The sequence below is a fragment of the Flagellimonas sp. MMG031 genome (assembly GCF_040112705.1).
Classification (GTDB): domain Bacteria; phylum Bacteroidota; class Bacteroidia; order Flavobacteriales; family Flavobacteriaceae; genus Flagellimonas.
Genome location: NZ_CP157804.1, coordinates 1,040,590 through 1,155,932, shown reverse-complemented (window position 1 = coordinate 1,155,932; position 115,343 = coordinate 1,040,590). Strand labels below are relative to the sequence as shown.

Sequence of the window (115,343 nt, the reverse complement as noted above, 5' to 3'; positions counted from 1 at the left end):
CCAATTCGGCGTATTCCTTGGAGGTCGTGTAGCCCAAGGGCAAGGTCAACGCCGCGGCGACAATGATCAATTGCCAACCCCAGAAGTTGATGTTGCTCAGGACATCACTGAACATTCTAGCTTTAAGCAAGCGTTGCAGCGAGTAATATACCCCTGCAAAAATGGCATTCCCCACAAATGCGAAGATCACGGCATTGGTGTGCAATGGGCGCAAGCGTCCAAAGCTCAACCAAGAGATACCTTCTGTAACATTAGGGAACAAAAACATAAAGGCCAGCAAAAGGCCTACTGCCATACCCACCACGCCCCAAAGTATGGTGGCGTATAAGAACTTTTGTACGATTTTGTTATCGTAACGGAACTGTTGTATTTCCATATTTATTGGTTTGTACTTTTAGTTTGTTTGATTTCCTTTTTATTTGAGTTTGATTTATCCTTGTTCCTGATCACCTCATCTTCAAACAACATTCTTACCGATGGGGTATAGGTATCATCGTACTGTCCGCTTTTTACCGAAAAAACAAAGGCTATAAAAAAGACTACGGCCACCGTAATGCTTATGGCCAACAACACATAAATAACACTCATACCTGCCTGAATTTAGGTGTAAAACTACTGTGATGGTATTCTTCAGAAAATGACATATATCAGCTTTCTTGATTTTTTAATTCTTTACCGAGATAATTGGTGGCCAATGTGGTGAACACCACTATACTAATGGAGCTCAAAGGCATTAAAATAGCCGCAATTACTGGCTGTAACTGCCCGGTTACGGCAAAATACAAGCCGACCACGTTGTAACAGAGCGAGAGCAAAAAGCTCAATTTGATTACCCGAATGGACTTTCTGGACAGTTGCAAGAACTTCGGAAGCAGCCTCAATTGGCTGGCATCCAAAATTCCATCGCAAGCGGGCGAAAACACGTTGATGTTTTCTGAAACTGCCAAGCCTACATCACTTTGTGCAAGGGCACCGGCATCGTTCAGCCCGTCACCTACCATCAACACTTTGTGTTTTTCTTGTAGCGTTTTGATGTATTCCAACTTATCCTCGGGCTTTTGGTCAAATAGCATCTTCGTTTTTGTCGGCAACATTTTCTCCAATTGCCCTCTTTCACCGTCATTATCCCCCGAAAGAATGCCCAGTTCCAAATCGCTGGACAGTTCTTCAAATATGTTGCTCATCCCCTCTCGATAGGTATTCTTGAACACAAACCGTCCCTTCACATCTTCATCGGCACTGATATAGACTGAGGTGTTCGCAATGGTGTTTGATGTTTTTTCTCCTACATAAGATGCAGACCCTACCTTTATGGAGTGTTGGTTGTATTTACCCTCAATCCCTTTTCCAGTATGTTCTTGGAACTCTTCCAAAGTCATGATGGCATTGGACTTTAGAATATTATAAAGCGATCGGCTCAGGGGATGGTTGGACGCCCGTAGGGTCGTTTTTAGAAGTGCGGTTTCCTCTTCTGTGAGTTCCATACCTTCATAATGTATGGTGTCCTTTTGGTTGGTGGTGAGCGTTCCCGTTTTATCGAAGATTGCCGTATCAATTTTGGCCAAGCGTTCAATTACATTGGTATTCTTCAGGTAAAACTTGTATCTGCCAAAAATGCGAAGCATATTGCCCAAGGTAAATGGGGCTGCCAAAGCAATGGCACAGGGACAGGCAATGATCAACACCGAGGTAAATACGTTTAAGGCCAGGCTTGGGTCAAAAATCAACCAGAACAGCGTGGATATGGTGGCAATGCTCAGCACCGCAATGGTAAAGCGTTTGCCAATACTATCGGTAAGGGTCTGGAAATGACTGGCCTTATCCTTGGAGAATATAGAGTTGCCCCAGAGTTGTGTCAAATAACTTTGGGAGACCGATTTGAGCACTTCCACTTCCAAGACACCGGAAAGCTGCTTGCCACCGGCGAACAGTTTCTCTCCCGATTCCTTAAACACAGGTTCAGATTCTCCGGTTACGAAGCTGTAATCGATTTCGGCCGTTCCTTTGACCAGGATACAATCCACAGGAATGATCTCGTGGCTACGGATCAGCACCCTGTCACCTACCTCGATATTGTAGATTTGAATATTTTCTTCTTCCCCATTCTTCTTCAAACGGGTTACGGCAATGGGAAAATAGGATTTGTAATCCCGTTCAAACGACAGATAGGCGTAAGTCTTCTGCTGAAAAAATTTGCCCAACAACAAAAAGAACACCAGTCCTGTTAGGCTATCAAAAAAACCGGAACCCAAATCGAACATGATATCGGCGGTACTCCTTAAAAAAAGTACCAGTATCCCCAAAGCGATGGGCACGTCAATATTCAACAATTTGGAACGAATGCCCTTATAGGCGGAAATAAAATAATCCTGAGATGCATAAAAAACGACGGGGAGAGAAAAGGCGAACATCAACCAGCGGAACACATGCTTGTATTGGTCCAACCAAAACTCCTCCACCTCAAAATATTCGGGAAAGGAAAAGAGCATCACATTGCCAAAGGCAAATCCGGCCACACCCAACTTATATATTAAGGAACGATCGACCTTTTTCCCTTTTTTATTGTATTCCTCTAAAGAAATGTAAGGCTCGTACCCGATGCTTCCCAATAAAAGCGCAAGCGCCTTCAAGGAAAAATCTGCTGTTTTATAGGTGACCCGAATGGTCTTTTTTGGAAAGTCGACTTGTGAAACGGATATAGCGGGATGCAGTTTGTTCAGGTTCTCCAAGACCCAAATACAGGAACTGCAATGAATGGTGGGAATGCTAAGGCTTACCACCTGCACCCCTTCTTCATTGAACTCTACCAATCGCTCTACGATTTCTTGGTTGTCCAAAAAATCGTATTTCTGTCTGATCTCGTTTGGTGTGGTCCCCGCCTTGCTCTCGATTTCATAAAAGGTGGACAGGCCGTTCGATGTAAAGATTTCATAAACGGTTTTGCAACCATTGCAACAAAAATCCTTATCATCAAACTGCACGCTGCGGCTACCGCATTGATCTCCACAATGATAACAGGTCGAATCTGCCATTTCACATTTGCTTTACCTGACGCAAAATTGTAATACTCTTCCTCTTAAAAATATGATATTTATCAGTTACCAATAAATCTTTGTCCATTAAATTTGCCTCATCAGGTAAACCCAACAGTATGGAAAGCAGGTGTGAAAATTGTATCATCCGACAATTTAACTCCCTCAGGGCCATGAGCAAAGAGGAGTTGAAACAGGTCTCCGATTCCAAAACGACCAAGACCATTAAAAAAGGACAGCCCATTTTTGAAGAGGGCGAAAAACTCAATGGTGTCTATTGCGTTCGCAATGGGGTTTCCAAACTTTCCAAGCTCAGTGCCAACGGCAAGGACCAGATCGTAAAATTGGCCAGCAAGGGCGAAGTCTTGGGCCAACGGTCGGTAGTCTCCGAAGAGAGTGCCAACCTTTCCGCCATTGCAGTGGAAGACATGGAGGTTTGCTTTATCCCAAAGGAGAGCATTAACAATACCCTTCAAAAAAATCCAAACTTTACGCTAGAAGTGTTGCGACACATGGCCCACGATCTAAAGGAGGCCGACGATGTTATCGTCAATATCTCCCAAAAAACCGTAAAGCAACGTATGGCCGAAGCCTTTCTGTACCTTCAGAACAATTTTGGGGAAGATGCGGATGGATTTTTGGCACTTACCCTTTCCAGAGAGGATATTTCCAATGTGGTTGGAACCGCTACCGAATCGGCCATCCGAATCATTTCTGAGTTCAAAAAGAAAGGCCTCATACACACTTCGGGCAAAAAAATAGGTATCAAAAACCAGCAAAAACTTCTTGAAATGGTCGAAGGTTTTTAGACCATTTTTCCAAACCTGACTTTTGTCATAGTATCCCCTATCCCTTAGGTCTAATTTTATCGCATCGTAAATCTTAGTCAGATGCAAAAGATATTAATACCTACGGATTTTTCGGAAAATGCATGGAATGCCATTGATTATGCCATGCAATTGTTCCGTAACAGGCGTTGTACATTCTATCTGCTCAACACCTATACCCCGGTTATTCCGAGCAGCAGATTTATGGCGAAAATGATTGATGGAGTACGTATTGTGGATGCGGTACGGGAGAATTCTGAACGAGGTTTGGATAAAACAGTAAAAAAAATCAAATCCAAATACGGCAATCCCAACCATAGTTTTGAGACCATTTCCTCCTTTAATCTTTTGGTGGAAGAGGTAAAGGATATTGTGGAGACCTTTGGCATCCACATGGTGATTACGGGAACCAAGGGCGCTTCGGGTGTAGACGAGGTTTTTATGGGCAGCAATACGGTACGGATCATAAAATCCACCAAAAAATGCCCCGTTTTGGCCATTCCCTATCACTTTGAATATGTAACCCCTTCCGAAATTGCATTTGCCACCGATTTTAATCGATTCTACACTTCTTCGGAATTGGAGCCCATTTTGGAAATGGCAAAAATGTTCAAGGCTACCATCAGAATTGTCCACGTGCAATATGGCATTAAGGCCTTAACGGAACTGCAACAATTCAACCTGAACATGCTGCGCCGCTATTTGAACGGCGTAGAGCATTATGTGCACACGGTTTCCGAACTCAATTCGGTTTCCCATACCTTGGAAACCTTCTCCCAAGAATTGGGCATTCACCTCCTGGCCATGCTCAATTACCAGCACAGCTATATGGAGAAAATGACCCGGGAGCCCATTGTCAAGCGTACGGCGTTCCACACCCAAATACCTTTGTTGGTGATTCCGGAACTGGGCATGGAAGGCATTTCGGCCAAGCCCAAGGAAGAAGAGGAAGAGGTGCAGTCGCACAATTAAGCTTCCTGTAGTATCTTTATCGTTCTTAACTGTTTTCCTGCATAAAGAACGAAAGGTAACCTATGGACAAACAACATTTGATTGACTGCCACGAGCGGATAAAACCTTTTATCCACAACACCCCTGTACTCACATCTCGCTTGATCAACGAGATGGCAGATGCCCATCTTTTTTTTAAGTGTGAAAACTTCCAGCGAATGGGTGCCTTTAAAATGCGCGGGGCCGCCAATGCCATTATGCAGCTTTCGGACGAACAAAAAAAAAATGGCGTGGTAACCCATTCCTCGGGCAACTTTGCACAGGCCCTATCCCTTTCTGCCCAAAGCTTGGGCGTAACGGCCTATATTGTGATGCCCGATTCGGCTCCACAAGTGAAAAAGGATGCCGTAAAAGGGTATGGTGGGGTTTTGGTGGAATGTGAATCGACCTTGGAAGCTCGGGAACGTACCTCGCAAGAAATCGTAGAAAAACATGGAGCCACCTTTATCCATCCTTCGAATGATGACCATGTGATTTTAGGCCAAGGCACGGCCTGTATGGAATTGTTGGAACTGCATCCGAACCTGGATTATGTGGTCACCCCTGTTGGCGGTGGCGGATTGATTGCCGGAACTGCCCTTGCGGCCCATTACTTCGGGAATCAATGTAAAACTATTGGCGGAGAACCGTTTGAAGTGGATGATGCCTATCGGTCCTTGCAAAGCGGACAAATTGAGACCAATTCTACCACCAATACCATCGCTGATGGACTTAAGACACAACTGGGCGACAGGAACTTTCCCATCATCCAGAAACATGTGGAAGAAATTATTAGGGTGACCGAGGATGAAATCATCCAATCCATGCGATTGCTTTGGGAGCGTCTCAAAATTGTATGCGAACCTTCCTGTGCCGTGGCATTGGCAGCGGTTTTTCGCGAAAAGGAGAAATTCAAGGCCCAAGAAATAGGCATAATCATCTCTGGCGGAAATGTAGATTTGAGCCGCTTGCCCTTTTAGGGCATCAAGATGGTAACGGGAAACTGATTGTAAAGGTAGTACCCACATCCTTTTCACTTTCCACACTGATTTTACCTTCCATAGCCTCCACTTGGGTCTTTACCAAGTACAGCCCAAAGCCCTTGCCTTCGGTGACACCGCTAAGCCTGCCATACATATCAAAAATTTTACGTTCCCGCTCTGGAGTAAGCTCCATCCCAATGCCATTATCGGAGAATTGGATAACCATGCCTTCGGGAATTGTTTGTGTGGTGACTTTTATAACGGGAGGAACATGTTCTTTGGCATAGTGAATGGCGTTGAGGATAAGATTGTAAAAAATATTCACCACATAGCTCTTGGCACCAAATATGGAGCTCACGTTGGAAAAATCCGTTTCCACGGAAGCTTTACTCCTGCTAATTTCCTCAGATAGCAATCCATCCACATCCTTCATTACATCCCTGAGTGGCACCTCCCTAAACTGCTCCTTATCGGCCGCTTTCAAGGACAATGAGAGGTTAAGGTCTTTGATGGTTTGATCTAATGCTTCGGTAGTATGTTCTATTTTTCGGACAATGTCATCATTCATTTCATCCTTGCCCCATTCGTAAATTTTGGATAACATGAGGAGGTTGGAGATGGGTCCGCGCAAATTATGTGAAATAATCCGCACAAAATTCTGGAGTTCGTGGTTTTGCTCTACTATCTGTTGATTGGCCAACACCGCATTGGTGACATCTTGGGTGGTCCCTGACATGGATTTGGGCTTGCCGTTTTCATCATAGTAAGCTCTTCCCTTTTGGTGCACATATCGGACTTCACCGTCCCCCACAACAATCCTATGGGTAATATCGTGCATTTCATTGTTCTTGATGCAATTCTCAACATCATCAACAAAAGCTTGTCGGTCGTCCGGGTGGATAATCTCCGAAAGGGCATCGAAAGTAGCGTCGAATTTTCCGGGTTCCTGTTCAAAGATTCGGTACAATTGGTTGGACCAAGCGATTTGGTCCTCCCGCATATCCCAATACCAATGTCCAATATTGGCCACTTCTTGGGCCTCTCTGTACTTGCGTTCACTTTCGCGTAATCTGTAATTGTTCTCAACTTCTTCGGTGATGTCCTTTTGCCAAATAGAACAACCGACCACTTCGCCAGCACTGTTCATAAAGGGCTGGAAGGCAAATTCATGCACTACAATTTTGCCATCTATATCAAAAGTATGTTTAGAGGTGGTAGCGTAACGATCAAGGGCACGTTGACAACCCTGTTCGCAGGGATTAAAAAAATCAATGGCCCGGTACACCTCCCTGAGGTCCATACCTCTTTGGGCATCGCCCAGGCCGTTTTCTTTCAATTGATTTTTGAAACAGGTGTTGAAAGCCGTGAGTCTGTAGTCCCTGTCCATAGCCCATACCACGTCATCCCTATCCTCAACAATTTCAACTTTATTTTGAATAAAAGCGTTCTTCTGTTTCAACGGTAATTGTTTTGAGAATAAAAACCAGCCCTATTTCCGAAAAATATCGGGAAACTATTTATTGGCACTTTGGAGATAATCCTCCAAATGCTCAATACGAAGGGGTTTGGTGATAAACTCCTTCACATACTTTCCATATTTGTCGGCTTCCTCCTTATCGGCTTCCGATTCGGAAGAAGTCACCAAGAGCACCTCATTGGTCTCCGGAAAATCCTCGAGCATCATAAATTCCAAAAATTCGAATCCGCTCATTTCCGGCATGTTGATATCCAATAAGATAAGTGTTTTTACGTTGGGGTTGTCCCGATAGCGAAGGTCATCCAAGGCTAATTCTGGATTGGTAAAACTCTTTACCCTTTCCTCAAGTCCCATTCGTCTGAAATGAATCGCATTTACGGTATTCACCAGGTCTTCGTCGTCGACCAGATATATTTCCTTGTACATAGTCCGTTGGTCAATTAAGTTTTTAGTTTCGTTGTGGTCTTAGGTGACTGTCCAAAAATTGATAAATATCAACATTTAGTCTTTAGTAAAACTGAAATTGCAAATTTTTATTGTAGAAATTCTTTACAACAGTTGCCAAAAAATTTCAGCATAAAACCTAGATGTATTCTGTACCATTCTGAATTGAATTTAGTAATATTCTCGGATTTTAACAAAATACTGCTTATAATTTTAGAGCCGCCCTATCTTTTTTTGATAATTATCAATCCAATCGAACCACCTTTACAACAACCCTGCACCATAAGCCTTTTCCATCCCAAATTGATGTAAGGAATTCAATGTCAAATACTAACTAAAGAATATGGTGGATAAAGGAACAGGGAGCGCTACTATCCAACCACAAGAGTTTGCGACATTCCTAATTGAAGGTGAGCATTCAAAATTTTGCAAACAAAAAAAGCTCCTCAGTACCTGAAGAGCTTTTTGTGCGGGTGAAGGGAGTCGAACCCCCACGCCTTGCGGCACTAGATCCTAAGTCTAGCGTGTCTACCAATTCCACCACACCCGCGAATTGGAGTGCAAATATAAATCAATTTTCCGATTTGCAAACGCACCCCCTTTAAAAACTTGTTTTTTGTACTTTTAGGGTCCTTTTAAAACCATTTATGAAAGACATAACAAATTACATCAGTACCAACAAGGACAGATTTATAAACGAGTTGATCGACCTTTTAAAAATCCCCTCCATCAGTGCCGACAAATCCTATAAAAATGATGTTTTGGAAGCTGCCAAAGCGGTAAAAAAATCATTGGATGATGCAGGTTGCGACAATACGGAGATATGTGAGACCAAAGGGTATCCGGTCGTATATGGCGATAAAATCATAGATCCCAATTTGCCCACTGTTCTCGTGTACGGACATTATGACGTGCAACCCCCAGACCCCATTCATCTATGGGACTCTCCACCTTTTGAGCCTATCATCAAAAAAACCGAACTGCACCCGGATGGGGCCATTTTTGCCCGAGGTGCCTGTGATGACAAAGGGCAATTTTTTATGCACGTGAAAGCGGTGGAGTATATGATCCAAAATAATACTTTGCCTTGCAATGTCAAGTTTATGATCGAGGGCGAGGAAGAAGTGGGCAGCGATAGTTTGGGAGATTTCCTAAAGGAAAACAGTGAAAAGCTCAAAAATGACATCATCCTGATTTCCGATACCGGCATGATAGCCAACGACACCCCTTCCATCACCACCGGGCTACGTGGCCTGAGCTACGTTGAGGTGGAAGTGACCGGAGCCAACCGCGATCTGCACTCCGGAATTTATGGTGGGGCGGCACCCAACCCGATCAACGTGCTGGCCAAAATGATTGCACAGCTACATGATCAAAACAATCATATCACCATTCCTGGCTTTTATGACAAGGTACAGGTGATTTCCGAAGAGGAACGCGCCGAAATGGCCAAAGCCCCCTTTGACTTGGAAGCCTATAAAAAATCATTGGACATTGGAGATGTACATGGGGAAAAAGGATTTTCTACACCTGAACGTTTTGGTATCCGACCTACGTTGGATGTGAACGGTATCTGGGGAGGCTATACTGGGGAAGGCGCAAAGACGGTCATTGCCAGCAAGGCCTACGCCAAAATATCCATGCGTTTGGTTCCGGACCAAGATTGGCACGAGATTACCGATTTGTTCACCAAACATTTTACATCCTTGGCCCCAAAAAGTGTGAAAGTAAAAGTGACCCCGCATCATGGCGGTCAGGCTTATGTTACTCCAATTGAAAGTGATGGTTACCAAGCGGCGTCCAAAGCCATGGAAACCACTTTTGGCAAAACTCCCGTTCCTCAACGAACTGGCGGAAGCATTCCAATTGTGGCATTGTTTGAAAACGTTTTTGATAGTAAAACGATTCTCTTAGGATTTGGGTTGGATAGCGATGCCATCCACTCCCCCAATGAGCATTTTGGTGTTTGGAACTTTTTAAAGGGTATTGAGACCATACCCTACTTCTACAAATATTATACAGAAATGAAGGCCTAGATCTTTTTTACGTATTTGGTCACAAGCACAATGTGCTGACCATCTACTTTGCCTTCAATATATTCAGCATTTTCGTGATCCAGGGAAATCCGTCTTACGGCGGTTCCCTGTTTTGCGACCATGCTGGAACCTTTTACTTTTAGGTCCTTTACCAATACTACGCTGTCCCCATTTTCAAGAATGTTGCCATTCACGTCCCTGTGGACCACTTTCTCGCTTTCATCCTGTCCGTCGCCAGTAGCTTTGGCCCATTCCAACGTTGTATCATCCAAATACATCATACCCAAAAGGTCTTGGGGCCATCCTTCAGACTTTAAACGGTTCAGCATGCGCCATGCAACCACTTTTACGGCGTCGTGTTCGCTCCACATGCTATCGTTAAGGCAACGCCAATGATTGGGATCCACACCATCGGGGTTTTCTATTTGGTGAAGACAAGTATTACAGGCCAAAAGACTCCCATCCACGCCACCCGTGGACACCGGAGGAACCTCATACACCATTAATTTTTCTGTTGACCCACATAATTCGCAGGTATTCCCGCTTCGCTCCTGTAATTGTTCCAAAACCGTCATGGCCGTTATTTTTATAATGGCTGCAAACTTATCACTTTTCTGTGGAAGTGTTTTCGAACGTCCGCTAGTACAAGAGGCCGTCTAAAAAGTGGTACTATTTGAACTTTGTCAGATTGAGCGCAGTTGAAACCCATTGATTATCAATGTGTCTTAAGTTCTCGACTGCGCTCGAACTGACAGGTAAACAGCTTTTTGGACGGCCTCTAGGCTTAATGAATGTCTACTTTTTTAAGGTAATTGCGAATATCCATGTTTGGTTTTCCAAAGGAAATATTTCTCGAACAACACCTTATTGAAGTCATAAAATATGTTGGGAATCATGATGGCAAAGTTCCGAGGTTTGAAGAGGTGGTCGCTAATAATGATCACTTCTTTTTTACCGGCATCCATCACACATATACCTGGGATTTTACCCCATGCTTTCTTCTTCAACTTATCCTTGCCTTTGGTAACCCTGATGATGTTCTCGGCCACAATTTTACCGGTTTCATCGGATGGATAACCGGTTTTGGGACCAGAAAAGGGTACCTTTCCGGGTTTAAAGGGCAATTTTACATCCACAGCGATTCCTGCGGACCAGATATTTGGATATTTCAAGTGTCGGTAATCATCGCCTACGGGGAGATATCCTGCAGCCGTTGCTTCCAATTTTGGGGAATTGACCACAAAGTCGACCCCTACAAATGGAGGCATCAACATAGTGAATTTGCTGGACAACACCTCATCCGAAGTTAATATTACACTGTCTTCGGTAACCTCCTTTACCCCTACTTCCGTTCTGTAATGAATGTGGAACATTTTCATGAAGGATTTGAGCATGGTCTCACCTCCGGTGATGCCATCAATACCAAAGTGACCCAAGAAAGTTTCAGGAGTAATCCAATACAGGTCAACCTTTTTTCTGATTTTTTGTTCCCTCAACCATTTTTCCACATTGAACAAAAACTCATAGGCAGCTCCCATACAACCCGCATTTTGGGTGGCACCAATAACAATGGGGCCAGGGTTTTTCTTGAATTCCTCCAACGCTTGTCTTGTTTTCATGGCACCGTTGGGTGTGCCAATATAGTGTGCGTGTTCTTGAACTCCAGGAGCAACATCGTACTTTACTTTGGGGCCAGTGGCAATCACCAGATGGTCGTAGGCAAAATCGCCTTTGCTGGTGTGCACCACTTGGGCCTCAGGGTCTACGTGTAGCGCTTCGGCTTGCACAAAATCAACCCCCTTCTTTTCAAGTATAGTATCCTTCCTAAACGAAATATCTTTGATTTCCCGTCTTCCAAACGGTACCCAGATCAATGAGGGAACAAACAGGAACAACGGCGATTTGTCGATAACCAAGACCTTATGGTCCTTTTTCCCTTTTCTTTTGATTTCCAAAGCGGCGGTCATTCCTGCAAAATTTCCGCCAATGACTACTGTGGTTTTCATGATTGCTTGATTTAACACTATAAATGTACCACCCTAATCTCTCTTGGTCAGTAACTTAAGGCACATAACAGCATCAAAACCGAGCAAAATCAACTCTACATTTGTAGAATATGAAATTTTGTTCTATGTTTGTAGAACAACAAATGATAAAAAGACCAAAATGCAGCTGTCAAAATCCGAAGAAGAGCTAATGAACATTGTTTGGAAACTTAAAAAGGCCTACATGAAGGATATATTGGATGCCTATCCCGAGCCCAAACCTGCCACCACAACAGTGGCCACTCTTCTTAAGCGCATATCGGACAAAGGTTTTATTGCCTATAACAGTATTGGAAGAAGCAGGGAATATTACCCATTGGTGAAGAAGAAAGACTATTTTTCGAAGCAAGTGAACGGACTCATCAAAAACTTTTTTAATGATAGCGCCACTCAATTTGCATCATTCTTCGCCCAAGAGACCAATTTGAGCAAGGAAGAATTGGAGGAGTTAAAAAAATTGATAGACAACGAAATCAAAAAGAAGTAATGATGCTCACCTTAATCTTAAAATCTACGGCCTGCCTGACCGTTTTTCTGATTTTCTACAAAGTATTGCTGGAAAAGGAAAGCGTACACCAATTTAAACGGTTCTTTTTGTTGGGGGCGCTCATCGCTTCCTTTATAATTCCCAATTTGGTATTTATCGAATATATTGATGCGGTCGAACCCGCAACCAATGCAATTTCTTCGAATACAGACCCCTTTTCTGATGGCTTTAAGGCACAGCCCATTCCTCAGCCTTCAGTTTTTGATTGGCAACTTTTGTTATGGCTTGTTTATGGATTAGGAGTTATTGGATTTGGACTTCGCTTTATTGCAAATCTGTTCCAAATACGTTTACGCATCAAAAAGAACCCTAAGTTCAAGGAAAAATTTGTGACCAAGGTGCTTTTGAATCAATCCCTTCCACCGCATACATTTTTGAACTTCATTTTTTTGAACCAACATCAATTCGAAGCCAAAAATATTCCCGAAGAAGTATTGCTGCACGAAGAGACACACGCCCGTCAGCGACATAGTTGGGACATTCTTCTTGTTGAAATCGCCCAAGTCATCTTTTGGTTCAATCCCCTGATTTACTTTTTCAAATCATCCATTAAGCTAAACCATGAGTTTTTGGCTGACCAGGCGGTGATCCATAAAACATGTGACCAATCCCACTATCAAAAAACAATCCTGTCGTACTTATCCAACGGCATTGAACATCATCAGTCGGTCGGCATCGCAAATGCCATTAATTATTCATCAATCAAAAAACGTTTTACAGTCATGAAAACAAACACATCAAAAAAATCATTTGTACTGCGAAGCTTTTTGCTTCTTCCACTTACGGCCCTATTGTTATTTGGGTTCAGTGAACATCGTCAAATTGAAAAAGAAGGGACCTTTGAGCAAATCATCGCAGTGGACCTTCTTGAAAACGGCAAGGTAGCCTTGGGAAATAGAACTGTCCATTTAAATGAAGTTCCAAAAACCCTGCTCCAAGACTATCTGCAAAACCACGATGCCCAAGAAACGAAGGTTGAAATCAATTCGCTTCAGCCTGTACATTACGATTTGTTATTGGAGTTATCCAAAGCAATTAGAACAACGGGCATTACCACCATTGAAATCGCCGCGGAAGAAGTAGTTATGGACAAAAACCAATTCAAAGAACATGTTCCGGTGACATCAACAACGACCCTGTTGAATACCAAAAAAATGACGGTAGTAGATCATGGATTGCAAACGCAACAAAGTGCTACGCGAGAAGAAATGAAGGAATACAATGCTCTGGCCAAAAAATATAACGACATGGACCGTGACCACATGGTGATCCAAAAGAAGGAAGTGATGCGGTTAAAGGAAATCTATGCCAAAATGTCCAAAAAACAACGAGCGGATGCGGAACCTTTCCCTAATTTCCCACCGCCACCACCAGCGCCGGATGCTACTACTCCTCCAACGCCTCCTGCGCCACCTAAAAGCATAAAAGCGACCGAAACCCCGGCACCAACAATGCCTCCTGCGCCCCCAGCACCACCAAAACCCATTGAGCACGTGAAGAAAATGGTTGCCAAAGGGGCAAGCTTTACCTTGAACGGAAAAGAAATATCCAGTAAAAAAGCCCTTGAAGTGGTTCAAAAAAATCAATCTATAAATATTGATGCAAGAGAAGCCAATGGAGCTAACCCTGTTGTAAAACTATCCACGGAGCCCATAGTCATCGATAACTAAGCTCACGACATAAAAACTGTTAAAAGCCCCTATTTAGGGGCTTTTAATGTAACAAATTACCCAAAATCACGTTCTAATACCCTATCAATCAAAGAGAACACGATATGTTACAACGCTTTTTCATTTTCTGCTCCGGAGCGGATACCCACATTTTAGACTCTTGTTCCAACGGGGAACGCAACAAATATGCAGGCATAGGTGCCACCGTATTCTTTACGGCCGTTATGGCATTTATTGCCTCAGGCTACGCCCTTTACACGGTTTTTGACAATGTGTATACTTCCATTTTCTTTGGGTTGATTTGGGGTTTGCTCATTTTCAATTTGGATCGATATATTGTTTCCACCATCAAGAAGAGGGACAATTTTAAGGGAGAATTGCTTCAAGCAGCTCCTCGGATTGTGCTGGCCTTGATTATTGCCGTGGTGATTTCCAAACCGTTGGAAATGAAGATTTTTGAAAAGGAAATCAATCAGGTTTTATTGGAAGAGAAGAATGCCATGACTTTGAACAACAAGGAACAATTGGCCTTGCAGTACACTCCTAAAATTGAAAGCCTGAATCAGGATATTGCCAACCTTAAAAATGAAATTGCGACCAAAGAAGCAGAGACCAATGCACTCTACGATACCTATATTTCCGAAGCCGAAGGCACTGCCGGAACGGGTCTATTGGGAAAAGGTCCAGTGTATAAGGAAAAGCGGGAAAAGCACGACGCTGCTCTTGCTGAACTCAATTCCTTGAAGACGACCAACGGTGAAAAAATTGAAAACATCGAGGCCCAGATTGTGGCCCTCCAAACCGATTACGATACCGCAGTTGCCAATTCACAACCCATTATCGATGGGTTTGATGGTTTGATGGCGCGCATCAATGCACTTGGGAAGTTGCCCTGGTTTCCATCCTTTTTCATTTTTTTACTGTTTTTGGCCATTGAAACAGCACCTATCATCGCCAAATTGTTGGCACCTAAAGGCGAGTACGATTACAAGTTTGAAGAACAAGAAAGTGTTGTCGCTACCTGGGTGACCCAAAAAGTGGAACAGCGTAAACTGTTGTTGTCCACCGATGGGGAAATCAACCAGCAAATTTATGCCGATATCAAAAATGAGGAAGAGCTGTACCGCTACAAGAAGCAAAAGGCAGAGGAACTGTTGCGTCTCCAGGCCGATAGCTTTCATAATGTGCAGGTGAAGGGACTTTAATCCACGATTCCCATATTTTTGAGCAAGAAGGAAGCGTTCATGTTTTGGCAAACCCCTTCTTTAAACTGATAATCAAAAAACAGTTCCCCGTTTATAATCTGTGCATCAAAATAGCGGTTTTCCACCTCTGGAAGGTAGTTGGCCAAGGTGCATAGACTCAAATCGTGGGTGGCTACCATCCCTGTGGACCCGTTTCGCACCAAGCGCTCCACAAACTTTTTGGAACCTTCGGCCTTATCAACACTATTGGTGCCCTTTAGGATTTCGTCCAAAATCACAAAGCAGTTGTCCTTCTCCAGTTCCTCCACAATATATTTTAAACGTTTGAGCTCGGCATAAAAATAAGAAGTCTCATCGGCCAGCGAATCTGCCGAGCGCATACTAGTGAGCAAACGAACTGGATGGTACCTCACTTCTTTCCCTTTAACGGGCAAGCCCATGTTAGCCATCACAATCTGTAGGCCTACAGCACGTAAAAAAGTACTTTTCCCGGCCATATTGGCTCCGGTTACAATGCAAAAGCGTCCCTTCCCGATGTCAAAGTCGTTGAGAACGTTCTTTTTGGGGTCCACCAATGGATGACCGACCTGTTTTCCGCTCAAAACCGTTTCTCCCTCCACCAAAATCGGGTAAGTGTGGTCGGGATGGTTAAAGGCATAGGTACCCAAGGTGATGTAGGCATCGAACTGGGCAATGGCGGCAAACCAACCTTCCACTTCGTGGCCGTACTTTGTTATCCACGATTCCACTTGAAAGGCATAATAGATACTGTACATACCAAGACCTTGGGCAAACATGGAGATGATCAGGTTGAATTGTTGTTCCAGCATAGTCACCTTTTGCGAAAAACGCTTTAAGATGTTGGACGTCCGTTCTCCCTTTATTTCCAGTCTTTGCTGAAGTTCTTTTAGCAATTCTGACTTGAACGAGTGTTTCTCCAGTTCGGAAATCAACCGTTGATGCTGCTGGATGGTATCCTGTGCCTCGGATGCCTTTGCCGTGAACCCCAAAATCCGCTTCGCAAAGCGACCCACCATGCCAACACCCAAAAGGTACCAGAAAAGCACCAAGCTTTCGGGCACTTTGCCCAAAACGGCCAAAGCAATCACCAAAATGGAAAGCAATACGAAAATTGGCGGTAAGAATCCCGCCCATTTAGGCATAAAGAGTTGGTGGCTTTTCATCCAGTCAGAAACTACATCGGGAGAGATTTTGGGTCGGGTTTCGCCTGCCAAAGCAGAGAAGTGCTGTCGCCACTCGGGCAATTGCGCCAACTCCTTAATGGCTTCCTGTTTTTTGATCAAATCCTTTGGATGACCGTCCAATAATAGATGGGAAAATACCGCCGTGCCCTGCACTAAAACAGTTCGGTTAGCGTACTGAAAAAAGGAACCCCTGCCAAATAGGTCAAGATCTTGCGCATAGGGATGGTCGAGCTGTAAAAAGGTCTTCCCGTCCGGCAAGTGATGAAACTTGCGGTCCAAAATATCCAATTCGGTGTTATTGATGGCTATAAGACGTTCCAGGTATTCCTTGTGCCGCTTTACATTGCTAAAATGGGTCACCAAATACAAAAAGAGCGCTATGCCCAAAGGCAACATCACAAAAATGAAAACATTTCCCCAAAGCAAATACACCCCAAGGCCCATACCCACAAAAACGGATAATCGCAAAGTGGCCAATAGGCCCAATTGCTTTTTCACCTGTTGAAGTTCTTGCTGGTGTTGCTTCTGCCGCGACGTATAAAAATCTTTTAAATCCTGCATCCCCTATCAGTCTAAATTGTGAAGCTCTTGTTGAAGCTTTTTGGTCAATCCCGATACGACGAGCTCATAGGAGTGGTTGACCAGATCCTTGATCAATTGTGGTGGGAGTTGTTCCAAAAACAGAGTGTTCCAATGCTTTTTGCTCATGTGATAGCCCGGCACAATAAAGCCGTCATAAGTCTCGCGAAGTTCCTCGGACCTTTCGGGGTCGCACTTCAGATTGCACTGGGGCGGCAGCCGTTCCAAAGCCACGAGCGCAAACATTTTTCCCATCACTTTAAACACCAAAGTACTTTCGTCAAAGGGAAATTCCTCCGTTACTCCCTTTTTGGAGATACACAGTTCGCGAAGTTCTTCTACATTCATTGTGGTATGCCCTGCGAGTCGTATACGATCACTTTTTCCCAAAGATCTTGGCACTCCTCAATGAACACCTTGTGCGGTGGTTCCTCTTGATAGGCAGCTTGGTCTTCGGCAGATCCAAATGAAAGAATCAACGAGTAGGTAAACGAATCATCCACTACATCACGAATCGCATTTGGCGGTCTGCCAATAAATTTGGTCTTCGCATATTGGGAATTGTTCAAAAATTTGGTCAACGATGCCTCGAAGGTATCCCGGGCGGCTTGACTATCGGGATTCTTGAACCAAAAATAGACCACGTGCGCAAAAGTGCGGTCAAACATGGTTTTATCGGATTCTTGTGCGTTGCTCATAACGGATATCATTCCTACCAGAAGTAGGGTAAACATTTTGGTTTTCATAATTAGGTTTCTAAAGATTGTTGTTCGGTGACGGGCAGTCCCAAAGCGGAGTAATCCAAGGTCCAACCGATGGTCTCCACTATTTTTTCCACGACCAAAACAGCCTGCATGGCTTCATTTTTGGCCGTTTCCATCAATCCGCTTTCTGGTATTTTCTGTTTGATGTGCTCTTTGGCCTCTTGATTGAGGTTGGTCAAATCTGTAGGCGAAAAGCTATTGAAAATTCCATTTTTTATATCGTAAAACTGCAGGTCGGGTTCAATGGACAACACTTCCGGTTCTGGAAAATGGCTTAGAATGATTCGTTTTCGATCATTGTCCGCCCGCATGTTCAATTTGTTCAGGTCGTATCCGATATGGGCCTTGGCCTTAATCACGATCAATGCCTTTTTCTTGCTTCGGAACAGGCTCATAAAACGATCTTTGGTGTTTTCGTAATGATAGATTTCGGCAAAATCCCCTTCAACGGACACCAATTTACAAACACTTCGAATCTTGTTCAGGATAACGGTAGACTGTTGTTGGGTAATTTCCTTGCTCTTCTTTTTGCGGAACAGGGAATAGACCCAATACATTAATATCGCTCCCAAAATCAGCCCTAAAATGATATCTACAATCTCACCCATGGTTATTTTCCGATTTCACCCAAATGGGTAAACTTGAATCCTTTTTCATATTTTAATCCGTAACCCAACATCCTGTCCAACGCGGAATGGGAAAACAAAATTATCCCAATCAACTGGCATAAAGGTAGGGAAAAGTACACCCCCGTTAGGTAGATGACCAAGGCCAAACCTTTGTGATGGAAAAGGTTATAGGAAAAAGCACCTGCTCGGTTCCCAAAAGCATATCCGATCATTCCAATGTCGGGTATCAAAATCAACACTAAAAACCACCACCAAGCATAATCCAACAGGCTAAACAGGTATATGCCCAGGACGAACATCAGCAACTCCTCCAATTTTAGGGTTGTTTTCATTTATTGGTCTTCAATTTTGTACAGTACCGGCCTACTGGGGCTGGCATCGTTCTCAAAGGGCGCCACTTGTAAATTTAAAAAGTAGGTGCCGTCTTCTACGGGGTTGGGCACATAGATAAATTCGGTAATGGTCGCTTTTGTTCTGGGTTTTCCCGACATGTTCCAAAAAGCCTTGTGTGCCAAAAGTCCTCCGCCATCGCGTTCCTTATCCACCGAAGGAAGGTCAATCAACAAATGCTCTACCCCCTTTTTAACCAAATGCTTGGCCGCGGCCTCCATTAGATAGGGCGGGTTGGTATCGGAATACTGCTTGGAACGTTTGTCGCCCAAATTGGGCAGGGTCCTAATGACCACGGCTTGGCGCTTTTTGTTGCCCAGTGCATATTTGATTTGCTTTTCCGAAATGATAAAATCCCCGTCCACCTGTTCGGGGGCAACCGTAATCAACTCGGCCAAAAAGAAAAACCGTTTGAGCTTTTTGTTGATGGAGTTAAATTCCTCTGAAATATGTCCCAAACATTCGGTATGGGTTACATGCGAATGCGGATTGAACCAAATATCATTGAAATTTGTGGAGGCTCCTTCGGATACCTTGCCAATAAATCCATCCTGTTCGTGTGGGGCAATTTTGGGAGGTTCCAAATACCAGGCGTTCACGTTTTTGTCGCCACCCTTGAGCGGTATGGAAATATCCAGTGGTTTGGTCAGGTCTATTTTGTAGTTGCGGGAGTTGTGTTTTATAGAGGCTATCAAATTTGGTTGTTTTTTATAAAATCCCAGGTTATTGGGAATCAATTCTACTTCATCGCTTCCTGCCAAAACAGGACGGACAATTTACTCTTTTAAGTTAAGCATAAAAAGATCAGAAGCAATTCCATCCGCCAAAAACTTGCCTTTTTTGGTGGTAAGCAGTCTACCATCTTCGAGCATCAAAAGTCCCTGTTCCAAAAATTTGGATGCTTGTTGGTTCACGTAGGTTAAGTAATTCTCACCATATTCGGATGCCACCCTATCCAAATCCACGCCCCAAATGGTGCGTAGTCCCGTCATCACATATTCGTTGTACCTGTCGGTAGTGGAAAGCGTTTCAATTTCCAAAGGAAGTTCGCCTACGTTGATTTTTTTAAGATAGATCGGATTGTTCCGAATGTTCCAGCTTCGCTGTTTGCCATCAAAGGAATGTGCCGAAGGACCGACCCCTATATAGGTCTTTCCCAACCAATAAGCGGTATTGTTTTGGGAGAAAAATCCAGGCTTTCCAAAGTTGGATATTTCGTAATTCACAAAGCCTTCGGCCTCCAATATATCCACCAAAATGTGGAATTGCTCTTGGGCCTGTTCATCATCCACATCGGGAATCAGTTCTTTCTCTATAAATTTTTTAAGGGCGGTACGGGGCTCCACGGTCAGGGCATAACTGGAAATGTGGGGCAGACCAAAATCCAACGCTTTTTGAATGTTGGCCCTCCACCTTTGGTTGTCCATTCCGGGAATCCCGTAGATCAAATCAATGGTGATGTTATCGAAATGCTGTGTAGCCTCAGTTATACATTGTTCGGCTTCACTGGCGTTGTGGGCACGGTTCATCAGTTTAAGGTCTTCTTCAAAAAAGGATTGGATGCCGATGCTGAGACGGTTAATGCCAGTATTTTTATATTTCTTGAAAATATCTCTCGACTGCGCTCGAGATGACACCAAATCATCTGGGTTGGCTTCCAAGGTGATTTCTGGGTCATCCACAACCTTGTAGTTGTCATAAACTGCCTGAATCAAGGTCTCCATCTCGCCTTGGGAAAGCACGGATGGCGTTCCTCCACCAAAATAAATGGTTTCAATGGTATTCGGCACCTCCACTTTACGCAACTCCAATTCTTGGGCAATGGCATGGACCATGGCTTCCTTTTTTCCCATTTGTGTGGAAAAATGGAAATCACAATAATGGCAAGCTTGCTTGCAAAATGGCACATGGATGTAAATACCGCTCATTCAATCAGTGGTCAATTAACAGTTGGCAATGAACAATTAGCAATGAACAATTTATTTTTTGATTCTTGATTCGTTCTGTTTAACAAATGCCTCCCAGCCGGTATAGCTTTTTCCGACCTCAACCCTGCCCTCATTATAAAAATGGCAGACGGCGGCGGCCAACCCATCGGTACTATCCAAATTTTTGGGCAAGGATTTTAGTTGTAATACGCTTTGAAGCATTCGGGCTACCTGTTCCTTACTGGCATTTCCATTTCCCGTGATGGCCATTTTTATCTTTTTGGGCATGTACTCGGTAATGGGTATTTCCCGTGAAAGTCCGGCTGCCATGGCTACCCCCTGTGCCCTGCCCAACTTGAGCATAGACTGTACATTCTTCCCGTAAAAAGGGGCTTCGATGGCGATTTCGTCCGGGTGATAGGTATCGATGAGCTCTATGGTCCGCTCAAAAATAAGTTTGAGCTTGGTATAGGGGTCGTCATATTTTCGGAGCATCAACTCGTTCATTTGCACAAAGTGCATCTGTTTGTTGATGACCTTGATAATACCAAAACCCATGACCGTGGTGCCGGGGTCTATGCCCAATATAATTTTTTCTGTTGCCAAATCAATAGGTGTTTAGGACCAGTGGAAGCCTAAAACGCAGGCTTACGGGGTTGCCTCGCTTCAATGCGGGCGCCACAGTGGTCAAATCGTTCAAGCGTTCCGATATTTTGGTGTTGAAATCGGATATCTCATTGAGCACGGAGGTCTTTTCTTCAACGCCCAAGACGGATATAAACCCGTGTTCATCTATCAAAAAATCAATATAGACGGTATCGTTCATATCGTTCCGTACCTGAAACTGCAATCCAGCCAAAGCTTCGGAGAAATATTCGGTGATCACGTTTTGGAAACACTCTTGCTGCGCCTCCTTGGGAGCAGTTTCGTCGCAATCCTCAAAAAGGGGGTATTGGTCCACATCGTTCCAATCGATGGCCAAAAGTTCCTCATTGACCAGTTTTTGGGTCTTGTCCTCCTTGGACTCGAACAGCTCACAGGATACGAGCAGACCCATAAAAACGATTAACAAAACAAACTTCTGCATGACAGCCCCTAGAATTTGGCTGAAATTACGACATTTTGAAGAAATCAGTTGCTGCCAAAATGGATTTCCTCCTTGAGCTCGCTGATTCTGTTTTTGACGCGTTCCTCGAGCCAAGGAACCAAATCAGGGTACATTTCCAGCAACTTTTCATAATAGTTCAGTCGAGTTTTGGTGTCCTTGTAGTATTCATCCGCCAAAACGCAGACTTGATAGTAATTATAATAGTTCTCTTTGTTTTCTTCCCATGCCTTTACATAGTAATCCATAGCCTTTTTGGTCTGGCCCTTGAGGCGCGCTATCCGGCCTAAATCGGCATATTCTTGGGGAAAAAAGACCCTTCGTTCCTCTATGGATTTTTCAACATAGTACTGTGCACTGTCCAATACCTTTTCCTCAAAATACACTTCTCCCAACCCTGAATAGGCAGTAGCCAATTTATCTGGGAAATCCTTCAGTTTATGATAGGTTTCCAGTGCTTTTTCCGGCTCCCAGTTTCGAAAATAGCAATAGGCCAATTTCTCGTATACAAAGGCTTTTTCTTCGCCCAACTCCAACAGCCGCTCAAAATGGGGGATGGCCAATGCAAATTGACCATTATTGTAATATGCCAAGGCCTTTAAATTGATCATCGCCACATCGTTTTCATAAAACCGAAGCCCTTGATCGATATAGACCAAAGCGGAATCCCGTATTTCTTTGCCCACATAATGTTTGCCCAAAGCGTAAAGGCTCCGTAGGTGGGTACTGTCCATTTTCACAGCAGTTTTGTAGGATGAGTTGGCCATTTCGGTGTTGTCGATAGACTCGTAGACCTTGCCCAGATAGTAGAAATACTCGGGATTTTGCCCTTCCGATGACACCAAGACCTGAAACATTTCCATGGCAGGTCCAAAATCTTTGGTTTTCAACAACAACTTGCCCAGTTCAAAACGGGCCAACTCAAATTGAGGGTCAGTGTCCAAAACAGCGGTGTATTGGGCAATGGCCTTGTCATAATTTCCGATGGCATTGTAGGCCCGTGCAATCTGCAGACTGGACTTTTGGTCCCCCACCTTGGCATAAGCATTGATAGCGGAAGTATAGTTCCCCAAGGCATACAAACTGTCGGCAACGGCCAAAGCCGATGTTTGTGCACCGGCTTGGAATGAGAACAAAATCAAAAATGTACTGTAGATATTTTTTGATTTACGTATCACAGCTAAAATTTAATTTTAGTAATCAATATTGGGATACTTCAATATGTTTGTCGGGAAGTCCTTCATACTGAAATTTCACGATATCACCTTCTTCGACTGCTATCGAAAAAACACCATTAAAATTTGACATAACTCCAGCCTCCTTTCCTTCAACGGAAATTACAACTCCAGAAATACCCATAGATTCCTTGTCTGTCACTACACCCTCAAAATAGGTTTTCCCTTGCTTTTTTACCTTCATGCCGTCAACCAATAAATAATCTTTGGAACCATTTACTGTTGTACCCTCTGGCTGGTTTTTTAACCTAAAGGTAATTGGAATCGCATATGGCACATTCATAACTTTGCCTTCATGTTTTCCGGGCTGCATTTTGGGTAGTCGTTCTATAATCCTGACCGCTTCATTTTCCAACAATTCATGAGGACCACGTTTTTTAATCGAAGAAACATTACCGTTTACATCGATTGTAAATACTACACTCACCCTACCTTGAATCCCCTGTTCCTGTGCTGCCTTTGGATACCTGAAATTCTTTCTGATATGCTCTACCAATTTCTCAGCGAAACACTCTTTTGGATCTATGGCATTTTCGCAACCTGGAAAAACGGGAATTTCATCTATTGTAGCAAAAGGGTATGAATCACTACTGTTTTCTTCCGAATTTGACTTCTTTTCCTCGCCTTGAAGTTTAAAAACAATTGGAATGGAAAAAGGCACTTTTACAGCTTTACCCTTGTGCTTACCAGGTTGCATTTTTGGCAATTTGTCCAAGATACGACCTGTTTCATTTTCCAAAAGATCGTGTGGACCTTTCATGTTAATGTCAACAATATTACCCTCTAAATCAATCCTGAATATGGCTGAGACCTTTCCTTCTATTCCTTGCTGTTCTGCTGCTTCAGGATACCTGAAATTCTTCTGGATATGTCGCTGTATTTTTTCCTGAAAACAGGCTCTTTTATCTTCTGCGTCTTCACATCCCGGAAAAACGGGAACTTCATCGATCACGCCAAAAGGGACTTCCCCTTCCTGACCTTTACCCGCCTCGTAACCTACTATTACTATTTCCTCAATAGGTTCTTCGGCGGTATTATCTGATGGGGCCGATTTTTCACTTTCACAAGAAGTGTACACCAACATCCCCAGCACCAACGGCAACAACAATACATACTTTAACTGCCAAACGGCTTTGGATTTCTTTTTTTGTAACATGACTATTCGTTTTTTGATTAATGATCTATTGAAAAATTGATTCACAAAACTGATGTTCTGCGTATGAAAGGCTTGGGACAACAGCATCTCAAAATGGTCCGCTTTGTTATGTTTGACCGCGCTTTCATCGGCAATAAATTCATGGAGCTCGGCCACCCTGTTTTGGTAGATGTACACCAAAGGATTGAACCAGAAAACAATTCTTGCCAATTCAAAAAAGAGCAGGTCCAAAGAATGCCATTGCTTTACGTGGACCAGTTCGTGGGCCAAAATGTTGTCCTCCTTGTCCTTTTGGATCTCTTCTCCCATAAAAATGTTTCTGAAAAAGGAGAAAGCAGACGTGCTTTGGGGTACGGTCACCTTGGTAAATTCCCGATAATGCTCCACTGCACCTTTATGGTGAAGTCTTTTTATTTGTACCAATTTATAAGCAAACCAGATTGTCGCCAATAAACTCCCTAGACCCAACACCAAATAAGGCCATGAGATTTGTTGCAGGATACTTGTTTCTTCTGCGCCCGGTCCAAGTACGACTCCGTTCAATTGGGTCAAAAATACCGTAGTGGTTTGCAAACCGTCCGGCATCGGGGTGGTCAGGGCATCAATCTTCACCCAGGGCAAAATAATGGATAGGGCAAACGTACCCAATAAATAGGCCCTGTTCCATTGAAAAAAGGTCTCTTTCTTTAGAAAAAGGTCGTAAGCCAACAAAAAGACCAATTGAAATGCTAAGGATTCTAGGATATAGGTAATCATTGCTCTTTATCTTTAATGTTCTTCATAATAGCTTCCAGTTCCTTCAGACTGATGTCGTTTTTTTTCATAAAAAAGGACACCATGCTGGAAAATGACCCTTGAAAGTAGCCCTCCATCAACGTATTCAACCGCTGGTTACTATACTCTTCTTTTTTAACCAAGGGAAAGTACACATGGCCCTTGCCCACTTTTTCGTGCGACACAAAACCTTTGTCTTCCAAAATCCGAACTATGGTGGATACCGTATTGTAGGCAGGCCTCGGTTCCGGTAATTCTTCCAAAATGGCGGCCACATTGCCCTTTTTAATTTTCCAAAGGAGCTGCATTACTTCTTCTTCTGCCTTGGTGAGTTGTTTCATTCGATACGTTTTAGTGGTCATTCCCGAGCAATCGGGAATCCAATTCATATTCCTTATGATCCGAACTAAATCCTTGAGCATAGTTCAGATTTCTCATCTTGACTTCGACTGCGCTCAGTCTGACAATTCGAAATGACATCGCTAATATAACTAAATATTTAGTTTAAACTAATTTTTTAGTTATAAAATGTATGAAAAATCCGCCAGCGGGGTATGCTGGCGGGTAGTTATGTAAGCCGCTGAACTTGTTTTACCCTTTATCAGCGGTTTAAGGGGGCGCGGTCATATCGAGCGAAGTAGAGATGCGACACCGATATTAATCTCCAACTAAATAACCTCTCGACTGCGCTCGAGGTGACAATTTTTTACACTATCAAATATTAAAAGGTCACAGTAACCTTTCCTCTAAGATAAAAAGGGGTTCCTGGTGTAAAATGAATCTCTTCAAAAGAGTTGGACTCGTTGAACAAACGGCTTTCGGTTGCGAACTGTGTCTCGTTCCATTCGGTGTCGAACAGGTTCTCCACAATCAATCCAAAAGTCCAATTGTTGACGCTGTAATTTAGATTGGCATCTGTCACAAAATAGCCTTCCGCCACAATGCTATTATCTTCATTGGCAGGTCTATCGTCAATGTACCGATAGTTTATTCCTCCAGAAAATCCTTGATTTCCTCCCACGGTCAACCCTCCTACCATGGTAAAATCTGGCGCCAAAGGGATAAAGTCTTCGCCATCGGCTTCCTCGGTACTACGGGCATGGGTATAATTAGCATCCGTGTACAGGTAAAGCCAATCCATAGGTTGATACCTTGCTCCTACCTCAATCCCCATGCGACGGGTTTTGCCACTGGGTTCTACAATGGCGGCATCCCCTACGTACACAAATTCCTGATCGAGAAACAAGCTCCACAAGGTGGCATTTAAAACCAATTTGTCAGCTGGCTTCAAAATGGTTCCAAAATCGACTCCATAAGCGGCTGGTAGGATATCCTCCCCTCCATTGGCTACCACCACCCGGGTATCGTTGGAGTGAAAACCAATACCGGTTTTTAAAAAGAACTGGGTTTTCGCTGTCGGACTATAAATCGTGTTGAATTTAGGGCTGAACGCTACCTTTTCTTCACTTCGGCTATCGTAAAGCTCGCTTGTCTTGTCGTTGTAATCGAATCGGAAAAAATCCATGCGCAGGGCTGGTACCAACGTAAACTTTCCCGTTTTGAAGCTGGCCCCCGCAAAGGCGTAGCCATTCATTTCATCTATATCGCCAAACGCCAAACGTTCCAATAGTTCTTGACGGTTGAGCGTTCGGGACAATTGGTTGTCATCCACATTGTCATACCTAAAACCAACTCCTGCATTGTATTTAAATTCCATACCACCCAAATTGGCCGAATTATCTTGGAAAACAGTTTTGGCGCCTGCCATCAGCCTATCTTCAAATTGCCTGATCTGATCTCCGTTCACAGGATCTTCCAGGAAAAAGGTGAAGTTGGAGTAAAGTTCAAAATCGTAATGGGAAACAAAAGCCATAGTGTTCAAGGATTTTCCTATTCCCATATTTTTACTGTGGTTCAAAACGAAATTGGTCCGGCTCGTTTGTCCGCCCTCGGTATCGTCAATAGCACCAAATCGGCTTATCAATCCCTGGTCCACGGCACGTTGCGGTATTTGTCCCGAAGCATCCCATCTACTCGAAAAATGTGAAGCTGTCAACAGCAATTCTTGGTCACCTGGCAGCGCATAGCGATACCTTCCCAAAATATTGATACGATTAAAATTTTGCGGTGATTCGAACGGGCCGTCCGTCAGATACAGTTCCGAGGCCAGATAGGCATTGCTGTTTTGGTTATCCATGAGATTGAGCATACCCACAAATCTGCGCGCGCCAAACTGTCCCGCTTCTGTGGATATCATACTTTTATCCAAACTCTTTCTGAGTTTTAGGTCTACATAGCCCGCGGTATTAAAGTTCCCTTGTTCCGCATAGTAGGGCCCTTTTCCAAAATTTACGTTTTCGATGGTCTCTGGAATCACAAAATGAAGGTCCGCATATCCCTGTCCGTGGGCGTGCGATACCATATTTACAGGCATGCCGTCCACATTGATGGCCACATCGGTTCCGTGGTCCACATCAAAACCTCGCAGGAATATTTGCTCTGCCTTTCCGCCACCAGCATGTTGTCCAATGATCAGGCCAGGCACCTTTCTTAGGATTTCCTGTGATGATTTTACAGGATCTGTCTTTACATCCACATCCACCACCCTGCTCAGCGCATCTACCTCGGATACCAAGACCACTTGGTCCAATGAAATGGAACTTTCTTCCATCACAATGGTCAATGGGTTTTGTAAATCTGATTTATCTATCACTTTAGTGAGTGTGGCATATCCTAATCTGGAAAAGTAAATGGTATCGTTTACCGATGTGTTGTTGAGAACAAAATAGCCTGTCCCATCGGTATGGCTATGTTGCCCACTGGTTTTGTTGAAAATACCGGCATCTTCTATTGGGGAACCAACTTGATTCACAAGTTGTCCTTCTACGTTTTGCGCAGCGATTGTACCCATGCAAAGCATGGACAATGCCGCCATAAAATATTTCATGTCGTTGTAATTAAATTTGTGTGATGATTAAAATTTGGCAATAGGGGACTAGACCAGTTTCCATAGGAAATAAAACTGATAATAAAGTGGTCTAGTTTAAGTGCTGATCATGCTGGGGAGGAGGCGTGTTTACCGTTTGATACCAGGCAGGCGTACCATCTTGATGTACCCAACACACATTTGTAGCTTTGAGCCACTGTAGGTTGGATTCGGTACGACTTGCAACGGTAAAATGTTTATCCAATTTTAGGTTCTTATTTTCGGGCATTTCCTGTTTATCGGATGGACTGTCTTGCAATAATTCCTTCAATGCCTCCAAAGCTTCGTGCGAGTGTCCGGCCATGGCCTCCAAGGAGGTATAATCGATAGCTTCGTGATCTGAATTGAAACTATGATGGTGGGATTGCTCAGACCAACTATGGGACACTTCATGTAGGGTCTCAAGAACCAGTCCGTTAAACAGTCCCAATAAATAAAACAGGCACATTAGGGCACATCCTATTCGGACCAAACCTTTTTCCGTATGTGCGTTTCTCGATTCCACAACCTTTCATATTCAATTTCAAATGTACCTACGGAAAAATTAGGGACAGGGTTTTATTTTGATTTTGTTTGTAACAATTGTCGGCTACATTTGTCTAATATGAAAACACGACCATGGACATTGCTCTCCTTATTTTAGGGTTTCTCCTCATGCTGGTAGGGATACTGGGTAGCTTTTTGCCCGTATTGCCGGGACCTCCCATTAGCTGGGTGGGCCTACTACTGCTCTATTTGACCAAAGCCGTTCCGGATAACTGGTGGGTTCTGGGAGTAACCTTTGTGATTGCCATTGCCATTACCGTTTTGGACTATGTGATACCCGCCATGGGCACTAAAAAATTCGGGGGCAGTAAAGCGGGCATGTGGGGTACGATTGTAGGACTTCTGGTTGCCTTGGTTGTACCCGTATTTGGACCATTGGGTATTATCATTTGGCCGTTTATTGGTGCATTGGTCGGTGAATTACTGAACAAAGCCAATAAAAAAACCGCCATGAAGGCGGCTTTCGGTTCATTTTTAGGTTTTTTGTCCGGTACTTTTATGAAGTTTGTGGTAACTGCCCTGTACGCTGTTTTTTACGTATACATCACCATCAAATACGCAGGCGACCTGTTTACGTTTAGTTAATCCAACCACTCCACTTTATCAGCAATGGGTGTTCTTGCAGAAGGAATCACTTCTCCATCAAAATAACCCATATAGAAAAAGCCTAAACACTTTTCGCCTTCATTTAGGTCAAAAAATTCATCCATGTATTTGATGAGTCCGGGCGATGACCAATAACTGCCAATACCCAATTCGGTGCAACACAACCACATATTCTGCACCGCCATGGCCGTTGAAGCGATTTCCTCCCATTCTGGAAGGCTTTCCTTGGGGTCACGTTGCATGCAAATGGCAATCACTGCAGCGGAACGTGCAGGGTTCTCTTTTAATTTGTTTATAGTGGTCTGTTTTGGTTTTGGATCCACTTCCTGATACTTTTCAGAAAGGAATACCCCCATTTCATCCTTCTTTGCGCCAGTCAATACCTTAAAGCGCCAAGGTTCCGTTTTTTTATGGGTAGGTGCCCAGTTGGCCGCTTCCAAAATCTTTTCCAAGGTCTCTTTAGCGATGGGCTTATCTACATATTGTGGAGGAAAAATACTTCTTCGCTCCTTAATTAATTCAAAAATCATACTTGTAAAAATTGATTTTTATGTATTCAAAAGCTGATTGCAAACAAAACGTCAGTTCGAGCGCAGTCGAGAACTACTAAGCAGTTGAAATGCTAATTCTCAATACAATTTTCTTCGCTTCACTCCAAAAATCACTCGAATTGACAAATCCAAAGTTACACCCCAAAATATTCACATCATAATTTATTGAGCAAGTCCATACATTTTTGGAGCGCAGGGTTCCGATTATCCGTTTTCCAGACCATGCTCAATACGGCCCTTTGCTTTATAGTTTCCATTTCGATAAACTTTACCTTCATTTGGAATCCATATTGAAGCGTAGTCGGTACAATGGCGATACCCAGTTTGTTCTCTACCAATTTAAAAATGGTCTGAGCATGCACCGATTTATGGGAAACCCGGGGCACAAAACCGCTATCCTCGCAAATGCTGAGCACCGTATCATAGTACATGGGACTATAATCTTGGGAAAACAGTATAAAATCCTCATCCGCCACCTGATGGATACCCATAAAATTGGATTCATCCAAAGGATGATTCTCCGGCAACACCAAGGAAAAGGTATCCTCAAAAACAGGTTTAACCTCGAGTCCTCTGGGGACGCGCGACAATCGGACAAAGCCCAAATCCAAACGGTCAGCCAAAATAGCATTGATCTGTGAGCGATTGGAAAGCTCCTCCAAAGTAGTATGCACGGTGGGAAACTTTTCCTTTAACTGTAGCAATAGATTCGGCACAACATTTTGCATGGCCGAACCCAAAAAACCGATTCGCACTTCCCCTAACTGTCCCTCTCCAATGAGTTTGACTTGCTTTTTGGTCTGTTCCAGATGATTCAGGATGAATTCCACCTCCTTTTTCAAAAACTCACCTGCTGGGGTCAGACTGACTTTCTTCTTGTCCCTCACAAACAGCTGAGTGTCCAATATTTCCTCCATCTGTTTGATTTGGGTACTCAAACCAGGCTGAGAAATAAATAGCTTTTCGGCAGCTTTCCGATAGTGAAGCTCTTCGGCCACGGCCAAAAAATAGATGAAATGTCGAAGCTCTATTTGATAATTCATACTTATTGATTATTACAAAAATAAGTATTGGCAATTATTAAACCTAATTGATACTTTTGAATAACCGCGATTAATCATGCCTCAATATCACTTCGAGCGCAGTCGAGAAGTTATTGAACTTAGATTCCTAAAAAAGGTCTCGACTGCATTCGACCTGACATCCTTTAATTCATGGGAGTATCGCGGACAATCAGTTAGTAATCTAATCTAAAAATATGGCGACAGACCGAACATTTCACTTTGGCGAAGACCATTTAACCGCAAGCATAGCGTTGGGTTTGGCCAAAGGAACCATTAAGGGCATTTTTTCAGATAAATGCCTGAAAAATGTGAATGCAAGTTACCAACGGGTGCAACGTATCGTGGAAAAAGGCGATACCGTGTATGGCATCAATACAGGTTTTGGTCCTTTGTGCAACACCAAAATTTCCAAAGCGGACACCAAAATCCTTCAGTCCAATATACTGAAAAGTCACAGCGTAGGCGTCGGGGAACCCATTTCCACGGAATTGGCCAAAATCATGTTGATTCTAAAAATCCATGCCTTGGCCAAGGGCTATTCAGGCATCGCCGAAACCACCCTGCAACGCATGCTTTGGCATTTGGAAAACGATGCCATTCCCGTGGTGCCATCCCAAGGTTCGGTTGGGGCTTCTGGCGATTTAGCGCCCCTATCCCATTTGTTTTTACCATTAATTGGTTTGGGTAAGGTGGAATACCAAGGTGAAACCATCCCAACACAAGAATTATTTCAACAAACAGGGTTGCAACCCTTGGAATTGGGTCCAAAAGAAGGTCTCGCCTTGATCAACGGCACCCAATTTATCGCAGCCCACGGGGTGTTGGTCCTTCATAAATTGCAACGCTGTCTGCGTCAAGCCGATATTGTCGGTGCCATGATGCTCGAAGGACTGCAAGGTTCCATGAAGCCTTTTTTTGAAGAATTGCATGAACTACGGCCCTTCAAAGGCAATCAGCACGTAGCGGGTAGAATCCGCACCCTGCTCCAAGGTTCCGAGATCTTGGAAGACCATATCGATTGCGAACGGGTGCAAGACCCCTACTCCCTTCGTTGTATGCCGCAAGTACATGGCGCTTCGCGAAATGCTTGGCTTCACCTGAAAGAGCTATTGGAAATCGAGCTCAACTCGGTCACCGACAATCCTGTCATTATCAATGATGAATTGACCATCAGCGGAGGTAATTTTCACGGACAGCCCTTGGCCATGGCCTTGGATTATGCAGCTTTGGCCGCTTCGGAAATCGGAAACATCTCCGACCGACGCATCTACTTGGCCCTGGAAGGCAATAGCCCCGGAGTCCCCAAATTATTGATGAAGGATACGGGCATCAATTCGGGCTATATGATCTTGCAGTACACCTCGGCTGCTTTGGCCAGCGAGAACAAAAGTTTGTGTTTCCCTGCCAGCGCGGACAGTATCCCAACCTCCTTGGGACAGGAAGATCATGTGAGTATGGGTTCCATCAGCGGTAGAAAAGCGCTCAACATTATTGGGAATGTAGAGAAAATCCTCGCTATTGAATTGTTGACGGCAGCACAGGCCTTTGAGTACAGAAAACCTTTAAAATCGGGCATTCTGTTGGATGAAATACATACCTTCCTGAGAACCACGGTTGCTTTTGCCGAAAACGACCGTGTCTTTGCCGATGACATCGAAAAAGGAATCGAAATCATCCAAAACGGTGAAATCATTGATTTGGTAGACCGTGTGATGGATGAAAAACAACTGAAGTGGAATACGCCACACCTTGATGAATTTGAAACATACTAGCATGAACAGACCACTATTGATAGGCCCCTTTGCCCAATTACTTCCCATGACAGGACTTCCCTTAAAAGGAGCGCTCAAAGATGAGCAACTGCCCATCATTGAACGTGGGGGTATTTTGGTTTCCGAAGGAAAAATACGCAAAGTCGGTGTTTTTGAGGAGTTGAAATCCGATGATGTCGACATCCACCATATTGAAGGAGAACATATTTGTTTGCCCGGCTTTGTAGACTCGCACACCCATATTTGTTTTGGCGGAACCCGTGCCCGAGATTATGCTTACCGAAATGCAGGAAAGACCTATTTGGAGATTGCCAAGGCCGGTGGCGGTATCTGGGATACAGTGACCCAGACCCGAAAGGCATCACAACAAGAATTGGTAGAAGGGATTCTTGCCAGAAGCGCAAAGCATCTCAAAAACGGTGTTACCACCATCGAAGTAAAAAGCGGATACGGCCTTTCCGTGGATGAAGAATTGAAAATGCTACGCGCTATCCAACAGGCCAATGCAACCACTAACGCCTCTTTGATACCGACCTGTTTGGCTGCACACATGAAACCCAAAGATTGGCATCAGGAGAAGGAGTATTTGGACGTTATCATTCATGAATTGTTCCCGATGATCAAAGCAGAAAACTTGGCTCGCCGGGTGGATGCCTTTGTGGAGGAAAGTGCTTTTTCCCCTGAAGAAATCAGACCTTATTTCCAAAAGGCGAAAGAAATGGGATTCGACATCACCGTGCACGCCGACCAATTTACCACAGGAGGTAGTCAAGTTGCTGTGGATTTTGATGCTGTAAGCGCCGACCATTTGGAGGTCAGCACCGAAAAAGAGATTCAATTATTGGCCAAAAGCAATACCATAGCCACGGCCTTGCCCGGAGCATCCCTCGGTTTGGGATGTGCCTATACTCCTGCTCGCAAAATTTTGGATGCAGGAGGTGCTTTGTCCATTGCCAGTGACCACAATCCAGGGTCCGCACCTATGGGCGACCTGTTGACCCAAGCCAGTATTTTGGGCACCTTTGAAAAACTCTCGAACACCGAAGTTTTGGCAGGTATCACTTCGAGGGCAGCGGCAGCTTTGCGTTTGACAGACCGGGGCAAACTGGAGGCCGGAGCAGTAGCTGACTTTGTAATCTTCCCGACGGCTAATTATCAAGAAATCACCTATCACCAAGGGCAATTAAAGCCTAGTGAAGTTTGGAAAAAAGGAACGCCCATCCACTAAAAATTGAATCATGACTGAATTTCAGCAACAGATATTACAAGGCATACCCGAGCAGCTTCCCGCAAAAAAACCATATCCCATAAACGGCAACCCAGTGCCAAAACGGAAGGATATCCTCACCAAAGAAGAGAAAAAACTGGCCGTACAAAATGCGCTACGTTATTTTCCTGAAGCTTGGCACAATGAACTCGCACGGGAATTTGCCGAGGAACTCAAAACCTACGGTCGGATTTACATGCACCGGTTTAAGCCCGATTATAAAATGTATGCCCGGCCCATTTCGGAATATCCTGCAAAAACACATCAGGCGGCAGCCATCATGCTCATGATCCAAAACAATTTGGACCCTGCTGTGGCCCAGCATCCCGAAGAATTGATCACTTATGGGGGCAATGGAGCAGTTTTTCAAAATTGGGCACAGTACCTGCTCACCATGAAATATTTGGCGGAAATGACCGAGGAACAGACCCTGCACATGTATTCCGGGCATCCGATGGGACTTTTTCCATCGTCCAAAGAAGCGCCAAGGGTCGTGGTCACCAACGGGATGATGATTCCCAACTACTCCCAACCCGATGATTGGGAAAAATACAATGCACTTGGTGTGACACAATACGGACAGATGACGGCAGGTTCCTACATGTACATTGGCCCACAAGGCATTGTTCATGGAACGGCTATCACCGTTATGAACGCTTTCCGAAAAGTATTGCAGAAAAATGAATCTCCCGAAGGCAAGATTTTTTTGACCGCTGGACTTGGAGGAATGAGCGGTGCACAACCCAAAGCAGGAAATATTGCCGGGGGCATCACCATCTGTGCCGAAGTCAACCCCGAAGCTGCCAAAAAACGACACGAACAAGGTTGGGTAGATGAATTATTGGTCGATTTGGACCTGTTGGTCGTTCGCACCAAAGAGGCCGTGGAAAATAAAGAAGTGGTTTCCTTGGCTTACATCGGTAATGTGGTGGATGTTTGGGAACGGTTTGATGAGGAAAATATTTTTGTTCATCTGGGTTCCGACCAAACCTCCTTGCACAATCCTTGGGCAGGCGGTTACTACCCGGCAGGACTCTCTTTTGAAGCATCCAACGCCTTAATGGTGGAAAACCCGAAAGCGTTCAAAGAGAAAGCACAGGAATCGTTGCGGAGACAAATCAATGCCATCAACAAACATACGGCCAAAGGCACCTACTTCTTTGATTACGGCAATGCCTTTTTATTGGAAGTTTCCCGGGCAGGCGGCGATGTAATGGCCAAAAACAGCATTGATTTCAGATATCCATCTTACGTTCAGGATATTTTGGGGCCCATGTGTTTTGATTACGGATTTGGACCCTTCCGATGGGTATGCACTTCGGGCAATCCGGAAGACCTTCAAAAAACGGATGCCATTGCCCTTGAAGTGATGAAAAAGATAAAATCCGAAGCGCCCGAAGAAATCCAACAGCAAATGCAGGACAACATCAAATGGATTTCGGAAGCGGAACAGAACAAATTGGTGGTAGGTTCGCAAGCCCGAATCCTCTATGCCGATGCCGAGGGGCGAAGCAAGATTGCAGATGCCTTCAATACGGCCATTGCCAAGGGAGAAATCAGTGCGCCCGTGGTTTTGGGACGCGACCATCACGATGTAAGCGGAACAGATTCGCCCTTTCGAGAAACCAGCAACATTTACGATGGCAGCAAATTTACCGCCGATATGGCCATTCAGAATGTGATTGGCGACAGCTTTAGGGGAGCCACTTGGGTGTCCATCCATAATGGTGGCGGCGTTGGCTGGGGCGAAGTGATCAATGGTGGATTTGGCATGGTGCTGGATGGTTCCAAAGAGGCATCAAACCGATTAAAGAAAATGCTGTTTTTTGATGTGAACAATGGGATTTCCCGAAGAAGCTGGGCACGGAACAAAGAAGCCCGCTTTGCCATTGAACGAGAAATGGAACGCACCCCAGATTTAAGGGTAACTTTGCCCTATCTTGTAGAAACCGATATGTTGGACGACCTTTTTTAATGTGATGAAACACTACACTCCCCCGAAAAAAGACCTTTGGACCGGAAGAATCTCCAATAAGTGGCTGTATTTGCACGAAAAAGTGCATTGCACCCCTTTGGAAGAGCTTCCAGAGGCCCAGAAAAAATCCATTTCCCTATTGGGTTATGCCTGCGACGAGGGCGTACGCCGAAACCAAGGTCGTGTCGGAGCTGTTGAGGGGCCCGATGTCATCAAAAGCAGTTTGTCCAAAATGCCCAACCATCTCGGAAGCAATGTACGGTTCCACGATGTAGGTTCCGTGGTTTGTGAAGGAGATGATATGGAGTCAGCACAAGAAAAACTCGCCGAAGCCGTATCTGTTCTTTTGGAGAAGAAGCAATTTCCTATCATTCTGGGTGGCGGACATGATATGGCCTACGGCCACTACAACGGCATCAAAAAGTATCTGGACGCCAAAAAAGAAGGCCAAACCATTGGCATCATCAATTTTGATGCACATTTTGATTTGCGGAAAAACACGGAGCAGAACAACTCGGGCACCCCATTTTATCAAATAGCCAAGGATTGTCAAAAAGAAGGTATCGATTTCAACTATCTCTGTTTGGGTATCCGAAGAGATGCCAACGACCGAAATCTATTTCAAACCGCTAGGGACCTTGATGTGATTTACGTGATGAACGATACCTTCCAAATTCCCCTACTGGAAGAAATTACCACTTGGATCAATGCTTTTGCCAAAAATGTGGACCATATTTATGTGACCATCGATTTGGATGGGTTCTCTTCTGCCTACGCACCCGGGGTTAGTGCCCCTTCCCCCATGGGCTTTAGCCCGTATATGGTTCTGGAATGCCTAAAAACGATTATAGGCTCTGGAAAATTGATCAGTATGGATATCGCGGAGATGAACCCGAAGTACGATATTGATGGACAAACCGCCAAACTGGCTGCTTCGCTGGTGCATCATGTGATGCACAGTATTTCTGGAGGTTGATATGCTTTGTTTCAGGTCAATCGGTCATATCGAGCGGAGTCGAGATATGAGACCAAATATCTAGTTAGAGACTTCTCGACTGCGCTCAAGATAGGTTTTGTGATGAATCTCAAGCAAATTGGAATGAGATGCTGAAACAAGTTCAGCATGACGTGTATTTTACTTCAGTTGATTCGAATGACACCATCATCAAAAGAGAATTAACCTGTCATTTCGAAATGAGGAGCATAGCGACGATTGAGAAATCTAATGGTCACTCTGAGCCAAGCGAAGAATCTTTTGCTTGGTTAAGTGACTCGACACGAATTGCACGAATTACCAAAAATGCTTTGTTATTTGTCAGGTCGAGCGCAGTCGAGACCTTTGGCAAAGAGACTTCTCGACTGCGCTCAAAGTGACATTATCACCCAATTCATTAGGAAAGGATTCCGCTTTTTAGCGGAATTTGTTCGACCTAGCATTTTGAACAAGTCCAAAACTGGGTCTCACGAACAAAAAAAGCCTTCCAAAAGGAAAGCCTTTCATTGGCGAGCATCGATTGGATGCTTCAACCTGATTCCAATCATCGCGACTGGAATCCAACACAACGATACAAAGATAGGATGATTTTTCGGAAAAAATAACAGCACGGGTTGTTGATATTTATTTTTTGGATTATTTCCATTTTATAGGAATATTTCCATAATTTAGCTTTCCTTCAACTGAACAATGGAAAAGACGATTTTGCATCTTGACTTGGATACTTTTTATGTGTCCGTGGAGCGCATCATCAATACAGAGCTTAAAAATAAGCCCTTATTGGTGGGCGGCACCAGCGACCGTGGCGTGGTGGCGGCCTGCAGTTACGAGACCCGTGGGTTTGGTGTGCATTCTGGCATGCCCATGAAAATGGCCAAGGAGCTTTGTCCCGAAGCCGTGGTCATTCGTGGAAACGCTGGCACTTACAGCAAATATTCGGATGTGGTCACAGATATTATCAAAGAACATGTACCCATTTTCGAAAAGTCGAGCATTGACGAGTTTTACGCCGACCTCTCGGGCATGGACCGTTTTTTTGGTTGCTACAAATATGCCACGGAAATGCGCCAGAAAATCATTAGGGAAACGGGACTGCCCATTTCGTTTGGGTTATCGGTGAACAAAGTGGTTTCCAAAGTGGCCACCAACGAAGCCAAACCCAACAATCAGCTCAAAATCGATTTTGGTCTGGAAAAGCCTTTTTTGGCCCCACTTTCCATCAAAAAAATACCCATGGTGGGCGATAAAACCTATCAAACCCTTCGAAACTTGGGCATACGGCAGGTAAAGACCATTCAAGATATGCCCATGGACATTATGCAACGGGTATTGGGTGCCAACGGTAGACTCATCTGGAAACGGGCCAATGGGATAGACAACACCCCCGTAATCCCATTCCACGATAGAAAATCCATTTCCAACGAACGGACTTTTGACCGGGACACCATCGATGTCATCAAACTAAGGGGTATTTTGATTGCCATGACCGAAAACTTGGCCTACCAACTACGGCGGGGCGATAAGTTAACGGCCTGTGTCGCTGTAAAAATCCGGTATTCCGATTTCAATACCTATTCCAAACAATCGCGGATTCCATACACGAGTGCAGACCATGTGCTCATCCCAAAAATATTGGAGCTGTTTGATTCGCTGTACAACAAACGGATGCTGGTCCGCCTCATCGGAATTCGATTCAGTCACTTGGTCTCGGGCAATTACCAAATCAACCTTTTTGAGGACACCGAAGAAACCTTGAACCTATACAAGGCCATGGATCATGTACGGAACCGATTTGGATGCCGGAGCGTGGTCCGCGCCTCCGCCATGGATGCAAAGACCATTGGAAGCATGCGCAACCCATTTAACGGGGAGCCGCCCGTGGTCTTGGCGCATCGAAAACAGTAATCAGACTTGAGACCGCTACGCTGTCAGACACAAGATACAAGACGGCTCTCTGGATGCAAGCTAAGTTTAAATCTAGAGGTTTTTACAAGTCGGTATCGCATCTCGACTACGCTCGATACGACAGCCAAACCTGATAATTGGACATTGATAATTGATAACTGACAATTGTATTTAAACTGCCACACATATTACAGTTTACGGTTCGGGACTTTCTCGGAGGTGGAGCTATTGCAATTGGCCGAACAAAACCATGTGACCCAACTGGTGCTTACGGACATCAACAATACCTCAGCGGGATTGAATTTTGCTCGGAAAGCACCGGAATTTGGCATCAAACCCATTTTGGGCATCGATTTTAGGAACGGAGTGCTCCCCTGCTTTATCGGGATTGCACAAAACAACGAAGGGTATCTGGAACTGAACGATTTTTTGTCCCAACACCTTCACCATGGATTGAAGATTCCCCATCGGGCACCAGCTTTTAAGAATGCGTTTGTGGTATATCCGTTTGAACAGGTACTGCTCAACGAACTAGATAATTTTCAGGAGCATGAGTTTGTGGGAATCTCCATCAAGGACTTGCGTAGGCTTCCCTTTTCCAAATTGGCATCGCTCACCCATAAATTGGTGGTACAGCAGCCTGTTACCTTCCGGAACAAACAGGATTTTAACGCCCACCGATTGCTCAGGGCCATCGACAACAACGTATTGCTGAGCAAACTTCCAAAGGAAGAGGAGGCCAGCGAGGAAGAAAAAATGTATCCTATCCAGAATCTGGCTGCGGCATTTTCGGAGTTCCCCTTTATTCTGGAAAACACGGAAAAACTGCTCAACAAGTGCAGTATCCATTTTGATTTTTCCAAGAATAGAAAACCCCAAAACCTGAAAACGTATTTGGGAAGTGTGGAAGAAGATGAACAACTCTTGGACCAACTCTGTGCCGAAGGACTCCCCTATCGGTATGAAGAAGTGAACGATTCCATCAAAAACCGATTGAACAAGGAATTGGAACTCATCAAAAAAATGGGTTTCGTTTCCTACTTTTTGATCAATTGGGATATTGTTTCCGAAGCAAGACGAAGAGGTTTCTTTTATGTAGGCCGAGGCAGTGGCGCCAACAGCATCGTTGCTTACTTGCTCCGCATCACCGACGTGGACCCTATGGAGCTCGACCTGTATTTTGAGCGGTTCATCAACCTTTACCGGGCCAATCCGCCCGATTTTGACATTGATTTTTCGTGGAAAGATCGCCCTGCCATGACCGAATACATCTTCGAACGTTTTGAACACGTGGCCCTGCTCGGCACCTATGTCACTTTTAAGGAGCGGGGCGTTATCCGCGAATTGGGCAAAGTGTTCGGGCTCCCGCCACAGGACATTGATTTTTTGCTGGCAGGAAGATATAGCCTTGACCAACTGGACCATGTATCCAAACTCGTACTGAAATATGGCAACTTGCTCAAGGGCAAACCCAATTATTTGAGCATTCACGCCGGAGGTATTTTGATCAGCGACAAACCTTTGCATTGGTTTTCGGCTACCCATTTACCGCCAAAAGGATTTCCCACTACCCAATATGATATGGTCATCGCCGAAGATGTTGGCCTTTACAAGTTTGATATTCTGGGGCAGCGTGGTTTGGGCAAAATCAAAGAGGCACTGGAAATCGTTGCCTACAACCAACCCGAAAAATATGGCGATATCGACATCCATGACATCAAAGGGTTTAAAAAAGACCCTGTGATCAACAACTTGATCAAGACCGCACAATGCATGGGCTGTTTTTATGTGGAATCGCCGGCCATGCGCATGCTGCTCAAAAAACTTCAAGTTGATAACTATCTGGGTTTGGTGGCCGCCAGTTCCATCATCCGTCCCGGTGTGGCCAAAAGCGGTATGATGCGGGAATATATTCTGCGCCATCGCAATAAGGGCCGAACCGAGGAAAAGGCTCATCCCGTGATGTTGGAGATTATGCCCGACACCTACGGGGTGATGGTCTACCAAGAAGATGTGATCAAAGTGGCCCATCATTTTGCCGGTCTGGACCTTGGTGAGGCCGATGTACTCCGAAGGGGCATGAGCGGAAAATTCCGTTCGCGGGAGGAGTTCCAAAAAGTACAGGACAAGTTTATTTCCAATTGTAGGAAGAAAGGGTACGCGGAATCCCTCATCTCTGAAATCTGGAACCAAGTGGCCAGCTTTGCAGGCTATGCTTTTGCCAAGGGACACTCTGCCTCCTATGCCGTGGAGAGCTATCAAAGTTTATTTTTGAGAGCCTATTTTCCCTTGGAATATATGGTGGCCGTACTCAATAATGGCGGCGGGTTCTACCGTTCGGAATTCTATGTGCACGATGCCCGTATGATGGGTGCGACCATTCATCCGCCCTGTGTGAACAAAAGCATGATTGTCAACCGTATTTACGGCAAGCACATTTATTTGGGAATGATGTACCTCCGTGACCTGGAGAGCAGGGTCATGGAACGCATCCTAAAAGAACGAATGCTCCACGGGAGTTTTTCCTGTTTGGAAGATTTTTTGGACCGCGTGTTCATCCGAATGGAACAACTTTCCATCCTCATCCGTATCGATGCGTTTCGGTTTACGGGAATCAACAAGCACGAACTGCTCTGGAAAGCCCACTTGATGCTCTCCAAGAACGACCGACTGGAACACCCAAAGCTTTTTCCGCCAAGACATCAAAAATTTCAGATGCCCCAGCTCAACACCACAACATTGGAGACCGCCTTTGAGCAATGGGAACTCTTGGGCTTCTGTCTTTGTAGTCCTTTTGAACTGTTGGAAGAACCGCCAAAAAATAGTAACGGACAAAAAGATTTGGAACGGTACCTCAACAAGTACATCGATATTTATGGGTATTTGGTCACGGTAAAAAACACCTCCACCCATCACGGCAAGCGCATGCACTTTGCCACTTTGGTAGACCAGCACGGCGAAGTCTTCGATACGGTACTCTTTCCGCCCGTTGCCGCCAAATACTATTTTAGGGGCAAGGGCATTTACCGATTTTATGGTAAAGTCGTGGAAGAATTTGGGTTCCTGAGCATTGAGGTCATCAAAATGAAAAAAGAAAACTACGTACAGGACCCTAGATATGCCGATATGAGAATGAGCAAAAAGCTATTTGATTCGAAGAAGTGAACGGAATGCCGTAACTTACCAAGACGAATTGAATGTGCACATGAAAATTAGGATCAAAGGGAATTCCATACGATTTAGATTGACCCAAAGTGAGGTAAAACAACTATCCGAAACAGGTTCCATCATGGAAAACACTGAATTGGGAGAAAACGTTTTCCGGTATCAGGTCAAGCTGATGCCAGAAGCAAATCAACTACAGGCATCCTATACTAATCACACCATACTGTTGATGGTTCCAGAAACTGATGGAAAAAATTGGTTTCACGACAATACCGTAGGTTTTGAACACGAAATGGAGCTTCCGAACGGGAAAAAATTACATCTGCTATTGGAAAAAGACTTTACTTGTCTTGAGAATCGGGCGGAAGACCAGTCGGACAATTATCCCAATCCAAAATTGCAACACTGACCATAATGGAGAACGAAACAAAACGCAACATTTCCCTTACCGGGGACATTAAATTTACTGGGCTCCGCCTCAAAGAACCCATGGAGACCTCAGCTGGACTTCTGGGCGTAAAGGAAGCCCTACGCCACGGATTTAAGGAAATGGGGATAGTGCGTTCCATGCGCAGTTTGTTGGAAATGAACCAGGAGGACGGTTTTCGCTGCCCAAGCTGTGCCTGGCCCGTTCCCGAAAATCCTTCAAAAATTGCGGAATATTGTGAAAATGGGGCAAAAGCTCTGGCCGATGAAGCCACAAGGGAACACATAGGCGCCGATTTTTTTGCGGAACATTCCGTAGAGGAACTTTCCCGACTCAGCGATTTTGACCTCAACAAATTAGGACGCATCGTTGAAACCGATGGTCTTAAGACCAAATAGCGTCCATTACGAGGCCATTTCTTGGCAAAATGCCTTCGAATTGATTTCGGAGCAACTCCATGAACTCAAGGACCCGAACGAAGCGATTTTTTACACCTCCGGTAGGTCTAGCAATGAGGCTGCCTACCTCTATGGCATGTTTGCCCGCGCTTTTGGCACCAACAACATGCCCGATTGCTCCAATATGTGCCATGAATCATCTGGCGTGGCACTTTCTGAGACCTTGGGCATTGGCAAGGGCTCGGTAACATTGGACGACCTCTATGGTGCGGAGGTAATTTTGGTCGTAGGGCAAAATCCTGGGACCAATCACCCGAGAATGCTATCCGCCTTGGAAAAATGCAAAAAGAATGGCGGCAAGGTCATCAGCATCAACCCCTTGGCCGAAACAGGATTGGTCAACTTTAAAAATCCACAAAGCGTTTCCGACATGTTGGGCAACGGACAACCTATTGCCGACATTCACTTACCTGTCAAAATCAATGAGGATGTGGCATTGGCCAAACTGATCCTAAAAAAATTGGTGGCGTTGGATGCCAAAAACCACAATGTTCTTGACCATGAATTTATCGTGGAATACGTGGATGGGTATGATGAGCTGTTGAACGATTTGAACCGCTACGATGTGGAGACCCTTCAACGCAGGAGTGGGGTTTACATGCACAAAATTGACAAGGTAGTGGAGCTGTTGGCCGAAAACTCCAAAATCGTCATCTGTTGGGCCATGGGAATCACCCAGCACAAGAATGCGGTGGACTGCATCAAGGAATACGTGAACATTTTACTGCTCAAAGGAGCCGTGGGCAAACCCTTTGCAGGGACTTGTCCCGTGAGAGGGCACAGCAATGTGCAAGGGGATCGCTCCGTGGGCATCATGCACTACGTGAACAAGAGGCTGAACAAAAAAATCCAAGAACACCTCAACTTTGATCCTCCTACCGAAAAAGGGTATGATACCGTGGAGGCCATCGAGGCAATGCACGAAAAAAAGGCAAAGGTCTTTATTTGTTTGGGCGGTAATTTTGTGATGGCGGCTTCGGATACCAAATACACGGCTGAGGCTATTCAAAATTGTGAGTTGACCGTACAGATCAGCACCAAACTGAATCGAAGTCATTTAATTACAGGCAAAACTGCATTGGTATTGCCCACATTTGGTCGTTCTGAAAAAGATGAGAAAAACGGTGAGCTCCAATTTTTGACCATGGAAAGCAGCACTGGCAAAGTACGGCAGAGCAAGGGCCTGTTAAAACCTGCTTCGGAACACATCAAAAGTGAGCCAGAGATTATTGCGCTCTTGGCACACACCTATTTTAGGGGCAATCACTCCATGAACTGGTATGAATTAGGTCAGGATTACAACCTTATCCGAAAATTGATTGATAAAACCGTAAAAGGATTTGATAACACCAGCGAACGATCTAAGGGTTTCGGCTACTATTTGCCCAACAATGTCCGTAAACGGGACTTTAGGATGCTTCCCAATGGCATGGCACAATTGTCCATTACCCCCTTGTCAGACCACGAATTGCAAGCAAATGAGTTATTATTGATGACCATTCGTTCCCATGACCAATTCAATACCACGATTTATGGGTTGAACGACCGATACCGTGGCATCCACAACGAACGCCGGGTGGTTTTTATGAATGAGGAAGATATGGCCGAAAAGGGATTGACACAATTGGATGTGTTAAATCTGCATAGCCATTATGATGGTATCCAGCGCACCGCCGAGAAATTCTTGGTAGTGACCTATAACATTCCCAAAGGGAACATGGCCGCCTATTTCCCTGAGACCAATATGTTGGTGCCCCACAACCATTTTGCGGACAAAAGTCAGACACCGATTAGCAAGTCCATAAGGGTAACGGTAGAAAAAAATTCGTGATTTGCTTCCTTATTTGAAGGCTTGAATCCCCGTAATATCTGCACCGGTGATCAACAAATGGATATCGTGCGTACCTTCGTAAGTAATCACACTTTCCAAGTTCATCATGTGGCGCATGATGCTGTACTCCCCAGTGATGCCCATTCCACCCAAAACCTGTCTTGCCTCACGAGCAATTTTGATGGCCATTTCCACATTGTTCCGCTTGGCCATGGAAATTTGTGCCGTGGATGCCCTGCCTTCGTTTTTGAGCTGTCCCAAACGAAATGCCAATAATTGCGCTTTAGTGATTTCGGTAATCATTTCGGCCAATTTTTTTTGCTGAAGCTGATACGCCGCAATCGGTTTCCCGAACTGTTCGCGTTCCTTGGCATAGCGCAAAGCCGTATCATAGCAATCCATAGCGGCACCAATCGCTCCCCAAGCAATGCCATAGCGGGCAGAGTCCAAACAGCCCAGCGGCGCTCCCAGACCATTTTTACCTGGCAAGAGATTTTCTTTGGGCACTTTTACATTGTCAAAAATAAGTTCGCCTGTGGCAGAAGCACGTAGCGACCATTTGTTATGTGTCTCCGGTGTTGAAAAACCTTCCATTCCCCGTTCCACAATTAATCCATGAATCCGACCTTCCTCATTTTTGGCCCAAACTACGGCCACATCGGCGAATGGTGAATTGGAAATCCAAAGTTTGGCACCGTTGAGCACATAATGGTCGCCAGCGTCCTTAAACTTGGTTTCCATTCCCCCGGGATTGGAACCATGGTTGGGTTCGGTGAGGCCAAAACAGCCCATCCATTCCCCAGTTGCCAACTTGGGCAAATATTTTTTTCGTTGTTCTTCGGTACCATAGGCAAATATGGGGTACATGACCAATGAGGATTGCACGGAAGCTGTGGAACGAACCCCACTATCGCCACGTTCTATCTCCTGCATGATCAATCCATAACTGATTTGGTCCAAACCTGCTCCACCGTATTCTTCGGGGATGTAGGGACCAAAAGCCCCGATTTCGGCCAATCCACCAATAATCTGTTTGGGAAATTCCGCCCTTTGGGCATAGTCCTCAATAATGGGGGATATATCGCGCTTTACCCATTGGCGGGCAGAATCGCGGACCAGTTTATGTTCCTCGGAAAGTAAATCATCTAAGTTGTAGTAATCTGGAGCTTCAAATAAGTCGGGCTTCATCTCAATTCAATTTTTAGTAAATATAACATTTCATTGGTTCATTGTTACATTTTCAAATAAAATGCTTGGGTCAATTTGATGTATGCTTCGGTATATTGGTGTCTGTCGGTTTCAATGATCAGGGAATCTATCTGAGGTTCGGAATTTTTAAAGCTAAATTCCATCAAACTTCTTTTAAAATCGGTCTCTGGATTTCCTTGCACTCTTGTGATTCGAATTGGGAACAAACCAACCTTTTCGGCCAATGCAGAAAAGCGCTGTTCTTCCTTAAAAGGAATGATTACAGCGAAAATCCCTTTCTCCGTCAACAACTGGGTCGAGCCCTGCACCAATTCCTCGAACGGCAACGAATTGTTCTGGCGAGCTTTATCCCGAGCCTTATCCCCACTGGCAACATCTTCCGAATGAAAGGGTGGATTGGAAACGATCAAATCGTAAGGCTCGTCCATTTCATCCACAAATTCATCAAATCCTGCATGGTAACAGAACAGTCTGTCTCCCCAGGGTGAAGCCTCAAAATTGGCAACGCATTGTTCGTAGGCATCATCATCCAACTCTATGGCATCTATGGTCTCAGCCAATGAACGCTGGGCCAATTGCATGGCAATAAGTCCCGTTCCGGCACCTATATCCAAAATAGTTGCGGGCTGATGGTCCAAAGAGGCCCAAGCTCCCAACAAAACACCGTCGGTACCCACCTTCATGGCGCATCGATCTTGGTGAATGGAAAATTGTTTGAATTGGAACGGTTTCATGTGTCCAAATATACGTTGATCGATTGTACCAAAATTACATCCGTCAGATCAGAAGGGGCATTCGTCAGATCAGAAGGGGCATCCGTCAATTGAGGGCAAATTTATTCTTGCGATTATAGTTACTTGCCGAATTATTAACCGGGGAGAAGCCCCATTTAAAATCATTACCAATTTTATTAAACTTTTGATTATGAAGAAAATCATTTTTGCATTCCTACTTATGCTAGCTGTAGTTCAGGTACAAGCACAAGAAAAAAACAAATTCCGAGTAGGCCTTGATGCTGGATACACTATTCCAGATGGTGGTGGTGGCGTCCTAATTGCCATTGAACCAAAGTACAATATCGCTGACAATATGAGTATTGGTCTAAGGTATGAATCCGCAGCAATGGCTAAGAATGTAACCTCAGATGGTTTCTCCATTGAGGGTAGTTTGGCAGCAAGTGGAACCATCTCTGGAACATTTGATTACTATTTTAACTCAGGAAGCTCATCCTTTGCCCCTTTTATGGGAGCAGGTGTAGGTTACAGCTCTTTGGCTAATATTGGCTTTGATGAACTAGGACCGGATAGCGAAGAATTTGAGCTTGATGGAAAGTTTGGTGGATTAATCCGTGCTGGTTTTGAACTTGGCAAATTGCGTTTGGCTGCAAGCTATAATCTTATTGGCAAGTCTGACTTGGGAGAAGGCGTAGAAGTTAAAAACTCCTATCTGGGCATATCACTTGGTTTCTACCTAGGTGGCGGCAAGTGGAAAAAGTAAATTTTCATTGCTTTCGATTGTAAGAGGGGAGGCCAAGTTGCCTCCTTTCTTTTTTCTAGCTCAGATACAACTCCACCAAACCTTCGGGTGTCCTTACATGGATAGACTTATTTTCCCGATCTACTTTGGTGATGATCTCATCGGTGATGGGAATGAAAAGTTCTTTGTCCCCTTTTTTAACTTCAAATAAGTCCTGGGAAGCATTGTCGTTTACGGAAGCAATAACCCCGATATCTCCATGAACCTCATCCATCAGCGTAAAGCCAATGACCTCGTGGTAGTAAAACTTATTGCCGCTAAGTTTGGGCAACATCGTCAAGGGAAGGTACAGTTCAGACCCGATCAACTTATCTGCCGAAGGCTCGTCCTTTACCTCTTCGAAATCGATACGCAACAGGTTGGATTTGTGCAATCGACATCTATCAATAAAAAATGGAATCAGGTTGTTTCCCAACGAAACAAGAACTGATTCCATATTCTCGTAGATTTCGGGCTCGTCGGTATCCAATTTGACCAATACCTCGCCCTTAAAACTATATTTTGAAACGACTTTGCCCAGGTAGAAGCAGTCTTCCTTGCGCATCGTCCTACGTTTCTATTCTTCTTTGGCAGCCTCTTCCTCGGCAGCAGGAGCTTCTTCGGCAGGTGCTTCAGCAGCAGTTTCCTCTGCAGCAGCTTCCGTAGTTTCTTCGGCAGCTTCCTCTGCTACTTCCTCTTCAGGTTGTGCGGCAGCGATTCGCTTCTCGTTTGCCTCTTTTTCAGCTTCCAACGCTTTGGCCCGAGCTTCAGCTTCGGCTTTGCTCAAACCATCTTTCTTGGCTTGGATGGCATTTTCTTTCTCGGTTACCCAAGCATTGAATTTTTCTTCAGCCTGCTCTTCGGTCAATGCTCCTTTACGAACACCGCCCAACAAGTGGTGCTTCAACAATACACCTTTGTAAGAAAGAATTGCTCTGGCCGTATCGGTTGGCTGCGCACCATTTTGCAACCATTTTACAGTTCCGTCAATATCTAGGTTAATGGTAGCTGGATTGGTGTTTGGATTGTAAGTTCCCAATTTTTCCAAGTACTTACCATCTCTTTTGGCTCTTACATCTGCAGCAACTACCCAATAGAATGGTTTACCTTTTTTACCGTGTCTCTGAAGTCTAATTTTAACTGGCATATCACATTAATTTGTAGGGTGCCCGACCCTGGTTATTAATTCTTTTTTTACGGCTTATCCTTTAAGCGGGTGCAAATATACACTTATTTGTTTATAGCCCAGCGTTTCAAACAAAAAAAGTTAAATGACTTTAACAACTGGGCACCAACACGTTAAACCTTTGATAAACCCTGTCTACGATTTGCTATTCCGTTGATAATCTGTAGTTTATATAGTGAAGTCATCGAGAGTCGGTGACCAATAACCGATAAAATGAAGATAGATTATGAAGTACACTGTAGAAATGTCGAACAAATTGAACGAACTTTTGGAAAGAACCTATGATGCTGAAAAAGGATTTAAACAAGCAGCTGAAAAGGTAGACAATACAACCATTAAACAATTTTTTATGGATAGCGCCAAGCAGCGCTACAATTTTGGCCAAGAGCTGAAAACGGAAATACGTTCCTTTGGACAAGCTCCTGAAAAAGGCGGAAGCGCAAAAGGAACTTTGCACCGATCTTGGATAGATTTTAAATCGCTGTTTACGCAAAACAATGAAGAAGCTATGCTGGAAGAAGTGCACCGCGGGGAGAAAGAGGCTATTGCCACTTATAACGATATCCTCCACGATAAAGACTTTGTGTTGCCACCATCCACCGAAAGCTTACTGATGCGTCATAGAAACGCCATCAGGGAGACCTTGGAGACGGCAAACATATTTGAAACAGCAGTATCGTAATTCCAAAAGTCAATAGATACCAACAGAAGAAAAAGTCGGGAAACATCCCGGCTTTTTTTAGTTAATAACTCCTCACAACTCTTTTTTACCAAATCTATCTTCTTCCGTAATTTTAGCTACTCTTTTTTTGACCCGAGACCGATAGCTTATGTATTTGATCTTTGATACGGAGACCACAGGTTTGCCCAAACGCTGGGATGCCCCCATTACCGATACTGACAACTGGCCAAGATGTGTGCAAATAGCATGGCAGTTGCACGATGAACTCGGTAATTTAATAGAACACCAAGACTTTTTGGTGAAACCCGAAGGGTTCAACATTCCCTACGAATCAGAACAGATACATGGTATTTCTACCGCTTTGGCCGAAGAAAAGGGCTCCCCCTTAAACGAGGTTTTGGAGGCTTTCAATCACGCGCTCCAGCAAACCAAGTTCGTAGTGGGCCAAAATGTGGGATTCGACATTAATATAATGGGTTGTGAATTCCATCGCGAAGGATTGGAAAGTCCACTAACTTCCCTTCCTGTTCTGGACACCTGTACCGAACATACCGCGGAACTTTGTAAGATTCCTGGAGGACGCGGCGGTAAATTCAAATTGCCGACCCTTACTGAACTCCATGAGTTTTTATTCGGGGAACCTTTTGCCGAAGCGCATAATGCAACGGCCGACGTGGAAGCAACGACCCGTTGCTTTTTGGAATTGGTCCGAAAAAAACAGTACTCCCACCAAGAGCTCGACGTTCAGCCAGATTATTTTGAGCGGTTCTCGGAGGCCAATCCACAGGAAATCGAACTCATCGGTTTAAAGCACATCAACCTAAAGGCCGCATCAAAAGAAATTGCCGATGCCCTTTGGGCAGAGGATACGGGTGGCGTTTCCGACGAGGAAATACAAGAAAATGTGGAAACATTGGAAGACGAACCCTTTGTTCATCTGCACAACCATTCCCAATTCTCGGTGCTCCAATCCACCATCAACATCAAAGATTTGGTCAAGGCCACGGCCAATCATGGCATGCCCGCCGTTGCCCTTACCGACCACGCCAATATGATGGGGGCCTTTCACTTTGTGAAAGAAGTGATGGCGCACAACAAGGCGGTAAAAGCCAAAAATGAAGAACTTATTGCCAATGGCGAGCGGCCCACCGAAAAAGAGATCACGCCCATTGTGGGTTGCGAATTCTACGTTTGTGAGGACCACACCAATAAAAATGTAAAGGACTACGGGCATCAGATTGTGTTGTTGGCCAAAAACAAAAAAGGATATCACAATTTGGCCAAAATGTCCTCCATAGCCTATACCAATGGTTTTTATTATGTACCTAGAATCGACAAAAAGGTCATAGAGGAATACAAGGAAGATGTAATTGCACTTACCGGAAACCTGTATGGCGAAGTACCCAACAAAATTCTCAATGTTGGGGAAAAACAGGCGGAAGAAGCCCTTTTGTGGTGGAAAGAGCAATTTGGGGATGATTTTTACATCGAAATCATGCGCCACGGTCAGGAAGACGAGGACAGGGTGAACCAAGTGCTGGTGCGCATGGCCAAAGACCATAACATTAAGCTGGTGGCCACGAACAACACCTATTATTGCGACAAAAAAGACGCCGAGGCCCACGATATTCTACTCTGTGTAAAGGACGGTGAAAAGCAATCCACTCCCATCGGCCGTGGAAGGGGGTACCGTTACGGGCTACCCAACCAAGAGTACTATTTTAAGTCATCCGATGAGATGAAGGAACTCTTCAAGGACCTACCAGAAGCCATTCTCAACATCAAGGAAATTGTGGACAAGGTGGAGCCCTATGACCTTGCGAGCGATATCTTGCTACCCAAATTCAGTATTCCGGAGGAATTTAAAGACCCTCAAGACGACATTGACGGGGGCAATCGAGGCGAGAATGCCTATTTGCGGCACATTACCTACAAAGGTGCCGAAAAGCGGTACGGGGAACTCACCGACGAAATTAGAGAACGGATAGACTTTGAATTGGAAATCATCAAAAATTCGGGATACCCCGGGTATTTTTTGATTGTAGAGGACTTTATCCGCGAAGCAAGGAATATGGACGTATCCGTGGGACCGGGAAGGGGTTCTGCAGCGGGTTCGGTAGTGGCGTACTGTCTGACGATTACCAATATCGACCCGATGAAGTACGACCTCCTTTTTGAGCGTTTCCTGAATCCGGACAGGGTATCCATGCCCGATATCGATATTGATTTTGATGATGAGGGCCGTAGCCGGGTCATGGATTATGTGATCAACAAATACGGAGCCAACCAAGTGGCGCAGATTATTACGTACGGTACCATGGCGGCCAAATCGTCCATTCGCGATACTGCACGTGTTTTGGACCTGCCTTTAGGTGATGCCGACCGTATTGCGAAGTTGATTCCCAACATGTCCAAACTCAATAAAATTTTTGGGGTGGACGAAGCAGATTTAAAGAAGAAATTCCGGTCTGAAGAACTGGAAAAAGTCCACGAGCTACTCAACATTGCAGAAACCGACGATTTGGAGGGTCAGACCGTAAAAATGGCCCGTGTGCTCGAAGGTTCGCTGCGAAATACGGGAATCCACGCCTGTGGGGTAATCATCACCCCGGACGATATTACCAATTTTGTGCCCGTATCCGTAGCCAAGGATTCCGATCTGTACGTTACCCAATTCGACAACTCTGTAGTAGAAAGCGCGGGACTGTTGAAAATGGATTTCTTGGGCCTTAAAACCTTGACCCTCATCAAGGACACGGTTAAGATTGTGAAGGCACGTACGGGAATTGATTTGGTACCCGATGATTTTCCGCTGGATGATGAAAAAACATACGAACTGTTCCAACGCGGTGATACGGTAGGGATATTCCAATACGAATCCCCCGGAATGCAAAAGCACATGAAAAACCTAAAGCCTACGGTTTTTGATGACCTCATCGCCATGAATGCCCTGTACCGCCCGGGACCCATGGAATACATTCCCAGCTTTATTGCCCGTAAGCACGGAGAGGAGGAGATTACCTACGACCTTCCCGAAATGGAGGAGTACTTAAAGGAAACCTACGGGATTACCGTTTACCAAGAGCAGGTGATGTTGCTTTCACAAAAATTGGCAGGTTTTTCCAAAGGTGATGCCGATGTTTTGCGAAAAGCCATGGGTAAAAAGATTTTTGCCCTGCTCGAAAAACTAAAGCCACAGTTCCTGGATGGCGGCGAAAAAAATGGCCATCCACGTGATGTGCTCGAAAAAATATGGAAGGACTGGGAAGCCTTTGCCTCCTACGCTTTCAACAAAAGTCACTCTACCTGCTACGCCTATATCGCGTACCAAACGGCCTATTTAAAGGCCCACTACCCTGCTGAATACATGGCCGCAGTGCTGTCCAACAACATGAACGACATTAAGCAGGTCACCTTTTTCATGGAGGAATGTAAACGTATGGGGCTTGAGGTTTTGGGTCCGGACGTGAACGAATCCTACTATAAATTCGCCGTAAACAAAGATAATGCGGTGCGATTTGGCATGGGTGCCATTAAAGGTGTGGGGCGTTCGGCCGTCGAGACCATTGTGGAAAACCGTAAAAAGGACGGTCCTTACAGATCTATATTTGATTTGGCAAAGCGGGTGGACTTACGTGCCGCCAATAAAAAAGCGTTTGAGAACCTGGCCCTTGCCGGAGGGTTCGATTCCTTCGGAGATACACACCGGGCTCAGTACTTCCATGATGATGGCGATGGAATTTCCTTTTTGGAAAAAGCGGTAAAATACGGTTCCAAGTTTCAGGAGAACCAAAATTCATCGCAAGTAAGCCTTTTTGGAGAGGCCAGCGAGGTGCAGATTCCCGAACCCATTGTGCCGCCATGCGAGGAATGGGGCACTATGGAAAAATTACGTCGTGAAAAGGAAGTGGTCGGCATCTATATTTCGGGCCACCCCTTGGATGATTTCAAAAAAGAAATCAAGGCATTTTGCAAGAATACGGTATCGGATTTTTCACGTTTGGAGGAGCATGTGAACCGTGAACTTACGGTTGCCGGGGTTATTACCGACGTGCAGCACCGGGTCTCCAAAAACGGTAAAGGTTGGGGACTTTTCACCTTGGAAGATTATAACGACTCCTACGAATTGCGCATTTTTGGCGAAGAGTACTTAAAGTTCCGTCATTTTTTAATGATCAATTCCTTTGTGCATGTGAGGGCCTTTGTTCGCGAAGGTTGGGTCAACCGGGAAACAGGCAAAAAGGGTGAGCCTCGGCTTCAATTCAACGATTTTAAACAGCTTCAGGACGTTATGGATGCCTTTGCCAAGAAACTGACCATCAAACTGAACATAGACCGTTTGCAAGAGCAACGTATTCAAACCTTAAAAGACACCCTGAGAATGCACAAGGGAGACCATCCGATAAGTTTCATCATTTATGAAATGCAGGAGGAAATCAAGCTTAAATTGTCGAGCCGAAAACAGAAAGTGAAGATCAATAGTGAGTTGCTTTCCGAACTGGAGGCCCATGAAATCCATTACAAGCTGAACTGACCTATAATGAATGCCAATAGCGCAATAATTAAAACGAATGTGCACAATGTAAGTTAAGTGGGCATTATTTGACTAACTTTGCATAATATTAAAATAAATAAGATGGCACTAGAAATAACAGATGCAACTTTTGACGAAGTAGTTTTAAAAAGTGACAAGCCTGTCCTAGTTGACTTTTGGGCAGCATGGTGCGGGCCTTGTAGAATGGTAGGTCCGATCATTGAAGAAGTTGGACAGGAATACGAGGGCAAAGCTGTTGTAGGTAAGGTAGATGTTGATGCAAACCAACAGTTTGCGGCCAAATACGGCGTTCGTAACATCCCTACCGTATTGGTATTTAAAGATGGTGAGGTAGTGAACCGTCAAGTAGGCGTATCTCCCAAGAAAGTGTACACGGATGCAATCGATGCAGCGTTGTAATAATTGTTTAGATAATGGATTTTAAAAAAGGTTTGGCATTTGCCAAGCCTTTTTTATTTTATCTTGTCTTCATAAACCATACGAATTGGTTATTACGTTTGATGTTAACAAATGTCACCTAGAGCGCCTGCCGGACGGCAAGTAGTCGAGAGGCCTATTGTATTTTAGTAATGAACGAGGTCTCGACTCCGCTCGACCTGACAACCGTTGATAGTAAATCGAAATCAAACCAATTGCTGTTGAAATAAACTATGGACGTACGGTCGGAACTTAGCAAAGCATATCTCTTCCAAAATTTGGAGCTTTTGGCCCATCAGATTGTGGAGGGCTTTATCAGTGGTATCCACAAAAGTCCTTTCCATGGCTTTTCTGCCGAGTTTGCGGAGCACAAGATTTACAATCCTGGACAGAGCACCAAACACATTGATTGGAAACTGTTCGCCCGAACTGACCGTTTGTACACCAAACGTTTTGAGGATGAGACCAATCTGCGCTGCCACATGATTCTGGACAACTCCACATCGATGTATTACCCCGAGGTAAAGGATTATGCGCTGGACAATCTCAACAAAATCGGTTTTGGTGTGCTATCCATTGCTGCGTTGATGCAGGTATTAAAAAAACAGCGTGATGCGGTGGGTCTAAGTATTTATTCGGATAGCTATGAGTTCCATGCCTCGGAAAAGAACAGTGAACGGCACTTTCAAATGCTGTATTCCAAATTGAATGAAGTGGTTGCCCATAAAAAACAAAGCCAAACCACCAAAACCTACACCTTTCTCCATCAGATAGCGGAAAAGATACATCGACGAAGTCTACTATTTCTGTTCACGGACATGTTCCAGACAGAAACCGAAGAAGAAAAGCTCTTTGAAGCTTTGCGCCATTTAAAATACAACAAGCATTCGGTGGTACTCTTTCACTTATTGGACCACGAACACGAGCTTCGCTTTGATTTTGACAATGCCCCCAAACGGTTTGTGGATGTGGAAACGGGTGCCCACATCGATGTATATGCCGATTCCATTAAAAAGGCCTACTCGGAAAAAGTGTCCGAATACCAAAAGGAGCTCCAGATGAAATGCGCGCAATATCAAATAAAATATGTGGGGGTGGATGTTCGTTCTGACTTCTCACAAGTGTTGAATTCCTTTATGATAGAGCGGCAAAAATTTGGCTAATGCTTTTTTTGAAAAAATGTTTTGCCATATCCGAAATGAGAATGTATATTTGCACTCGCTTTAAAAAAGCATTGAACAAGATTTGAATCCCGCTGTTGCAGGAGTCCCACAAAGATAAAATCATTGGTCTGGTAGTTCAGTTGGTTAGAATACCTGCCTGTCACGCAGGGGGTCGCGGGTTCGAGTCCCGTCCAGACCGCTCCAGTAATAACAAGGCTTCCGAGAAATCGGGAGCCTTTTTTCTTTCCCTTGGGTACAACATAGGTACAACACTTTCCAAAGGTAATTTCTTTTGTTTACATTTAGGTTAATCTTGTGATTTTCATTAGAATGAAGGGAGTTATAGAGGCCATAGGGAAGTTCTTTTACAAGTTTCTGAAGAAAAAGGAAAGCTTTTATCATTCTTTGGATAAAAGTGAGGGAAAGAAAATCCTTTTTCTTTTGACCTGTATGACACCTGTCGCTTTCATCGCGGCCTTCACTTTTTCCGATTCATTCAAAACACAACTTCTGATTTTTACTGGATATTTGAGCATGGCCTTCCTGACCATTATTCTTTCCGCTGGCTATCAGTCCGGGCTAAAAAGATTCCACCGGGACAAACATGGATTGGAAATGATCAAAATCAATCTTTACGGAAAGGATTTCCCAAAATTATTGTTGACGGATGAAGATTTGGACAATTTTCATTTGTTATTGATGGGATACGTTCCCCAAACCAAAATAAACAATCGTAACCTCATAAAAAATGGCAGCTCGGCCAATTATTTCTTTGTGTTTTCATTGATGCATCGTTTTGTCAGGGATGGAATAATTGACATCGATACAGCTCGGCGGAAAATGCTTTTCGAAATAATCAGGGAATCGTTCTCGATGAACGGGAATCCTGTTAATCCCAACACACTAGAATCAAGTTTCAGTCGATGGAACACTTCAATGAAGGATAAGCAAATGGTGGTTCTTGAGCATGAAAAGATAATTGAAGTGTTCGGAGAACAATAAACTTACCGCAATTCTTTGACAAGCCCCATTTATTGTTCCAGTTAACGTGATTAGCTTTCCTATGTTTGCCTTGCGCATTCACAGTAAAGGCCTTTACTCAATCATTAATTTAAATCTAAAATCTAATGACTGAGGAAAAGAAAGTCGTAGGACTATTAACAGAAATTAAAACCCTGCTTGCCCAAAACAAGCAGGTAATGAATGTAGATGATTTGGTGGCCTATACGGGCTTGTCAAAAAGTAAGATCTACAAGCTCACTTCACTCCGGTTGATTCCCATGGGCGAAAACGCCCATGTACGACAGAAATTTTTTGATAAGGAGGCCATTGATGCCTGGCTTTTGGGCAAACCAGATTTATCAGATGAATTTTTGGAACAAAAGTTCAATGAGCAGCTGTTGAAAAGAAAAAGGACCTAGCTCCATAACCAAAAAGACTTAGCTATGGAAACAACAGCTTATGTAAGGGTCGGCACCACCTACTACAAGTTGGTAAAAAGCCCCTCCATTTCCGGGCATTTCAATGAGCAGTTGGTCTCGTGGAACGAGCATACCATCAAACAGGATCATGGAAAAGATTTTTTGAGTACAGTCCCTAAATATGATGGCTTTACCTGTATTCCCAACCATTTACAATTTAAAAAGGAACATCACGGGTTCTACAATATCTATTCCCCTTTGGAACATTCCCCTTTAGAGGGACAAATAGGCACCACCAAGAAATTTCTGGAACACATTTTCGGAAAGCAAATAGAGCTTGGCCTAGATTATCTTCAATTACTCTACACCAGGCCAACCCAGATATTACCAATCTTGTGCCTGGTATCCAAAGAAAGAAGCACCGGTAAGAGCTCCTTCCTGAAATGGTTGAAGGAGGTTTTCGGAAATAATCTGACCTACCTGACCAATGACAGTTTTGGCAGTCAGTTCAATTCGGATTGGGCAAACAGACTGCTCATCTGTATTGATGAAGTCCTGTTCAATAAGGAGGAGCTGACAGAACGTATCAAGTACCTGAGCACCACAAACCGGAATATGTTGGAAGCAAAAGGCAAGGACAAGCGCGAAGTCGAATTCTTTGGCAAGTTCATACTCTGCAGCAACAATGAGTATAACTTCATCAAAATTGATGGGAACGAGACACGGTTCTGGGTCCGAAAGATATTTCCAATCAAAAAGGAAGAAACCGATTTTCTTGACCGTTTGATAGTTGAGATTCCGGCCTTCCTTCATTTCTTGAATACTCGGAAACTCCATTCTGAGCAGGCCACCAGAATGTGGTTCACCCCAAAACAGTTACATACCACCGCACTGAAGCTGTTGGTACAACATAATCGCAATCGCGTCGAAAAAGAACTGGCCAGTATCCTACTTAGCGCCATGGACAAGTTCGAACTGGAATCAATCGACATCTGCCCTATGGATGCCCTAAATCTGTTAAGCAAAACGAGGGTAAAAACCGACATGACCCAACTAAGGCGGTTGTTGAAAAAAGACTGGAAACTGGAGAACCAAAAAAACTCCAACAGCTACCAACGGATTGTTATCTGGAACAATGGGGAAATCAATATGCAGGATGCCAAGGGCAGGTACTTTACAATCGAGAAGAAATTTCTGAACCAAAATTTTGATGAAACGATGATGGAATGAGTTAAGGTCAATGATGGCAAACGTTGCGGCCGTCATCACTTTGTCATCACTCTTTCATCAAAATAAAAAATGATGACAGCAAAAAGGAACACTAAACTAAAAACGATGAGACGATGAAAAAATGATGACCCCTTTAAGCCCAATGAAAACAATGGCTGACAAGAATTTGTCATCAAATCATCAAAATTCTAAACAAATACAAAAGCTCATGAAAAAAGAAAGAATGGACTGCGAAAGAGCCCGTACCCTTTGCCTGATCGCTACGCTGGCCAGGGCCGGGCACTTTCCAGTCCGGGAAACGGAAAAAGAAGCTTGGTATCTGAGTCCGTTCCGGTCAGAGACACAAGCCTCTTTTAAGGTCAACAAAAAAATCAACCGCTGGTACGACCATGGAGAGGGCATCGGGGGAAATACCATTGATCTCGTTTGTCAATTGAACAACTGCACGGTCAGTGAGGCACTTAAGCTGCTTTCCATACAGGATGCCTCTTTTTCTTTTCATCAGCGGCCACGCATAAAGCTTAACGAGGACGGTGTAAGCAAAATAAAGATTATCACAACTTCCAAAATCAAACATGTCGCATTGAGGCAATATCTTGATTCAAGAAAGATTTCATTGGGAACAGCTCAGAAGCTCTGCAAGGAGGTACACTATCGAACCAGGGGCAAGACCTATTTTGCCATTGGTCTGAAGAATGTTGACGGGGGTTGGGAACTAAGGAACAAGTACTGGAAAAACTCAACATCGCCCAAGGCCATATCTATTTTCCAGAGCGGCCACAAGAAACTGATTGTCATGGAGGGGATGTTCGATATGCTTTCCCTTTTGGAACTCATGCCAAACATTCAAAAAACCTGTGACCTTTTGATATTGAACTCCACGGCATTTGTTGAAAAGGCTTTGGCTTACTTTAAGGATTATGACCAAATCGACCTCTTTCTGGACAATGACGGAACGGGAAAGGAAAAGACAGAATTTTTACTGGAACAATCGCATAACACCAAGGACTTTTCCCATCTATATGTAGGTTTTAAAGATATGAACGAATGGTTGATAGGGGTAACCAAAGAATGTATTGGGCAGGGAATTCAAGATGTGTTTTTGTTGCCACAAAAACAATCTTGCTTTGCTCCCCATGTTCGCAAAGAAAAAAAGGAATGAAGAGGGACTACATCAAATTCCGCTGCTCCATCTACGAGAAGAAACTGCTCAAAAAAAGGGCAAAAAGGGCGGGCATTTCCCTATCGGAATATTGCAGGAGCTCCGCCTTTGGGAACAGCGTTATCGAGCGGTTGACGGAAGAACAATTGGAATGTTACAGGACATTGGTCCAGTACAAGAACAACTTTACCCGGATAGGAAATATGTTCAGGAACAGGAATCCGCTATTGGCCAAGGAAGTAGAACTCTTAGCCGAGCAAATTCGGAAGCATCTTTACAATTTTGGGAAATGATCGGCAAGGGAAAATCCATAGCGCACACCGGCCAGTCCATGGGATATGGCTGGAACCAGGAAAAGGGGGCAGAGGTGGTCCACAGCCAAAACCTGGCCGGGGAAACGGCCAAACAGGTGACCGAGGAGTTCAAATTGGTACAGGAGATGAACCCACGTTGCCAAAAGAACACCCTGAGCTTTGTGCTCAGTCCCACCAAAGAGGATGGTAAGGACCTTTCGAACAAAGAGCTGGGAGAACTGACCAAAAGCTTTATTGAGAAGATGCAGCTTCAGGACAGACAGGCCATCGCCTTTGTGCACCGTGACAAGGCCCATACGCATGTACACCTATACACAAACCGTATAGGTTTTGATGGCAAGGCCTACAAGGACAGCTTTATCGGAAAGCGTAGCCAACAAATGGCCGAACAGGTGGCCATGGAAAAGGGGCTTACAACGGTAAAAATGGTGCAGATTGAAAAGGAGATGGAGACCTTTAACATCCGTCAGGGCATCAAGCGCATCCATGAACAGGTCATGGACAAGGAACGGCCAAAAACCCTATTGGATTACATGAGGGCTATGGGGGAAAGAAAGGTTCAGGTCATCCCAAGCATCAATAAGGCGGGAAAGCTGCAAGGTTTTCGGTTCGAGCACAAGGGGCACAATTTCAAGGGAAGCGAGGTACACCGTTCGATGTCGGGCGGAAACTTGACCAAACAACTTGCACACGGCATGGCGCTTAACAAGCAATTGGAATCTGCCAAGGGATTGGCCATGGTTGGTAAGGCAGCGGAACTGGTATCAAATGCCTCACTAAAATTGATAAGAAAAACATTGGAGCAGGCCGCAAAACGGGCGATGGATAGTGGAATGGGATATTAATAGAAACAATTATGGGATATAAAAAACTGGACGAGGTAATGGAATTGTTGGCCGATGAACTTGATGGGTTCAACAAATCCATCGATAGGCTAAAACAGCTTACAGAGAACGTCTATAACATAAAGGTGGAAGCCTCTACCGATAACATACAGAAATTGCTCCATAGACATCTGGAAAAGGAAAAGTGGAACATAGAATCCATTGACCAGAAGACAAACACTATCGGGAAAGCGGTAATAAAAGCCAAGATGATTCCGAGGGCATTGTTCTGGCTGACGATAGCGGTCTGGACGATTTCCATTGTTACCATCTGTTATCTGGGAATAAGGGTCTCACGGTTGGATTCAATACGCGAAAAGTCCTTTGAGTCCGGACGGCAAGAGGTCATCACAACTTTAAGGGGCTTTTTTGACGAAAATCCGGGACTATTTGAATCTTATGAATCATGGCGATTGAGTGGGAAAGAGGTGGACCCAACCAAGCCTAAAAAGTAGGCTGCGCCCTATTTCGATTTTATTTTACGCTTATCTACCTGAACGCTATAAAATCGAAACAGGATCCATACGCAGTCAAGTTATGGTAAGATTTGGGACGATTCAATATGCGTTGAAAAAAGGTTAGTTTTAAAATCCTGAATACGATTTAAAGTTGATATAGCAATCATTGGATTTTGACATTTTCAGTAAAAGTGTTTCCGTGTAGATCTCAATACCAAAATTAAAAGCCGGTCTTGACCGGCTTTTAATTTTCAATAATGAAGATATAATCTTATAATAAAGACTTTTGGGAAATAGATTAAGATCAATCATCTAAGAGATTAATCTGTGCCTTAATCGCGTTACGGATACTTTGCGCCAATTCATTATTACCATCTGGGTCAGAAGGACTAATTTCAATTGTTCCATCGGCGTTACCATCAGAAGCTTGTGACAAATCAACACCTATAGTGCTGTCGAAAACTAAGCTTAGGTCAAAGTCAATGACGATTCCTTCTAGTGTAGAAGAAATAGTGATATCGAAAGAGGGATCTTCAAAATCCACCTCCACTTCATCTTCAAAATCATGCCAAAAGATAAATGGAACTCCTTGTACAGTACCTTGGATAAGTACGGATTTTCCGAATAAATCGCTGGTAGCATCAGTACTTTTATCAAACTTGAATTCAAGTTCCTCAAAATTGCCCATCGGTAGGGAAACGTTCAAGAATCCGATCTGCCCTGCTATCAAATCAAGCTCAAAAGGGCCGGCAAGTTCTATCTCATCCTCGAAATCATAATAGCCATCATCATCCCATTGCTCGTTGTCATCGTCATAGTAGTCATCTCCTGGATCTTCAAAATCGAATTCCAGTTCAAACTCTTTGAGGTTCATCCTAAAATCAGTGATAACTACGTCATTATTAGCGGTCTTGGCGGTAAGGGATTTCCCGGACGGACTACTGAAAGAGCCTTTAGCACTAAGGCTCAACTCGCCCGTATTACTTGGTGAATCCTCTTTTGAACAGCCGACAAGCCCTATAATCGATAGGAAAAGTATGAACTTGAAATTACTTAAGTTTAATAAGTGATAATTTTTCATGGTATAAAATTTTGGGGTTTATTGGGTATAAACAACTAAACTCTCCTATACCCTACTTTCCATAACGAAAAAAAATTGAAATATTGTACCGAAAGGGACTGAGTGCCCAATCAATTTCCAAAAATGCTCTAGGCCTGCGTATCGGTGATAATGACGGCTTTGGTGGCGAAATCTCATATCAAAGGTATTTGTCTGAAAATAACCGCTTGGAATTTGATCTGGGCTGGCGTGATTCGGACAATGTGGACGCTTTTAAACTAGTTGGACTGTACCAATGGGTCTTTGTGCTGGAGGACAGGTTCAATTGGTATGTGGGTGCCGGTGCTGGAATAGGTTCTTTCGACGTAGACAATGATTTTGATAATTTTGTCGACGACGATAGTGGAACCTTTGCGCTGGTGGCTGGTGACATAGGGATTGAGTACAATTTTGACATTCCTTTATTGCTATCCCTGGATATCAGGCCTGAATTGGGCTTCAACGATGCGTATTCGGATGATTTAGATCTTGATATTGCACTTGGTATAAGATACCAATTTTAAGATAGCACCATTCATAGTATAGATATACGACCCTTTTTGAATCAAAGGGCATTTTCATTAATTTTAATAAATTACCCTATTGTGGAATGAACAGAACCAATTATGGCATATAAAAAACTGGACGAGGTAATGGAATTGTTGGCCGATGAGCTGGACGGGTTCAACAAATCCATCGATAGGCTAAAACAGCTTACGGAGAACGTAGATAATATATAGGTGGAGGCCTCTACCGATGACATACAGAAATTATTGCATAGACATCTGGAAAAGGAAAAGTGGAACATGGAATCCATTGACCAAAACACCAATACTATCAGGAAAGCGGTGATAAACGCCAAGGTAATCCCAAGGACATTGTTCTGGCTGACGATAGCGGTCTGGATGATTTCCCTTGTCACCATTTGTTATTTGGGAATAAGGGTCTCACGGTTGGATTCAATACGCGAAAAGTCCTTTGAGTCCGGACGGCAGGAGGTAATCACAACGTTAAGGGGCTTTTTTGACGAAAATCCAGGTCTATTTGAATCCTATGAGTCATGGCGGTTGAAAGGGAAAGAAACGGATTCCATTCAGGCCAAAAAGTAGGCTGCGCCCTATTCCGATTTTACTTTACGCTTATCTACCTGAACGCTATAAAATCGAAACAGGATCCGCGCGCAGTCAAGTTATGGTAAGATTTGGGGCAAGTATGAAAAATCACTGTGTCCTGAAAATCGTTCAGTTTTTAGTACTTGAAGTTTGAACTGTTACTTGCCCAACTTAAGTATTCTAAACGCTCCCTGGACCACAAGGAAGAACACAATTGTGCCGATGATTAGGTCAGGTTTGTTAGAATCCAACCAATGGACCAGTAGTCCAGCGACTATGACCCCTAAATTAATAATCACATCATTTGAGGTGAAGATCATACTAGCCTTCATATGGGCCTCCTCCTTGCTCTTTGACTTTTGCAACAGGTAAAGGCAGATGCCGTTGGCGATGAGCGCAAGAATCGAAACGAGAATCATGGTAGAAAAATCGGGAAGTTTTTCTGCTCCAAAAAAACGTCTGAGAACTTCAATAAATCCAATAAGGGCCAAGGTGAGCTGGAAATATCCCGCAAGCTTCGCTATCCGTTTCTTTCTGGTTAGGGTTCCACCTACGGCAAACAAGCTGAAGCCATAAACGAAACTATCCGCCAACATGTCCAAACTATCGGCAATAAGTCCCATGGACTTAGCGATTAGCCCGGTGGCCATTTCTACAAGGAAGAAAGCAAAATTTATTGCGAGGACGACCCAAAGCAACCTTTTTTGATCCGATTTTTTATCAAAGTCGATTCTGTCGCTCTTTTCTGTGGAAATTCTTCTATCTCCCAATTTCAAATCTGAAATCGACTTTTCGATTTTCTCCACCTCACCATAATGAAAGACCGTCAATTTTCGGTTGGGAATATCAAAGTCCAGTTCCGCAATATCTGAAATCCCATCCAGTTTCATACGGATAAGGTTTTCCTCAGAGGGACAGTCCATCTTGGAAATTTCAAATAATGACTTTTTCATTAAACCCTATTTAAAAAAGCGGCTTTTATTATTCTTGAACACCAAATTACTCCATCTGGATCAAAATTCCGAGTGCCGTAAAACAGCGACTTAATTATACAGATTATGAAAAAAGAAGATTCCTGAGAATTATTTGTTTTTCAGTACACTCCATGATTAGAACAAAAAAAGCCCCAGAAAAGGGGCTTCTATATATTTATAAGCGTAGAGACTAGTTCCCCTCACTCAAAGAGAAACTGCCATCACCACTGAAATCGCCTACGGTTATTGTAACGATCCATATTCCTGAAGCGCCAGTGGATGTAACCCCGCTGAATGAATCGGGTTCAACAGCACCATTTAAACTTCTGTCCAAAACAACTGCTCCGGCAGAATCCTCAATGACCATGCGAAATGTTCCCACGGTGGTCGCCGTGATATCGGCATTGTAATCCGCAGTTGTAAGATTGTTGTTCCAGCTGAACATACGGGTGGTCGAACCACCATTGCCCGTGAAACTGGCATCTAGGTCACCATTGAAATCGCCTTGGTCATCCACGACAAAATCAGATGGACTTGTTCTTAACGTAGTCCCATTGACCGTTACACTTGCGGTAGGGTCATCGTCTTTGCTACAGGCAATCACTGTAAGAACCATTACTCCCGCAATAAATGATTTGATTAGATTTGAGGTTTTCATAATTTACTTCTTGTAATTTTAAAATATATTTTTGTTTTGTTGACTATTAAACAATCATCATAACGATTTCCCTACCCTGTTGTTGTAATGTTTCTTCTTTTTGTTGTGAATCGCCCCATTACTGATGTGAAATTCATTTCCCTTATAACTAGTTAGGATAATGTTCGCCTCCCCTGGTTACTGATTGACCAAAAACAAAACTCCTTAACTTCATTTATTGTAAATGGATGAGTCCAAAAAAAATTGCGATTACCTTGAATGAATCCCATTATTGACCTCTCATATTGGACACTGACTAGCATAAATTAAATAATGAGTTAAGTCAATTAGTTCTTCCATTTATTCTTTTCAGGGAATATATTCACTAAAAAACATTACTTTTGGTGAATTAATTCACTTAATCTTATGATTAAACGAATCTTAGAAGAGAAAATCATTCAAAAGCTGGATAAGGGAAAGGCAATCCTAGTCATTGGACCGAGACAAGTTGGAAAAACGACCTTAATCAATTCCATTTTGGAAAATAGGGACCATTTGTTTTTGGATGGTGATGATTCCACCGTCAGAAATCTATTGACCAACCCCAACACCGAGCAACTAAAGAGCATTATAGGCAACTATAAAACCTTGTTCATCGATGAGGCTCAACGTATCGAGAATATCGGGTTGACCTTAAAAATAATCACCGACCAGTTCAAAAAAGTACAACTATTGGTAAGCGGTTCTTCGGCATTTGAATTGAACAATCAGACCAGCGAGCCATTGACCGGAAGAAAATGGGAATACAAATTGTATCCCATTTCTTGGCAGGAGTTGGAGGACAGTATTGGTTATGTAAAGTCTGAGCAGCAGCTCGAATTAAGAATCCTTTACGGCATGTATCCAGATGTTATAAACCATCCTGGGTACGAAATTGAGGTTTTAAAACAATTGACCAACAGCTATCTCTACAAAGATATTTTGGCATTTAGCGGAATACGAAAGCCCCAAGTGTTGGAAAAATTACTTCGTGCCCTGGCCTTGCAGTTGGGCAGCGAGGTAAGCTACAATGAACTTGCCCAATTGGTGGGCGTTGATAAGAATACCGTTTCCAATTACATCGATGTTCTTGAAAAAGGGTATGTGATTTTTAGGTTATCAAGCTTTAGCAGGAATCTGAGGAACGAAATAAAGACCAACCAAAAGATTTACTTCTACGATACAGGGGTGAGAAACGCCATTATCGGGAATTTCAATCTATTGGACAGCCGAAGTGACAAGGGGGGTCTCTGGGAGAACTTCTTGATAGCAGAGCGCATCAAAAAACTGGCCTACGATGGCTCTTTGTCCAATTCCTATTTTTGGCGAACAAAACAGCAACAGGAAGTGGATTATGTTGAAGAGGTCTCAGGGAAAATCACGGGCTACGAGTTTAAGTGGAGTGAAAAAGCTAAAGCCAAGCTTCCAAAGTCTTTTATGGAAAGTTACAATGCCACTATTGAAGTAATCCACAGAAACAATTTTAGGGAATTTGTGTAGGTCTTAATATTGCGAAGCCTTTATGCTGTTTTTTTAGGAAAAAAGTACTTCAACGGCGTCATCCACAATTTCATTGCCCAATTCTTTGAGGTATACTTGGGTAATCTTTATATCTGCATGCCCAAGCGATTCTCCAATAATATCCGTGGCCACCCCTTTTTGTTTAAGGCAGTTTGCATAACTGTGCCTAGCCACGTAGGAACTTAAGGCCTGATTGATGCCACAGAGTTTAGCAATTTCTTTCAGACCCTTGTTATATTGGGCAAGTGTCTTCTTTTTGCGATGGTCTAATTGCAAAGGGGTCAAATCGTTGTAAGAGAATTGGAAAAATATACTTTGTCCCCAGGGAGTGTTCTCGATAATGATCTAAAATGGCTCTCAAGGGCGGATTGATTTTTACAGAAAATGGGCGTTTCGTTTTATTACGAATATATCTAATCCGCTCTCCATGGATGTCGCTCCATTTCAGACAAATCATATCCGCGAAGTTCATCCCTCTAGAATAGAAACTGAACATGAAATAATTTCTGTGATCGACCAGATGTGGATACTTGGTTAAATCAAGATTGTGAATCTTATTAATCTGTTCCAAATTCAAGGCTCTCTTAATGCCTTTGCCTTTCAGTCTTGATATTTTGTAGACTTGGAAGGGATGCTTTTCTACTTTGAAGATATTCCGTTCTAAGGCTTTATTGTACATAGCACGAATCGTTCGCATTTTTACACCTATTCCGCCATCCGTGCCACCTCTTGAGCGCAAAAAAGCATCATACTTGTTTAAAAAGGTAGCATCAATTTCTGAAAAACGTAGACTTTTAAAACCAATGAATCGTTTGATTGAGTTGGAGGCGTCGTGATAAAGCTTGGCGTTACCCATTCTGCCCGCGTCACGCATTTCCTGTATAATCTCGTCCCAAAACCGGAATACATCCTGAGAAGCTGGATTGGTGTCTACTCGAAAATGTTTATCAAAATCGTCAAGAGTAAAATCTTCTTTTTCAAGCTCCAGGTCATAGTAGGTTTTTAAGGCTCGGTCTTTTATTTTCAAAAGCACTCTATTCTTTTGAATATAATTTGCGTTCTTTCCATTGAAAGAACCCGTATCTTCGTTCCATTCCTCCAAATTCGTATTCAAAGGAGTGCGGTAATATTTGGTTCTACGGTTTTTGGTCACCCTTAAAAAGATGGGAAATGAGCCATTGGCCAATGCTTTTTTTCTTAAAACGACTTTGATTGAAGACATACATTTCTGGTTTTGGGTACAACATAGGTACAACAAATGGGTACTTAAATGTAGTTCCAAGGAAGCTAAAAGAAAAGCGAAAAATCATAAAATACTGATTTTCAAAACAAAAGAAATTAAATGCAACTATTTGAAAATCAATAATTTGCGACTGTCACGCAGGGGGTCGCGGGTTCGAGTCCCGTCCAGACCGCTTGGAATATTTCCAAATTTATGCAAAAGCCTGTAAATGAAATATTTACAGGCTTTTTTCATTTCCATTAATACCAAAAAACATCAAAAAACACCATCTAAAAGGTGCCTAATTCGGTGCCTCTCAAGATTTCATTTTCAGAGGCACCTCCATCGCTGTAATTGACTGTTTTATAATTTATTGCGAGGATTTGTTAACATTTATTTAAGACTCTTTTTTGTACCTTCAAAGTGTTAAATCAATCCTATTCTTATGTTTTCAACAATCAATGTCATCTTTTACCCAAAGAGAAAGGTAGTTAAGGAACCCAAAAAATCCATTATTTATGCCCGAATCACGCTGGATGGGAAACGTGCTGAGTTCAGCACAGGCAAACAAATCGAGCTAGCCAGATGGGATGCCGACAATTGCAGGGTTCGCGGTAAAGGCCCAGAAATACTAGTGCTGAACCGATTCTTTGACACTTTGAAAGCTAAGTGTGTTTTCATTTATGACGAGCTGGTCCGCAATGAAGAATACGTGGATGCCGATACCGTGAAGAACATCTTTTTGGGCAAGGGCCAAAAACAGTATATGATCTTGGAAATATTCCAAGATCACAACGATCAAATGGAAAGTTTAGTGGGCCGAGAATATTCCGCCGGAACACTTCAGCGATATAAGGCAGCTAAATCACATATCTCAGATTACATAGCATACAAGTACCAAAAAAAGGATTTTCCGCTTAAAAAGCTCGATTATGAGTTTATAACAGGCTTTGATTATTATTTGAAGAGCCAAAAAAAGGTTTCACACAATACAGCGACCAAATATATTGTCAATTTCAAGAAAATTGTTCGCATCGCCTATGCCAACCAATGGATCGATCGGGATCCTTTCTTCCACTGGTCGGCCAGTTGGAAACAAAAAGAACGTGAGTTTCTGACCCATGAGGAACTGGAAGCGATGCTAAAGCAAGAATTTGAATTCGAAAGGCTTGATACAGTACGCGACATGTTTTTATTCTGCTGCTATACTGGACTGGCATTCGCCGATATCGAAAAGTTGACCAAGGATGATCTGGTCAAGGACATCAAAGGGAACAAATGGATCAAGACCAAAAGAAAGAAGACCAAGGTTCTGAGCAGCATTCCACTGTTGAGCGTTCCAGAGGCCATTATCGACAAGTACAAAGAACATCCCAGGGTAATCGAAAAAAAAACATTGCTCCCGGTATATACAAACCAGCGCACTAATTCCTATCTCAAGGAAATCGCCACGGCATGCAAGATCAAAAAGACGTTAACCACGCATTTGGCCAGACACACCTTTGCGACAACCGTTACCCTTTCCAATGGTGTTCCGATTGAATCGGTTAGCAAAATGCTTGGCCATACCTCTTTGAAGACGACCCAGATCTATGCCAAGGTATTGGACAGTAAAATTTCAGATGATATGGAAAAATTGAAAAATGACCCTGCCCTATTGGAGTTTGCCAAGTCCATTTGAATCTTTTAATTCAACACTTATTCGGTTTTCATTGATTTGGACATTTCAACTTTCTTTCTTAGTGATTCTTGATTAAATCAACGCACTAAAGCAATGAATAGGAATGTCTGATTAAAAATCAACAAACATTAATTTTTTACCGCCATGGCGGTAAAAAAAGATTTTCTAGACATAATAGATGAGTTCATAAGCAAGATAAACCAATAATTACCGCTTAGCAGTAAAAATAATGGGTTAAACACAACACAATTCCTTGAGGAATTTTAATTTATCGAACTTTACAAGACAAAAATCATCATGGCTACAATCCAATATCTGTCGGACCTTCATTTGGAATTCCCTGAAAATAAACAATTCATTCAGGACAATCCCATCAGACCCAATGCGGATATCCTGGTCATGGCAGGAGACATCGTAATGTTTTCTTTATTGGACAAATTTGATTGGTTTTTCGATGACCTATCCCAAAAGTTCCAACAGGTATACTGGATTCCGGGCAATCATGAATACTACGGATCCGACATCAAGTACAGGACTGGAAACTTCAAAGAAAAGATACGGGACAATATCTATTTACTAAACAATCAAACCGTGCTAGTCGATGATGTGGAATTGATTTTTACCACTCTTTGGACCCAACTCTCGGATAAAAATCAAAAGCTCATCATTGGAACGCTTTCAGATTTCAGAACTATTAGAAACAACGGGCAATTACTGACCACTTCTGATTATAATTCCCTAAATCAGGATGACGCCATCTTTTTGAGAAAGACCTTGCAAAAGAACAATAAACAGAAGGTTGTTATCACACATCATGTACCCACTTTTTACAATTATCCAAAGAAATACTTAGGTGATCCCCTTAACGAAGCATTTGCCATTGAACTGGAAGATCTTATAAAAACTAATGGTCCTCATTATTGGATCTTTGGTCACCATCATTCCAACACGGAACCTTTTAAAATGGGAAGCACCACGCTTACGACCAACCAATTGGGTTATGTACAGATGGGTGAACATATACAATTCTCTTATAATTCAGTGATCAGCCTATGATTGGAATCACCTCGGAACGTTATGAAAAGGAATTCTCTTCCAAACAAGCTTGCTTGGAAGAACAGATAAAAATCGTCTAACCAATAGTCCGAGAAAAGGGAGGGTTACAATCTTCGAAAAGTTAAATATCATTTCTTAGGAACCTTGAAATATTGAAATCAACGAATAATTATCCTGTGCATTTTTTTGTAACCAATCGTCCAATTGAGAAAGTTTGTCTGTTTCTTTTTGTTTTGAATTTACAATTTCTAGCAATTGATGGACGCCCAAAACGTCTGTTACACCATCTGAAGCTATCAATACATAATCCCCAGGTTTAAAATCTATAATTAATTTATAGCCAATCTTTGCTTTCTTGATATCATTTTGAATTGCTCTAGTTACAATATGATTGTATTTCTTTGCGTTGCTTGCTTCTACAAAAACCTTATTTTCAATTAATTCATTTTTTAAATTATGCTCTACTGATTCAAAAACTATTTGACCATGTTTTATATGCCAAATTTTTACATCACCAACCCAAAAACAGTGCAGGTCATTACTACTCTGAATAACTCCTCCCAATGTTGCGCCCATTTTAGATTCTAGCTTTTCATTTTCAAGCGTTAGAGCTTTTGTTGTTTTGTTCACCTTTTTTTGAATGCTTTCCCTATCAATATTTTGAAGAGACTTTAACTCTTCATATAGGTTTGAAGTGATAAAGTTTGCGGCATAAGCTCCATTCTTGTATCCTCCCATGCCATCTGCCAAAAGGTATAGGTTATTGTACTTACCTAGACTTTTGACCAACACGACATCTTGGTTGGATTTACGCGCCCCCTTATTTGTGATGAAATAACTATCCATCCTTTTTAACAGCATTAATTGTTGCTCCACCATGTTTAGTTACTCTTGGTCTTGTTATTATTTTTACTGGTTGATTTGTTACCCGCTTTTCAGTTGCTTTTGATGCCCACAAGAATCCTTCTCCTGGTTTTAAAATACTCATGTCTGCTGGTGACAGATTTGCTAGTTGGGTAATAGATTTTTGAATATGCTTTAACCATTGTGGACTGTTAAACTTATGCAATAATACTATTGAGCTTAATTCAATAATTTCATTTGGCAAACTTGGCGGGTCTTGACTAGCAATTAATATACTCACCCCTTTGTGTCTCATTTCTCGAATAGCTGTAACAATGTTTCCAGTCAAATCTTTATTATCCATGTATTTATGAGCTTCATCAAATACAATGAACTTATTAAATTGATTTTCTGAACTGTTTGTTGAGGAAAAAATATCTAATGCCGTTACAAATAACCCTAGTGCCTGATCTTTATGGATGAACTCATCTCTCATATCAATTATGATAAGTTTTGATGGTTGTAGATACTCTGATAGATGATTTACATCTTTTACATATTTTGAGGCAAATCTAATTCTGCGGGTTGCTAAGGTTTTATCTCTTTTAGACAATAGTTCACTACCACTTATTTCTTGATTTAATGTAGGTACATTTAAATTGTTTGAATCAAATAATTCTTCTAAAATGAAATTAATTTCGTTGATATAATCTGAAGTATTACCCACTGCATTCATCAAAAACTGCCAATCCTTTATAGATAATTCATTGGGGTTAAACAATAATGGTGCAACTTCAACCGATGGAAACTGATTCCTACGTTCTTCCACTTTACGCTCAGGACATAGAATTATAATATCATCAATATTATCCGGCTCTACATTATAAACTTCCTTTAAAATCCTTATTTCATTTTCTTGGTCGTTAGGTTGAATCATTGATGTAAACTCCGGTTCATAATCCATACTCTCACTGTAATGGAATATCACTCCCGCTAGTGGTGATGGTATCTTATTTACATTACTAAATTGTTTTAATACCATTTCAGTTAATGTGCCAATGGAATAACTTTTTCCACCGCCTTGAACTCCAAATAGACTAATTGTATTAACCCCACTTAAATCAATAGCGATTTTTTTGTTTTGATGCGCTGTTTCACCTAAAATTCCATACTGTGAAGAAGGTCTAGAGTTACCTATAAATATTTCAAAATCGGGTTCCGAATAAGGTTTATCAGAATTTGTTATTTTACTTTCACTAGGTGTTGTAATAAGCTCTTGAGGCTCATATACAACTTCTTGTTCTTGAATCAAGTCGTTTGACTGAATCGATTTTTCTTCTGGTTTCACATCTAGTTCTTCAGACTTGTTAGCTTGCTCTTTTTTAGGTTTATTTTCCCCTTCTTTGAGTGATTGGGATTTTTTAAGCTTTTGACTAAATGTTTTCATTCTATTATCTATTCCTAAAGCTTCTATTAACTCATTGCCCAAGTCATCTCCTTCTAATCGAATGGTATTCAAATCGGAATCGGAATCTAAAATATCTTCGATTAAATCTTTGCCCATCGTAAACATGGTTATATCGCCATCAACTATTTCTTTGAGATGTTTTTTTGATGTAGAAAAATCGTAAATAACACCTACTTTATTGAATTTTAAACTATAACCTAAATCTAAATCCAACAAGAAGTCGTTATAATTATCATATACCAAATCACTCAAATAGTTATAACGATTTGACCTATTTATATAAAAGCCAAGTAATCCACGTAGCTCCTTATTTTTTATTTCCCTATCCAACCTATCGTTAGAGAGATTGTATTGTGGGTCGAAATGGAATCTTAATACCTCTATAGTGTTTTCAATCTGTTCCGTCATTTTCATTTTCAAGTCTTCACGTTCTGTTTCATTAAGCGTCTTCCTGCACTTAATTTCTATAACAGTAATGAGAATTTCCCTTTTCTCTGGGTCCATAGACACCAACAAACTATCTGCCCTACTTTTACTTTCAAAACTATTTTGGTTAAATAAATTTTGATGTAAATCGATAGGTATTAAAATGCCGTTTTCTAAAAATCCTTTCTTTTCCAACACCCTCTTTGTAAAAGCAGAACCAATTACCTCGAATGCCTTGTTTTTAGATGAGTTGAGTTGTAATACCAATGAGCTACTTAAAGCCCTTAGATCTTCCAAAAGAGATTTAATTTTTACTTGATGTTCTTCATTGTGAATGTCCAAGTCAAACTCCTTAAAATGAGGGCCTATTAACCCTAGTACCTCTGATGTTGGCCTTGTAGTTAAATAAGATGATATTCCTGAAACTTCTTCACCAGGTACATAATCCAATAAAAATGGAATATCCTCACCATTTGAGGGTTGGTCATATACCTCTGGCCCCATATTCTTATCAAATGTTACCACCCAGTCTGAATAATCATGTAAGTGAGTTATTAGCACTTTATCCCTTTCATTCAATACCATTTGTGTTGATGGAATTGCCTCTGTATATTCTAATTTTAGAGCACAACTTGTAAAGGATTGCATGTTCTCAAATAATTGAATACCCAATTGGCCAAGATTACTATAAACTATTGGTAAGTTATTACCCTTAATAAACCTGTTCCACTTAAATCTATTGTCATCATTCTCAACATTGACTGTATGATCCGTAACAATGCCATTCACATAGAAATTTCTAGTGTCTAAATCTGGTTTTACCAATTCAATTTTTATTGGAAATGGGCTTATTAAAAAACTAATATGCGCATTGAACTTCAATGGATTCTTTAAATAATCTGAAATGTTATTTATTGAAAATCTTAATTTCGGAAACAGCCTGTTTTTGGACGGCTGCGAAAACACTTCAGCTTCTTCAGAAATGATTGATTGTGGATTCAAAAGACTTTTAAGTGCGTCTCCATGCTCAATGATTTTATCACTATCCTTAAATAATCTTATCTCATATTTTGTATTACTAAAATCATTTTCTTTTTCTAATTCAATTAATGCATCAGAAAACACATTGGCATCTCCAGCATTCACCAAATTCAAAATTAATTTGTCTACATAAGGATGTTGCTTTAAGTAATTTTTAATATGGGTAACTACCTGTCTTTTACTAATATCTGTATCGATATAGTTTTCTTTTGTGATATTAAAAAGCCCTCTGAAATAATGAAGCAACTGTCTAGATATTGATGTAAAAGACTTACTCAACTTATTGTCTACTCCTTCTAAATACAAGCCCCATCCATGTGCTAATTCACCTGAATAATTATAATTTTTTAAAGACTGATTGCCTACTATAACCAATGGATTATTGGAATAGCTAAATTCATTATTAAAAAGTACTTCTAAATTATTTGACCATGCTTCTTTGTATTTTGAAAAACCCAATGTTTCTTGTTCCCATTTAAAAAACACATCTAACAACTGCAATATCCAAGCTAATCTTAAAGGGTGCAAAGGTGAAAAAAGTAATGCTTCTATTTTTTTACCGTCAGGTAGTTTGGTGTCTAATTTAACAACATCCAAAAATTGCAATTCACATACTAAATCTATCAAATCAGCTTTGTCTTCCTCTGAAATTTCAGTGTTGGAAATTTGATTTTGAAGTTCAGAAGTCCATGCTGTATATGCTGAAATATAATTAGAAATGTCTTCTTTGAAATTAAATATATCAGCTGTTTCGAAAACACCATCATTGTTTTCATTAGATTCCTGAATACGTTTGAACACTTTAGTACGCAAGCTCAAGACTGTTTCCGGTGCGCTCAATGTTAGCTTGCTCTCTATAAATTTGGAATCATTAAAATTTGTAAATGACGCATTGTTATTTAAATCTACTTTAACATAACCCAAATATCCTGCGTTATCCAAAAACACTTTTTCAATGGTTCTTAATTTAGAAGATAAAAGTATTTGATAGTTATGGTTTGGGGAATAGTTTATATGAAATACAGAGGTATGGCTAACTTTTTTATCGTCTAACCAACAATTTGAAGGTTCAATTGGTTCGGGTATTGCAGGCTCATTTTCATGCTTTAAATCGTAAATTCTATGATTTAAAAATGCTTGAAGCACACTTTTAACCTTGTCTTTTCTTTGGTTGTCTTCCCGATCGATCGTATCATCAACCACAAAATCAAAATCTTCGGAATCACAGGTTAGTTTAAATTGGAACTCATCTTTCGAGGATTCTGGGTTATTTTTTAATTCTTCTTCCCATACTTCTTGAATTTTAATCTCTTTAAAATCATCATCATTATTCAAAATTTCTCCAAACTCGTTTTCTGCCAATACTTTAATAAAATAGGCTCCATCATCTATTTGATTAGGCTCTAATTCTACTATAGCATCTCTGTAAGGACGATTATTAGCTGTCTTTTTTAATTTTCGCAACACAGAAATTTCTTCACCTCTTCCTCCATCAACTGCCATTAAAACAATTTTGAAATACTTCAAATCGGATATTTGATTAGGATTCGGATTAGTTGAAAATCTTATTTTAATTTTCGAGGCACTATTTGGATTAGCATATAATATTTTTCTATCATTTTCTGTTTTAAAATCACTCGATTTAATTTCTTCAACAGATAGTTTTACTTTACTAAAATCTATTTCTAAATCGGATATTTTCCAGTTTGAGAAGTTCAGGTTTTGATATTTTTGGAAGATCGTTTCTGCTATCTCCTGCTTTGTGTTTAATTGGTCTTCTTTTTTTATGAAGTCTACAATTTCACTTTGCAACGTATTCGATTCGATAGGCATGTCTGCAATACGGTCTATCATAGGTTTATCAAAGTTTGATAGTACCTCAACACAATCCGAATTGAATTTTATTCTCGACCTTATTTTATTGCTGTCCTCTAGTAATTTTGTATCAGGTATTAGATTTAGCTTATAGAGGTTGTTCCCTATACTTTCATCACTATAACCAATTTCTTTAAGACTTATGAGAAAGTTGATAATCTGAGTATTCTTGAGGTTATCTTGACCTATGAAATCGATAATATCTTCAATAATTGAGTATTTAAACTCTACAGGGATTTCATTAATTAATTTATTGACTAATTTTGTTTCTACTCCTTCTAAACTTAATTCCTTAAAGGTTGCATTCCCATAAGAATCTTCTGCCGCTGTTCTACTGTTAGATGGGATTAGAATTAAAAGCGGTTTGTATTGGTTGTTCCTTAATTCAATCAGTTTGGTAGCACTAATACATTTTTCATTAATATTCACCTCTGATATAATATAGGTATCTATTTCTGGAAATAGTTCATTAATTTTATCGCACAAGACATTTAGTTCTTTAAATGCCAATCCTGCAATTTTCATACAATGTCCAGGTTTAGCATTATGCAATTCTTCTTGATGCAAATCAATAACTAAATCAATAATTTCTTTATAATATGTATTTATAATCATTGGTGCTTACTATTGTTGGTTCAATAGGTATCTTGGTCTTACTTTTTGCAGTATGTATGCATCGCTTAAATCGTCGTAAAACCCTATTTGACGTAATTTTTGTTTAAAGGCCTCCACATTTTCCTTGAATGCTAAATGTGTGTTTACATTGGCATCTCTAAATCTTGGTTCGGTAATTCCATTGATTATTAATCCATATCTCTCCTTAATTCTATTCATTAATTCTTCAATAGATAAACTACGGGTTTCAAAATGGTCGTCTTGACTTTCCAAGACCATAATCTGCACCAAGGTTTCCAATAAACGTGTTCCCATTACAAATCTTCTCGGGTGCTTTTTACTTCTTCCTTGAGCCATAAAACCTCTATCTGAATTGTTTTGACTCAAATTTGCTAACATCCCTCTATATTCCTTTAATTGTCTTTTAGATTTAGTATTGAGAATAATGGCCAAATACTTATCAAAATAGGTTTCTTCATATTTAGTGATATCATCAACCAATAACTTATCCTCTTCATCTAAATCTTTATAAAGACTATTAAATTTTACCCTGAAGTAAATTTCTTTCTCGTTACTGGTTTCCTTCAATTCTATCAATGCCTTTTCTAAATTTTCAGAATTGTCCTTATTCAATTCTAAATATTCTAAAGTCATATTAATTTTGAATGTTGCAACAATATATTTGTAAATAGAATTGTATAGTCTATCTGCATCCTCTATCGCATAGGCGGACACTCTACTTTCAAAATCATCTGTTGTATCAATTACAATATTCCATTCATCCTCAATATTTACTGTTCCTTTTTCAATCATTACTGGTAAAAAATGAACCAATTTTTGGGTATATAATGACATGTGGAAGGAAATGATTGTTTTTAAGTAGTCAACCAAAACACTTCTAGGTATTTTATCTTTATAAACTAATAACCTCCTAATATCATCACAGAATAATCCAGCTTGCTTTTTTAATAATGGTTCAATTTTGTTTAATGCAGTTGCCGAATCTAAAACAAAGCGAGGTGATATTTTTGGAATGATGTTTAGCATCCCTAAACTATCTATATCGAGATTGTCTAAACTATTGAGTGTATCTGTGGTAGCATCCCAACCTTCAATTAAGAATTTTTTTAGGTCATCTTTAACTTGTGGATTAGCGCTTAACATCAAATAGACTTGATCTGCTGAATAATAATCTCTGGCTACACTTGCGTTACGCACTCTATAACTTTCTAAATGCACAGGTCTTAATGAGGCTACTTTTTCCTTGTCGATTTTACCACGATAAGCCATATTAACAAAATTGTTACGTATCCAAGGTTCTATAGCTTCAGAATTATCGGAATACCCTACAACCTTATTCTCATTTTCCAACACTCCTAATGCATTCTTTAAATGATTTATCTCAATCAAAGTTTTTCCTCTTCCTCTAGATAGCTGTCTTGGTTTTTGCCCATTATATCTTAAGAGCATGAACAAATTAACAAGGGTGTATTCTATATTAATAGATTTTGCATCGATAGTACAAATGAGTTCATTACGAAACACACTTTCCTCCTTATTCATTTTAATCGCCATACTTAAAAGTTTATTGGTTCGATTACTATTCTATTTTGATTGTCCTTTTTGATGCTGAAATAGTCTGCATCGTCTCTTGTTACAACCACTTCACTATAGTTTAAGTTCTTGAGTAGGTTTTTGAAAATAATTAGCTCTACAAATTTTCCTCGAATATCATTTAGTGAGGGACTAAACCCTTGTTGAATGAAATACAGCATTTCGTATAAATCCAGGGATATGGTTAACTTGATTTGTGACTCTGTTTTATGCTTGAACATGAAACTATCTGGCTCGTATTCCAGATATTTTACCAAGTGCTCTGTGTTGTTCACCTTTAACTCGAAATCATTGAGATTAAACAGTCTAAAGGATTTGCTATATGGGTCTGTTACCTCTGTAGCTGCCAAGACCAAACTATTTTGGTCAATATTGGTGTTATCACAACCCTCATTCAGGGCTATGGCTCTGGAAATACTTTGTATGGTTTCTTTGCCTGTGCTCTTATCATGAAGCAATTGTACAAATTTGAAAACCGAATGGTATGGTAGCCTTAACATGAATGATGGCATCCCTTTCCCTTTTTGATTTTCACTCCTTATTAAAGTGGATTTTCCTTCGTAATAATGGTGTCTGATATAGGATTTTTGAACGCTTCTTATGCGCTCTAGAATTTCACTAGTCTTTTCGTGAACCGGCAAACGTAATTCATCATCCTTTACCTTATTGAAGATATCTATTAAGTCTATTTCCCGTTCTGAAAACTCAATAAATTCCTTTGGTTGATGCTTATCAAAAAATAAGTTTCTATCGGTTTCCGGAATTGGTACTTCTCCAATATCTGTTTCCCTTAACAACTTAATCAATCTGTCTTGGTTGCCTGAATCACCCAAAGCAGGATTGGTAATATTAAAATAATAGTATTGCCAATAGCTTTCAGGTTTACCAGCTGCTGCTTCATATAACTTATTGATGTCTTCACATTCATGGTCTCTGGTTAAGGTAAAAGCTATGAAAGAACGCAAGTCACGCATGGTAATGTGCAATTCTCGTTTTAAACTTACGGTACGTAAGAGCCACTCCATTCTGGTGATCACTTCATCACCCGCTGCTGAATCGTTTAAGGATTCTACGTTGTATTTAATGAAACATTTATTCGCTAGTGAACAGCCTTCACATTTTGTCCATAGTGCTTTATTGGTCAGTTTCTTTACTTGCTTTCTGAATAAGCTCCCACCATTTTCAGTGTTTGCCACCACAGAGCGCAGGTTAAGATTGATAATCATGACTCCCTCGGGCAACTTAAAATGACCTTCGTTATAGAAATATTGGTCTATTAACTCATAAAGGTCTTGATGTTTTGATGAGGTCATTAGGAAATCCACCAAACGCCCTTCATTAATAGCAATAATGCGCCCCTCTTTGGCTCGACTGAAATCCCTAATATTTTCAAAAGGTTCAAAAAAGGTTTCCAAAACATCATTATTGGCATTATCCTCTTGGTCTTGCGACCCATCATAATTGCTTTCGTAAGGTGTTCCTTTTATCTGGAAACGAGCTCCATTTTTATGTTGAAAGCTTTCCAAATTCTTCACCGCCTGGTTCTGTTCAATCTCTTTAATAAATGCTGTTTTACCATCACCTGCGTTACCTGTAATGATTAGTAACTTGTATCTGTCGTCTAGGATATCAGGAATTAATTTTTGATCCAATAATGATGGTGAATACGTTAATTTATCAAACTGATTAGCCGTTTGACTAGCCCTAGTTCCGAAGTTTCCTTGTTTAGACTGACTGTAAAGCGAATTGATGTATTCTACAATGTTAAGGCCTTCTACATCTATTTTAAAACGCTTTATTTTGTCCTTATTTTTCTCAACAGTTTCAATTAAACTTTGATAGACCCTTTCCACATTTCCGTCAGTAAAGGTTTTTGCTCCACCATTCCAAAATGTCTCGCTTACAATTGATTCACTATCCACCTTGATGTTTACTTTTATTTTTTCATCAAGTTTTATAGACGATTTATATTTTTTCAGGTTATCCTTAAACTTACTCAAGGCTTCATCAATCGTATCTTTAAGCACTACAAACCGTTGCATGTTATCTGCCAACTTGATATTACAACCTGGTTGATAAATTGTGATTTCAGTATGATATAATCGTTCTGTATTTGGCAGTTCTGTACCAGTATCTTCTTTCTCTGCCAACAAATTATCTTCGCCAATAGCCTCTAGAGCATCCAGCATTTCTTTGGCTGACCCAAAACGTTCCTCCTTTTTGGTACTGATGGCTTTGGATAGTAAGTCTGCAAAGTTTTGAGAAATAGCTTCGTTTAACTGCTTTGGGTTATTTGCCGTTTTAGACATAATTGGCATCTTACTTGGTGTCCATGGGTATTGTTTGCAAACCAATTGGAATAAGGTGACACCTAATGAAAATACATCTGCTGATGTATCCCAATTGACATTATTGCTATCAGTTACTAAATCTGGTGCGAGATATGGATTGGTTCCTACAAAATCTGTATTGTCCTCCGCAAAAGAGGCTACATTAAAATCAATTAACATAAAACGTTCTTGGCAGTCCCAAATAATGTTTTGGGGCTTAATATCACGATGGTACATTGGTGGATTTTGCGACTGCATAGAAACCAAAGCTGACAGTATATCTGTTGCAAGCTGATAAACTCTATACATTGGTAATCTGGCATCGGTGCGTACATAAGTACTTAAATTATCGCCATCCAATAATTCGGTTAAGGTGTAAAATTGCCCTGATGGTGTTGTCCCATTCCAAACAAATCGTACAATATTAGGGTGACTTAACTTACTTAATGCTGCATATTCATCTTTTACAGATGCATCATTCACACTGGTATTAAAGAGCTTCATGGCATATTCCGTGCCTTGAATGGAATGCTTTACCCTAAACACTTTGGAATAGCCTCCTTTACCCAGTTCGTTGTAGATGGTGTAGTCCCCTATACGGTCCCCTTCATTTATTTCATCCAACTCTTTTTCGGAAACATCTGTATCTTCTTTTTTAGAGTCTTGTGTTTCTTTTTTAATTGTACTTTCAACTTCTAAGGATGTTCCTTTTTTAATGATGGCTTCTAATTCCTCTACGCTATCAATACGCTGAAACTCATCAACCAAAATGGTTTTATTACAGATATCATCAATCCAACTTGGTAAGGTTTGTTTTACTTTAGATGGCCATTTTTTTTCTGGTAATCTCCCATTTAGGTTGTTCAATTCGTAAGGCGATTTTATTGGTTCTTCTCCTACAAATAACCAATAGGTTAGAATACCAAAGGAATATAAATCGGAGGCTCTAGAAGTTTCTCCAACCGTTAATTCCAATGCGTGGTATGGTGTGGCATTTTGCTCATTAATGGTAGCTTGAACGGTATAGCCTTCTTCATTGTGATAAGTAAAATATGCTTTACCGAAATTACCTAGCATCGCATAACCACCCCTGTAATAGATATTATCCGGATTAATATCACGGTGGAATACATTATGCTCGTGTGCTGCTTTTAACGCTGACGCGATATTCTTTAAAATATCTATCTTTTCTGTAAAGGTAAATTCGCTTGTTTTTGCTTTGTTGCGTAAGGAATCTTCCTCTAGGAAATCTGTGATTTCATAAAAGAGATGGTTTTCTTCATCTAATTCATATTGAACATTAGTAATAAAGGGATTACTCTTGATATGCTCTAATGCCTTAAAACCATTCTTAATCTTGAGTTCCCGTTGTTTGAGCTCTTCCGGTGATAAACCTTTTACCTGAAGCGTATATTCTTTAATACGTTTACGAATGGATGAGGTGACCCCTTTTGGTTTTGCCAGATACTCTGTATAATAGTTTTCTTGGTCTACGATTTCCAGAATCTCGTGGCTATAGAGTTCCTTTTTATCTTCGGTTTTCTTTTCACTGAAACGCCCAACTAAATAATCTACTATTTTATCATGTATATCAACAATGGTGTTTTCGTACTTATCACTTGCAGGATTTGCAATAAAATTGATTAAGCGTTTTTCTAATTGAAAACTCACTTTACCTGCTTCTTGAACAATATAAGGTTCTATACCATTGGGATACGACAAAGTCACCATATTGACTATATAGGCTTTCCCTAACTCGTAATCGAACTCTTTGAGCTTTGAAGCTAAAATGGCCGTTTTAATACGCCCTGTTTTTAGTGGATTGGGTTTTTGGCGGTCGTTAACATACCAATAGTTATCATCGCCTTCTATACGTCCTTTCCAATCTTTATTTTCTATGTTGTAGATGGCGTGTGGTGTAACCACAATTAGGTCGTACTCCCAATATTGGGTTTGGTTGTTACGTGGGTTAGTCGCTGCCAGTTCAATATTAGGAATCAACGTAAAACTATCTGGAAGATTGACTTCCAGAAAATCTATTAAACGTTGTTCACCTGCATTAACAACAGTCTCGAAATAAGGTGGTTTTATGATTCTTGCCATTGTTCTATTTCGTTTTCTATTAGGGTGATTGCTTCCTTTTCCATAAAACAAGCTGTTTCAAATTTGTTAGAATAAGATTCCACAAGTTTTGATATCTCTTCCATTTTATCATTCAATATTGGAATTTTTAGACTCTTCAGGAAATGTTCATCTATAGTTAAAACTGCGGATCCATATATTCCAGAGCGAATATAATTTTTGATTTTTGGTGTGGACAAATACCCATAAACGTAATAAGGAGATATAAGGGTTTCATCAATAATCACACGTATCGAGTGTTGATTGACTGCACTTTTAGCATATGTATCATCAACTAGGAAGGCAGAACCCAATATCTCCTGACCGGAACTTGATACCAATATCCACTTTTTATTAACAATTAATGTCTCTAAACCTTTTGTGCTTCTACTTAAAAACTTGTTGATCAACAATGGGTTTGATTCTGATACATTTGTGGTTGACAAGAATCTAATTCCATTTGAGCCCACATAATTTCTCCTGCCTCTTTGAGCTGTGAACATTTTTCTTAACACCAACTCCCCTAACTCGATCGACTTATAGCGGGCTTTTGACAACTCTTCATCAGCATTATTAATATTCAGGTAAAAAGAGCTGTCAAGTCGATTGTGGTAGTTGCCCAATATGTCCTTGACGTTCTTTTTCATGTATAGTGCCTGTCTTGGTTTAAAATTTAAATTTTGATCAAATATTCTATGAGACTCTTTCAACAACTTATTAGCTTCTACACGAAGCTTTGAAGCCTCAACAATAAGATTATGAATTTGTTGTTGTTTGTTTTCTTCTGGAAGTAAAACTGGTAACCGTCCTAATTCTTCAGGTGAAATTCTTGGAACTACAGCACCGTAAATCATGGATTGGATATACTCATTTACAATTGGTGCGCTTAAATACGCATATAAAAATCCAAAAGGTATTTGGCTAGTTTCAATTCTAATTATTTCTTGAGAGCCAATGCACCCAGAAAAACTATCATTTACCAAAGTAGTATTTCCAACAGTTCCGGCACAACTCATTAATATTTGTTTATCTCTTAAAGTCATTTCATCAACCCAAGGTGTGTATTTCACTGAAATATTTTTAGCATTATCAAGGGGTTGGGCTTTTACCATATCACTAGCAGTAATATATTGATGTGCATAATCAGTATTTTCAACAAATACTCTTTTGAAAATTCCACCTTGGTATAATTTATCTGTCAAATCGACTAGACTTGAATTAGTAATACCTTTATCTAATAAATCTGATATCACTTTTTTACCCCTATTTAAATAATAATCAGGCTTGAATACGGTAAGTCCTTCATTGAATCTTGATATACTAATTTGACCGCTTTTCATCATTAGAGCTTGTTAAGAAATTTATTATATGCTTCAGAAATCTTCGGTAAATCATCATCCAGTTTTTTTACTTTTTCCACTCTTGCTTTTACCTGTGGTGAACTACCATCCTTTTTTTGTACCAAGTATTCCTTTTCTACCCCAAAAACTAGTTCTGCACCATCATCATCACGCAAATAAATAGGATTGCCACGCCTGTCTTTACCTAGTTTTTCGGCAATTGCCATGAAGACATCGTAGTCTTCATCTTTATCTTGAGCCAATTGGCGCTGTAAATCGCTTTTTCGTTCTAAAAACAATAAGGATGCTTGTACACCCACTTGTGGCAAAAAAGCCTCTACCGCCAAATCAACAGATGCGAGAATTTTAAATTTATCGAGTATCCACTCCCGAACGCTTTGTGTATTTGGATTACCCAAAATACCATCCGGCAATACAATCGCCATTTTACCACCTGGTTTTAGAAAGTTGTAGCAGGCTTCTATAAACAATACTTCTGGTGCATTGCTGTAAGCCCCTAACTCGTAACGCAAGGAACCATCTTCTTTATAAATAATGCTGGCATCTACTTTTACTTTAGCGCCGAATGGTGGGTTGGTAAATACCATATCAAACTTTTCGCGTGCATCATAGCCATAGGTATTACTTCCATCATCCATCGCCAATAGGCTTCTTTTGATACTTGCTTCGATTTTTTCAATTTCGGATGGATGTTCCCAGTTTGGGTATGCTAAGGAATTGACGTGAAAAATATTGGCATGACCATCACCTGCCATCACCATATTCATACGTGCCGCTTTCTTCAAATCAGGGTCGAAGTCAAAACCAAAGATGTTATTTTCGGCATATTGTCTTACCAGTTCATTTACTTGTGGACTGTTGTATTTTGCCTCTAACAAAGGACCTGACAAGTCTGGAAATAACTCTTGGGTGATTTGCTTACGCACGTGGTCTAATACCATTACTAAAAATCCACCCGAACCACAAGCAGGGTCCAGCACCCGGTGGTTTTCTTTAGGGTCAAGCATTTCCACCATTGCCTTAATAATATTACGTGGTGTAAAAAACTGACCAGCTTCTTGTTTTAAAGTATTACTTACAATGGTTTCGTAGGCCATACCCTTAACATCGACAGAAGCATCCAAAAATGAGTATTTTGCCAGTTCACCAGCGATAAAGGCTAATCCTTTATTGGTTAAATCAATAGACTCATTACCTTGAAATACTTCAGAAAAGACCTCATCTTTTTTTAATTCATCAAATAAGCCTTTAATACGTTTGGCGACTGCTTCACGACCTGAATCTGTATTTTGCTCCTTAACACCAACCCAGAATTTGCGACGGTAACTGATATTATCATCAGTTGGTATAAACCTGCGTTTTTCATCATACAGCTTACAGAAAATCAAGTTTAAGAGTTGCCAGAATGCGTCTTTTTTACGTCCTTCATTACCATAAATGTAATCATGTGAACGCTTAAATACCTTGATTAAAGAATCGTTGGCGGGTTTTCTACTGTAAGAACGGTCGTTGCGGTCTAAATCTTCTAGGGTTTCTCCTTCACCAGGAAAATCCGACAAATCTGTGAATTGGAAATCCAAACCAATACTGTCTTCCTCTTTTTGTAGAAAGTGATAGCTTGAACCATTTGCCCATAAACCAAACTCACAATCATCGGCTGCTCCCATGGCGTTTTCCAATGTTGCCGTAAGCCCTTTTTTCTTATCGGTTACTTTCACCTTATCATCCTGTACTACCACCATACGGATAATATTCTCCTGTAAATGCTCCTTGCCTTTGGCAAACACCACCAATTCCAACTTTTGCTTTTTGGACTTGTCTGTTTCAGGGTCGGTATAAACAATAGTGAAATCACGCTCCATATCGTCTAAATCAAACCCATATTCTTCATTGAGCATCAGTATTACCGATTGCAAGTTGGATTCTTTTGCACTTATTTTTTTTGCTTGGTTGGTCAGTACACAGAGTAATTGGTTATCCTCTAATACGGTACTTTCCTTTTTTTCTTTTATTTCTGTTTCCATTGATTGACTATATTTTTATTTGGTTGTTTATGTTTTCTATACTTTTAAAAACCTCATCGTAGCTTAAAGCTTTATGAGTTTCTAATATTTGATTGATGAGTTTGCTTTCTTCTTTTTTGACCACTTCACTTGAAAGCACCTCCTTAATACTTTGTTTAGCCTCTGGATAGTTTTCTAATAAGTGATTAATATGAATCCCCAATAAGACTGCTCCACCTTTAACTATGGTATGGTCTTCGGTGTATACTGCTTCAAAATGTTCAAGCGATTCATCCCGATGGATTTCCAGATAGTTTTGCAGGATGAAGGCGATATCATCCGCATCTTTATTAGTTTTGTGATTTCGGTCTTTCCAAGCTCCTATTTTTAGGAGCCCTATACCTGCCAAGGATGCAATTTGAATATTGATATCCTCATCAATACTTACCTTTAAAGACGCCTCATTTACGGCAGAAAACCCAAGTACCGACATGGCAAACTCTTCGTCTGGTGGCCAAAAGATTTTGTCGTCTTCCTTCATTATATTACCAAAAGGCACGATATCTAAATCGAACTTTCCCAAATATTGGAATCGCTGCTTTTGGTCTGGGTCTTTAGTAAAATTAGGTAGTTGCGTGATGCCTTCTTCAACTGTTTTGTATTGCTCCCAATCATTGATGGTGATGGCAATATCCAAATCGTGTGTTAACCGTCCGGAACTTTCATCGTGTAACTCCATAATAATATCGCGAGCGGTCGCCCCAATGACAAAAAAGGAAATACCCGATGTCTTGAAATAGTCGGTTAATTCCTGAAGAATAGGCTTTAATAACGGGTGGTTGAATTTTTTACTGGATATGCTGTAACTCATTTTCAAATACTTGGTTAGCGATTTCCACGTTTCTACCATAGCCACTATTCATTAAATCGGTATAAATCAATAAGGCCGGTACCGTATTTTGATTCCAGTTGTTGTTTTGCCAAAACTTTTGGCGCACTTCTACATTACCTGTTTTATCAGGAACTAAACGCAATGTTTTTGCTATTTCAGGTAGTTCCAGATTGCTATAGATGGTAAATTCTTGCGGCCTTAAATTATCGGTTAGGATAGCTCCCGCAGACTCACCACCCCAAAGGATGTCTCTACCAGTTTGGTTTAAAAGTGTATGACGCCAATTTTGAACCATATCTGTATCTATAAACTTCATTCGGCTTCTTATAATTCGAGGTTTTAAAACGGTATTAAACTCCACTAACCACCTTTCCAAAAGTTCTTCCTTATTTTTAAGTACTCTTTTTTCATTGGTTTTAATCAAATAGTTTAGCTCTTCCAATTCTGCCATCACATTACTTACAGACCCCAGAGACACGCCTACCTTTTGTGCAATTGTTCGATATGAATCCTGTAAGTTTTCGGGTTCGCTTAACAGATGGAAGATAATTTTAACCCCAGCTTCTTGAAAGGCCCTAGATTGATTGGTTAGGGTAGCAGTCCTTCTCTTCTGACCTTCAATGTAAATCACTAGGTCGCCCTTTTTAACAAAAGCATTACCTGCAATATCTATATAATTAAATCCCCTCTCCTTAAGGTGATTTGCCGCTTCTTTAGATATATATTGTGCAATTAATATTATTGGCTTATTGCTTCGATTTCTAATTTCTTCAAGCTGTGACAATACCAATCCTTGATTAGAGGTTCTCATAGCTGATTTTGCCTCTACCACAAACTGCATGTTTTTGATGTTCAAAATAGCATCATAGTTATCCCTTGAAGTTTCAATATCAATCGGTATATTGATAAGGTTCTCCAGATTTGCTACTGCTTCATAAATAAAATCGTTATTTCGATACATAATCTTGTGTTCATTATTTTTAATCGTTCAGTGACAATGAACATTCAAATATAATGAACAAAAGGAATTATTCCTACAAAATGAAAAGAATTTTTAATTTATGCAAGGGTTTAATTATGTGTCTATTATAGGTCAACAGCCCTGGTTCTCTAGTAATGACCGGCACCTAATTTTGGGAAGAAATCACCTTGCTTAACCAAATTTCATCTTAGTGAGTAATAAATAAAGGGCATTAAGTCAATAAAACGTTGGGTTATTTTCGCTTGTCCCTGCACTTGCCATCAAAGCTGACCAAATTGAATAGTTCCCTCAATCTTGACCGGACACGGCTACCATAACGTTCCTCAAGTTCAATGGCATTAAGGTTGGTCGTCGCATGTGTCCTTAGTTTGTGGTCAACATGCAATTCATAGCGAGAAAGTAAAATCTCACCCATTACATTACACCCCTTTCCAAAGTGAATTCCATCAGGCTCAGCTCCCAAATCATCAAAACAGAAGAATTGGGAATCCCCATAATCCCCAATGACCTTATACCCAATGTGATTGAATCCAAAAACAATGTTTCTACAGGGAATCACACCATAGGGGCGTCTATGGGGCACGATATGTTTCATCAATCTCATCAAACTGGTCTTTCCACATCCCACTGGACCGGTCAGAAGGATTCCCTTGTCGATATCAATGTCCAGTTGCCGACATCGGGCCGTGTCCCTGATAAAGTAAAGGCATAGTTTATAGATGATGTCCCTGTCCTCTTTGTAGATCTTGAACCTCTTACCGAACATCAGCTTGCCCTTGGCCTCCAGATAGATCAATATTTTCCCAAAATCATATTCGATCTCACGTCCATTCAGACTGCCCAATTCATATTGGACAACACCTTCGGTTATGATATGTGGCGCATTGTAATTCAAAGTGGTTCGTTGTAATTTTTGTCATGGGTGGTTCGGAGGTTGTCCGTATTTGGGACGGTGCATGACTGTTTTCCGTTGTTTCCAATGTTTTTAGATCTTGATTTTTTGTCTTTTTTTTGTTTGATGGGGTTTGAATAGTTTTTTGAGGTTTGAATAGGTTTGTTGTTAGATACCACCGCTTGTCCAGGGCTTGTCCCATTATCGGTACGGCTTGGGTCCAATGCTTGTCCATCACTTGTCCCAAAATCGAACATCTTGACCTTGCTACCCTTGAACGGATTGTGGGACGGGGAATAGAGGATATAGCCCCAGTGCTCCAGTTCCTTGATACAGCGGTGATAGGTGGATTTGGAACCAATCTTGGCCAAGTCCATGGCCTCTTCCCTGTCGATATGGAAGGATTCCCGGAACAGCTTATAGTTCCACAATTGGAAAAGGGCCATGTACAGGCTGATGTGGGTAGGGTTTAAACGGCCGTCCTTGGCAAATTGCCCAAAGACCCCATTGAGATGTTTGATGTAATTGATGTCTTCCAAAATTTATATCCGTTTATGGATCTTGTTCTTTTCCAGGACCTCCATGATCTCATGGTATTCATAGTACAGCACACCACCGATCTTGGTAAAGGGCAGGGTTCCATTGATCCTCAAATTTTGAAGGGTTCCGGGCGATATCCCAAGAAGTTCCCTGACTTCGTTGGACTTGAGCCATTTCTTTTCAGATCGGCCCTTGTTGTTATGTAAAAGTTCTTTGATGTCCTCCAGCAGTTCAAACTTGAACTCCATTAGGTCTTCCGTTGTGATAATGGTCGCTCCCATAGATTTTTAGTTTTTAAAAAAGGGGCCATCGCCTTGGGATCCTTCAATTTGACGGCCCCTTCAATGATTTGACTTTCGGGAACAAAACTCAAAAAGGTTTTTGGAAAAACTTCCCAAGTTGGTACATAGGTGGGTGTTTTTTTTGGTTCCTATAATTTGATGGTATTTGGACTCATTTGTGCTTGTGGAATTAAAAAATAATGGCCAAAATTCAGAAAATCCACCCCCTAAACCCCAAAAATAAAAATTCCCAAGTTGGGACCCACCTTGGGAAAAATATCAAGGTCTCCCAACCATTGGATTTTGGCATGACCTATCGATCAAAACAACGCAGAATTCCCAATTTTAAAGGGATGGGAGCATATTACCCCTGGGAGGTATCACCTTGATGAAGCTTGGCCAATTTCCATATGACCAATCATTAATAACTTGCTAAACATCATGAAATCCTTCCTGATCTTGAAAAATTTGGCTGAATTTGTAAGCTCGATGAAATTTGGTCTTATTTGGGTTGAATTGAAGACTGAAAATTTTATCAATTTTTGTGTTTTTCTCTTTTATGCCCCTTCATCCTTCATCAAGTTCCGATAGCTTCTCGTCAAGTTGATCCAAAAAGTACATTTGACTATCGGGAATGATGCTCAAAATCAGTTCCAATACTTGGATGACACTCTCCTCCTTTGAGGCATTTTGGTTGGCAGGAAACAACATCATCCCATCTCCATCAAGGGCAAATGTACAGACCTCCAAGAGGCTTTTGATTAGCATCATAAGATGGTTGTTGTCCCTGACCTCAAAGGACACATTGTTTCCTTTGGGATCCAATGACCTATTGTTTCCCAATTGCCCTGGAAGATTGTTCCTGAGCTGTTGTATCTCTTCCAAGTTCTTTAACCTTTTCCTCTTTGATCTCATGTGAATGGATTTATTGGGTTACGGTTGTCTTTTGTTCCAAAAGCAGTTTTCTGACCTTGTCCAAGAATTCCATTTCATCATGGGGGATCAAATCCAGTATGTATCCCAAAACCTCACTGATATTGCGGTGGGGTTGGGGAACATTGCGAGTAGGGATATATTCATTTTCCAATGCAACGATACAGACCTTTAATATATTGGAGATTATAAAAGAGGTCTCACCATATCCCTCGGTTATGAGTTCGACACTGTACAATCCCTTTTCAGGGATATAGGGTTTCAGGGCGTGGAAATGCATTTTTTCCAGTTCCTTCAATTGACCTAGTATTGCTGCTTCATTATTGTTCTCTTCTTCCTCGATAACTTTTGGGCATACATTTTCAAAAACCTTTTCCTTACCATCAATAATGCTCTTGCACTGATTCAAATGCTTATGGAATATGGACTCCACTTCTTGGATAAAACCCTTCATTTTTGATTGAATGGTTCTTGCCTCTGTTTTGGCAATCTCAAACTCATTGCCATACCGGGCAACACTGTAGGCATGTTCCAATAGGAGCAAGAGTTCATTGTTGTTGGATTCAGACGCTTCCAAAAAGGGTTGCAGTGTGGGAAAGAACTGTTTACAATAGTTGATATGGCTGATGATACTGTGGGTCACCATACTTTTTCCAATGCACATCTGTTCGATGAATCGGAACGAAAGCTCAAAGGCCTGGTGCATATTGAAGGTGGCGATGGCATAGTCACCTTCCTTTATCAATATGTCCGCGGTGTTGGCAAAGGCATTTATTTTTCCCAATTCCATTCTATGATATCGGGTGGCCCTTTTGATGAGGGTATCATATGCCATTGTAGAATAATCCATAATGTTCCTTCCTTGTAAACGAGCGAAAACATTTTCTCCCAGACAGCAATGTTCCAAGAAATAGAGCGATCCCCTTTCAAGGCCTGTTTCCGATTGAGTTTCTGTATAGACCCTTATCCTGAAATCGGGATGCTTCTTTCCTTTCTTGGCAACTAGGGAACGAATCTCATTGGGAAGTGGGTCATTGTTTACGTCCACAAACAGGGTAAGGAAATAATATTCGGTATTGCCCTCGTTCTGTTTTTTGGACAGAAAGGCACTGTCAATGGTTATGATGTTCAGGATGCTATCAAGCAATTCGGACTGCTCTTCTGCTCTTTCAAAGTTTTCCGGTATGTTTGTGTCATATTTCATGGGATTATGGTTTAAAGGGTTCGAGAATCGAAAACCATATTAAGGCAACATTCCCAAGTACCCCACCAAGGGCACTTGTATTTTATTGGACCAGATTTGAATTTTACAATCGGATTATTGTGGGAAAGACCCTATATTTGAGATATGGAGACAAAGACCAAGAACAATCACATAGGCAGAAAAATCAGTAGAATAAGGGAACTTCGCGGTATGAAGCAAGAGACCCTTGCCGAAGAACTGGGCATCAGCCAACAGGCCGTTTCCAATATCGAGAACAGTGAAAAGGTGGACGATGTGAAATTGGAAGAAATTGCCAAGGCTTTGGGAGTGACTACAGAAGCAATCAAAAACTTTTCTGATGAGTCGGTAATAAACTACTTCAACAATTTCTACGATAATAGTTTTACAAATAGTCAAGGTACATTCCACCCTAATAACTGCACCTTCAATCCACTTGATAAATTGGTAGAGGCCTATGAAGAAAACAAAAAACTTTATGAGCGGCTTCTTCAAGCAGAAAAGGAGAAGGTTGCTTATTTGGAAAAGCTTATCAAATAGCAAAATGCCATTTTCATTACCCTAAGTTTTATTCAAGACTCAGTTATTAATAAGCTGTATTTTATGGTTTACCTCGTCAATGAATCCGTGTAAATAATTTGGCACCTGACTTTTGCCTTGATCTATTCTCCAACTCATCAATGAACCGTTATGGTAATATTGGATAAAAAGACCGCCACCATCGGCACAATCCGGACAGCCCAGTATGGTTTCATTTTCACTTAAAAGCTCTTGGGGAAAATAATCCATCAGGTCTTTTACCTGTTCGAATTTTTCATTTTCCAACTTAATGAAATTCAAGTTAGTGCCAGAATAATCATCCACGGTATCCTCAAACAGTTCCGAATCGGTCAATTTGAATGTTTCGACACACCCTTCCCCTGCACACATCCCATAGAAATGTCCAAAAACCAAATAATCCTGGTCTCCCAGAAGAACGGTGTTTTCATCATCATTATCAGTGCATGACAAAATGAAACAAAGGCAACAAAAGACGGACACTATTTTTTCCATGGGTGTTTTGTTATAAGATACCGAGAAACCCAAACAGTTGCCTAATGAAACTGGTCAATGCCATGTCTTAACCTAAATTTCATATGCCGTTCAACTTAAATCTCTAACCTATTGAACAATATAGGCTATAGCCCCTAACAAGCAATGTTTCAAACCGGGTTCATTCATTACCTTTGTTGCATAGTTGCCATACCGCGGTTAAGGATGTGCCAGCACCTTGCGGGTGATGGGGGCACAGACGGCTGATAAAGACAGCGTGGTATGGCAATGAACCCGTTTTTTCCATTGCATGGTCGCTTATGGTCAATGTGAGTTGAATCGGTAAGCCTTTATTATTTGTCCCTAAATCCCATTTCTCCTTTTTAAAGTGACCATAACCTATTTTTTTGCACGCTCGGATAGATGGCCCTAAACAATAACCCAATGATCAATAACCGGTTGTTAGTGTACAATTCCAATATATTTGTTTACATATTTTTGAGTTTTGTTCGGTATTTTTCTATGGCCCCAGGATTGAGGTCAAGTTTGAGGTGATCCTTGCCGAAACGGTTATGGGACACTGATATGTGGTCCAGCACATAGGCGAAATCTTCCTTGAGTTCTTCCATCCGTTCCTCCAATCTGACGTAGCGGATCTTGGGCACCGTGGTCTCATTATCCAGAAGCTCGGGGTTAGTAGGATTGATTATTTCCGTGAGCTGCTTTTCATAAAACTCAAAGTCCCCTTCCCATTCTTGGTCCCCTTCAGGTTCCAACTCTTGTTGAAAGAGCGCTTGGATCATACTTACCGTGGGTAGGGTCTGCTCTTTTTCGATGCTTCTCATGATGGCCACCATGGAGTTGAAACGTCTTTTGATCAAATATTTCAAGCTCGCAATAGTTTCGTACATCCTTTCGTCAGGGGAGATTCCATTGTGGTCAAAAAACTCTACCATGGCCAACAAGGTCATGGTCTGTGACTTTCCTTGTCGTTTGGAAAAACTCCTGAATTTCCTTGCCACTGAAACCTTGACCTTCAGGGCTGTAAACCGTTCTTTTTCGTATCCTTTATCCATTTTTTCACCAAAAATTCCTTGATTTTACTGGGCCCAGCTCATTTTTTCATCAAAAACCACTTGACCCCAAATTGCTTTAAATTCCAAAAACCTTTATAAACAGGGCTTTTCCGAAGGAAAATGAATCAATAGCGCCGCGCTTGCGCGCTATCCTCTTGCTCTTCCTTTTCGTCCCGCAGGGACAAAAACGAATCGCAAAACATGGTTTAAAAACCAGTTGCATTTTATTTAAAAGTCTAATCGAATGGTACGGAATTCAGGAAAGTCAAATCAAATTGGATTGCCGTACTTGGTTGAAACTTCAACCTGTTCTTAAAGATATGTAATTCAAGCTTTTGAACATAGAAAAACCCAATCATAATGATTGGGTCGTTTTGATACATTTTGACATCCAATGCATTGCTGTCAAATCCCTGTTCTTTACATCAAACCATGATCGGCAAAGCTATAATAACTTCCATCGGGTGCCAGGATGATATGGTCCAGAACCTTGACATCAAAAAGTTGGGCTGCCTGTTGGATTTTTTTGGTCAACTGTTTGTCGGCTTCACTTGCCTTCAACTGCCCGGACGGATGGTTATGAGATAAAATGATTCCGACGGACAAGGTTTTTAGAACGATGGCAAAGAGGATGCGCATATCCACCAAGGTTCCCGTAATCCCACCAATGGACAAGGGATAGATTCCTTTGACCTTGTTGGATTGGTTGAGCAAAAGGATTTTAAAGCATTCGTTCAATCCAATGGTTTCGGCATCCCAATTTTTGAAGAGCAGTTGTGCCACATCGTTTGAATTGGTAATGGAGTTCGATTGCAGGGTACTGAGTTTTTCCCTGTAACTGATCTGTATTTCATTGACTTGCTGTTCCATGATCATCACTATTAAGGATTTAAAGAAGGGGCACCAAAGAAACCCTTTGGTTACCCCTATCCCATTTAATCATTGGCACCTCCCAACAAAAGGATTTCACTGGCCACGATCTCGGTCACATAGCGTTTGTTCCCTTCTTTGTCCTCATAGGAGCGGGAGGTCAATTTTCCCTCTACGGCAACCTCTTTGCCCTTGGTCACAAAACCTTCGATGATGTCAGCGAGTTTTCCCCAACCGATCACGGTATGCCATTCGGTGTTGGTGATGCGTTCCCCTTCGGAGTTCTTGTAGTGTTCATTGGTGGCCATAGTAAACCGTGCCACACGTTTGCCTTTGTCAAGGTCTGTAATGGTAGGGGCTTGCCCTACATTTCCGATCAACTGCACTTTGTTTCTCAATGTACTCATGATAAAAAGTTTTAAAGGCCTGCCGTCTTCCTTTATGGATAGATCAGCAAACAGGGTTAAAATTTTCCCCTCTATTTTTTGGTCTTTGTTTCCCAAATTTTAAGGGGCGTTTGTTTGCTTCTTACGTGCGTAGCACAATAAAAGAAGGGGGTTCTGTCAAGGCTTTTGGACTGAAATGGGGAGGCTCCGCGACGTAGTAAAATCCTGGGATTTTCAAGGAAGTGGAACCCCTATTTATGGACAAAACCTGTCTTGGCCTTGACAGGTTCTATGAAGGCCTTAGGAATTCCATCCGACCCATTGGCAAGGGAGCGTACGGGAAGTTAAGCGACTGCAGGCAATGGTGTCCTGATTGGAAGTCCTTGGGCACTGCCCTGTTTTTCGATGCCCCGAAAAACAACCAGGGCTTCTTTTATTAAGGACCCCTTAAAATTTGATGGGCGGACGGACGGATTTACGGCCTTCCCAGGCAAAGCCCCAAGAAGGGTTTGCAAAGGAAGGACGCACAAAAAATCCGTTTGGACGACTTCCGTATTGGCCAAATGCCAACACATCAACTATTGCGATAGTAATGGGTCAATGATCCTAGAACTTGGTTTCTTTTTAGTCTTTCTGGAACAGCTCTCCCTGATTGTTAGGGGAAGGTCCGCTCAACTTTGGCATTGAAGTTTTCATCCTCTCCTTTATAGTTTGTCGCCGTTTCTCATAGATCCAGACCCTTAACCTTTTCAAAAGACCCATCTCATATTCGGAGAGTTGTTGGGGGGCCAGTTCCTCCATGGCCTTAATCTGTCCCGTTTTGAGAAAGGTCGTGGCATACTGGAGCCCACACCATGTGTAGATGTTCACTCATTCACTGGCCATGGGAGATTCGAAGGTCCTGGGCATCATATAGGCCACAACCTCGGTCAAGGAGGCCATGTGTTCCCCACGCATCTGGGTCAACATCCGGGCCATGGTGATATTGTTTAAAAGGTGTTTGGGCACGGCATCCTGCCATTGTGATGGATACACAATGATGGGACTTTGCAATAGGTCCATAAAGTCAAGGACAAAATCGGATTTGGCCTTTTTGAAAGAGCTTCGGTCTTAAGTTTGGAATTGTTGTTTTCGCTGGCTCCAGTCCAAAGCCAAAACCCAGTTGCACTACGTTTTGTTTTTCCATGATTTGCGTTTTAAATTGAACAATAGTGGCAGACCGCCAAACGCAAGGGAAAATTTTGGAGTGGCAAGGAAACGGAAATAGTGACATCAGCAACGGCTTTATGTGTCCCTTGTCCGAGAAAATAGTGCAAGCTTAACTTTAGGGAATATTGATTAGAAAATAATTGCCAGCAAGGCCATTCATTTATAAAAAAGCCATTTCCCATCCTTTTGGAAATATATCTTCATTGGATATGAGAAAGTATATTTATCAGCTCCTCTTCATTAAGGAAACTATTCAAGGAAACTGATAGGACCGTTAAGAATAAGAACAATTTTGACAAATCAAATCCAAACTATTGAAGTTCTTATCAACCTTGCTTTAAAATGGAGTGTGTTTCTTTAATAAAGCATTCTACATTGAAAAATATATTCAAGTTTCGAATTGAATTGGAAGGACCCCCCTAAAATATGGCGTGAATTTTTGGCCCCTGCCAACACGAAACTTTATAGACTCCATCATATCATCCAAGTCGTATAGGGGTGGGAGAACCATCACCATTACAAAATCACAATTTTTAACTACTAGGAAATTCCTGCATTTATCAAAGTTCAAATAACCGATTCCAATGAAAGACAATCGGTTATATTCCAATTAGGCAATATCAGGTGTTGTTTTTTTTCCATACATTTAAGTAGTTCACAGGGCTTAAAAACTATAAAAGATGAAAAACATACTCATAGTGCTCATACTATGGACTGTCTTTGGTTGCAGGCATAAAGAGGTTCAACACGAAAATGCCAAAACAAATGAAAATCCTGGGGAAGTAAATCCTGTGAAAGAACGTTTTGCCAAAATGGAGGCGGAAGCCTTGAAAGAACCATATATTGGAATCTTTTCAGAAGAGGGTGATTCAAACAATTTATTCCAAATTCGTTCAACTGGTGTTTCGACTTTACCGATTCAACAAGCCGCTGAGATATTTTTAAGAAACCTGTCCGCTTCACAAGTAGAACGCACCAAATTTACTGTTGATGACGAGGAATGGAGGAAATGGTGCAACGTGGACAATGGGATTTATGACAGACAGGGCGTTAGCCTAAAAGAATTGACCGACGATCAGAAAAAAAAGGCCTTTGGTTTAATACAGGAATCGTTAAGCGCAAAGGGGCTGCAACTGAGTAAGGACATCATGAAGACCGACCAGACGCTTAAAGAGCTCAATAATGGATCATTGGATTATGATGAAGAATTATATTTCTTGACTATAATGGGAAAACCTTCAAGTACTGAACCTTGGGGATGGCAATTGGATGGACATCATTTAGTCATCAACTACTTTATATTGGGAGACCAAGTGGTAATGTCACCTGTATTTATGGGTGGTGAACCAATAATTACCACTTCAGGTAAGTACAAAGGAAATACCATTTTTCAGGATGAACAGAATATGGGATTGGCACTGATGCAGTCCTTAGAACCAGAATACCAGAAAAAAGCCACCATTACAAAGTTCAAAACTGGCAACAACAATTTGGCTGAAGCCAATAAAGATAATTTAACCCTTAATTATGAAGGTATTCCAGTCTCAAAGTTTTCAGATGAACAAAGGCAAAAACTTTTGGAGTTGATTTATTTGTACATCAGTAATATTCGAGAGGGGCATGATAAGGTAAAAATGAGGGAGGTGCTGGAACATATTGATGATACATGGTTTTCTTGGGTCGGAGACACCTCTGAGAATGCCGTTTTTTACTATCGGATCCATAGTCCGGTGGTATTGATCGAATTTGACCATCAAAGAGTCGTTGGCGTACCCAATGCCGATGATGGGAAGCCATCAAGAGACCACATACATACGGTGGTAAGAACTCCAAACGGAAATGATTATGGAAAAGATTTATTGAGACAACATAAAGAGAGGCACCATCACAACAATTGAGGTCAAAGTTAGTATAAACGATAATCAAATACTTCAATATCCATCCATTTTGGATGTATCGATATTTTACATTGGTATAAAGAAGTTGTGGTCACTATAAGAACGACACATGAAATCAAGACTATTGATTCTTTTTACAATTCTTTTGCCTCATTTCATGTGTTCCCAAGAATTTAAGGGCTACAGTTTGGAAGAGATACAAGCCATCCATGCCGATTTTGACATTCATCAACAATCGAATAAAGGAGGTGATTTCACGCGTTATATAAATTCCCATATGTCCGAGTTTTGGCCACACCAGGTCCTTAGCCGATCAGGCTCCATCAGACCATTGGACTATCATTTAAGGGAGGATGTGAGGAAATTCGTCACCAAAACCATGGAAGGGGAGATACCCTTGGAAGAATATATAAAGAGCCCCTTAGTAGATGGCATGATCATTCTACATAAAGGCAAAATCGTGTTCGAGGAATATCCCCACATGATGGATTATTACAAGCATCATAGTTTTTCAGTGACCAAACCCTATGTTTCTACCATCATTGCCCTATTGGAGATAGAGGGCAAGATAGATGTCCAGAATCCAGTATCAGCATATTTAACAGAACTGAAAGGTACGGATTGGGGTGCGGTTCCCATTATTGATGTATTGGACATGAGTTCCGGAATGGGAATCGATGACAATCTTTTTGCACAACTATTCTTTAACGAGAATGGCTGGATCGGTAATGATAAATCCAAAGGAGGACCATCAGGTCAACTTGCTCCGATGAAAAAGACAGGACCTTCTGGACGGATATATGAATACTTCTCCCTCAACACCGAAGTTCTGGGATGGGTCATTGAGCGGATTACAAACAGGACTGCCGTTGAACTGATTGAAGAAAGGATCTGGCAAAGAATGGGTGCGGAATCGGATGCACTGATGTTTTTACCGAATTCGAACGATAGGATGTACATGGGAGGACTTAGTGCTACCCTAAGGGATCATGCCCGATTTGGACTGTTGTTCACCCCGTCGGGTAGAATTTCCCCTTATGATTTTATACCTGAAGCTTACGTTAGGAAAATACAACAAGGCGGCCGACCTGAAATCATTAAAAATTCGGGCCCGATCGATCTGTTCATTTATGATGATCCTATTACAGCTGAACATTTAGTGGACGGTGAGCCTCCAAGACATTCCACTTATCAATGGGATGTAGTGATGAACGATGGCGATTTTTTCAAAGAGGGAGGTGGCGGACAGGGACTGTACATTTCACCTAGCCGTGATTTGGTCATCGCGTATTTCGGTACCCGTGGTTTTGACCGTGAAGGCCGAATTTTACTCAATAACTTGCATCAAATAGCCCGACAGCTGGCAAAATCGGGATTGTTTGACGAATAACCCGTTCAATATAGGCTATAATTAGGTGCTTATTTTAGGGCTACCTCTCCAAATATTGGTGGATTCTCAGTTTCGTGTGTACTTATATAGTTTCTTGTCAACGCGCACAACTATTGATAACCGAGAGCGTTACCAAAGTTCAAGTAAATGACGAATCAGGAAATTCAAATCTTATAGCAATTTCTGATCAACCGGTTTACCTCGCAAACCATTTCTTGATTTTTATTTGTATTAAATCTAAATAAGATTTGTGTTTATCGCATTATACCCTATTTTTGCCCCTTATTTTAAATAAATCCAAATTAATGAAACTCATTACGCTTGCTACGGCACTACTAATCACCTTTGGCGCATTTTCCCAGTCGAATCTCAACGGAAAAGTGACCGATGAACAAAACCAGCCCCTTATGGGGGCCACAGTCTTCATCCCAGCTTTACAAATTGGAACCACTACAGATCTTGATGGCAACTTTGAACTCACTTCCATTAAAGAGGGTACCTGGGAGGTGACTTTCAGGATGTTGGGCTATCGGACACGTGTGGAGCAAATAACATTTTCACAAGATGGGACCATCCCATTCACGGCGGTATTGACAGAAGACCTGAACAGTCTGGACGAGGTCGTCATATCGGCCAGCAGAAACTCGGAATACCTTTCAGAAATCCCGGCCTCCGTGACCGTGGTGGGCGAGGTCAAACTACAGGAATTCTCAAACTCCACCTCGAACATCAGTGAAATATTGGAGTTTACGGTACCCGGTCTTGCGGTATCCACCGGAACCTTTTCCAATTGGGGACAGACTTTGCGGGGACGTTCACTCTTGGTTATGGTCGACGGGATTCCCCAGTCCACCCCACTTCGGAATGGACAGTTGGGCATAAAATCAATAAGTCCCAATGATATCAGCCGGGTCGAGGTCATCAAAGGGGCCACCTCCATTTTTGGTAATGGGGGCAATGGGGGCTTCATCAACTATATCACCAAAAAGCCGAACGCTGCCGAAAAAATAGAGGGCACCACAAATGTTTGGGGCACTTCCAACCTGGCGGCCACAGATGACGCCCTTGGTTTTGGGCTGTACCAGTCCCTCAAGGGCAATTTGGGCAGATTTAAGTACTATATCAGCGGGAGCTATGAAAAGACCGGAAACAAATATGATGCCGACGGGACTGAGATCTTGCCCACTTATGGTCTGGACAACACGAAGATCTACAGTGCCCTGGCCAAGTTGGAATACCGGATTTCCGATAACCAAAATATCACTTTGGGCGGTAACCTATACAAATCGGCCCAGGACACCCCATTCATACCTGTTCCGGCAGAGTTCGAGGTCTTTAACGAGGAAGGGGACTATACCCTCACGGCCGGGTACGGGGTCGAGGGTTCTGTGGAGGGACAGGAGCCCACGGGATCGACACTTGTGAACGGGCAGCTAAAATATAACTTGACCCAAATTTTCTCGGGGACCACGGATTTTACGGCGGACCTATATTACCAGAACACGGAAAACATCTTTTTTTATTCCGATAAATTTGAAAATGGTGGCCAATCCGTCATCAATGCCGAAAAATATGGCCTGAGGCCCAATTTCAATACGACCTTCCCTGTCAACACCACAATGGACGTCTCCCTGACCTATGGTGTGGACCTGCTCCGTGACAAGACCAATCAGGGTCTTTTGGACGGGAGGCTTTGGGTGCCGAACATCAAAATGTTCAGTTGGGCCCCTTACCTTCAGTCCACTGCCAAGTTCAATGGGACCTGGGTGGTGAAGGCCGGTCTTCGTTTTGATGACATGAACTTGGACATTGAGGACTACAATACGCTTCCCTATTCCCCTCTAGGGGATGGCAACTTCAACCCATCAGTGGCCGTCGAAGGTGGTAAGATAGGTTTTGACAATCTGGCCTTCAATGTGGGTCTCCGTTATATCAAACACCAAGAGTTCATTCCCTATGTGAGCTATTCCCAAGGATTCTCCATTGCCGATCTGGGTTCGGTACTCCGGTCCGCAACGGCAGACAACATCAATGAGATCCAATTGGAACCGGCAGTGACCAAAAATTATGAGTTCGGCTTCCTGTCCAAGTTCCAGAACATCAAATTTGAAGCTGTGGGCTACTACAGTACCTCCAATTTGGGCACTGGCGTTGTATTCGATGAGAACATCAATTCGTTTGTCCCTTCAAAACAACCCCAGGATATCTATGGAGGGGAGGTTGCCCTGGATTATTTTTCCTCGGACAACAAATGGCAACTGGGCACCTCGTACACCTATGTGGAAGGAGTGACCCATAATGGGGGCAATGAAAACAATCTGGTCTACTTGGGAGGTGATGTCATTGCCGCCCCAAAGTGGACGGCCTATATCAATTGGGCACCAACGGACAAATTGGGCACCTCCCTACGAATGACCCATTTGGGGGACAGGGACAGGTTTGACCCCTATCTGGATGCCAACGACAATTACACCTTTAGGCACACCCAATTTCCAGTGGAAGGCTATACCTTGATCAATTGGTCCGCGACCTATCGATTGCAGTCCAATATATCCGTCTCCTTGGCCATCAATAACCTGTTGAACGAATATTACCTGCCCGCAAGGTCGCAATGGGCAGCACCCTTGCGCACCTTTACCGGAGCCGGGGAAGGCATCAATACGAAATTGAGCCTTTTGTACAGGTTCTAATCCACAAGAAAGCGGTGTCGATGTTCCCATTGGCACCGTTCTCAAACAACATCAGGTACCCTTCTGACCACTATGAACAGAACGATTCGGAAAATACATCTTTGGTTGGGCCTCACCTGTGGGCTTATCGCCTCATTTTCCGGTCTCACAGGCTCCTTCTATGTCTGGCAACCGGAACTTTCCGCATTTCTCAATCCCGACCTGCTCCAGGTGGAGGACTTTGGGAATCTGGACGATAGGACCATCATGGAAACCACGGCAAGTTTGGTTGCCATCCATGGGGACAGTATCAATAGCATATATCTCCCCTATCGGGAACAACAGACGATCTCCATTACGTTCAATAATGGAAAGACCAGTTATTACCACCCCGAGACCCATGCCTATCTCGGCAAAAAATCAGCTTCCATCCGCTTTTTTGAAAACCTGTTGGTCCTTCACCGGACCTTGGGCATACCAACATATGGCAAATACATTGTGGGGACCAGTGCCATCATTTTCTTTTTGTTCCTGTTGACCTCTGGTATCTATATCTGGGCAACATCCTATCGCAACAACTTGAAAGAGGGCTTTACCATAAAATGGAAGGGAAAAAGAAAGAAAATCAATTTCGATTTGCACAAGGCCTTTGGGGCCTATTTTTTGGTACCCTTGCTCCTCATGGCCCTCAGTGGTTCCTATTTTACCTATAACTCCTATTACAAATCGGCCCTCGGCCTTTTTGATGGGAAACGCGACAATACGGGCCTGGAAGGCCAACGACCATGGGCACATGGGGATTCTCCACGATTGCAGGATTATCTGTCAAAAACAAATGAAGCCTACGCCTTACGGGCCATCCACTTTCCCAAGAATGGAACGGACCATTATAGGCTTCGATATATCAGGGAACGGTTCATAACCTCAGGGCTTCGAAGGACCAAAGAAGTGGAACTCGATGCCAATGGTCATATTACGGTGGTGAGTGATTTTAGGACGGACCCCAACAGCAACCGAATGGCAACGCAGTTCTACCCTATCCATATCGGTGAAATGGCCGGTACCATCGGCAGGATATTGGTCTTCGTCTCAGGTCAGGTCCCTTTGCTGTTGTTCTTGACGGGACTCAACATATACCGGAACAAAAAAAGAAGGAAAACCGGAAAAAAGAACAGGATTCAGTCTAAATGACCTATCCTGGTTTTATCTCTTCTGATACCTTGGCGAAATGGAGAATGGCAGTGAGACCCATATCGCCCATGTGTGCCAAACGGATGAAATATCAGCAGGCACAGTTCCCCTGCTGGACCGGGGGACAGTGGACCGAACCATAACTGCAAAAGACACAACAGTCCCCGGCCTTGGGGCTCAGGAGCATGCCACAACCTTCACAATTATAAAAGAACTGGCAGGCATTGGTCGGCATTTCCTCTTCCTTTTGGTGGGCACATTCGGGACAGGTGATCTTGGAGCGCAGCAGGACTTTCATTCTTGTCCCTTCTCTTTATCGATTACCCTATAGCCAGCTGACATTATGGCCTTTTCAATTTGGGGCAAATCGGTCATTGACCCATCAAATTCGACCCAAGCACTACCGTTTTGATAGGAAGCCGTCGATTTGACCACCCCGGGAAGTTTGTCCACCTCATGTTCGATATGTGCCTCACAGCCCGTACAGGTCATTCCCTCAATCGGTATTGACACGGTCTTGAGATGAATATTCCCACTGCTTGTCACTTGCTTTTCCGCTTTTGGATAGAACAGGTGCACATAGTTGGGAAAGAGCAACATCGTACCTACAAAAACGGTGACGATGCCCAAAAAGAGCTTGCTCTGGACAAACTTTGTTTTTTGCTCCGTTTCACATTGGCATTGGGTCTCTTTTCCCCGTCTTAGTTTTTGGAACCAGGCAAGACCAAGGACCAATACGGTGGTACCGATCAAAAAGGGTCGTATGGGTTCGAGCCATGTAATCGTCGTGGACAGCCCACTAGTTCCGGCAACGATTGCCAGAACGGGAAGGATACAGCATAGTGAGCTCAAGATAGCAGCCCCTAGGGCCATAACTATATGTTTCATATCATTGGTTCATTTAAATCTTACCGTGTCAAATGTTAGGTGTTCGCAAGAAAAGGATTTGGTTGCCCGCACCCTTTTTAATTTACTTTTTACAACAGGCCGGCAGGGCCATCGCAGTTTCATCCTTTTCAAAGGGACATTGTGGCGTATCGGCCAAGGGACATCCCAGTTTGGGGCACTCCGGGGTGCCCTGCCATGGACATGATGGGGTTCGGTCCTTATCCGGGCCGAATGCAAATGCTGCAATGGCCAACAAGCCCATCGTAGTAAAAATCATGAGTCTTTTTTTCATGGTATCATCTTTTAAGGTTGAACTATGGTCCAAATATCACTCACCGGATAGGGGGGTGTCCAAATTTTTCTTGGATAACTATTTTTTCAAGCGCTCGTCCAATGCTTCGGCCTCCTTTAGTCTTTCCGGCACTTCCTCCAAGGGAATGTCCGGAAAGAGTCTCCTTAACCGTTCGATGGCCACTTCGTTGCCACAGTCCCCGGGGCAACTTTGGTGGGCCGAGGCTATTTTTTCGGCCATGGCCTTACGGTAGGTCCCATCCAACAGTTCCAGTGTGGTTTTGTCAAGTAGCGCCTTCACCGCCTTGAGCTGCAGCAATATATTCTCTGCCTGTCCTTCATCATCGATTTGCCCCAAAATATAACCCAATTGGCCCATGGCCGTCTTGAGGGATATTTTTACTTCTCTTGTCAGGTCCGGCGGTATCATATAGGTTGTGGTATTTTATCCCTGTTCAATAGTCCGAACAAAGGCAAGAGCAAGGTTTCGTTGTCCCTTTGAAGGGAATAGAAAATAGTCTGGGCCTCCCTTTGAGCCTTGATAAAGCCCCGGTCCCTTAGTTTTCTGAGGTGCTGGGACACCGCGGGGACGGTCATGCCCAGAATGTCACTCAGGTCGCAGACACAGAGCCTGCCCTCCCCATGGAGCAGGTACAAGATCTTCAGGCGCACCGGATTGCCCAATAACAGTACGCGGTCGGCAAGTTGGTCCATGGGACCATCCAAGGTTTCAGCGGTCTTCCGGCACCGTTCAATCTGTTCCAGATCCGCTTGCTGTCGGATGCAGGTGTTGTCCTTCATGATATGAAGATACTCTATTATTTTATTTAAGCAAAAGCTTAAATATAGTTTTATGCAATAGTAAATCCCCTATTGAGAATCCGTCCCTAAATTTTTCATAGGGCTCTGCCCTTTCCCGTAATCTCCTATGGCCCAAATTGATGTCGACGTTCCCGGTTTAGGGTCCCTCAATGTTTTCAAGCTCTAAGTAGGGTTTGTTGCATCCCAATTGTTATACTATTGAAACAAATAGTAAACCCTTAAATCTTAATTTTTATGAAGACCTTTTTGAAAAACTTGGGAATTATCTTTGGAACAACGCTGTTGATAGTATCCTGTAGTGACGACAATGAAAATGACAATGTAGAGAAGGAATCTTATCAAACAACGCTTAAAATGACGGATGCCCCTATAGACAATGCGAATGTGGAAGCGGTGTTCATTACCGTCTCCGATGTAAAGGTGGATGGAAACTCCGTTGAGGGGTTCTCCAAGACCACTTTTGACCTTTCCGCCTTGGTCAATGGGCAAACCAAGACCTTGGGCAATCTCCAAATGGAAGCAGGAACTTATTCCAACATCGAATTGGTCCTGGACTATACCAATGACATGGATGGCAACAGTCCTGGATGTTATGTCGAAATGGCGGATGGTACCAAGGACAAGATAGAGGCTTCCTCCAGTACCGTGAACATCACGGATTCCTTTGAGGTATTTGCCACCAATACCAATGAGATCATCATTGATTTTGACCTGCGAAAGACCATAAAGGAAGAACAGGGAACCTTGGAATCAGACTTTGATTTCGTATCTCTCTCAGAGTTTTCCGCAGGTATTCGGACCGTAAACAAGGAAACTACCGGGGAGATTTCCGGTACGGTCAACGATTCCCAAAATACGTCCGATAAAATTGTGGTCTACGCCTATGAAAAAGGCACGTACAATGCCGAGGTGGAGACCCAAGGCCAAGGAGAGAGCAATATCAGGTTCGCCAATGCCGTTACCAGTGCTGAGGTGGGTGGCATCAACAACTCCTATAGCCTTAATTTTTTGGCCGAAGGGGAATATGAACTCATCTTTGCTTCCTATACCCAAGATGGTACTGAATTTTATTTCAACTCACAATTGGAAGTGGAGTCCACCACCGGTCTCGACCTTGGGGCCATCAATATCACATCGGCCCTGCAGTTGAGCGCCAATGTCACCGTGATCGGGACCGCTTCGCTATAGACAATCCCATCAATTATAAGGAGAAAAGCCCCAAACGGGGCTTTTTTTATGGTCAAAGTTATTATTTACCACCATTGGCCTGTAAATCTGCCAAACAGGCCGCATCCAATTCCGGAATGGTGCCGCCACTGATCATATTGATGAGTCCCTCACCGGTTTCCGCTGTCCAATACATCAGACAATTCCCTGTGGTACAATGCCTTCCGTGTGGCTCATCCTGATGCGCACTTTGCAATGGTGTACCGGCATTCACCAATCCCAACAAATGCCCGAACTCATGATTCATCACGGTGGTTTCCAGAACAGTAGTACTCGGGGCAAAAGGTTGTCCACTAAATTCCCTGATGGTATCTGCAAAAATGCCAAAGGACGTGTTCCTGTAGGCCACACCCAAAACAGAACCGTTTTCCGTGTTCTCCGAGTATTCCCCATCAAGAAAAAGTCCAAAGACCTTTATAGTGCCATCTTGGTTATAGGCCAGACGGATATCGTCTTCAAGACTTCTGATATCAGCAATTGAATATACATCTTGACCTGGCGATGATATTTCTGTAAGCGTAATGGAAACCCCGTCAGGTTTGTGGAGCCGTTCCTTTAAAAAGATCTCAAAATTGTCCAAAGTTGTCGCACTGGGTTTTAGACCTGCCACATAGAAAATTTCAAGATGCAACCCTGTAAAATTGGTATCATCCAATAAGTCCGCGGCCGAATCCCCAACGGATTTACGGTTTTGCGAAACATCGATCGTTTCAGATTGATCATTGGCATTGGTGCCGGTCCCCTGATCCGTTGAGCAACTTATTAAGAAAATCCCAAAGCAAAGGGATAGAAATTTGAGTCGGGGCAAATTGATATATCTATATTCCATGGTATTCTAACGGGAAAAGTTTCCAGGTTAGTATATACAAAGAAGCTTCCTTTAAGTGCCTTTGGGTTGCTGCAAAGCGAACAAAGCGTTCGATAAAAAAGCTATCATGGACGCTCTTTCGATTTCAAAGGGGACCAACATAAGTTTTTAAACCTTTTATCAAAAGACTGGCTCAACACCAAATTAGTTGTTCAATATTGGGTTTGTGACGGTAATTTCGACAAAGAATTCAGGAGTATAGATAGCCCATGAATAAATCGAAGCTATCAAAAAGAAAAAATTGTCAGGTATCCCATCAAAAACAAAAAAGGCACACCGTATAACCACAAATAACCCACTGTCCCACATTTATTTGTGGCAACATAAAAAGTTGGTTCAATATTTTCATTTTTCTGATGCCCAAGATCGGTTCCATCCAATCACTTCCTACTTATCGGTATTTTGATTTTGACAGTAGTTCCCTTGTTCTCTTCCGATTGAATATTTAACTTCCCTTTGATGCTTTCCACCATTTCAATGACAAGTTGAAGTCCAAGTCCATATCCCTTTTCATCATTGGTACCCCTCTCACTTCCAACACCGATCTCCCTCAAACGATGTAACTTTTCCTTAGGGATTCCTCTTCCATTGTCCTTCACTTCTATTAGCAGAGATACATTATCTTCTTCATCAATTATATCAAGGTTTACGGCTATTTTTCCTTTTGGTCCGGTAAACTTGATGGCATTGGCGATAATGTTCCCTGCAATGGGAAGAAGTTTTCTTCTTGGGAAACTATACTGGTTTTTTGCTTGGTTGAAAACCACTCCAAAACTAATCCGTTTGTTTAAGGCAGGTATGGCGTAAAGGTCTTCCAGATGTTCTTTGAATTCCGAGAGTATAAAATAATTTTCTTTAAGCTGCTCTTTACGTCTTTCCAAGATATCATCGGTCAAGTCCAGTAGTTTGGAAGCTGCGCCTTTTATCATTTCCAAGTAGAGACCGAACTCACTCTGTTCGAGCGTTTCATTTTCGGCAGTTTCAGCAAGTCCAAGGATACCCCCTATCGGACCCCTAACGTCATGGGCCATTTGGTTGCGTTGGACGATGGCCTTGTCCAACTGATCTTGTAGCGAATCCAAATTTATTTTGGACTCCAGCTTTTTTATGATTTCGTCCGCAACCAACCGTAACAATTTTTTCTTTTCCTCCGAAATGTTCATTTCCTCTTGATCGATAACACAAAGGGCTCCAATGTTTTCGCCTGTCCGTACCTTGAGCGGGATTCCCAGATAATATTTGAACCCATCATTCTTAACATAGGGTTTGTCCTTGAAGCGATTGTCTTGGTCAAGACGGTGTATTTCGATGGAACGTTCAGATTGAATGGTATATTGGCAAATGGAGTCTTCACGATCCATTTCGAACAATTTGTAACAATATGATGATACCGTCCATTGTGAATGGCTATCGATCAAATTGATAAGGGATATGTTGGTGCCTGCAATATGGGCCGCCAATTCGACCAAATTTTGGAACTCCATTTGAAGATCTCCATAATCGAGATCAAACTCGCTTAGCTTTTTGATCCTTGCATATTCAGCATTCATTCGCTTAACCTCTTCCATTGGCTGTCTTTATGGGGTTTGTTTTAAAAAAAAATAATGATCGTAATGTTGCTTGATTTCAATTAAAAGTTGAAATGGACCTCTTCAGAAATCTCTCGATCTCCAATAAAATTGAGCTGGTATTCAACTCCATAGGCAAACTTATACTGCCATCAGCTATCCAAATATGGATTTGATGTCTTCTATTGACAATGGCTTTTTAAAATATCCCTTGACCAGTGCAAGGTCATTTGCTTTTTTGATATCACTTTCGTCGGTGGAAGAAGAAACAATATAAATGGAAATGTTCTCACTTTTGATAGCTTGCATTCCCTTAAGAGCTTCAATAAATTCCCATCCATTCAGCTTGGGCATGTTGATGTCCAGTAAAATTTGGTATAGGGTTTCCTCTGTATAATGTTCGCATAGAAAGTCCAATGCCTCCCTGCCATCCGTACATGATTTAATGGGCAGCTCGGAATCCACTTTCTTTATCAATTTTGTCGAGACCCAGTTAAAGATTGGGTCGTCATCGACCAACAGTCCGAATGTATTCATTTTGTTATCGTTTTAATATCCATCAAACGTGTCTCTGCTACAATTTTTTGAACGATACTATCCAGTTCTTGCCCAGATCGTTTCACCTGTTCCAGTAAAAAGGGCACATCTTCAGAATCATCAGGTTCCAAATCCAAAAGATTGATGACTCCCAAAATTCGGGATAATGGAGCCCGTACCACATGTGACTGTGTCCACGCAATGTCCCTTAACTTTTTGTTCTGGGTCTCTATAGTGGATATATACTCCTGTTTTTCGGTAATATCGCTTGCCAGTACCAATCGTACGGTCCTGCCCCCATATTCAATATCGCTACTGTAAACCTCCACACAAATGGTCTCACCTGACTTTAAAGTATGTAAGAATATCTCAGCATAACTGTCACGACCCCTTTTCTTGCTTTCTTCCAAATTTTTTTCCAGAAGTCCTATCTCACTATTCGGTCTTATATCCCTGATGGTCATCTCCTTGAATTCTTCCAATGTATAGCCATATTTGGTTATTGCCGCCTTGTTTACATTCAAAAAATAAAGCGTTTGTGGATCAAAGATCCACATGGGTTGTGGACTGAAATCAAAAAGATCCTGATAAATCCCCTTGGTTTTGTTCAGCTCCTTGTGGGTCATGGAGGTCTCTATGGCAGTGGAAAGGTTGGTCGTTATGGTCTTAAGGAATGAAACATCATCCTCATCCCAATCTCTTTCACTTTGACAGTCCTCAAAACCAACGAAGCCCCAAAATGTCTTGTCTATGAAGATGGGGAGAGCTAAAATGGATTTGACACCTTGTTCAAGAAGCAACCTTTTGGTCTCTGTATCCTGCATCTCATTGAAAATGGCCACAAATTGCTCTTTTCTTGTCAACGGTTCAACAAAATCCTGGATAACGGGAAACGGGATACCCTGGAGTTTTGGATTATTGATATGTGAATGCGCTTTCTCATTGCTCCATTCCAACCTTTGGTTTGTTTCCCACTCCCTAGTTTTTTCATTAAAGGAATTTTCAAAATAGTATACCCTGTCCGCTTTAACGCATTGCCCAACTTTCGAGAATACTTTTTCAATTACTTTGAACCAATCGCTATAATTGAGCAGTTCCGTGTTCATTTCGGCAATGATGTCCAACTGTTCTGTTTTGCGCCTTATTTTTTCGTCGGCCTTCTTTCTTTGGGTGATGTCCCTAAAAAATACACTGATGCCTTCTTCGGATGGATATGCGTTTACTTCCAACCACAGGCCATAATAGTCTTCAAAAGAGATTGGCTTTTTCGTCTTCAGTACCTTGTTATAGTTTTTATAGGAAGGTAGATCCACAGCATCGGGAAAAACGTCCCAAAGGTTTTTGCCAATAAGTTCTTCTCTTTTGACCCCGATCAAACGTTCAGCAGTCTTGTTCCAATAGGTCACAGTGAAGTCGTCTTTCATGGCGAAAAAGGCATCCCCGATACTCTCCAAGATCATATCCTTTTCCTGATAGGCAGATTCCAGTGCCACCTCTGCCCTTTTTCGTTCATCAATATTTTTGAAATAGACCGAAACCCCTCCATTGGAAGGATAGGTGTTGATTTCATACCATGATTCATTCCCAGGGTAGAGATATTCAAAGCTTTCTGCCCTACCTTTGTTGGCAACCGTCCTGTATATGGTTTCCAGTTTGGTGCCCAGGGCAGGGGAAAACAACTTCCAAAGGTTTTTCCCCAGTACCTCATCACTTTTTTTCCCAAGCAGGTTTTCTGCCTCCTTGTTAAAAAAGGTAAAGTTCCAGTCCCTGTCCACGGCATAAAACGCATCCGAAATACTGCCCAATATTTCTTGAAGCTGCAACTGGGTGGTTTTCATCGCGTGGATGTCTTGGATACTTCCGTATATTTTGGTGCACACACCATTGACTCGTTCACTCTTTCCAATGATCCTCACCCATTTTTCTTTTCCGGAACTGGTCTTTAACAACACTTCTTTGTCATACTCCGTACCATTTTCAATCAGTTCCTCGATCCCCCTTTCCACCACACTCTTGCTTTCGGGGGTGTAGAATTCCAGACCACCGGTCAACGAAGCGTCATAGTGCTCATCCACCTCGATTATATTTCGGACCATAGGTGACCAATACATGGCACCGCTTCCTTGCTCTTCAAGCAAATCCATTTCCCAACTGCCAATTTTCGAGAGTTCCGAGGTTTCTTCCAAGAGATGGGTCAATTTGACCTCATCCGTGATGTCAAAGACCATCGAGTTGAAGAGAATGGTACCATCAGCCAATTTATAGGGTGTTCCATAACCCTCATGCCAACGAATCTTACCGTTAGGCATGACGTAACGCCAGCGACTATGCCATTGGGTAAGTGTTTCAACGGATTTTTGGATATCCTGTATCAAAACTTCATAATCCCCCCCTTTTTTGATTTGGTCCCAAATCAAATGTGAATTTTCTTCACACTCTTGAGGTGTACGATTAAATATTTCAAATGCTTTTTCGCTTACAGAATGCATTTTATCGGAACCATCCGAATAGCGATAATATTGAAAGGTAACTCCGGGAAGATCATTTGAAATGGCCAAGAGCCTGTGTTCAGCTTCTTTCATTTGGGTAATGTCCTGGAAACTTCCATAAAGACGTATACATTTTCCATTGACCGTTTCGGCCTGACCCATGGCCCTGACCCATTTTTCGTTGCCCTTTGCGGAGATAAAGGCGGCTTCATAATCAAAAGCCTCTCCTTTTTCCATGGCCAAACCAATAATGTTTTTGACTCTTTCCCTATGGTCTTCCCTGTAGAAATCAATGGCGCGATTCAACTCTGGAACATAGTTTTCGGGGTCAGTCTCATAGATTTGGTGCACTCCTTCCGACCATGTCAATTTCACGTTGATCAAATCTACTTCCCAACCACCTACTTTTGCCAGCCGTGATGCATCCGAAACCACTTCCTGCAGTTTTTTGGCCTCCGTGATATCCTTGGCGGTTGCGTAGACCATGCCCTCTTGAATGACTATTTTACAATGCCAACTGAGCCAGACAAGATTTCCCGTTTTGGTAACGTAACGATTTTCAATTTCGAAAGTTTCCTTGCCGTCCCTTATCATTTGAGTCAATTTATCCCAAATTTCCCGGTCCTCATCAAGAATGAATTTATGGAAGGAATTGCCCACAATCTCAGCTTCATCATATCCCAATAGGTCGCACCCGGCCTTGTTTATTCTGAGGAAATTCCCCTTGAAATCCAATAAGCAAATAAGGTCTGGCAGGGTCTCGAACAGGTATGACAAGTCCTCCTCCAATTGTTTGCGGTTTATCTCCGAACCCAAAAAGTCCTCTAATTTGGAAAGAACGGGATAATGCGTCTTGAACTGTGGTGTATTTTCTTGGGTGCCAACAGCTAAGATTCCAACAATCATTTCCTGGTGCATTAAGGGAATGCCCAAGACAGAATTTATGCCCGCTTTTTTTGCTGCCTTATTTCTGGTAAAAAGATTGTTTCTCTCAATGTTACCCCAGAGCACCGATTTTTTGGTTTTCCAAACTGTACCTGGAAGCCCATGTCCGAATTCAAATTCCTTCACATCCTTGGAGTGCTGGTAAAATGCTTTGCCGCCCGAATCCTTCCCATACCTCGCAGCCATCCGGAGACTGTTGTTGTGGCTGCTGGGCAACCAAACCTCACAAAAAGTGAAATCCCCATAAACAGTGACCTGTTTACATACCCGTTCAAGAGAGCTTCCAAGACTTACCCTCTCCTTAAAAGTTGCACTGACCTTGGTCAGAAAATCTTTCTCGAGCTGGGCATTGATTTTTGATGACACATCCCTTTGGATGGCAATATAGTGTGAAATTGTCCCTTTGATATCCTTAACTGGTGAAGCTGCGATATTGATCCAGAATGGCGAACCATTTTTCCGGTAATTGGTAATGACGACCTCGCAGGGTTCCCCTCTGGTCAAGGTTTTGTAGAATCGTTCCAATTCAACTCTATCCGTTTTTGGACCTCTCAACATGTCTGGGGTTTTGCCAATAACCTCTTCAGGCCTATACCCTGTCATTTGGGTAAATGCCCTATTAACATACACTATCCTTGGATCTTGTTCCACCAGCGGCCCTGCATCGGTGATCATGACGGCATCATTGGCATGGGTCACCACACTTTCCAATAATTTAAGTTGCTGTTCTTCCTCCCTTTGCTTAGAAACGTCCTGAACGGTACCCTCAAATGAGATGGGTTCCCCTTTATCGTTTCTGTTCAATCTTCCCTGCTCCCGAACCCATCTGATACTTCCATCGGGAAGCAGAATCCGATGTACAAAATCCATTTCTGCCTGCCCTGACAACGCTGCTTCCTGTTCCAGTTCAAAAAACTCCCTGTCATCGGGATGTATGCTCTGATAAAAGGCATCAAAAGTTACTTCAAAGTCGTCCTTGGTCCTTCCCCAAATGTTATATACCTTGTCCGTCCAATTCAATGAACCCGAATGGATGTCATATTTCCAATACCCCAGTTTGGCTATTTCCGAGGCGGTTTCCAATCTTTTTTCGGATTGCTGTAATGCAACGAAGTGTTGTTCCTTTTGGGTAACTTCCTGGCATACGACCATGATGCATTTTCTGTTATGAAAATTTACCTTGCGCCCTATGATTTCCACCCGAATTGGTTTTCCATTTTTTTTCTTGTGGGTAAAGGTGCCAAACGGGATACTTTCCTTTTCCGGGTCGATATTTTCAGGGCAGGCTCCAATGTCCGGAACCTCATTCTGGGCGGCTAGGTCATGTAAGGATAGGGAAAGAAACGCTTTGCGATTGTATCCATAAAGATTCAACGCCGCCTCGTTTGCATCCAGAATTTCAAAATTCCACATGTCATAGACCCAATTGGCCAAGGGGTTTTGATAAAAGAGATTACCGTAGTCGTTCATCTTTGGGTTGATTGGGGTTACCAGTATTAAAAGGATAATGGTTGGACAAAAAAACTAAACTTCTCTAAAACCATACATTAATCCAATGGAATTGTGTAGGATTTTTCAACTTAACTTAGGTTGAATAAACAACATATATGAACTTAACGATAAATTTTGACTTTTATGTCCCGCTTTATTATTAAATAAAAATTCTTATCCTTATAAGAAGAATGGGATGTACTCTTACAGTGATCCTTTTTGAAACTTCATATCCTATCCATCTTATCCGGTGGATAGGGACGGGTATTGAAGACCACTAAAAATGAAAGATTTAACTGCTTGATTTTTAAGCATTATAAAATCTGAATCCATCATATATTCCTGATTTTACCATCCTCACTTTTTTCATTATTTGAGTGGTAATCTACCGCTTTTTGCATAAGCGAGCACAGTATTTGAAAATGATAAGTTCAAGTTCTCCGTGGAATGTGACGGGAAGGACAGGAGTGCCCCTAATGCTGAGTTAATATTTAACGAGCACCATGATTCAGGAATCCTCAAAACTGTACCTTTGATAGCAGTAAAATGAACCAAACTCCATCAAAACAATTCGCATCCCAAGGGTGTATTTTGCACATAAGTGGGGGCAACACGATCCAAGATCAGGCTTACTCCGTAAATTAAGAATAACAATCAGTCCTTTCATCCCAATCGATATAGAACTATTGAATCAAAACAAAAGGGAACATAGAAAGCTCTCGGAAAAGGCCAATCCTGAGCGACTATACTTTATTGACGCCCTTCGTGCCTGGGCCATTTTGATGATGCTGCAGGGACACTTCGTATCCGCATTATTGACCGAAAGCTATCGGGAAGAAGGAGGTACGGCCTATTCCCTATGGGCTTATCTCAGGGGGGTGACCGCCCCCGTTTTCTTTACCGTAACGGGATTCATCTTCACGTATTTACTCTTCAAAAAATATGATATGGG

The 115,343-nt window shown here is 42.1% G+C and carries 103 protein-coding genes and 2 tRNA genes (2 of these 105 only partly in view); 44 read left to right on the top strand and 61 right to left on the bottom strand.

Annotated features, from left to right (window positions below; translation table 11 throughout):
* The 3 genes in view from ccoN to ABNE31_RS05145 are tightly spaced (at most 59 nt apart) and all read right to left on the bottom strand, a layout consistent with a single transcriptional unit that may run on beyond the window.
* Window positions 1-376, bottom strand: the beginning of a protein-coding gene (gene ccoN, locus ABNE31_RS05155; RefSeq protein WP_179383600.1) for a cytochrome-c oxidase, cbb3-type subunit I. Its footprint begins 1,826 nt before the window's first position; only the first 376 of its 2,202 coding nucleotides appear in the window; the start codon lies at window positions 374-376; the stop codon falls past the left edge of the window.
* A 2-nt stretch (window positions 377-378) separates the two neighbouring features.
* A complete protein-coding gene (ccoS, locus tag ABNE31_RS05150; protein ID WP_179383599.1) occupies window positions 379-588 on the bottom strand; it encodes a cbb3-type cytochrome oxidase assembly protein CcoS in 210 nt (69 codons plus the stop codon).
* Between the two features lie 59 nt (window positions 589-647).
* Complete coding sequence (locus tag ABNE31_RS05145) at window positions 648-3,032, bottom strand: heavy metal translocating P-type ATPase metal-binding domain-containing protein (RefSeq protein WP_349352621.1); 2,385 nt, start codon at window positions 3,030-3,032, stop codon at window positions 648-650.
* Window positions 3,033-3,151: 119 nt separating this feature from the next.
* Between ABNE31_RS05145 and ABNE31_RS05140 the strand changes: the two genes are divergently transcribed.
* The 3 genes from ABNE31_RS05140 to ABNE31_RS05130 all read left to right on the top strand — a co-directional run bounded on the left by ABNE31_RS05140 (window position 3,152) and on the right by ABNE31_RS05130 (window position 5,829).
* A complete protein-coding gene (locus ABNE31_RS05140; protein ID WP_179383597.1) occupies window positions 3,152-3,841 on the top strand; it encodes a Crp/Fnr family transcriptional regulator in 690 nt (229 codons plus the stop codon).
* An 81-nt stretch (window positions 3,842-3,922) separates the two neighbouring features.
* Window positions 3,923-4,831 (top strand): universal stress protein, encoded by a 909-nt coding sequence (locus ABNE31_RS05135; RefSeq protein ID WP_349352620.1) that lies wholly within the window; start codon window positions 3,923-3,925, stop codon window positions 4,829-4,831.
* 62 nt (window positions 4,832-4,893) lie between these two features.
* Entirely contained in the window at window positions 4,894-5,829 is a 936-nt protein-coding gene (locus ABNE31_RS05130; protein ID WP_349352619.1) for a threonine/serine dehydratase, read from the top strand.
* 4 nt (window positions 5,830-5,833) lie between these two features.
* Here the strand turns inward: ABNE31_RS05130 and ABNE31_RS05125 are convergent, their stop codons facing one another.
* The 3 genes from ABNE31_RS05125 to ABNE31_RS05115 form a co-directional block, all read right to left on the bottom strand.
* Entirely contained in the window at window positions 5,834-7,291 is a 1,458-nt protein-coding gene (locus ABNE31_RS05125) for a PAS domain-containing sensor histidine kinase (RefSeq protein WP_349352618.1), read from the bottom strand.
* A gap of 54 nt (window positions 7,292-7,345) precedes the next feature.
* A complete protein-coding gene (locus tag ABNE31_RS05120; protein WP_179383593.1) occupies window positions 7,346-7,735 on the bottom strand; it encodes a response regulator in 390 nt (129 codons plus the stop codon).
* Between the two features lie 486 nt (window positions 7,736-8,221).
* Window positions 8,222-8,303: transfer RNA gene (locus ABNE31_RS05115), tRNA-Leu, on the bottom strand.
* Window positions 8,304-8,400: 97 nt separating this feature from the next.
* Here ABNE31_RS05115 and ABNE31_RS05110 point away from each other — a divergent pair.
* Window positions 8,401-9,789, top strand: coding sequence for a dipeptidase (locus tag ABNE31_RS05110; RefSeq protein WP_349352617.1), 1,389 nt, complete (start codon window positions 8,401-8,403; stop codon window positions 9,787-9,789).
* Here the strand turns inward: ABNE31_RS05110 and ABNE31_RS05105 are convergent.
* Both ABNE31_RS05105 and ABNE31_RS05100 read right to left on the bottom strand, forming a co-directional pair.
* Window positions 9,786-10,364 carry an alkylphosphonate utilization protein gene (locus ABNE31_RS05105; RefSeq protein WP_306013762.1) on the bottom strand — a complete coding sequence of 193 codons (579 nt, stop codon included), beginning with the start codon at window positions 10,362-10,364 and terminating at the stop codon, window positions 9,786-9,788. The two genes, ABNE31_RS05110 and ABNE31_RS05105, sit on opposite strands and share 4 nt — an antisense overlap.
* A 228-nt stretch (window positions 10,365-10,592) precedes the next feature.
* Complete coding sequence (locus ABNE31_RS05100; protein WP_349352616.1) at window positions 10,593-11,795, bottom strand: FAD-dependent oxidoreductase; 1,203 nt, start codon at window positions 11,793-11,795, stop codon at window positions 10,593-10,595.
* 160 nt (window positions 11,796-11,955) lie between these two features.
* On the opposite strand from ABNE31_RS05100, the gene ABNE31_RS05095 reads away from it, so the two are divergent.
* The 3 genes from ABNE31_RS05095 to ABNE31_RS05085 all read left to right on the top strand — a co-directional run bounded on the left by ABNE31_RS05095 (window position 11,956) and on the right by ABNE31_RS05085 (window position 15,256).
* Window positions 11,956-12,321 (top strand): BlaI/MecI/CopY family transcriptional regulator, encoded by a 366-nt coding sequence (locus ABNE31_RS05095; RefSeq protein WP_179383589.1) that lies wholly within the window; start codon window positions 11,956-11,958, stop codon window positions 12,319-12,321.
* Complete coding sequence (locus ABNE31_RS05090) at window positions 12,321-14,051, top strand: M56 family metallopeptidase (protein ID WP_349352615.1); 1,731 nt, start codon at window positions 12,321-12,323, stop codon at window positions 14,049-14,051. Before ABNE31_RS05095 ends, ABNE31_RS05090 begins: the two co-directional genes overlap by 1 nt.
* Before the next feature lie 104 nt (window positions 14,052-14,155).
* Window positions 14,156-15,256: a DUF4407 domain-containing protein gene (locus ABNE31_RS05085; protein WP_349352614.1), complete on the top strand. Its 1,101-nt coding sequence runs from the start codon at window positions 14,156-14,158 to the stop codon at window positions 15,254-15,256.
* Here the strand turns inward: ABNE31_RS05085 and ABNE31_RS05080 are convergent.
* From ABNE31_RS05080 to ABNE31_RS05015, 14 genes are all read right to left on the bottom strand, one after another.
* Window positions 15,253-17,022, bottom strand: a complete 1,770-nt coding sequence (locus ABNE31_RS05080) for a DNA mismatch repair protein MutS (protein WP_349352613.1) — start codon at window positions 17,020-17,022, stop codon at window positions 15,253-15,255. The genes ABNE31_RS05085 and ABNE31_RS05080 overlap by 4 nt on opposite strands.
* A 6-nt stretch (window positions 17,023-17,028) precedes the next feature.
* Window positions 17,029-17,388: an MmcQ/YjbR family DNA-binding protein gene (locus ABNE31_RS05075; protein ID WP_349352612.1), complete on the bottom strand. Its 360-nt coding sequence runs from the start codon at window positions 17,386-17,388 to the stop codon at window positions 17,029-17,031.
* Window positions 17,385-17,786 carry a Dabb family protein gene (locus ABNE31_RS05070; RefSeq protein WP_349352611.1) on the bottom strand — a complete coding sequence of 134 codons (402 nt, stop codon included), beginning with the start codon at window positions 17,784-17,786 and terminating at the stop codon, window positions 17,385-17,387. The genes ABNE31_RS05075 and ABNE31_RS05070 overlap by 4 nt, the downstream gene beginning before the upstream one ends.
* A gap of 2 nt (window positions 17,787-17,788) precedes the next feature.
* Complete coding sequence (locus tag ABNE31_RS05065) at window positions 17,789-18,412, bottom strand: DUF4230 domain-containing protein (protein ID WP_349352610.1); 624 nt, start codon at window positions 18,410-18,412, stop codon at window positions 17,789-17,791.
* A 2-nt stretch (window positions 18,413-18,414) separates the two neighbouring features.
* The gene (locus ABNE31_RS05060) at window positions 18,415-18,765 is read right to left on the bottom strand and encodes a DUF4260 domain-containing protein (protein WP_349352609.1); all 351 of its coding nucleotides are present in this window, start codon (window positions 18,763-18,765) and stop codon (window positions 18,415-18,417) included.
* Complete coding sequence (locus ABNE31_RS05055; protein ID WP_349352608.1) at window positions 18,766-19,518, bottom strand: cyclase family protein; 753 nt, start codon at window positions 19,516-19,518, stop codon at window positions 18,766-18,768. It lies immediately after the preceding gene.
* Window positions 19,519-19,599: 81 nt separating this feature from the next.
* A complete protein-coding gene (gene hemW, locus ABNE31_RS05050; RefSeq protein ID WP_349352607.1) occupies window positions 19,600-20,751 on the bottom strand; it encodes a radical SAM family heme chaperone HemW in 1,152 nt (383 codons plus the stop codon).
* A gap of 51 nt (window positions 20,752-20,802) precedes the next feature.
* The gene (ruvC, locus tag ABNE31_RS05045) at window positions 20,803-21,357 is read right to left on the bottom strand and encodes a crossover junction endodeoxyribonuclease RuvC (RefSeq protein WP_127142183.1); all 555 of its coding nucleotides are present in this window, start codon (window positions 21,355-21,357) and stop codon (window positions 20,803-20,805) included.
* Window position 21,358: 1 nt separating this feature from the next.
* Window positions 21,359-21,838, bottom strand: coding sequence for a hypothetical protein (locus ABNE31_RS05040; RefSeq protein WP_306013778.1), 480 nt, complete (start codon window positions 21,836-21,838; stop codon window positions 21,359-21,361).
* Between the two features lie 44 nt (window positions 21,839-21,882).
* Window positions 21,883-23,034: a tetratricopeptide repeat protein gene (locus ABNE31_RS05035; RefSeq protein ID WP_349352606.1), complete on the bottom strand. Its 1,152-nt coding sequence runs from the start codon at window positions 23,032-23,034 to the stop codon at window positions 21,883-21,885.
* A 22-nt stretch (window positions 23,035-23,056) separates the two neighbouring features.
* The gene (locus ABNE31_RS05030) at window positions 23,057-25,003 is read right to left on the bottom strand and encodes a TonB family protein (protein WP_349352605.1); all 1,947 of its coding nucleotides are present in this window, start codon (window positions 25,001-25,003) and stop codon (window positions 23,057-23,059) included.
* The gene (locus ABNE31_RS05025; RefSeq protein ID WP_179383761.1) at window positions 25,000-25,362 is read right to left on the bottom strand and encodes a BlaI/MecI/CopY family transcriptional regulator; all 363 of its coding nucleotides are present in this window, start codon (window positions 25,360-25,362) and stop codon (window positions 25,000-25,002) included. Before ABNE31_RS05025 ends, ABNE31_RS05030 begins: the two co-directional genes overlap by 4 nt.
* Window positions 25,363-25,742: 380 nt before the next feature.
* Complete coding sequence (locus tag ABNE31_RS05020; protein WP_349352604.1) at window positions 25,743-27,968, bottom strand: TonB-dependent receptor plug domain-containing protein; 2,226 nt, start codon at window positions 27,966-27,968, stop codon at window positions 25,743-25,745.
* Between the two features lie 91 nt (window positions 27,969-28,059).
* Window positions 28,060-28,512: a hypothetical protein gene (locus tag ABNE31_RS05015; protein ID WP_349352603.1), complete on the bottom strand. Its 453-nt coding sequence runs from the start codon at window positions 28,510-28,512 to the stop codon at window positions 28,060-28,062.
* A 113-nt stretch (window positions 28,513-28,625) separates the two neighbouring features.
* On the opposite strand from ABNE31_RS05015, the gene ABNE31_RS05010 reads away from it, so the two are divergent.
* A complete protein-coding gene (locus ABNE31_RS05010) occupies window positions 28,626-29,138 on the top strand; it encodes a DUF456 domain-containing protein (RefSeq protein ID WP_349352602.1) in 513 nt (170 codons plus the stop codon).
* Here the strand turns inward: ABNE31_RS05010 and ABNE31_RS05005 are convergent.
* Window positions 29,135-29,689, bottom strand: coding sequence for a nitroreductase (locus ABNE31_RS05005; RefSeq protein WP_349352601.1), 555 nt, complete (start codon window positions 29,687-29,689; stop codon window positions 29,135-29,137). The two genes, ABNE31_RS05010 and ABNE31_RS05005, sit on opposite strands and share 4 nt — an antisense overlap.
* 176 nt (window positions 29,690-29,865) lie before the next feature.
* Window positions 29,866-30,753, bottom strand: coding sequence for a LysR substrate-binding domain-containing protein (locus tag ABNE31_RS05000; RefSeq protein WP_349352600.1), 888 nt, complete (start codon window positions 30,751-30,753; stop codon window positions 29,866-29,868).
* Between the two features lie 215 nt (window positions 30,754-30,968).
* Between ABNE31_RS05000 and hutH the strand changes: the two genes are divergently transcribed.
* The 9 genes from hutH to ABNE31_RS04955 all read left to right on the top strand — a co-directional run bounded on the left by hutH (window position 30,969) and on the right by ABNE31_RS04955 (window position 44,568).
* Window positions 30,969-32,546 carry a histidine ammonia-lyase gene (gene hutH / locus ABNE31_RS04995; RefSeq protein WP_349352599.1) on the top strand — a complete coding sequence of 526 codons (1,578 nt, stop codon included), beginning with the start codon at window positions 30,969-30,971 and terminating at the stop codon, window positions 32,544-32,546.
* Between the two features lies 1 nt (window position 32,547).
* Window positions 32,548-33,774 carry an imidazolonepropionase gene (gene hutI, locus ABNE31_RS04990; RefSeq protein WP_349352598.1) on the top strand — a complete coding sequence of 409 codons (1,227 nt, stop codon included), beginning with the start codon at window positions 32,548-32,550 and terminating at the stop codon, window positions 33,772-33,774.
* A 10-nt stretch (window positions 33,775-33,784) separates the two neighbouring features.
* A complete protein-coding gene (locus ABNE31_RS04985) occupies window positions 33,785-35,788 on the top strand; it encodes a urocanate hydratase (RefSeq protein ID WP_349352597.1) in 2,004 nt (667 codons plus the stop codon).
* Window positions 35,789-35,792: 4 nt separating this feature from the next.
* Window positions 35,793-36,764, top strand: coding sequence for a formimidoylglutamase (gene hutG, locus ABNE31_RS04980; RefSeq protein ID WP_349352596.1), 972 nt, complete (start codon window positions 35,793-35,795; stop codon window positions 36,762-36,764).
* 708 nt (window positions 36,765-37,472) lie between these two features.
* On the top strand, window positions 37,473-38,687 hold the full coding sequence (gene dinB, locus ABNE31_RS04975) for a DNA polymerase IV (RefSeq protein ID WP_349352595.1): 1,215 nt from the start codon (window positions 37,473-37,475) through the stop codon (window positions 38,685-38,687).
* A 165-nt stretch (window positions 38,688-38,852) separates the two neighbouring features.
* Window positions 38,853-41,852 carry a DNA polymerase III subunit alpha gene (dnaE, locus tag ABNE31_RS04970; RefSeq protein WP_349352594.1) on the top strand — a complete coding sequence of 1,000 codons (3,000 nt, stop codon included), beginning with the start codon at window positions 38,853-38,855 and terminating at the stop codon, window positions 41,850-41,852.
* Window positions 41,836-42,261, top strand: a complete 426-nt coding sequence (locus ABNE31_RS04965) for a hypothetical protein (RefSeq protein WP_349352593.1) — start codon at window positions 41,836-41,838, stop codon at window positions 42,259-42,261. The genes dnaE (ABNE31_RS04970) and ABNE31_RS04965 overlap by 17 nt, the downstream gene beginning before the upstream one ends.
* 5 nt (window positions 42,262-42,266) lie before the next feature.
* The gene (locus tag ABNE31_RS04960) at window positions 42,267-42,677 is read left to right on the top strand and encodes a hypothetical protein (protein ID WP_349352592.1); all 411 of its coding nucleotides are present in this window, start codon (window positions 42,267-42,269) and stop codon (window positions 42,675-42,677) included.
* Window positions 42,658-44,568 (top strand): FdhF/YdeP family oxidoreductase, encoded by a 1,911-nt coding sequence (locus ABNE31_RS04955; protein ID WP_349352591.1) that lies wholly within the window; start codon window positions 42,658-42,660, stop codon window positions 44,566-44,568. The genes ABNE31_RS04960 and ABNE31_RS04955 overlap by 20 nt, the downstream gene beginning before the upstream one ends.
* 9 nt (window positions 44,569-44,577) lie before the next feature.
* Here ABNE31_RS04955 and ABNE31_RS04950 read toward each other — a convergent pair whose 3' ends face one another.
* Together ABNE31_RS04950 and ABNE31_RS04945 are read right to left on the bottom strand one after the other, a co-directional pair.
* On the bottom strand, window positions 44,578-45,756 hold the full coding sequence (locus tag ABNE31_RS04950) for an acyl-CoA dehydrogenase family protein (RefSeq protein ID WP_349352590.1): 1,179 nt from the start codon (window positions 45,754-45,756) through the stop codon (window positions 44,578-44,580).
* Between the two features lie 44 nt (window positions 45,757-45,800).
* Window positions 45,801-46,511: a methyltransferase gene (locus ABNE31_RS04945; protein ID WP_349352589.1), complete on the bottom strand. Its 711-nt coding sequence runs from the start codon at window positions 46,509-46,511 to the stop codon at window positions 45,801-45,803.
* A gap of 190 nt (window positions 46,512-46,701) precedes the next feature.
* On the opposite strand from ABNE31_RS04945, the gene ABNE31_RS04940 reads away from it, so the two are divergent.
* Entirely contained in the window at window positions 46,702-47,274 is a 573-nt protein-coding gene (locus ABNE31_RS04940) for an outer membrane beta-barrel protein (protein WP_349352588.1), read from the top strand.
* 55 nt (window positions 47,275-47,329) lie between these two features.
* Here the strand turns inward: ABNE31_RS04940 and rimM are convergent, their stop codons facing one another.
* On the bottom strand, window positions 47,330-47,857 hold the full coding sequence (rimM, locus tag ABNE31_RS04935; protein ID WP_293288568.1) for a ribosome maturation factor RimM: 528 nt from the start codon (window positions 47,855-47,857) through the stop codon (window positions 47,330-47,332).
* 12 nt (window positions 47,858-47,869) lie between these two features.
* Complete coding sequence (locus ABNE31_RS04930; RefSeq protein WP_349352587.1) at window positions 47,870-48,439, bottom strand: 30S ribosomal protein S16; 570 nt, start codon at window positions 48,437-48,439, stop codon at window positions 47,870-47,872.
* 265 nt (window positions 48,440-48,704) lie between these two features.
* On the opposite strand from ABNE31_RS04930, the gene ABNE31_RS04925 reads away from it, so the two are divergent.
* The 12 genes from ABNE31_RS04925 (at window position 48,705) to ABNE31_RS04870 (ending at window position 60,761) form a co-directional block, all read left to right on the top strand.
* Window positions 48,705-49,160, top strand: a complete 456-nt coding sequence (locus ABNE31_RS04925; RefSeq protein WP_293288564.1) for a PA2169 family four-helix-bundle protein — start codon at window positions 48,705-48,707, stop codon at window positions 49,158-49,160.
* Window positions 49,161-49,308: 148 nt separating this feature from the next.
* On the top strand, window positions 49,309-53,694 hold the full coding sequence (gene dnaE, locus ABNE31_RS04920; RefSeq protein WP_349352586.1) for a DNA polymerase III subunit alpha: 4,386 nt from the start codon (window positions 49,309-49,311) through the stop codon (window positions 53,692-53,694).
* 102 nt (window positions 53,695-53,796) lie between these two features.
* Complete coding sequence (gene trxA, locus ABNE31_RS04915; RefSeq protein ID WP_127142161.1) at window positions 53,797-54,114, top strand: thioredoxin; 318 nt, start codon at window positions 53,797-53,799, stop codon at window positions 54,112-54,114.
* A 251-nt stretch (window positions 54,115-54,365) separates the two neighbouring features.
* Complete coding sequence (locus ABNE31_RS04910) at window positions 54,366-55,295, top strand: DUF58 domain-containing protein (RefSeq protein WP_293285856.1); 930 nt, start codon at window positions 54,366-54,368, stop codon at window positions 55,293-55,295.
* Window positions 55,296-55,420: 125 nt separating this feature from the next.
* Window positions 55,421-55,494: transfer RNA gene (locus tag ABNE31_RS04905), tRNA-Asp, on the top strand.
* Between the two features lie 131 nt (window positions 55,495-55,625).
* Window positions 55,626-56,297, top strand: a complete 672-nt coding sequence (locus ABNE31_RS04900; protein WP_349352585.1) for a hypothetical protein — start codon at window positions 55,626-55,628, stop codon at window positions 56,295-56,297.
* A 125-nt stretch (window positions 56,298-56,422) separates the two neighbouring features.
* Complete coding sequence (locus tag ABNE31_RS04895) at window positions 56,423-56,716, top strand: hypothetical protein (protein WP_349352584.1); 294 nt, start codon at window positions 56,423-56,425, stop codon at window positions 56,714-56,716.
* 24 nt (window positions 56,717-56,740) lie between these two features.
* Window positions 56,741-57,946: a primase-helicase family protein gene (locus ABNE31_RS04890; protein ID WP_349352583.1), complete on the top strand. Its 1,206-nt coding sequence runs from the start codon at window positions 56,741-56,743 to the stop codon at window positions 57,944-57,946.
* A gap of 208 nt (window positions 57,947-58,154) precedes the next feature.
* A complete protein-coding gene (locus ABNE31_RS04885) occupies window positions 58,155-59,108 on the top strand; it encodes a toprim domain-containing protein (protein ID WP_349352582.1) in 954 nt (317 codons plus the stop codon).
* Entirely contained in the window at window positions 59,105-59,401 is a 297-nt protein-coding gene (gene mbpA / locus ABNE31_RS04880; RefSeq protein ID WP_349352581.1) for a mobilization protein MbpA, read from the top strand. Before ABNE31_RS04885 ends, mbpA begins: the two co-directional genes overlap by 4 nt.
* A complete protein-coding gene (locus ABNE31_RS04875) occupies window positions 59,398-60,267 on the top strand; it encodes a relaxase/mobilization nuclease domain-containing protein (protein WP_349352580.1) in 870 nt (289 codons plus the stop codon). Before mbpA ends, ABNE31_RS04875 begins: the two co-directional genes overlap by 4 nt.
* Before the next feature lie 11 nt (window positions 60,268-60,278).
* Window positions 60,279-60,761, top strand: coding sequence for a DUF6730 family protein (locus ABNE31_RS04870; RefSeq protein WP_349352579.1), 483 nt, complete (start codon window positions 60,279-60,281; stop codon window positions 60,759-60,761).
* A gap of 307 nt (window positions 60,762-61,068) precedes the next feature.
* On the opposite strand, the gene ABNE31_RS04865 is transcribed toward ABNE31_RS04870, so the two are convergent.
* Window positions 61,069-61,845 carry a hypothetical protein gene (locus ABNE31_RS04865; RefSeq protein WP_349352578.1) on the bottom strand — a complete coding sequence of 259 codons (777 nt, stop codon included), beginning with the start codon at window positions 61,843-61,845 and terminating at the stop codon, window positions 61,069-61,071.
* 83 nt (window positions 61,846-61,928) lie between these two features.
* Between ABNE31_RS04865 and ABNE31_RS04860 the strand changes: the two genes are divergently transcribed.
* The 3 genes from ABNE31_RS04860 (at window position 61,929) to ABNE31_RS04850 (ending at window position 62,972) form a co-directional block, all read left to right on the top strand.
* On the top strand, window positions 61,929-62,387 hold the full coding sequence (locus ABNE31_RS04860) for a hypothetical protein (RefSeq protein WP_349352577.1): 459 nt from the start codon (window positions 61,929-61,931) through the stop codon (window positions 62,385-62,387).
* A 102-nt stretch (window positions 62,388-62,489) separates the two neighbouring features.
* Complete coding sequence (locus ABNE31_RS04855) at window positions 62,490-62,603, top strand: DUF6730 family protein (RefSeq protein WP_349352576.1); 114 nt, start codon at window positions 62,490-62,492, stop codon at window positions 62,601-62,603.
* A 33-nt stretch (window positions 62,604-62,636) separates the two neighbouring features.
* A complete protein-coding gene (locus tag ABNE31_RS04850; protein ID WP_349352575.1) occupies window positions 62,637-62,972 on the top strand; it encodes a hypothetical protein in 336 nt (111 codons plus the stop codon).
* A 161-nt stretch (window positions 62,973-63,133) separates the two neighbouring features.
* Here ABNE31_RS04850 and ABNE31_RS04845 read toward each other — a convergent pair whose 3' ends face one another.
* Both ABNE31_RS04845 and ABNE31_RS04840 read right to left on the bottom strand, forming a co-directional pair.
* On the bottom strand, window positions 63,134-63,928 hold the full coding sequence (locus ABNE31_RS04845; protein WP_349352574.1) for a cation transporter: 795 nt from the start codon (window positions 63,926-63,928) through the stop codon (window positions 63,134-63,136).
* 211 nt (window positions 63,929-64,139) lie between these two features.
* Window positions 64,140-64,607 carry a hypothetical protein gene (locus ABNE31_RS04840; protein WP_090297780.1) on the bottom strand — a complete coding sequence of 156 codons (468 nt, stop codon included), beginning with the start codon at window positions 64,605-64,607 and terminating at the stop codon, window positions 64,140-64,142.
* A 405-nt stretch (window positions 64,608-65,012) separates the two neighbouring features.
* Between ABNE31_RS04840 and ABNE31_RS04835 the strand changes: the two genes are divergently transcribed.
* A complete protein-coding gene (locus ABNE31_RS04835) occupies window positions 65,013-66,125 on the top strand; it encodes an ATP-binding protein (RefSeq protein ID WP_349352573.1) in 1,113 nt (370 codons plus the stop codon).
* 33 nt (window positions 66,126-66,158) lie between these two features.
* Here ABNE31_RS04835 and ABNE31_RS04830 read toward each other — a convergent pair whose 3' ends face one another.
* Both ABNE31_RS04830 and ABNE31_RS04825 read right to left on the bottom strand, forming a co-directional pair.
* The gene (locus ABNE31_RS04830) at window positions 66,159-66,422 is read right to left on the bottom strand and encodes a tyrosine-type recombinase/integrase (protein ID WP_349352572.1); all 264 of its coding nucleotides are present in this window, start codon (window positions 66,420-66,422) and stop codon (window positions 66,159-66,161) included.
* Window positions 66,379-67,368 (bottom strand): site-specific integrase, encoded by a 990-nt coding sequence (locus ABNE31_RS04825; RefSeq protein WP_349352571.1) that lies wholly within the window; start codon window positions 67,366-67,368, stop codon window positions 66,379-66,381. The genes ABNE31_RS04830 and ABNE31_RS04825 overlap by 44 nt, the downstream gene beginning before the upstream one ends.
* A 445-nt stretch (window positions 67,369-67,813) precedes the next feature.
* On the opposite strand from ABNE31_RS04825, the gene ABNE31_RS04820 reads away from it, so the two are divergent.
* Both ABNE31_RS04820 and ABNE31_RS04815 read left to right on the top strand, forming a co-directional pair.
* The gene (locus ABNE31_RS04820) at window positions 67,814-69,049 is read left to right on the top strand and encodes a site-specific integrase (protein ID WP_349352570.1); all 1,236 of its coding nucleotides are present in this window, start codon (window positions 67,814-67,816) and stop codon (window positions 69,047-69,049) included.
* Window positions 69,050-69,346: 297 nt separating this feature from the next.
* A complete protein-coding gene (locus ABNE31_RS04815; RefSeq protein ID WP_349352569.1) occupies window positions 69,347-70,105 on the top strand; it encodes a metallophosphoesterase in 759 nt (252 codons plus the stop codon).
* Between the two features lie 135 nt (window positions 70,106-70,240).
* Here ABNE31_RS04815 and ABNE31_RS04810 read toward each other — a convergent pair whose 3' ends face one another.
* The 13 genes from ABNE31_RS04810 to ABNE31_RS04750 form a co-directional block, all read right to left on the bottom strand.
* Window positions 70,241-70,984: a PP2C family serine/threonine-protein phosphatase gene (locus ABNE31_RS04810; protein WP_349352568.1), complete on the bottom strand. Its 744-nt coding sequence runs from the start codon at window positions 70,982-70,984 to the stop codon at window positions 70,241-70,243.
* Entirely contained in the window at window positions 70,944-76,373 is a 5,430-nt protein-coding gene (locus ABNE31_RS04805; protein WP_349352567.1) for an ATP-binding protein, read from the bottom strand. Before ABNE31_RS04805 ends, ABNE31_RS04810 begins: the two co-directional genes overlap by 41 nt.
* A gap of 9 nt (window positions 76,374-76,382) precedes the next feature.
* Complete coding sequence (locus ABNE31_RS04800) at window positions 76,383-77,948, bottom strand: hypothetical protein (RefSeq protein ID WP_349352566.1); 1,566 nt, start codon at window positions 77,946-77,948, stop codon at window positions 76,383-76,385.
* A gap of 2 nt (window positions 77,949-77,950) precedes the next feature.
* Entirely contained in the window at window positions 77,951-82,420 is a 4,470-nt protein-coding gene (locus ABNE31_RS04795; RefSeq protein WP_349352565.1) for a protein kinase, read from the bottom strand.
* The gene (locus tag ABNE31_RS04790; RefSeq protein WP_349352564.1) at window positions 82,405-83,781 is read right to left on the bottom strand and encodes a restriction endonuclease subunit S; all 1,377 of its coding nucleotides are present in this window, start codon (window positions 83,779-83,781) and stop codon (window positions 82,405-82,407) included. Before ABNE31_RS04790 ends, ABNE31_RS04795 begins: the two co-directional genes overlap by 16 nt.
* Complete coding sequence (locus ABNE31_RS04785) at window positions 83,781-85,823, bottom strand: N-6 DNA methylase (protein WP_349352563.1); 2,043 nt, start codon at window positions 85,821-85,823, stop codon at window positions 83,781-83,783. The genes ABNE31_RS04790 and ABNE31_RS04785 overlap by 1 nt, the downstream gene beginning before the upstream one ends.
* Window positions 85,824-85,830: 7 nt before the next feature.
* Window positions 85,831-86,673, bottom strand: coding sequence for a nucleotidyl transferase AbiEii/AbiGii toxin family protein (locus ABNE31_RS04780; RefSeq protein WP_349353025.1), 843 nt, complete (start codon window positions 86,671-86,673; stop codon window positions 85,831-85,833).
* Window positions 86,651-87,655: a type IV toxin-antitoxin system AbiEi family antitoxin gene (locus ABNE31_RS04775; RefSeq protein ID WP_349352562.1), complete on the bottom strand. Its 1,005-nt coding sequence runs from the start codon at window positions 87,653-87,655 to the stop codon at window positions 86,651-86,653. Before ABNE31_RS04775 ends, ABNE31_RS04780 begins: the two co-directional genes overlap by 23 nt.
* A 253-nt stretch (window positions 87,656-87,908) precedes the next feature.
* Entirely contained in the window at window positions 87,909-88,571 is a 663-nt protein-coding gene (locus ABNE31_RS04770) for an ATPase (RefSeq protein WP_349352561.1), read from the bottom strand.
* Window positions 88,568-89,107 (bottom strand): hypothetical protein, encoded by a 540-nt coding sequence (locus ABNE31_RS04765; protein ID WP_349352560.1) that lies wholly within the window; start codon window positions 89,105-89,107, stop codon window positions 88,568-88,570. Before ABNE31_RS04765 ends, ABNE31_RS04770 begins: the two co-directional genes overlap by 4 nt.
* A gap of 3 nt (window positions 89,108-89,110) precedes the next feature.
* On the bottom strand, window positions 89,111-89,389 hold the full coding sequence (locus tag ABNE31_RS04760; protein ID WP_349352559.1) for a helix-turn-helix domain-containing protein: 279 nt from the start codon (window positions 89,387-89,389) through the stop codon (window positions 89,111-89,113).
* A gap of 567 nt (window positions 89,390-89,956) precedes the next feature.
* A complete protein-coding gene (locus ABNE31_RS04755) occupies window positions 89,957-90,304 on the bottom strand; it encodes a hypothetical protein (protein WP_349352558.1) in 348 nt (115 codons plus the stop codon).
* Between the two features lie 10 nt (window positions 90,305-90,314).
* The gene (locus ABNE31_RS04750; RefSeq protein ID WP_349352557.1) at window positions 90,315-91,526 is read right to left on the bottom strand and encodes a HEPN domain-containing protein; all 1,212 of its coding nucleotides are present in this window, start codon (window positions 91,524-91,526) and stop codon (window positions 90,315-90,317) included.
* Window positions 91,527-91,670: 144 nt separating this feature from the next.
* Between ABNE31_RS04750 and ABNE31_RS04745 the strand changes: the two genes are divergently transcribed.
* Window positions 91,671-92,084, top strand: coding sequence for a helix-turn-helix transcriptional regulator (locus ABNE31_RS04745; protein ID WP_349352556.1), 414 nt, complete (start codon window positions 91,671-91,673; stop codon window positions 92,082-92,084).
* 39 nt (window positions 92,085-92,123) lie between these two features.
* Here the strand turns inward: ABNE31_RS04745 and ABNE31_RS04740 are convergent, their stop codons facing one another.
* From ABNE31_RS04740 to ssb, 4 genes are all read right to left on the bottom strand, one after another.
* Complete coding sequence (locus tag ABNE31_RS04740; RefSeq protein ID WP_349352555.1) at window positions 92,124-92,597, bottom strand: hypothetical protein; 474 nt, start codon at window positions 92,595-92,597, stop codon at window positions 92,124-92,126.
* 467 nt (window positions 92,598-93,064) lie between these two features.
* Entirely contained in the window at window positions 93,065-93,652 is a 588-nt protein-coding gene (locus ABNE31_RS04735) for a BfmA/BtgA family mobilization protein (RefSeq protein WP_349352554.1), read from the bottom strand.
* A 420-nt stretch (window positions 93,653-94,072) separates the two neighbouring features.
* The gene (locus ABNE31_RS04730) at window positions 94,073-94,522 is read right to left on the bottom strand and encodes a JAB domain-containing protein (protein WP_349352553.1); all 450 of its coding nucleotides are present in this window, start codon (window positions 94,520-94,522) and stop codon (window positions 94,073-94,075) included.
* Between the two features lie 65 nt (window positions 94,523-94,587).
* Entirely contained in the window at window positions 94,588-94,929 is a 342-nt protein-coding gene (gene ssb / locus ABNE31_RS04725) for a single-stranded DNA-binding protein (protein ID WP_349352552.1), read from the bottom strand.
* Between the two features lie 236 nt (window positions 94,930-95,165).
* Here ssb and ABNE31_RS04720 point away from each other — a divergent pair, with 236 nt between their 5' ends.
* Window positions 95,166-95,348 carry a hypothetical protein gene (locus ABNE31_RS04720; RefSeq protein WP_349352551.1) on the top strand — a complete coding sequence of 61 codons (183 nt, stop codon included), beginning with the start codon at window positions 95,166-95,168 and terminating at the stop codon, window positions 95,346-95,348.
* A 184-nt stretch (window positions 95,349-95,532) separates the two neighbouring features.
* Here ABNE31_RS04720 and ABNE31_RS04715 read toward each other — a convergent pair whose 3' ends face one another.
* Together ABNE31_RS04715 and ABNE31_RS04710 are read right to left on the bottom strand one after the other, a co-directional pair.
* Window positions 95,533-95,778, bottom strand: coding sequence for a hypothetical protein (locus ABNE31_RS04715; protein WP_090293188.1), 246 nt, complete (start codon window positions 95,776-95,778; stop codon window positions 95,533-95,535).
* Entirely contained in the window at window positions 95,779-95,970 is a 192-nt protein-coding gene (locus tag ABNE31_RS04710; protein WP_090293185.1) for a hypothetical protein, read from the bottom strand. It lies immediately after the preceding gene.
* A gap of 827 nt (window positions 95,971-96,797) precedes the next feature.
* Between ABNE31_RS04710 and ABNE31_RS04705 the strand changes: the two genes are divergently transcribed.
* The 4 genes from ABNE31_RS04705 to ABNE31_RS04690 all read left to right on the top strand — a co-directional run bounded on the left by ABNE31_RS04705 (window position 96,798) and on the right by ABNE31_RS04690 (window position 103,265).
* On the top strand, window positions 96,798-98,015 hold the full coding sequence (locus ABNE31_RS04705; RefSeq protein ID WP_349352550.1) for a DUF3500 domain-containing protein: 1,218 nt from the start codon (window positions 96,798-96,800) through the stop codon (window positions 98,013-98,015).
* Window positions 98,016-98,124: 109 nt separating this feature from the next.
* Window positions 98,125-99,405, top strand: a complete 1,281-nt coding sequence (locus tag ABNE31_RS04700; protein WP_349352549.1) for a serine hydrolase — start codon at window positions 98,125-98,127, stop codon at window positions 99,403-99,405.
* A gap of 305 nt (window positions 99,406-99,710) precedes the next feature.
* The gene (locus ABNE31_RS04695) at window positions 99,711-102,095 is read left to right on the top strand and encodes a TonB-dependent receptor (protein WP_349352548.1); all 2,385 of its coding nucleotides are present in this window, start codon (window positions 99,711-99,713) and stop codon (window positions 102,093-102,095) included.
* A gap of 72 nt (window positions 102,096-102,167) precedes the next feature.
* A complete protein-coding gene (locus tag ABNE31_RS04690; RefSeq protein ID WP_349352547.1) occupies window positions 102,168-103,265 on the top strand; it encodes a PepSY-associated TM helix domain-containing protein in 1,098 nt (365 codons plus the stop codon).
* Between the two features lie 91 nt (window positions 103,266-103,356).
* On the opposite strand, the gene ABNE31_RS04685 is transcribed toward ABNE31_RS04690, so the two are convergent.
* The 5 genes from ABNE31_RS04685 to ABNE31_RS04665 form a co-directional block, all read right to left on the bottom strand.
* Window positions 103,357-103,563, bottom strand: a complete 207-nt coding sequence (locus ABNE31_RS04685; RefSeq protein WP_349352546.1) for a GDCCVxC domain-containing (seleno)protein — start codon at window positions 103,561-103,563, stop codon at window positions 103,357-103,359.
* Complete coding sequence (gene merTP, locus ABNE31_RS04680) at window positions 103,560-104,153, bottom strand: mercuric transport protein MerTP (protein ID WP_349352545.1); 594 nt, start codon at window positions 104,151-104,153, stop codon at window positions 103,560-103,562. The genes ABNE31_RS04685 and merTP overlap by 4 nt, the downstream gene beginning before the upstream one ends.
* Before the next feature lie 82 nt (window positions 104,154-104,235).
* Window positions 104,236-104,445: a hypothetical protein gene (locus tag ABNE31_RS04675; protein ID WP_349352544.1), complete on the bottom strand. Its 210-nt coding sequence runs from the start codon at window positions 104,443-104,445 to the stop codon at window positions 104,236-104,238.
* Between the two features lie 78 nt (window positions 104,446-104,523).
* Window positions 104,524-104,874 (bottom strand): metal-sensing transcriptional repressor, encoded by a 351-nt coding sequence (locus tag ABNE31_RS04670; RefSeq protein WP_349352543.1) that lies wholly within the window; start codon window positions 104,872-104,874, stop codon window positions 104,524-104,526.
* The gene (locus tag ABNE31_RS04665) at window positions 104,871-105,245 is read right to left on the bottom strand and encodes a metalloregulator ArsR/SmtB family transcription factor (protein WP_349352542.1); all 375 of its coding nucleotides are present in this window, start codon (window positions 105,243-105,245) and stop codon (window positions 104,871-104,873) included. The genes ABNE31_RS04670 and ABNE31_RS04665 overlap by 4 nt, the downstream gene beginning before the upstream one ends.
* 255 nt (window positions 105,246-105,500) lie before the next feature.
* On the opposite strand from ABNE31_RS04665, the gene ABNE31_RS04660 reads away from it, so the two are divergent.
* Window positions 105,501-106,454, top strand: a complete 954-nt coding sequence (locus ABNE31_RS04660) for a DUF4382 domain-containing protein (protein WP_349352541.1) — start codon at window positions 105,501-105,503, stop codon at window positions 106,452-106,454.
* A gap of 61 nt (window positions 106,455-106,515) precedes the next feature.
* Here the strand turns inward: ABNE31_RS04660 and ABNE31_RS04655 are convergent, their stop codons facing one another.
* The 4 genes from ABNE31_RS04655 to ABNE31_RS04640 all read right to left on the bottom strand — a co-directional run bounded on the left by ABNE31_RS04655 (window position 106,516) and on the right by ABNE31_RS04640 (window position 114,370).
* On the bottom strand, window positions 106,516-107,322 hold the full coding sequence (locus ABNE31_RS04655) for a membrane metalloprotease (protein WP_349352540.1): 807 nt from the start codon (window positions 107,320-107,322) through the stop codon (window positions 106,516-106,518).
* 419 nt (window positions 107,323-107,741) lie between these two features.
* Window positions 107,742-108,929, bottom strand: a complete 1,188-nt coding sequence (locus tag ABNE31_RS04650) for a GAF domain-containing sensor histidine kinase (RefSeq protein WP_349352539.1) — start codon at window positions 108,927-108,929, stop codon at window positions 107,742-107,744.
* A 156-nt stretch (window positions 108,930-109,085) separates the two neighbouring features.
* Entirely contained in the window at window positions 109,086-109,466 is a 381-nt protein-coding gene (locus tag ABNE31_RS04645) for a response regulator (protein WP_349352538.1), read from the bottom strand.
* Complete coding sequence (locus ABNE31_RS04640) at window positions 109,463-114,370, bottom strand: PAS domain S-box protein (RefSeq protein WP_349352537.1); 4,908 nt, start codon at window positions 114,368-114,370, stop codon at window positions 109,463-109,465. The genes ABNE31_RS04645 and ABNE31_RS04640 overlap by 4 nt, the downstream gene beginning before the upstream one ends.
* A gap of 707 nt (window positions 114,371-115,077) precedes the next feature.
* On the opposite strand from ABNE31_RS04640, the gene ABNE31_RS04635 reads away from it, so the two are divergent.
* Window positions 115,078-115,343: the 5' end (the start) of a heparan-alpha-glucosaminide N-acetyltransferase domain-containing protein gene (locus ABNE31_RS04635; RefSeq protein ID WP_349352536.1), read on the top strand. It continues 835 nt past the right edge of the window; only the first 266 of its 1,101 coding nucleotides appear in the window; it begins with the start codon at window positions 115,078-115,080; its stop codon lies off the right edge, out of view.

Bases quoted from the DNA above. Each gene is read 5' to 3' on its own strand.
- ccoS (WP_179383599.1), bottom strand. From the start codon at position 588: ATGAGTGTTATTTATGTGTTGTTGGCCATAAGCATTACGGTGGCCGTA.
- ABNE31_RS05145 (WP_349352621.1), bottom strand. From the start codon at position 3,032: ATGGCAGATTCGACCTGTTATCATTGTGGAGATCAATGCGGTAGCCGC.
- ABNE31_RS05140 (WP_179383597.1), top strand. From the start codon at position 3,152: ATGGAAAGCAGGTGTGAAAATTGTATCATCCGACAATTTAACTCCCTC.
- ABNE31_RS05135 (WP_349352620.1), top strand. From the start codon at position 3,923: ATGCAAAAGATATTAATACCTACGGATTTTTCGGAAAATGCATGGAAT.
- ABNE31_RS05130 (WP_349352619.1), top strand. From the start codon at position 4,894: ATGGACAAACAACATTTGATTGACTGCCACGAGCGGATAAAACCTTTT.
- ABNE31_RS05120 (WP_179383593.1), bottom strand. From the start codon at position 7,735: ATGTACAAGGAAATATATCTGGTCGACGACGAAGACCTGGTGAATACC.
- ABNE31_RS05110 (WP_349352617.1), top strand. From the start codon at position 8,401: ATGAAAGACATAACAAATTACATCAGTACCAACAAGGACAGATTTATA.
- ABNE31_RS05105 (WP_306013762.1), bottom strand. From the start codon at position 10,364: ATGACGGTTTTGGAACAATTACAGGAGCGAAGCGGGAATACCTGCGAA.
- ABNE31_RS05100 (WP_349352616.1), bottom strand. From the start codon at position 11,795: ATGAAAACCACAGTAGTCATTGGCGGAAATTTTGCAGGAATGACCGCC.
- ABNE31_RS05095 (WP_179383589.1), top strand. From the start codon at position 11,956: ATGCAGCTGTCAAAATCCGAAGAAGAGCTAATGAACATTGTTTGGAAA.
- ABNE31_RS05090 (WP_349352615.1), top strand. From the start codon at position 12,321: ATGATGCTCACCTTAATCTTAAAATCTACGGCCTGCCTGACCGTTTTT.
- ABNE31_RS05085 (WP_349352614.1), top strand. From the start codon at position 14,156: ATGTTACAACGCTTTTTCATTTTCTGCTCCGGAGCGGATACCCACATT.
- ABNE31_RS05080 (WP_349352613.1), bottom strand. From the start codon at position 17,022: ATGCAGGATTTAAAAGATTTTTATACGTCGCGGCAGAAGCAACACCAG.
- ABNE31_RS05075 (WP_349352612.1), bottom strand. From the start codon at position 17,388: ATGAATGTAGAAGAACTTCGCGAACTGTGTATCTCCAAAAAGGGAGTA.
- ABNE31_RS05070 (WP_349352611.1), bottom strand. From the start codon at position 17,786: ATGAAAACCAAAATGTTTACCCTACTTCTGGTAGGAATGATATCCGTT.
- ABNE31_RS05065 (WP_349352610.1), bottom strand. From the start codon at position 18,412: ATGGGTGAGATTGTAGATATCATTTTAGGGCTGATTTTGGGAGCGATA.
- ABNE31_RS05060 (WP_349352609.1), bottom strand. From the start codon at position 18,765: ATGAAAACAACCCTAAAATTGGAGGAGTTGCTGATGTTCGTCCTGGGC.
- hemW (WP_349352607.1), bottom strand. From the start codon at position 20,751: ATGAGCGGTATTTACATCCATGTGCCATTTTGCAAGCAAGCTTGCCAT.
- ABNE31_RS05040 (WP_306013778.1), bottom strand. From the start codon at position 21,838: ATGCAGAAGTTTGTTTTGTTAATCGTTTTTATGGGTCTGCTCGTATCC.
- ABNE31_RS05030 (WP_349352605.1), bottom strand. From the start codon at position 25,003: ATGATTACCTATATCCTAGAATCCTTAGCATTTCAATTGGTCTTTTTG.
- ABNE31_RS05025 (WP_179383761.1), bottom strand. From the start codon at position 25,362: ATGAAACAACTCACCAAGGCAGAAGAAGAAGTAATGCAGCTCCTTTGG.
- ABNE31_RS05020 (WP_349352604.1), bottom strand. From the start codon at position 27,968: ATGAAATATTTTATGGCGGCATTGTCCATGCTTTGCATGGGTACAATC.
- ABNE31_RS05010 (WP_349352602.1), top strand. From the start codon at position 28,626: ATGGACATTGCTCTCCTTATTTTAGGGTTTCTCCTCATGCTGGTAGGG.
- ABNE31_RS05005 (WP_349352601.1), bottom strand. From the start codon at position 29,689: ATGATTTTTGAATTAATTAAGGAGCGAAGAAGTATTTTTCCTCCACAA.
- ABNE31_RS05000 (WP_349352600.1), bottom strand. From the start codon at position 30,753: ATGAATTATCAAATAGAGCTTCGACATTTCATCTATTTTTTGGCCGTG.
- hutH (WP_349352599.1), top strand. From the start codon at position 30,969: ATGGCGACAGACCGAACATTTCACTTTGGCGAAGACCATTTAACCGCA.
- hutI (WP_349352598.1), top strand. From the start codon at position 32,548: ATGAACAGACCACTATTGATAGGCCCCTTTGCCCAATTACTTCCCATG.
- ABNE31_RS04985 (WP_349352597.1), top strand. From the start codon at position 33,785: ATGACTGAATTTCAGCAACAGATATTACAAGGCATACCCGAGCAGCTT.
- hutG (WP_349352596.1), top strand. From the start codon at position 35,793: ATGAAACACTACACTCCCCCGAAAAAAGACCTTTGGACCGGAAGAATC.
- dinB (WP_349352595.1), top strand. From the start codon at position 37,473: ATGGAAAAGACGATTTTGCATCTTGACTTGGATACTTTTTATGTGTCC.
- ABNE31_RS04960 (WP_349352592.1), top strand. From the start codon at position 42,267: ATGGAGAACGAAACAAAACGCAACATTTCCCTTACCGGGGACATTAAA.
- ABNE31_RS04955 (WP_349352591.1), top strand. From the start codon at position 42,658: ATGGTCTTAAGACCAAATAGCGTCCATTACGAGGCCATTTCTTGGCAA.
- ABNE31_RS04950 (WP_349352590.1), bottom strand. From the start codon at position 45,756: ATGAAGCCCGACTTATTTGAAGCTCCAGATTACTACAACTTAGATGAT.
- ABNE31_RS04945 (WP_349352589.1), bottom strand. From the start codon at position 46,511: ATGAAACCGTTCCAATTCAAACAATTTTCCATTCACCAAGATCGATGC.
- ABNE31_RS04940 (WP_349352588.1), top strand. From the start codon at position 46,702: ATGAAGAAAATCATTTTTGCATTCCTACTTATGCTAGCTGTAGTTCAG.
- rimM (WP_293288568.1), bottom strand. From the start codon at position 47,857: ATGCGCAAGGAAGACTGCTTCTACCTGGGCAAAGTCGTTTCAAAATAT.
- ABNE31_RS04930 (WP_349352587.1), bottom strand. From the start codon at position 48,439: ATGCCAGTTAAAATTAGACTTCAGAGACACGGTAAAAAAGGTAAACCA.
- ABNE31_RS04925 (WP_293288564.1), top strand. From the start codon at position 48,705: ATGAAGTACACTGTAGAAATGTCGAACAAATTGAACGAACTTTTGGAA.
- dnaE (WP_349352586.1), top strand. From the start codon at position 49,309: ATGTATTTGATCTTTGATACGGAGACCACAGGTTTGCCCAAACGCTGG.
- trxA (WP_127142161.1), top strand. From the start codon at position 53,797: ATGGCACTAGAAATAACAGATGCAACTTTTGACGAAGTAGTTTTAAAA.
- ABNE31_RS04910 (WP_293285856.1), top strand. From the start codon at position 54,366: ATGGACGTACGGTCGGAACTTAGCAAAGCATATCTCTTCCAAAATTTG.
- ABNE31_RS04900 (WP_349352585.1), top strand. From the start codon at position 55,626: ATGAAGGGAGTTATAGAGGCCATAGGGAAGTTCTTTTACAAGTTTCTG.
- ABNE31_RS04895 (WP_349352584.1), top strand. From the start codon at position 56,423: ATGACTGAGGAAAAGAAAGTCGTAGGACTATTAACAGAAATTAAAACC.
- ABNE31_RS04890 (WP_349352583.1), top strand. From the start codon at position 56,741: ATGGAAACAACAGCTTATGTAAGGGTCGGCACCACCTACTACAAGTTG.
- ABNE31_RS04885 (WP_349352582.1), top strand. From the start codon at position 58,155: ATGAAAAAAGAAAGAATGGACTGCGAAAGAGCCCGTACCCTTTGCCTG.
- mbpA (WP_349352581.1), top strand. From the start codon at position 59,105: ATGAAGAGGGACTACATCAAATTCCGCTGCTCCATCTACGAGAAGAAA.
- ABNE31_RS04875 (WP_349352580.1), top strand. From the start codon at position 59,398: ATGATCGGCAAGGGAAAATCCATAGCGCACACCGGCCAGTCCATGGGA.
- ABNE31_RS04870 (WP_349352579.1), top strand. From the start codon at position 60,279: ATGGGATATAAAAAACTGGACGAGGTAATGGAATTGTTGGCCGATGAA.
- ABNE31_RS04865 (WP_349352578.1), bottom strand. From the start codon at position 61,845: ATGAAAAATTATCACTTATTAAACTTAAGTAATTTCAAGTTCATACTT.
- ABNE31_RS04855 (WP_349352576.1), top strand. From the start codon at position 62,490: ATGGCATATAAAAAACTGGACGAGGTAATGGAATTGTTGGCCGATGAG.
- ABNE31_RS04845 (WP_349352574.1), bottom strand. From the start codon at position 63,928: ATGAAAAAGTCATTATTTGAAATTTCCAAGATGGACTGTCCCTCTGAG.
- ABNE31_RS04840 (WP_090297780.1), bottom strand. From the start codon at position 64,607: ATGAAAACCTCAAATCTAATCAAATCATTTATTGCGGGAGTAATGGTT.
- ABNE31_RS04835 (WP_349352573.1), top strand. From the start codon at position 65,013: ATGATTAAACGAATCTTAGAAGAGAAAATCATTCAAAAGCTGGATAAG.
- ABNE31_RS04825 (WP_349352571.1), bottom strand. From the start codon at position 67,368: ATGTCTTCAATCAAAGTCGTTTTAAGAAAAAAAGCATTGGCCAATGGC.
- ABNE31_RS04820 (WP_349352570.1), top strand. From the start codon at position 67,814: ATGTTTTCAACAATCAATGTCATCTTTTACCCAAAGAGAAAGGTAGTT.
- ABNE31_RS04815 (WP_349352569.1), top strand. From the start codon at position 69,347: ATGGCTACAATCCAATATCTGTCGGACCTTCATTTGGAATTCCCTGAA.
- ABNE31_RS04810 (WP_349352568.1), bottom strand. From the start codon at position 70,984: ATGGTGGAGCAACAATTAATGCTGTTAAAAAGGATGGATAGTTATTTC.
- ABNE31_RS04805 (WP_349352567.1), bottom strand. From the start codon at position 76,373: ATGATTATAAATACATATTATAAAGAAATTATTGATTTAGTTATTGAT.
- ABNE31_RS04800 (WP_349352566.1), bottom strand. From the start codon at position 77,948: ATGGCGATTAAAATGAATAAGGAGGAAAGTGTGTTTCGTAATGAACTC.
- ABNE31_RS04795 (WP_349352565.1), bottom strand. From the start codon at position 82,420: ATGGCAAGAATCATAAAACCACCTTATTTCGAGACTGTTGTTAATGCA.
- ABNE31_RS04790 (WP_349352564.1), bottom strand. From the start codon at position 83,781: ATGATGAAAAGCGGTCAAATTAGTATATCAAGATTCAATGAAGGACTT.
- ABNE31_RS04785 (WP_349352563.1), bottom strand. From the start codon at position 85,823: ATGGAAACAGAAATAAAAGAAAAAAAGGAAAGTACCGTATTAGAGGAT.
- ABNE31_RS04780 (WP_349353025.1), bottom strand. From the start codon at position 86,673: ATGAGTTACAGCATATCCAGTAAAAAATTCAACCACCCGTTATTAAAG.
- ABNE31_RS04775 (WP_349352562.1), bottom strand. From the start codon at position 87,655: ATGTATCGAAATAACGATTTTATTTATGAAGCAGTAGCAAATCTGGAG.
- ABNE31_RS04760 (WP_349352559.1), bottom strand. From the start codon at position 89,389: ATGGGAGCGACCATTATCACAACGGAAGACCTAATGGAGTTCAAGTTT.
- ABNE31_RS04755 (WP_349352558.1), bottom strand. From the start codon at position 90,304: ATGAGATCAAAGAGGAAAAGGTTAAAGAACTTGGAAGAGATACAACAG.
- ABNE31_RS04750 (WP_349352557.1), bottom strand. From the start codon at position 91,526: ATGAAATATGACACAAACATACCGGAAAACTTTGAAAGAGCAGAAGAG.
- ABNE31_RS04745 (WP_349352556.1), top strand. From the start codon at position 91,671: ATGGAGACAAAGACCAAGAACAATCACATAGGCAGAAAAATCAGTAGA.
- ABNE31_RS04740 (WP_349352555.1), bottom strand. From the start codon at position 92,597: ATGGAAAAAATAGTGTCCGTCTTTTGTTGCCTTTGTTTCATTTTGTCA.
- ABNE31_RS04735 (WP_349352554.1), bottom strand. From the start codon at position 93,652: ATGGATAAAGGATACGAAAAAGAACGGTTTACAGCCCTGAAGGTCAAG.
- ABNE31_RS04730 (WP_349352553.1), bottom strand. From the start codon at position 94,522: ATGGAACAGCAAGTCAATGAAATACAGATCAGTTACAGGGAAAAACTC.
- ssb (WP_349352552.1), bottom strand. From the start codon at position 94,929: ATGAGTACATTGAGAAACAAAGTGCAGTTGATCGGAAATGTAGGGCAA.
- ABNE31_RS04720 (WP_349352551.1), top strand. From the start codon at position 95,166: ATGGACAAAACCTGTCTTGGCCTTGACAGGTTCTATGAAGGCCTTAGG.
- ABNE31_RS04710 (WP_090293185.1), bottom strand. From the start codon at position 95,970: ATGGACCTATTGCAAAGTCCCATCATTGTGTATCCATCACAATGGCAG.
- ABNE31_RS04705 (WP_349352550.1), top strand. From the start codon at position 96,798: ATGAAAAACATACTCATAGTGCTCATACTATGGACTGTCTTTGGTTGC.
- ABNE31_RS04700 (WP_349352549.1), top strand. From the start codon at position 98,125: ATGAAATCAAGACTATTGATTCTTTTTACAATTCTTTTGCCTCATTTC.
- ABNE31_RS04695 (WP_349352548.1), top strand. From the start codon at position 99,711: ATGAAACTCATTACGCTTGCTACGGCACTACTAATCACCTTTGGCGCA.
- ABNE31_RS04690 (WP_349352547.1), top strand. From the start codon at position 102,168: ATGAACAGAACGATTCGGAAAATACATCTTTGGTTGGGCCTCACCTGT.
- ABNE31_RS04685 (WP_349352546.1), bottom strand. From the start codon at position 103,563: ATGAAAGTCCTGCTGCGCTCCAAGATCACCTGTCCCGAATGTGCCCAC.
- merTP (WP_349352545.1), bottom strand. From the start codon at position 104,153: ATGAAACATATAGTTATGGCCCTAGGGGCTGCTATCTTGAGCTCACTA.
- ABNE31_RS04675 (WP_349352544.1), bottom strand. From the start codon at position 104,445: ATGAAAAAAAGACTCATGATTTTTACTACGATGGGCTTGTTGGCCATT.
- ABNE31_RS04670 (WP_349352543.1), bottom strand. From the start codon at position 104,874: ATGATACCGCCGGACCTGACAAGAGAAGTAAAAATATCCCTCAAGACG.
- ABNE31_RS04665 (WP_349352542.1), bottom strand. From the start codon at position 105,245: ATGAAGGACAACACCTGCATCCGACAGCAAGCGGATCTGGAACAGATT.
- ABNE31_RS04660 (WP_349352541.1), top strand. From the start codon at position 105,501: ATGAAGACCTTTTTGAAAAACTTGGGAATTATCTTTGGAACAACGCTG.
- ABNE31_RS04655 (WP_349352540.1), bottom strand. From the start codon at position 107,322: ATGGAATATAGATATATCAATTTGCCCCGACTCAAATTTCTATCCCTT.
- ABNE31_RS04650 (WP_349352539.1), bottom strand. From the start codon at position 108,929: ATGGAAGAGGTTAAGCGAATGAATGCTGAATATGCAAGGATCAAAAAG.
- ABNE31_RS04645 (WP_349352538.1), bottom strand. From the start codon at position 109,466: ATGAATACATTCGGACTGTTGGTCGATGACGACCCAATCTTTAACTGG.
- ABNE31_RS04640 (WP_349352537.1), bottom strand. From the start codon at position 114,370: ATGAACGACTACGGTAATCTCTTTTATCAAAACCCCTTGGCCAATTGG.